The sequence below is a fragment of the Pseudomonas sp. W2Aug9 genome, assembly GCF_023127755.1.
GTDB classification, from domain to species: Bacteria; Pseudomonadota; Gammaproteobacteria; order Pseudomonadales; family Pseudomonadaceae; genus Aquipseudomonas; species Aquipseudomonas synxantha_A.
Map to the genome: position 1 here is coordinate 233 of NZ_SPKL01000026.1, position 112299 is coordinate 112531.

Below are 112299 nucleotides of genomic sequence, written 5' to 3' on the forward strand. Positions count from 1 at the left end.
ACACCGAAAGCTGTCACATACCCAATTTGCTGAAGCGAGACCAACTGGTCACGACTCAGTACCCGAATTTCTTGACGACCATAGAGCATTGGAACCACCTGATCCCATCCCGAACTCAGCAGTGAAACGATGCATCGCCGATGGTAGTGTGGGGTTTCCCCATGTGAGAGTAGGTCATCGTCAAGATTAAATTCCAGAACCCCTGTTTGCTAACGCAGACAGGGGTTTTGTTTTGGGCGGTCGAAAAGTGTCCACTCTATCCGCGCACGGCTGGCATCCCTCAATCGCCCGACAAAATTGCACAGTTATTTCCGAGCCAGAGCACTAGAATAGCCACCTAACTATTTTAGAGTCAGAGCCCTATCTATGCCCGATCCGGTTGATGCCGTTGAGGTGTCGGATTTACCACTGGACGACCTGGTGGCATGCCATGAGTGCGATTTGCTGATGCGCAAGCCAGCGCTCGCCCCTGGCGAAAAAGCCCAGTGCCCACGCTGTGGCTACGAGTTGTATGCTCACCGCCACAATGTGGTCGAGCGGAGCCTTGCTTTAGTACTTGCGGCCCTGCTGCTTTACATCCCGGCGAACTTTTTGCCCATCATGCAGCTCAATCTACTCGGGCAGTCCTCGGAGGACACCGTATGGAGCGGCGTTGTTGGCTTATTCGATACCGGTATGCAAGGCGTTGCTGCCGTTGTGTTCTTGTGCAGCATGGGGATCCCCTTGCTAAAGCTGCTCTGCCAATTGGCAGTGTTGCTCAGCATCCGCTGGAACATCGGTCGCAGTTACGGGCTGTTGTTGTACCGCATCTACCACCATATGAAGGATTGGGGGATGCTGGAGGTCTACTTGATGGGCGTACTGGTGGCAATCGTAAAGCTCGCCGACATGGCCTCCATCACGATCGGCCTGGGTCTGGTCTGCTTCGTCAGTTTATTAATGGTTCAAGTTCTGCTTGAGGTGGTGATGTCACCCCATCAGATCTGGCAAGCACTGTCAGGAGAGGATGACCATGCGGGCGATTGATGCAGGCATTCTGATTTGTACCGAATGCCATGAATTGAACAAGCAAGAAGCGGATACCGACGAGCAACTCTGTACCCGTTGCGGCGCGTTGATCCATGCGCGTCGCCCCAATAGCCTCACCCGTACCTGGGCATTGCTGATCACCGCAGCAATCTTGTATATCCCCGCCAACCTGTTGCCCATCATGACCGTCAACTCCCTCGGCCAAGGCGACCCGAGTACCATCATGGCGGGTGTGATCCAGCTGGTGCAGCACGGCATGTTTCCTATCGCCGCCGTGGTGTTCATCGCCAGTATTCTGGTGCCGACATTCAAGTTGGTAGGCATCGGCCTGTTGCTGTTCTCGGTGCAGCGTCACCAACCGCTGTCCGCGCAACAACGCATTGTGATGTACCGCTTTATCGAATTCATTGGCCGTTGGTCCATGCTGGATATCTTCGTGATCGCTATCCTGGTGGCGGTCGTTAACTTTGGGCGACTTGCCAGTGTCGAGGCCAATCTCGGCGCTGCAGCGTTCGCCAGTGTGGTGATCTTGACGATGCTTGCCGCAGTAACTTTCGATCCCCGACTGATTTGGGATAACACGGAGTCGGACGACGACCATGAGTGATTTGCCTAAAGCTAAAACCCGCCCGGCCTCCAATTGGTCGGCTATTTGGGTGTTGCCCCTGATTGCCCTGATCATCGGTGGCTGGCTGGGGTGGCGCGCCTACTCCCAGCAAGGTCTTGAGATTCAGGTTCGCTTTGAGAGCGGCGAGGGTATTCAAGTCAACAAGACTGAAGTGGTCTACAAAGGCATGACCGTCGGCAAGGTCAAGACCCTGGCCCTGGATGACGAAGGCAGCAATCGCGGGGTGATCGCCACCATCGAGATGAACAAGGACGTCGAACAATATCTCAAGACCAACACCCGCTTCTGGTTGGTCAAGCCCAGCGTCAGCCTCGCCGGCATCACTGGCCTGGAGACCCTGGTTTCGGGTAACTACATCGCCGCCAGCCCGGGCGATGGTGAGCCCACGCGCAAGTTCAAGGCGCTCTCTGAAGAACCACCGTTATCCGACGCCAAGCCGGGCCTGCACCTGACGCTCAAGGCCGACCGCCTGGGCTCGCTGAACCGTGGCAGTCCGGTGTTCTACAAGCAGATTCAGGTCGGCCAGGTCAAAAGCTATCTGTTGTCCGAAGACCAGAGCATCGTTGAGATCAAGGTTTATATCGAGCCGACCTACGCCAGCCTGGTGCGCAAGCACACGCGTTTCTGGAACGCCAGCGGCATCAGTATCGACGCCAACCTCTCCGGGGTGAAGGTGCGCAGCGAATCGCTTTCCAGCATTGTGGCCGGTGGTATCGCCTTCGCCACGCCTGAGAATCGCCAAGACAGCCCACCCACCGACCCGAGCCTGCCTTTTCGCCTGTACGAGGACTTCGATGCCGCCGCAGCCGGCATCAAGGTCAAGGTCAAACTCACCGATTTCGAAGGCCTCCAGGCCGGGCGTACCCCGGTCATGTACAAAGGCATCCAGGTTGGTAGCCTGAAAACCCTGAAGATCGACCCGGACCTGTCCAGCGCCAGCGCCGAGTTGACCCTTGATCCTTTGGCCGAAGACTACCTGGTCCAGGACACGCAATTCTGGGTGGTCAAGCCGTCCATCTCCCTGGCAGGCATCACCGGCCTGGAAGCACTGGTCAAAGGTAACTACATCGCGATCCGCCCGGGTGACAAAGGCACCCCGCCACAACGTGAGTATGTGGCCCGCGCCAAGGCGCCGCCGTTAGACCTGCGCTCCCCCGGCCTGCACATGGTGCTGCTCACCGACAATCTGGGCTCGCTGGATGTCGGCAGCCCGATTCTGTACAAACAGGTCAAGGTGGGTTCGGTGCAGAGCTACCAGTTTTCACGCAAGAAGAAGCAACTCGTGATCGGCGTTCATATCGAGAAAGAGTATGAAGGCCTGGTCAACGGCTCGACACGTTTCTGGAACGCCAGCGGTGTCACTCTCACTGGTGGGCTCACCGGTGGCATCCAGGTCAAAAGCGAATCCCTGGCCAGCCTGATGGCCGGCGGTATCGCCTTCGAAACACCGGAGCCCAACGTTCCCCTGAAGCACCGTATCCCGCGCTTCCGTTTGTTCGCCGACCGTGACGCCGCGAATCAGCATGGCACCCTGGTGACGATCAAGGTCGATCGTGCCGACGGCCTGCGCCCCGGTACAGCCGTACGCTTCAAAGGCCTCGATGTTGGCAAGGTCGAGAGCGTCGACCTCAGCGCCGACATGCAGTCCGTATTGCTGCGCGCCCGTATTACTCAGGTGGCTGATCGTATCGCCCGCGCAGGCAGCCAGTTCTGGGTGGTCAAGCCGGAGCTGGGCCTGATGAAGACCTCCAATCTTGAAACCCTGGTCACCGGGCAATACATCGAGGTGCAGCCTGCGGTGAAAAATGCCGGGCCGCAAAAAAACTTTGTTGCACTGGATCAGCCGCCGGAGGCTGTCCATCAGGAGCAAGGTCTGAGCCTGACACTCAGCGCCGCTCGCCGTGGTTCGCTCAAAGAAGGCGTGCCGGTCACTTACCGTGAAGTCACCGTGGGCAAGGTCACCGGCTATGAACTGGGCCAGACCGCCGACCGTGTGTTGGTGCATATCCTGATCGAGCCCAAGTACGCACCCCTGGTACGCAGTGGCAGTCGCTTCTGGAACACCAGCGGCTTCGGTCTCGACTTCGGCCTGTTCAAGGGCGCGACGGTGCGCACCGAGTCCCTGGAGACCTTGGTGGCCGGCGGTATCGCCTTTGCCACGCCGGATGGCGAACGCATGGGCAACCCGGCACGGCCACAGCAGACCTTCCCGTTGTTCGATAAGTTTGAAGATGAGTGGCTGACCTGGGCGCCCAAGATTCCACTCGGTAAATAAACCGATGCGCGGCCTTCGCGAGCAAGCCCGGCTCCCACAGGGATATGCATTTTCAGCAAGTATGCATTCCAACTGTGGGAGCCGGGCTTGCCCGCGATGAGGCCCACAAACACACCGCAAATCCCAAGCCGAAAAAAAGGCCGCGATCCAAAAGATCGCGGCCTTTTTGCATGTCAGCGCAACGCGTCAGACCTCATCCAGCTCCGGCTCATCGGCTTGCACATTCATCGTCGCCTTCACCACATCATGGCGACGGATGTATTTCCAGTCCGCCTCATCAATGTAGATTCCGTTCGGCCCGCTGCCGCCTTCCAGGTCGATCGCCACCTGGGCGGAGACCTGCGGCTTCACACTGGCCAGGATCGGCACGAAGCCCAGTTGCAAGCTGGTTTCCAGCAAGGCAGCCTGGTTCTTCTCATCAATGTCTGCAGCCTCATCGAGGTAATACGGCAAACGCACACGGCCGGCCTGGTCACGGTCCATCAAGTGCAACAACAAGTACATGTTGGTCAGCGCCTTGATGGTCATGGTGGTGCCGTTGGACGCGGCGCCATCGATGTCGGTATGAATCACCGGCTGACCGTGCACCTTGGTGATCTCGAACGCCAGTTCGAACAAGTCCTTGAGGCCCAGCTGGTTATGGTTGGCCGCAACGAGGCGCGCCAGGTATTCCTTGGCCTCTTCGTTCTTGTTGTCCTGCTCGGCGCTCTGGCTGAGGTCGAACACCGACAGCGTTTCGCCTTCTTCATACTGGCCAGCACTGTGGATGATCTGGTCGATATGCTTGAGGGCTTCCTTGTTCGGCGCCAGCACGATGCGAAAACTCTGCAGGTTGGAGACCTGGCGTTTGTTGATCTCGCGGTTGAATAACGCCAACTGGTGTTCAAGGCTGTCGTAGTCGCTACGGATATTGCGCAGGGTACGGGCAATATCGGTCACCGCTGCTCGGCGTGCCTTCCCCAGCGTCAACGCCTCATCGGTGCGGTGCGCGTAAGCGTTGATCAGCAGCTGCAGGCGACGCTCCATGTCATCTTCGCTGTCGAACTTGGCCACACCCTTGAGGCGCACCTGAGCGTACAGGGCTTCGATCTGGCCGTCGGCGCGCAGCAAGCCCTGCCAGCTATCCTGGTAGTCATTGAGCAGTGGCAGCAAGTTGTCCATGGAGTCGTCGACCGGGTCCATGAACGGCGTGCCGAACGGCAGGTCCGCCGGCAACAGCTGACGACGACGCAACGCATCATCCAGCGTGCGTTGCTTGGCTTCCATATCGCCGATCTGGCGGCCGACCAGTTGCAGCTTGGCCGATAATTGCTGGACGCGCTCGGTAAAGGCATCGCTGGAGCGCTTCAGCTCATCCTGGGCGGCTTCCATTTGCGCCAGGTTTTCCAGCTTCTCGCCTTCTTCTGCACTTAGGGTCTGGGTGCGGCGGAAATCTTCCAATGCCTTCTGAGCATCCAGCACCTGCTGATACAGCGCTTCGGTCTGGGTCTTGCTCGCCGCGCGGTCGGAAGCTACGGCCTGCTGGGTTTTGAGTTGCTTGAGTTCTTTTTCCAGGCGCTCCTTCTGGTCGCGCAATGCGGCGCGGTCGGCCAGGGCCTGCAACGCAGGCGGCTCGATGTGCGAGATGTCGATGGACAGCCCCGGCACTTCAAAGCGCTCGCCTTTGAAGCCATCGAGAATCTGCTCCAGGGATTTGACCCACTGGCCGTCCTCATCCAGCGTGATGCCGTGCTCACCCAGAGGCAGGCTGAACAACGAGCTGTTGAACAGGCGCATCAGACGTTCGACATCCTGTTGCGAGAACTCCTCGCGCAGCTTGGCATAGCTGTTGTTGTCGGCGTGATCGAGTTGCTGCCTGACCGACTTCAAGCGCTTTTCCAGGTCGCGCAGACGCTCGTCCAGGTCCTCGGCGCTGAACTGTCGCGACTGCGCCAATGCGCCCGCCAGTTCATCGTGGGCGTCCTTGGCGGCGAGCAACTGTTGCTCCAGCACCTTGACGTCATCCACCAGGGCAAAGCGATGCTTGAGTACCGACAGCTCGCCCAGCCAACGCTGGATACCGCTGATCTCCCGCTCCAGACGCATCAGTTCCTGAGTACCGCCACGCTGGTCGTTCTGCAGCGCGTCCTGCTCGTTGCGGTAGTGCTCGGCCTGGATGGTCAGCTCTTCCTTGCGCGCACTGGCGTAGTCCGACCAGGTGCCCAGCAACGAATCCAGCAGCGGTGACAGGCGATGCAGTTTGCCGCGCAAGGCGTCGCGTTGTTTCACGCCATTGGCCAACGCCTCGACCAACGGCCCGGCAGCCACTAGCGAGTTGTAGTCCTGCTCCATGCGTCGCACATCACGGAAGGCTTCTTCGCACGCAGCGATGTAGTCGACACTGCCTGAACGCAAGCTGTGTTCGAACGCGTCGAGGAACAGTTGCTTGAGCTTGGCCGCGGTGATTTCGCGCATGTGCAGCAGGTTGATAAACAACGCACGGAACGTCTTCAAGCTCTGTTCGCTGGTGGAGCGCAGCGGGATCAGGGTCAGGTCCAGCGGGATCGACGTATGGCCGCCCACCAGCAAGCGCCGCAGTTCATCAGGCTTGAGTTCGTAGGCTTTGAGGCCCTCGCGCTCAAGGTTGGTAAACAGCTCTTTCTGACGCAGACAGGTGTCGTTTTTCTGGTAGTGAGCCAGGTCCAGCTTGCCCGCATAGGCAAAGAACTGGTGACCGAAACCGCCGCCCGGCCCGCGTCCGACCACGCCGATGACGTGCGGGCCGTGGGGCAGGGAGACTTCTACCAGGATGTAGCTGGTATCGGTGGCAAAGTAGAAGCGCCGCGATTGTTCCAGCGTGTACTTGCCGAAACTCATGTCCGACATGCGCGCCAGGATCGGGAACTGCAAGGCGTTGATGGATGCGGATTTACCCAGGTTGTTCGCGCCATACACCGACAGCGGCTCTTCCAGCGGGAACAAGCCCAGGCTGTAACCGGCGGTGTTCAATAGGGCGAAGCGGCGGATGCCGTAACGTTCCTTACTCATACGTCGGTTTCCTGTTCTTCGGCAATGGCTCGGGCCAGGGCGTCTTCTTCGCTTTCCTCATCAAAGGCGCTAAGGTCCAGCGGGTCATCGGTCTTCAGCAGTTTTTCATCGCTGTCTTCGTCGATGATCACTGGCACCGGCAGCGGCAATACGCTGTGCACGCTGGCGGCGAGGTCGCGGTCCTGTTGCACCGACAGGCACACGTCGAGGAAACGGTGCATTGGTGGCAGGAAGCGGTAGATACCGTTGTCTTCGCTGGCAAAACCGAGTTGGGTCATGCGACGCATGATTTTTTCTTCGAGCTCTTCCTGGGTCTGCACTTCGGCCTGGATAAACAGGTCGCGGTACTTCTCCAGCAACGAAGGCAATTCGTCGCGCCCCAGGCTGCCGCCGTCGAGCACGGCAACCGGGTCGCGGCCCTGGTCGGCTAGGTGCTCGACGAGAATGAAGGTAAACAAGGCCAGGCGCTGGGCGGTCTTGTTGACCTGCGCGGCAGCCACGGCGGTGTCCGGGACAAAGTAGTAGAAACCGCGGGTATCGCATACCAGCTCAAAGCCCAAGGCCTTGAACAGCGTGCGGTACTGGTCCTGGAAGTTCGACAGCTGCGCGTACAGCTCCGGGTCGCGGCGGCTGACGTGGTAACCCTTGAACAGCTCGCGAAAAATCGGCGCCAGCTGGGACAGTTCGGATAGATCAAGATGCATAAGGGGTGCTCGCAGAATTCTCGGTGGCGTCAACGCCGGCCGGGAGCAGGGCGAAGGAGCGCAGGCTGACCTGATGCTCGTGGGTGTGGTAATCGCGACGTTCCAGGCGCTCGCGCTTGAAGCGTTTTTCCCGGGACAGGCGTGAAAACCAGTACAGCAATTCGTCGGTGGCGCCGTCGGGCTCCTGTTCCAGCAGCCAGGTCATCAGGTCCGGCATCGGCAGGGCGTCTTCGCAGCGCTCGAGCATTTCCTTGACCGTACGCGGCGCGCGCGGGGCTTCGCCCTTGTGGGATTTGTGCGCCTTGGGGAATCGCGCCGGTTTCGGCTCGAAATTGGCCAGGGCATACACATAAGCCTCGACCTGGCTGGCGCTGCCCAGGAAGGTGCTTTGCGGTCGGGTGAACATCGGCATCGCCGCTTGCGGCACCGCGTCCAGGCCTTTACGGCGAATCGCCGACAAGGCTAGCGCAGCGCCGCGAGTCACTGCGTTATGCCGGCGTGCTTCTTCGCGCAGCGGCAACAGCAGCTCGCGCGCATGGCGCAAGGTCAACTGGGCGCTGGTCTGCATTTCGAGGATGCGCGCGTGAGTGCGCAGCAGCATGTCGTCGTCCACCAGGTGGCCAAGACGCTGTTGCTCGGTGAGCATGCGCAGCAGCACGTTTTCCACCTTGCGCACGCCTTGCTCGAAGGCGCCGTCAGCGTTCACCAACTGAATCATCGGCTCGACGTATTCGTCCCAGGTTGCCAACACCTCGGCGTAGCGCTGGCGCAACGGGATCTGGCGGTCGCTGGTCTTGGCGCGATCGGCCACGGCGGCGAGGGCCTGTTCGTCGTTGGCAAGTTTTTTCAGCACGTCGCGCACGCGCATATCCAGCAAGCGCAGTTGCCGGGCCAGGTCATGGCCGTCGCGGATGTCGAAGGCGTCCTGGATATAACCGGCCAGGCGCTCAAGGTGGCGCAGGTAGGCTTCGATTTCCAGGCACAGGCCAAGCCGGTGCTCCTTGCGAAGATAAGCGAGGAAGTCGTGGATCTGCGCGTTGAGCTCGAAACGGTTCGGGCTCTTGGCGACAGGTACCAGGATATCCAGGCGAATCCACACGTCCAGCAGGCTGGTAATGTCCTGGGGCGTGCTGTCCAGTTGTTGGGCGGCCAATTGTGCGCGCAGCTCGCTCAGGCTCAGGGTGCCTTGGTCGAAGTGTTCGCACAGAGGCTCAAGTAAGGCCCAGTGTTCGGCGAGGGCGCGCAGGACGCGCTTGGGTTCGATCATGGGAATGGCCGGCTGGTTGGCGATTAAAAGTCGCGATTGTACTGCATCAGGCGCGGGATTTATCCACAGCCGGTCAGTGCGCAGTGGGCGATTGTTGCCGAACAGCGGTAGAATCCCCGCTCTTTACTTATCCACAAGTGGCCGAGCTGTGCTTATCGAGTCCCGACGTCGCGCTTACTTGACCGCCATGCAGGTGGTCAACTGGCTGCCCCGCACCGAACTGCCGTTTGCCGCGCCGTCGCGGCCCGAGTTGTTGCAGGCGCTTGAGCCCTATGAGGCGTTCGAGTCGTCGGGGGAAGAGGCTGCCGCGCCCGTGGCGGTGGTCAAGCCCCCAGTCGAAACACGCCCGGCGGTCGAACGGGCAAAGATCGAAGTGCCACGCCCTGCGCCGGTGACCAAGGCTGCCAAGGTGGTGGAGGAGGCCGCGCCGGTGGTCAAGGCTCCGGTAGTGCCGCCGCCCCGCTTTGCCCTGCAATTGCTGCGGGCCGGGCGTTGCCTGTTGCTGGTGGAGCTGCCCACCGGCGAGCGCTTCCAGTCCCGCGACCCGGCCTACCTGCTGCTCAAGGACATGCTGCGCGCCGCCGGCCTGCCCGACAGCCCGCAAATCATCGGTGAGCCTGTACGCTGGCCGCTGCTGGTACGCGGCACCATGGACCAGGGCCCGGAAGCTGCGCGGGATTTTGTCCAGGGCTTTGTCTCGGCGCGTCTGGAAGACGAACCCTGCGTGTGCCTGTGGCTGATCGGCTTGCCTGCCGTGCGGTTTGCCGGTGAAGCCAATGCCGAGGCCTGGTACCGCGAACTGCAGGTCGACAGCCTGGGTTCGGTATGGGCCCTGCCGGGTCTGGAATTATTAATGGAAGAGCCACAGCGTAAGGCTGATGTCTGGCAAGCCATGCGCCGGCTGATGGCGCGCTGGAAAACAACTGATGAGTGAGGCTTTATCCTTCCGCCCGATGACCGAGGCCGACCTCGACGCGGTGCTGAAAATCGAATACGCGGCGTTCAGCCATCCCTGGACGCGAGGGATCTTTCTCGACGGGCTGGGCAAGTATCAAATCTGGCTGATGTTCGAAGGTGAGCAGCAGGTGGGCCATGGGGTGGTGCAGATCATTCTCGATGAAGCGCACTTGCTGAACATCACCGTTAAACCGGAAAACCAGGGGCGCGGATTGGGTTTGGCGCTGCTGGAACACCTGATGTCCCGTGCCTACGCGGCCAACGCGCGGGAATGCTTCCTGGAAGTGCGGGACAGCAATACCGGGGCTTTTCGGTTATATGAGCGCTATGGCTTCAATGAGATTGGCCGACGCCGGGATTACTACCCTGCTGTGGGTGGTCGCGAAGACGCGGTCGTCATGGCCTGCACCCTCGTCGACTAAATACCGGAACCAATGTGGGAGGGAGCAAGCCCCCTTCCACATTTTGAGCTGCGTTGTGTCAGCGTTTGGCGTTGAGCGGGTCCAGATCGGCCAGTTCGGCCTCATCCAGGCCATTTCCGCCACCAATATCCTCTTCACCAACAACACTCAGATCGTAGTCCGCCGGGCTGTCTTCTCCTTCCTCCCGAGCATCTCTGGCACCGTCCTCGTGAATCAGCGTTTCCGGGCTCATATCATCATCGGTTGATTCATGATCAGCGGTCGAGGCCCCGGTCATCCCGGCCTCTCGTACACGTTCGTCGGGCATCAGCTGCTCGCGCTCGCCACGCGGGATTTCATCGCCGATTTCCGCTGTCTGGTCCTCTTCGTCAAAATCCAGCTCGCGCATCGAACCCATGCGGTCTTCGTTGTCGTCGATCGGTTCCGGCTGGGTTGCGCCGTAGGGACGTCGTGATTCAGTCATGGCCAATCCTCATACTGTGGGGCTTATAGTGTGTGGACAGGCGCTGAGCCCCAAAGATTCAAGCTAATTTGCGCCAGGCGTGACCCGGACGAGGGGTTGTCAGTCACAAAACTGCGCATCATTCCTGAGGCTTTCCCTGATGAACGAACTACAAGACCTGCTTGATAACAACGAACGCTGGGCGGATGCGATCAAACAGGAAGATCCCGAATTCTTCGCCAAGCTCGCCCGCCAGCAAACCCCGGAATACCTGTGGATCGGTTGCTCCGACGCGCGGGTGCCGGCCAATGAGATCGTCGGCATGTTGCCCGGTGATCTGTTCGTGCACCGCAACGTGGCTAACGTGGTGCTGCACACCGACCTCAATTGCCTGTCGGTGATTCAGTACGCGGTGGACGTGCTCAAGGTCAAACACATCCTCGTCACGGGGCACTATGGTTGCGGCGGCGTGCGTGCGTCGATGCAGGACCGCCAGTTCGGCCTGATCGACGGCTGGCTGCGCACTATTCGTGATCTCTACTACGAGAACCGCGAACTGTTGGCTCAACTGCCAACTGAAGAAGAACGCGTTGACCGCATGTGTGAACTCAATGTGATCCAGCAGGTGGCCAATGTCGGTCACACCAGCATTGTGCAAAATGCCTGGCATCGTGGGCAGAGCCTGTCGATCCATGGCTGCATCTACGGCATCAAGGACGGTCGCTGGAAGAGCTTGAACACCACCATCAGTGGCTTCGAGCAACTGCCGCCGCAGTACCGCCTGCGTCCGTTGGGCGAAGCCTAGGACCTTTTGTTTTCGCGCCACCAGGCCAGGCCTTGGGCGTTCAACGGCTCTTTGCTGCCGGTGATCCAGCCCCGGCAGTTCAGCTCGCCGCAATGGCAAGCGAACTGCCGGTAAAGCGCGTCTTCAGTAATGGCGTAATCCAGGGTCAGCAGGCTGCCTGCGGTAATGGTGTTCAGGGTCCATAGTTCCATGTACGTGGTGTCCAGGAGCACGTTCGGCTTGCAGGAGTGCCGTATCAGGCCGCAGAACCATCTATCGTACAAGTGAATACGCGGCGACAGTTGCAGCGTATGCGCCCGGCGCTCGCTGACTGCGTAGCCTGAAACCAGAGCGATGCGTACTCGACTGTCAAAGTCGATGCGAGCCTTGATGCCACCCCGCTTGCCATTAGGGTATCGCACGACCTTGAATTGTGCGGTCGAGGGGTAACCCTGTTCCACCTGCAGCGTCTCAAAGGGGTAGAGGCAGTCATTCACTGCCGTTTTAGCCTTATCCATGGCTTGAGTCTTCATCACTCTCCTGAATTGGGCTGCATGGATCTGGGGTGTTCTGACTGCCAGTCTTGCAGCAAGTGGGCGCAAGCCAAGACTCGCCGAAGTTGAAGCCGGTTTCTACTGTCAGATCTGACAGTAGAAACCGCGGGTTCGCGTTAAAGCGCGGGAGAGGTAACAGTGGGGGGCGGCGCGGCGTTTTTCAGCTGCTTCAATTGCGCCTTGATAGGCGGTGTGGCGCACTTGGTATTGGCCTGCTCCGGGGTCAGGTTGCGCACCGAGGTGAAGAACAGCTCACAGGTCTGCTCCTTGCGTGTGACCTGCCAGGTATTCAAGCAGGCTTTGAGCAACACATTCGCATCGCTGGCGGGTTTCTGGCCCATGCCCGCTTGCCAGCAGGCCGCGCTTAAATCCTGCCCCATTACTTTCAATCCGGCCTCGTCGGCCTTTTGTTCATCGCCGTCATAGCTTGCCGGGTCCGCCGCGTACCAGATGTAGCTGGGGTGGTTGGCGCCCAGCACTGACACGCTCGTGCCTGGTGTCGGGCTGATCTGGGTCAGCTCCAGCACGCCGACGTTCTGACCGTATTGTTGCTTGAGCCAACTGCGCACCGGCGCGCCGAACGCCACCATCGGCAGCGAGCCGTTGGCGTGCAGGCTCAGTTCCTTGACCATGCGGGTCTGGTAGTCGGTGAAGTAGCTGTAGACGCTCTCGAGATCCTTGCCTGCGTTGGACGGTGCGGCGATGGGCGCGATATCGATGATGGTCTGGTAAGCCGGTGTCTCGCTGGCCGGGATGCCGTTGTCGGTAAGCAAGGCCGCCCAGCGGTCAGTGGTGGCCGACTCCAGGTAGTCCTGGGCCTGGGTGAGCGAGTAGTCCGGAGGAAAGTGCAGCAGTTCGATGCTCTTGCGGTTCTCCAGGGCCATGCCCAGCGGCAGGAACAGGTACCAGTTATAAGCCCACTTGCCATCGCTGTTGAGCCGGCTGGCACCCTGATAAGCGAGGTCGGCGGTACTGAGCAAGGTGGTCAAGGATTGGCCGTAGGTGTCCGGTACGCCGCTGAAATTCGCCCAGACCTGGCCATCGTGGGTTTTCACACTGACCCTGGCGCGGCTGTAGCCGTCACGCTGCAGGCTCTGGTTCAAGTAGTGCTCAGCGGTCTGCTCCAGCGTCCATGGCCGAAAGCAGATCACGTTGCAGTTATTGGGAAATGCGAATAACTGGGTGACGCGCTGCGTACTGCCCAGAGGCACCTCGATGTCGGCCTGTACGACCGCACTCACCAGCAGTGCGGCGAGGGTGAAGGACAGCCTGGTCGTTTTAAACATAGTTGGTTCCTTGTCAGCGACGCCCGTCTGCGCGGGATAAAAGCCCACCTGCACACAGTAGCGGCTGACCGGGAAAATCGCGTGTTAAATCGCCAGGCATGTCGTTATTGGATAAGCCTCTACGGGTGAAATTGCAAAGCGTTGGTCAGGTCGCCCATGGGCTTCTGGCCGCGGGCGATCATCGCGTCGTCACGCTGCTTGAGGCCGTCCAGAGTCTCCAATTGGAACACTCGGGTGATCAAACGCAGGATCGATGCAGTGTCGTACACCGTGTGGTCAACCGTGCCTTTGCGCGCAAACGGCGACACCACCAGGGCCGGCACCCGCGTGCCCGGGCCCCAGCGGTCACCCTTGGGCGGCGCGACATGGTCCCACCAACCGCCGTTTTCATCGACGGTGACCACCACCACCATGTTTTTCCACTGCGGGCTCTCTTGCAGCACTTTCAGGGCGCGGGCGATATGGCGGTCGCCCGAGGCCACATCGGCATAACCGGCGTGCATGTTCAGGTTGCCCTGGGGTTTGTAGAAACTCACGGCCGGCAGCTTGCCGGCCTGGGCATCTGCGAAGAACTTGTTCGTGCTTGATTCATCCCCCAAGCCGCCGTCGCGCAGGCGTTTATCACGTTCCGCACGGTTTTGCGGACCTTGCTGCTTGAAGTAGTTGAACGGCTGATGGTGGTACTGGAAGTTCGGGATCTTGGGGATCCCGCCCGAATCCTTGAACTGCTCCAGAGTGGCCTGCCACGCGCCGGCATACCAGGCCCAGTCAACGTTCTTTTTCGACAGCTTGTCGCCAATGTGCTCGTGGGTTTGCGGCACCAGCACATTGGGCAGGTCAGGCTTTGAGTAATCCGGGTTTTGCGGGTCGCGAATCCAGGTGGGCCAATACGGCGGGGCCAGGGTGTTTACGGCGTAACCGTCCGGGGTCAGCGCGCTGGGGCCGAACTGCGGCGGGCCGGTCATGGCGCTGGCCGGGGACGCGTCCAGCGGCTTGAGGCGCGTGTCGGTGGGGTCATCACTTTGCAGCGTGGCGATCTGCGCCTTGGCCACCGATTGCGCGGCATTGGGATAAACCGGCGCCGTGGCGCTGATCAGGTAGTGGTGGTTAAGAAACGAGCCGCCAAATGCGCCCTGGAAAAAGTTATCGCAGAGCACAAACTCCCTGGCAACGTCCCACAGGCGCAGAGAATAACGACTTTGGGCGTAATGGCCCATCACCAGGCCCCCGGCATCGCCCCAGGCGACAAAACCGTCGTTCTTGCCGCCGTTGATCTGCATCTGGTTTTGATAGAACACATGCCACAGGTCGCGGGTTACCAAGCTCAATGGCAGGTCTTCGGCGTTCGGGCCCTTGAGGGCAAACGGTGCGTTGGAAAGGTTTTCCTGGAATTGCACACCGCTGGGGTAGGTCACCCCGTCCACCGTTTGCGGGCCGACTTGCAACACACCGCCCCATGTGGGCGGCAGGCTGGCCAGCACACTACCGTCGCGGTCACGCTGCCGGGTGTCAGTGGCGGATAACGCTGACAGTGGTTTTTCAAGCCCGGGGAAATCGGCAAACAGGTTGTTGAAGCTGCGGTTCTCGGCGTAGATCACCACCACGGTTTTAACCTGGTCGCTCAAGGCCTTGTCCAGTTCCTGGGGCGTGAGCGGCCTGGCTACCGGTGTGCTCGGCGCTTCGCTGGTATGGCCGCAGGCACTCAAAGTCGCGCCTACCCCCAACACCGCCGCACCGCCGAGGAAGCGCCGACGGCTGGTGTCGACCGGCGTTTTGGGGGCGGAGTCGGGGGTAGGGCGGTCGTTGTGCTCGTCACTCATTGCGGGGGGAGTCCTTGGCGAGATGTTGCAAGATATTTCGCAGGACGGTAGCAATGGAATGTGACGGAACGAAGACACACATGTGATGTGCGGGGCGTGTCTACACAGAGTAAGCGCTGCTAGACTGGGCTTCTAATGCACACCATCGAGGTGAGTCGTGAAACCTTCAACTGCACTTGATCTACAACGAGCAGCTGTCAGAGAAGTGATAGGACGTTTCCAAATATCAAACCCGAGAGTATTTGGGTCTGTATTAACGGGTACCGACCAAGAAGGCAGTGATCTTGATTTGTTGGTTGATGTGCCACCGGGGACAACTCTTTTTGATCTTGGCGGGTTGCAGGTCGAGCTTGAGGACTTGTTAGGCGTCAATGTCGACCTGTTGACGCCTGGCGACTTGCCTTTGAAATTTCGCGCCAAGGTGTTGGCTGAGGCCCGTCCTGTATGACAGAAAATCGCTTAGGGGATTATCTGGAGCACATAAGGCAAGCTGCCACTGACGCTATCACTTTTGTAGAGGGCTTGAGCAAAGAAGCGTTTTTGGAGGACCGGCGAACACAACAAGCTGTGGTCATGAGCCTGATCATCGTTGGTGAAGCGTCGACGAAAATCATGGATCAGCATCCGGACTTCGCGGCACGCCATTCACATATTCCTTGGCGCAATATGCGAGCGATGCGCAACCGAATCGCTCATGGTTACTTCGATATCAACTTGGATGTTGTTTGGGACACGATACAGAGTGCATTACCTGATCTATTGGCACGCCTTCCTGTAAATCCTTGACCGCAGCTGTTCTACCAACAGTTGCGGTCACCCGTTATTCAGGGCATCACAGGCGGCAAATACTTCAACGTCGTCCCCAGCGCCCACAACAAGAACAACACCAGCGGCGTGTGCACCAACAACTGCACAAACGAAAACCCGATCAAGTCCCGCGCCTTCAGCCCCAACACCCCCAGCAGCGGCAGCATATAGAACGGGTTGATCAAGTTCGGCAGTGCCTCGGCGGCGTTGTAGATCTGCACCGCCCAGCCCAGGTGGTATTGCAGGTCATTGGCCACTTGCATCACATAGGGCGCCTCGATAATCCACTTTCCGCCACCCGATGGGATGAAGAAGCCCAGCACCGCCGAATACACGCCCATCAGCAGCGCGTAGGTGTCGTGGGAGGCGATGGAGGTGAAGAACGTCGAGATATGGTGCGCCAGGGTCTGGCCGTCACCGCCCTTGACCACCGTCATCAGTGCGGCAATCGAGCCGTACAGCGGGAACTGGATCAGCACGCCGGTGGTGGTCGGCACCGCACGGGCCACGGCATCGAGGAAGCTGCGCGGGCGCCAGTGCAGCAGGGCGCCGACCATGATGAACAGGAAGTTATAGGTGTTGAGCCCCGAGATGGCGCTGATCGCCGGCTTGGTTGAGAACTCATGGAACAGCCAGCCGGCTGCCAGCAATGCCAGCAATATCGTCAGCAACGGGCTGTGTTCCAGCCATTCGCCAGGACGCGTCGGCGGTTGTGGCTTGGGCAGGTTAAAGGCCGGGTCGACGCCGCAGGCCTTGGCATCCCGGGCACTGTTGGGGCCTGGCGCGGTGGCGTAGGCGATGATCAGCGACACCACGATCAGCGCCAGAAGCAGCACACCGGATTGCCACAGGAAGATCGTTTCGGTGAACGGGATCATCCCGGTGATCGACAGGATCGACGGCGGCAAGCTGGCCGGGTTGGCCTGCAACTGCGCGGCTGACGACGACAGCCCCAACGCCCACACGGCACCGAGGCCCAGGTATGCCGCAGCGCCAGCGGCGCGGTAGTCCATGCGCAAATCGGTACGACGGGCCAACGCCCGCACCAGCAAACCGCCGAACACCAGGGACAAGCCCCAGTTGAGCAACGATGCCACCATGGAAATCAACGCCACCCAGGCTACCGCCGAACGACCGTTCTTGGGGATGCGCGCCAGGCGGTCGATCAACTTCACCGCGGGCGGCGAGCTGGCGACTACATAACCGCCGATCACCACAAACGCCATCTGCATGGTGAACGGAATCAGGCTCCAGAACCCGTCGCCAAATGCCTTGGCCGCTTCGGCGGGCGCTGCGCCCATGCCCAGGGTCGCCACGGCGACGATAATCACCGCGAGGGCGGCAAACACCCAGGAGTCGGGAAACCAGCGCTCGGCAAAATTGGAACAACGCAGAGCAAATCGAGCGTAACGGCTTTCTTCGATAGCATCGGCCATGAAGCTTTCCTCTTGTATTTATTATGGGGTTTGGCAGTTTTACGGCATGTTCCTCTACCCCCATTGATTTGGGAATGTAGTTATCTTCAACGATCAATGAGTAAAACAAATATATCCGTCGTGATTGCCTTCAATGGGTTCAGCTCATAACCTGCACGCCATTTTGTTTGTCTGCCGAGCCTGCACATGACTGCCACCTTTTCCCCACGGGCGCAGCGTTTTTCCCGCTCCGACTACAAAACCCTGGGCCTGGCCGCCCTCGGTGGAGCCCTGGAAATCTACGACTTCATTATTTTTGTGTTTTTCGCGCTGACCCTCAGCCAATTATTTTTCCCCCCGGAAATGCCTGAGTGGCTGCGCCTATTGCAAAGCTTCGGCATCTTCGTTACTGGCTACCTCGCCCGTCCGCTGGGCGGCATCCTGATGGCGCACTTTGCCGACCACCTGGGGCGCAAGCGCGTATTCAGCTTGAGCATCCTGATGATGGCCTTGCCCTGCCTGCTGATCGGCATCATGCCGACCTACGCGCAGATCGGCTATTTCGCACCCTTGATCCTGCTGGCGCTGCGCGTGCTGCAAGGTGCCGCAGTGGGCGGCGAAGTGCCCAGCGCCTGGACCTTCGTCGCCGAGCACGCGCCGCGCCTGCACCGTGGCTACGCCTTGGGCTTCCTGCAAGCCGGCCTGACCTTCGGTTACCTGCTGGGCGCATTGACTGCCACCTTGCTGGCGCAAGTCTTCACCCCAGCCGAAATCCTCGACTATGCCTGGCGCTTGCCCTTCCTGCTCGGCGGCGTATTCGGCGTGATCGGCGTATGGCTGCGTCGCTGGCTCAGCGAAACCCCGGTGTTCCTCCAAATGCAGGCGCGTCGCCAGGCCGCCGCCGAAATGCCATTACGCACCGTGCTGCGCGAGCATCGCGCCGTGCTGTTGCCGGCCATGATCCTGACCTGCGTACTCACCTCCGCCGTGGTGGTGCTGGTGGTCATCACCCCGACCATGATGCAGAAAACCTTCGGCATGAGCCCCAGCCACACCTTCGCCCTGAGCGCGTTGGGCATCGTCTTCCTGAATATCGGTTGCGTCCTCGCAGGCTTGCTCGTGGACCGCATCGGCGCCTGGCGCGCGGTGCTGGTCTACAGCCTGTTGCTGCCGGTGGGGATTTTTATCCTGTATGCCAGCCTGATCAGCGGCGGCGTGTGGTTGGGCGCGGCGTACGCCATGGCAGGCTTGAGCTGCGGCGTGGTGGGCGCGGTGCCGTCGGTGATGGTCGGTCTGTTCCCGGCGCAGGTGCGGGTATCGGGGATTTCCTTCACCTACAACATCGCCTATGCGCTATGGGCGAGTACCACGCCGCTGCTATTGATCGCGCTGATGCCGACCAGCCCGTGGGTCTGCGTGGGGTATTGCGTGGTGATGGGGGCGGTGGGGGTGGGAAGTGTGGCGTTGTTTGGCAAACGCCACACCTTGGCCGCCTGAAGTTCAGGTCAAGAAGTGCCAGAGCAACAAGGTACCCACCAGCCCAACCACCGAAACAATCGTCTGCAACACCGACCACACCCAGATCGTCTGTTTCAACTGCAAGCCAAAGTACTCGCGCACCATCCAGAACCCGGCGTCGTTGACGTGGCAAAAAAACACCGAACCGGCGCCAATCGCGAGGGCGACCAATGAGCTTTGCGTTGCCGCCAGCCCGGCCATCATCGGCGCGAGGATGCCCGCCGTCGTAGTGGTAGCGACGGTGGCCGAGCCGGTGGCTTGGCGCAGGGCCACGGCGATCAGCCAGGCCAGCAACAGGTAGGGCATGTGCGCGCCTTCGGCGACCTTGCTGATGGTCTGGCTGACGCCTGCGTCCAGCAGGGTTTGCTTGAGGCCGCCACCAGCGCCGATGGTCAGCAGCAACACGGCGATGGGCGCCAGGGCTTTGCGCAGGGTGTTGCCGACGTCGGCGCGTGGCATGCCTGCGGCCCAGCCGAGGCAAATCACTGCGGCGATGACGGCCAGGCCGAGAGCGATCAGCGGTTCACCGAGGAACTTCAAGGTCAGGCCGAGGGGGCTTTCTGGCGCCAGCGCGACTTTGGCCAGCGTGCTGCCGAGCATCAGGATCACCGGCAACAGAATGATCAGCAACGACACCCCAAAGCTCGGCTGGCGCGGAGCCTTGGGCGGTGCGCTGAACAGCGCGCCAATCTCGGCCGGTTCGTCCACATGCAGGCGCTTGGACAACCAATTGCCGTAGAGCGGCCCGGCCAGGATCACCGCCGGTACCGCCAGGCACAAACCCAGCAACATGGTCAGGCCCAGGTCGGCGTGCAACGCACCCACGGCAATCAGCGGCCCCGGATGCGGCGGCATCAGGGCGTGCAGGGTGGTCATGCCCGCCAATGCCGGGATGGCGATTTTCAGCAGCGGCTGGTTCGAACGCTTAGCCATCACAAAGATGATCGGCACCATCATCACCAGGCCCACTTCAAAGAACAGCGGCAGGCCGATCACCATGGCGACCAGCGCCATCACCCACGGCAATGACTTGCCTTTGCCCAGCCCAAGCAAGGTAGTGGCGATACGGTCGGCTGCACCGGATTCGGCCATCAGCGCGCCGAGCATTGCGCCCAGGGCAATGATAATACCGGCCTCACCCAGAATCGCCCCGGCGCCCTTGCTGAACGCTTTGGCCACTTCCTCTGGTGGTAGACCGGCACCCACACCGGCGATAAAGGTGCCGATCAGAATCGACAGGAACGGCGGCAATTTGGTCGCGCTGATCAGCACGATGATGCTCGCGATGGCCAGCAGGACGCAGAGCATAAGACGGGTGTCGTGAACCATCCACGCGGCAGTCGATAACTCCAAAACGGAACTCCTTATCGAGCAGGTTGGCTAATATGTTTCTTTTTGTTTCGGCTTGAAAAGCATACCTGATAGAACTGCCCCATCGTGTCCATGAACGATTTTGGTGCGCTCAACGCTAACGACGTTCTGGCGTGCAGATGACAATTTTGCAAACCATGCCCGTGGATCTGGCCTATAGCTCTATGATCCGTTTCCTCCCAACCCACAAGGACATCCCATGAGCGCAGGACACAGCCACGCCCAAGTACGCGCCGGCCACGAACGCAAGTTGTGGATCGCCCTGGGGCTGACCGGCAGCTTCATGCTGGCCGAAGTCATCGGCGCCTTTATCACCGGCAGCCTGGCACTGTTGTCGGACGCGGCGCACATGATGACCGACGCCCTGGCCCTGGCGATTTCCCTGGTGGCGATCCAGGTCGCCAAGCGCCCGGCAGATCGCAAGCGCACCTTCGGGTATGCGCGGTTCGAGATTCTGGCGGCTGCGTTCAATGCATTGCTGCTGTTCGCCGTGGCGTTCTACATCTTGTACGAGGCTTACCTGCGGCTGCAGACGCCCGCCGAGATCCAGTCCACCGGCATGTTGGTGATTGCGCTGCTGGGGCTGGTCGTCAACCTGATCTCCATGCGCCTGCTCAGCGCGGCCAGCGGCGAGAGCCTTAACGTCAAGGGTGCCTATCTGGAAGTCTGGAGCGACATGCTCGGCTCCGTCGGCGTGATCATTGCCGCGCTGGTGATCATGTTCACCGGCTGGGGGTGGGTCGATTCCGTGGTCGCGGCCGCCATCGGCTTTTGGGTATTGCCGCGCACCTGGACCCTCCTCAAGGCGAGCATGAACATCCTGCTGCAAGGTGTGCCGGAAGGCGTCGATATCGAGCAGGTGGAGCAGGCCATCCGCAGCGTGCCTGGGGTCAGGGACGTGCACGACCTGCACATCTGGGCCCTCACCAGTGGCAAGAATGTGCTGAGTACGCATTTGGTCGCGGATGCATCCCAGGGCACTGAGCAGCAGATCCTCAGCCGAGTGACGGAGTTACTGCACGAGCAATTCGATATTTCCCATGCCACGATCCAGGTCGAGGGCGAGAGTTTTCAGCATGACGATCACGACGACGTGCATGCCTGAGCCTGGCTAACGGATTTGTAATCTTTCACCCACGGCCCTGATAAGTACCGACAGCTACATTGCCCCCGCTGGGACACCTCAGCGACTTCATGGGCGTGGAACTCTCGTTATGGCAATTTCCGTTAGAACACTGTTGGGGGCGGCAGCATTGGCATTGTGGATATCCGCAAACGCCGCCCAGGCACAACCCCTCACCCTCGATGCAGCGCTGCAAACCGCCTTCGCCAACAACCCGGACCTGGCGGCCGCACAATGGGAAATCGACATCGCCCAGGGCGGCCGCCAGCAGGCCGGCTTGATCCCCAACCCGGTGGCCTCCTGGGATGCCGAAGACACCCGCCGCAACAGCCGCACCACCAGTATCAAACTCAGCCAGACCCTGGAACTGGGCGGCAAGCGCGGTGCGCGCATCGAGGTGGCCACCCGCGCCCAGGACGCCGCCGCGCTGACCCTGGAGCAGCGCCGTAACCTGTTGCGCGCCGAGGTCATCGACAGCTACTACGGCGCCCTGCGCGCCCAGGAGCGCCTCGACCTGGCGCAACGCTCCATGACGCTTGCCGAGCGCGGCCTGGTGGTCGCCAACGGGCGTGTCACCGCCGGCAAGTCATCACCGGTGGAAGCTACCCGCGCCCAGGTGCAGGTGTCGGAAATCCGCCTGGAATCGAACCGCGCACAGATTGGCCTCACTGATGCCTACCGTCGCCTGGCCACCAGCACCGGCAGTGCGGCCACCGACTTCCAGGCCGTCGCCACGCCAAACACCTCCGCGCCGGCGTTACCCGCCGCCGCGCCATTGCTGGCACGTCTTGAGCAAACCGCCGAACTGCGCCTGGCCGAACTGAACATTGTGCAGAACGAAGCCAGCGTGGGCCTGGAAAAAGCCCAGCGCATTCCGGACCTGGATGTGTCCATTGGCAGCCAGTACGACGCCAGCGTGCGCGAGCGGGTCAACCTGGTGGGCGTGTCGATGCCGATCCCGCTGTTCAACCGCAACCAGGGCAACATCCTCGCGGCCACTCGACGCGCCGACCAGGCCCGCGACCTGCGCAACGCCGCCGAGCTGCGCCTGCGCACCGAAACCCGCCAGGCCCTGGACCTGTGGCAAACGGCGAACACCGAAGTGCGTGCGTTCAACCAACAGATCCTGCCTGCCGCACAGAGCGCGGTAGACAGCGCCACCCGTGGTTTCGAGATGGGCAAGTTCAACTTTCTCGACGTGCTCGACGCCCAGCGTACCTTGATCGCGGCCCGCACCCAGTACCTCGCGGCGACGGCCCAGGCCACCGACGCCTGGGTGCGTATCGAACGAATTTACGGCGACCTCGCCCGGTTTTGATTTTTCCTGGAGTTCCCTGATGAACAAAAAACATGGCATGGCGCTCGCCGTCGCCTTGGGCCTGCTGCTATCGGGCTTGGCCCACGCCGAGGAAGAAGAAGGCAAACTTGAACTCACCGAGCAGCAGATCCAGGCCGCCGGTATTCAACTGGCCCAGGCGCAACCGCGCTCGATCAGCACGGTGCTGACGCTGCCCGGCGAGGTGCGTTTTGATGAAGACCGTACCTCCCACATCGTGCCCCGTGCTGCGGGCGTAGTGGAAGCGGTGAACGTCAATCTGGGCCAGTCGGTAAAAAAAGGCGAACTGTTGGCGGTGATCGCCAGCCAGCAGATTTCCGACCAGCGCAGTGAGTTGGCGGCCAGCCAGCGCCGGGTCGAACTGGCGCGTACCACCTTTGAGCGCGAGCGCCAGTTGTGGCAGGACAAAATCTCCGCCGAGCAGGATTACCTGCTGGCGCGGCAAACCCTGCAAGAGGCCGAAATCGCCCTGAACAATGCGCGGCAGAAGATGACCGCCCTCAGCGGCAGCGCAGTTCTGGCCGGTGGCAATCGCTATGAACTGCGGGCGCCGTTCGCCGGGGTGGTGGTGGAAAAACACCTGGGCGTGGGCGAGGTGGTCAGTGAAACCAGCAACGCATTCACGCTCTCGGACCTGTCTCAGGTGTGGGTCACCTTCGGTGTCTTTCCCAAGGACTTGAACAAGGTCCGTGTAGGCAAACCAGTAAAAGTCAGCTCGACGGAAATGGGCACCGAAGTGCTGGGCACCGTGGCGTATGTCGGCAACTTGCTCGGCGAGCAAACGCGTACCGCCACCGTGCGTGTGACGGTGCCCAACCCCGACGACGCCTGGCGTCCTGGTTTATTCGTGGCCGTGCAAGTCGCCACCGATACCTACCAGGCCAAGGTGACCGTGCCGCAAGCCGCCATCCAGACCGTCGAGGACAAGCCCTCGGTGTTCGTGCGCACTGCAGAAGGCTTTATCACCCGCCATCTTGAACTGGGCGTCAGTGAAAACGGCTACGTCGAAGTGCGTCAGGGCCTGGAGGCCGGTGCGCAAGTGGCGACGGCTGGCAGCTTCATCCTCAAGTCCGAACTGGGCAAAGGCTCGGCCGAACACGCCCATTGATCTGCGAGTGATTCTCCATGTTTGAGCGCCTTATCCAATTCGCCATCGAGCAGCGCATTATCGTGTTGCTGGCGGTGCTGTTGATGGCCGGTGTCGGCATCGCCAGCTATCAGAAACTGCCCATCGACGCGGTGCCCGATATCACCAACGTGCAGGTGCAGATCAACTCGGCGGCCGCCGGTTTTTCGCCGCTGGAAACCGAGCAGCGCATCACCTTTCCCATCGAAACCGCCATGGCCGGTCTGCCCGGCTTGCAGCAGACGCGTTCACTGTCGCGTTCCGGTTTGTCCCAGGTCACGGTGATTTTCAAGGACGGCACCGACCTGTTTTTTGCCCGCCAACTGGTCAACGAGCGCCTGCAAGTGGCCCGAGGACAATTGCCCGATGGCATCGAAACCGCGATGGGGCCGATTTCCACCGGGCTTGGGGAAATTTTCCTGTGGACCGTGGAGGCCCAGGACGGTGCGCGCAAGGACGACGGCACGCCGTACACACCGACCGACTTGCGGGTGATCCAGGACTGGATCATCAAACCGCAGCTGCGCAACGTGCCGGGCGTGGCCGAGATCAATACCATTGGCGGCTTCGCCAAGGAATATCAGATCGCACCGGACCCCAAGCGCCTGGCCGCCTACAACCTGACGCTCAACGATCTGGTGACCGCGCTGGAGCGCAACAACGCCAACGTTGGTGCCGGTTATATCGAGCGCAGCGGCGAGCAGTTGTTGATCCGCGCGCCGGGGCAAGTGGCGTCTATCGATGACATCGCCAACATTGTCATCACCACCTCGGACGGCACCCCGATTCGTGTGCGTAACGTGGCCCAGGTCGACATTGGCCGCGAGCTGCGCACCGGCGCCGCCACCGAAAACGGCCGCGAAGTAGTACTGGGCACCGTGTTCATGTTGATCGGTGAGAACAGCCGCAGCGTGTCCCAGGCAGTGGCGAAAAAGCTCGAGGAGATCAACCGTTCACTGCCCGAAGGCGTGGTGGCGGTCACCGTCTACGACCGCACCAACCTGGTGGAAAAAGCCATCGCCACCGTGAAGAAGAACCTCTTCGAAGGTGCGTTGCTGGTGGTGGCGGTGTTGTTCCTGTTCCTGGGCAATATTCGTGCGGCGCTGATCACGGCGATGGTGATTCCGCTGGCGATGCTGTTCACCTTCACCGGCATGTTCACCAACAAAGTCAGCGCCAACCTGATGAGTCTCGGTGCGCTGGACTTCGGCATTATCGTCGACGGTGCGGTGGTGATCGTCGAGAACGCCATCCGTCGTCTGGCCCATGCGCAGCAGCGTCACGGCCGCCTGCTGACCCGCAGTGAGCGCCTGCACGAAGTGTTCGCTGCTGCCAAAGAGGCGCGACGGGCGCTGATCTTCGGGCAACTGATCATCATGGTGGTGTACCTGCCGATCTTTGCTCTTACCGGGGTGGCCGGGAAGATGTTCCACCCGATGGCGTTCACGGTGGTGATTGCCTTGCTCGGCGCGATGATTCTGTCGGTGACCTTCGTACCGGCGGCGATTGCGTTGTTCGTCACCGGCAAGGTCAAGGAAGAAGAAAACTTCGTCATGCGCAGCGCACGCCGGGTGTATGACCCAGTGCTCAATTGGGTGATGACGCGCCGCCCCTTGGTATTTGGCCTGGCGCTGCTGACCATCGTCGTATCGGGCCTGGTCGCCAGCCGTATGGGCAGCGAATTTATCCCCAGCCTCAGCGAGGGCGACTTCGCCCAGCAGGCGCTGCGCGTACCTGGCACCAGCCTGACGCAATCGGTGCAGATGCAGCAGCAATTGGAAAAAACCTTGCTGGCCGAAGTGCCGGAAATCGAGCGGGTATTTGCGCGCACCGGTACGGCGGAAATCGCCTCCGACCCGATGCCGCCGAACATCTCCGACAGCTACGTGATGCTCAAACCCAAGGACCAATGGCCGGACCCGAGCAAGTCACGCGAGGCGATCATTGCCGACATCCAACGCGCCAGCGCGATTGTGCCGGGCAGCGTGTATGAGCTGTCGCAACCGATCCAGCTGCGTTTCAACGAGCTGATTTCCGGGGTGCGCAGCGATGTGGCGGTGAAGGTGTTTGGCGATGATATGGCAGTGCTCAACGCCACTGCCGGGGAAATCGCCGAGACCTTGCAAAAGCTCAACGGCGCCTCGGAAGTGAAGGTGGAACAGACCTCCGGCCTGCCGGTGCTGACCATCAATATCGACCGCGATAAGGCCGCTCGCTTTGGCCTGAATGTGGGCGATGTGCAGGACACCATCGCTGTCGCCGTCGGTGGGCGTCAGGCCGGTACGTTGTACGAAGGTGATCGGCGTTTCGACATGGTCGTGCGCCTGTCCGACGCACTGCGCACAGACATCGAAGGCTTGTCACGGCTGTTGATTCCGGTGCCGGCGCTGGCCGGTAGTACCTCGGGACAACTGGGCTTTATCGCCTTGTCCCAGGTCGCCAGCCTCGACCTGGTGCTGGGCCCCAACCAGATCAGTCGCGAGAATGGCAAGCGCCTGGTGATCGTCAGCGCCAACGTGCGTGGGCGTGATATCGGCTCGTTTGTCGAGGAAGCCGAAGCGGCCATTGCCACTCAGGTGAAAGTGCCCGCCGGTTACTGGACCACCTGGGGCGGGCAATTCGAGCAGTTGAAAGAAGCCTCCGAGCGCCTGCGTATCGTGGTGCCGGTGGCGTTGCTGCTGGTGTTCGGCCTGCTGTTCATGATGTTCAACAACCTCAAGGATGGCTTGCTGGTGTTCACCGGGATTCCGTTCGCGTTGACTGGTGGAATCATGGCGCTGTGGCTGCGGGATATTCCGCTATCGATTTCGGCGGGGGTGGGCTTTATCGCTTTGTCGGGTGTGGCGGTGCTGAACGGCCTGGTGATGATCGCCTTTATCCGCAACCTGCGCGAAGAAGGGCGCTCGTTAGCGGTGGCGATCCACGAAGGCGCGCTGACCCGCTTGCGCCCGGTGCTGATGACTGCGCTGGTGGCGTCCCTCGGGTTTATCCCCATGGCACTCGCCACCGGCACCGGCGCCGAAGTACAACGCCCGTTGGCGACGGTGGTGATTGGCGGGATTATTTCATCGACATTGCTGACGCTGCTGGTGTTGCCGGCGTTGTATCAGTGGGCTCATCGCCGCGAGGAAGAGACCGCCTGACAACCTTGAATGCACCACAAAACCAATGTGGGAGGGGGCTTGCTCCCGATAACGGTGGGTCAGTTGATACATGTATTGGCTGACACACTGCCATCGGGAGCAAGCCCCCTCCCACATTGGACCGGTGTTGGCTTCAGGGGAAAGGCCAGGCTGAACCGCGTGAAACGCCCGAGCTGGCTGGTCACATGAGCGTGCCCCTGGTGCAGGTGCATGATCGACTTGACGATAGCCAGCCCCAACCCGGTGCCACCCTCGGCGCGGGTTCGGCTGCTGTCGGCGCGGTAGAAACGTTCGAACAGGTGCGGCAGGTGGTGCGCGTCGATGCCTCGGCCGGGGTTGCCCACCGACAGCGACACGCTCTGGCCATAGGTTTCCACCAACAGCAGGATGCTCGAACCTTCTGGCGTATGGCGTATGGCATTGGAGAGCAAATTGGAAATCGCCCGCTGGATCATCAGACGATCCCCCGTCACCCAGGCCTCGCCGCGCAGGCTCAGGGTGACTTGCTTGTCTTCGGCACTCAGGGCAAACAGCTCCATCACTCGCTCGGCCTCTTGCCCCAGGGATACGTCGGTGAATGACGCCCGCGCCGCCGGATGGCTGACCTGGGCAAGGAACAGCATGTCGCTGACAATACGCCCCAGGCGTTCAAGCTCTTCGGTGCTGGATTCCAGCACCGCCTTGTATTCCTCCGGCGGGCGCTGGCGCGACAGGGTCAGTTGAGCCTTGCCCATCAGGTTGGTCAGCGGGGCGCGCAGTTCGTGGGCCAGGTCATCGGAGAATTGCGAGAGTTGCTGTACGCCCGCATCCAGGCGGTCGAGCATCACGTTGAAGCCTTGGGCCAGTTCCCCCAGTTCGTGGGGCAAATTGTCGACGGACAAACGGTGTGTCAGGTCCTGGGTGGTGACCTTCGCCGCCACCTGGCTGAATTGCTTCAACGGCGCCAAGCCGCGTTGTACCAACCACCAGGCACCCATGCCGATCAGTATCAACAGCAGCGGCAGCGCAATCAGCGTGGCGCGCAGATAGGCGCTGAGCAGTGCCTGGTCGTCTCTGCGGTCCAGGGACAGCAGCACCCGCACGCGTTCACCGCTGGCCAGGCGCATCAGGCTGGAGGCGCTGAGCACCTGGTTGCCGTCGCTGTCGGTCCAGTTCAGGTAGCCGAGGGTTTCCCGCGGTTTGAAGTCGGTGAGCAACGGCGATTGGGGCTTGGCGCCGATGTTCAGTAACACGCGGGTGTCGGGCGCGGTGCCGACGATAGTCAGGTAGAAATTGTCGTGGCCGATGACCAGGTCCAGCAGCGCATGGGGACGAGCGCGAATGGCCTGGGCGTCGAGCCCCAGGGACAGGCTGTGCTGGAGCTGCTCCATCTTGCTTTCCAGGCCCTTGCGCGCCAGTTTTTCCAGTTCATGGGTGAGGGCCAGGTAGGCCAGGGTGGCCAGCAGCAAGACCAGGCCCGCGCCCATCAGGCTGACGGTCAAACCCAGGCGCATCGACAGGCTGCCGGTTTTCATGGACGCGCCTCCAGCACGTAGCCGACGCCGCGAATGGTGTGGATCAGCTTGACCTCGCTCTGGTCGTCGACCTTGGCGCGCAGGCGGCTGATGGAGACTTCCACCACATTGGTGTCGCAGTCGAAATTCATGTCCCATACCAGCGAAATAATCTGCGTGCGGGTCAGCACTTCACCGCTCTGGCGCATCAGCACCTGCAGCAGGGCGAATTCCTTGGTGGTCAAGTCGATGCGCCGAGTGCCGCGATAGGCGCGGTGGCGACGCGGGTCCAGTTCCAGGTCCGAGACGCGGAACACTTCCGGCTGGGGGATGTGTTCGCTGCGCCGCAACAGGGTGCGCACCCGCGCCAGCAGCTCGGGGAACTCGAACGGCTTGACCAGGTAATCGTCGGCGCCCATGTCCAGGCCCTTGATCTTGTCCGCCAGCCTGCCGCGAGCCGTGAGCATCATCACCCGCTGGTTGCCGTTGCGGCGCAGTTGTTCCAGCACTTGCCAGCCATCCTTGCCCGGCAGGTTAACGTCCAGAATCACCAACTCGTAGGCATGCTGCTCGGCCAGGTGCAGGCCATCAATGCCATTGGCGGCGCAGTCGGCCACGTAGCCGCTTTCGTTCAAACCCTGTCGCAAATAGTCAGCGGTTTTTTGCTCGTCCTCAATCACAAGGATACGCATGGGGGTTACCTCTTGAATGATGGAGAGAAGGCGCCCATGTCCTTATGGCGGCTGTTATCAAAGTGGGAAAAGTCTGAAGGCTAAAGTAGCTTTAGGGTCAACTGCGACCATCGGTCGCATAGCCCGGCGCACAAAAAAAACGCCCCAAGCGGGGCGTTAAAAATTCATCTCTTTCCAAAGGAGCTACACAAAAGCTTCAGAGATGAACGTGCTCGGTAAATAAGTTGGCGCGAGTATAGAAAGTTGAACTTAACGAGAAGCTGAGGCCAATATTACAATTTTGATAACCGGCTATTTGTGAACAGATGTTAGTTAATCGCGAGCGAATGTAAGTGTCACAAAATGGCCAGTGGATATTCGGCGATCAAGCGAACTTCTTCCAGATCGGACTCAAAGGCGCTGGAGCGCACGGTGGCCTGGCGCAAGCGCAGGGACAAATCCTTGAAACGCCCACTTTGCACCACGTACTTGGCCTCGATATCCCGTTCCCAACGGCGTTGATCGGTCAGCGGGTTACCCGCCGCATCGCGACGCATGTACACGGCGTTGGCGTTGCTGTAGTCGGCGCCGGTGCCCTTGCCGTAGCGGGTCATGAACGACAGGCCCGGGATGCCGAACGCCTGCATGTCCAGGTCGTAGCGCACCATCCATGAGCGCTCCTTGGGCGAATTGAAGTCGCTGTACTGGATCGAGTTGTTGAGGAAGATCGAATCAGACTGGCGCAGGTAGTCGAAGTCATCGTCGCCATTGTTGCGCTGGTGCGACACGCCCACGCTATGGGCGCCGACCTTGACCCCAAGCCTGGCGCTCCAGATGCTGTTGTCGAATTCGCCGAGCCGTTTGCGGCCTTCGTCCACGGCCTTGTAGTAGTTGAAATCGCCGAACAGTGACACGTCGTCGGTCAGCGCATAGTTGGCGTTGCTGCCCAGGTAGTACTGATCCCATGCGTCCTTCAAGCGGCTGCTGTAGAGGCTCAAGCCAAGGTGGCTGTTGAGTTGGTAGTCCCCGCCGAAGTAGGCGATCCAAGGCGAGTCGACCTTGCCCGCATAGAACGTCGCGAAGCCTTTGTTCATCCCGCTTTCATTGGGCTGGCTCATGCCGCTCAAGCGTCCGCCTTGCAAGCTCAGGCCATTCAGGCTGGTGTTTTGTACGGTGAAACCGCGAAAGCTTTGGGGCAATACCCGTGAATCGCCGTACGCCACTACGGGCGTCAGCGGGAATACGTCGCCGGCCTTGATCACGGTGTCCAATACACGCAGTTTCGCCGCTCCGCCGAGTTTGCTGTAGCGGTTTTCGGGCTGATTGGTGCTGTCCACCGGCAACACACCGAAAGAGCCCTTGCCGCCACTACGGCCTGCACCGGAGTCGAGCTTGAGCCCCAGCATGGCAAACGCGTCCAGGCCAAACCCCACGGTGCCTTGGGTAAAGCCGGATTCGACCCGGCTGATCAGCCCCTGCGCCCAGGCTTCGGAATAGCCGTTACCGGTGGGGCTGGATTGGCCCTTGCGATCGTCGCGATTGAAGTAAAAATTGCGCGCCAGTACGTTCAGGCTGCTGCCTTCGATAAAACCGTCGGGCTTTTCCTGCCCTGCCGCCACGGCCAGGGGCAACGCGGCCATCAGTGAAAAGGGAAGGGTGTAGTGACGAATATTCATGATGCGCTCCTCGGTGATGGCAGTTATCGGCTTCTTATAGAGGCAGGCGTTCTTATTGATCTGGCCCAGACTGATAGTTGCAAACGGCGTATAACAGGCGCATTGCATGAAGATTACGATTCTGGAAACTAATGGCCATCTAACAAATACGTAATGTTCTGGTGAACCTGGTGTCAGGGTTCGTTGGTTAGTCTCGACACTTAACTTTTAGTCGAGGACTTGGTCATGAACTTCTATACAGTGGGTTTGGGCGTATTAACGGCGGTCTTGTCGTTCGGTGCACTGGCCGAAGGCGGAGGGGATCGCACCTTTGCCCTGATGATGGAGCGCAACGAGAAAGCCATGGCCGCCTATGCGATCAAAAAAGGCAAGGCGGTGCCTCAGGTGCAGACCTATCGCTACGGCATGGATCTGGATATCGCCAAGGTGGTCAACGTGACGCCGCCGATCCGCTCGTGCAACGCCGTGCCGTCGCGCATGACCTATGAAGACTCCAGCGGCAAGCTCAATACCCTGGAATATCAAGTGATGGGTGTGTGCCGATTCAATGGGGGCTGATGGCGCTGAAAATATAGTTCGACTTGGGCTGCAAGCTCTCTTTAGAAAATTGCGCCAGCGCCGATGCAGATTAGGACGCCCACCCCATTTGCCTAACGGTGCCCCATGTTCAATACCCGCCTGAAGCAGGAGCTGACCGCTCTGCGCGAAGAATTGTCGAGCTTGCTCCAGGTGAAAGAGAGCCTGGAAAACGAAATGCTCTGCCTGACACTGGACCCTGAAGGCCGTGTGGAGTGGGCCAATGCCAACTTCCTGCAGGAACTGGCTTACTCGCTGGGCGAGATTGTCGGGCGCGCGATCGAAGACCTGGTGCCGGCACATGTGCGCCAGGACGAGTTCCAACTGCGCTTCAAGCACGCGCTGGCCCGCGGGGAACACTTTGCCGGCGCCGTGCGCCTGATGCGTGGCAATGGCAAAGAAGCCTGGTTGCGCTCAATCTTGCAGCCGGTGCGCAGTTCACAGGGGCGCATCAAGCAGTTTTCGATGTTCTCCAGCGACCTTACCCGCACCATCGAGAGTTCGCGTGAACATGAAAACCTGATCACCGCGCTGATGCGTTCCACCGCGTTGATCGAGTTCGACCTGGACGGAAACGTGCTCACCGCCAATGACCGCTTCCTCAGCAGCATGGGTTACAGCCTGGCGCAGATCGAAGGTAAACATCACCGTATGTTCTGTGAGCCACAGGAATACAACAGCGCCGAGTACCAGCAGTTCTGGAAGCGCTTGAACGCCGGTGAGTTCGTGGCGGCGCGCTTCAAGCGTGTGGACAGCCACGGTCGCCTGGTGTGGTTGGAAGCCACCTATAACCCTGTGCTGGACGCCAACGAACGGCTGTACAAAGTGGTCAAGTTCGCCACGGTGATCACCGAGCAGGTCAACCGCGAGCAGGCGGTGGCCGAGGCCGCCAACATTGCCTACAGCACCTCCTTGCAAACCGACGACAGCGCCCAGCGCGGCACCACCGTGGTCACCCAGGCGGTGGACGTGATGCGCGACCTGGCCCAACACATGCAACAGGCTGGCGAAGGTATCGAGGCGCTGAATGCCCAGTCCCAGGTGATCGGCAGCATCGTCAAGACCATCAGTGGCATTGCCGAGCAGACCAACCTGCTGGCGCTCAACGCCGCCATCGAAGCCGCGCGTGCCGGTGAGCAGGGGCGTGGCTTTGCGGTGGTGGCCGATGAAGTGCGGCAACTGGCTTCACGCACCAGCAAAGCCACCGAGGAAATCGTCGGCGTAGTGCGCCAGAACCAGGACATGGCCCGCGATGCGGTTGCGCTGATGGCCGACGGTCGCCTGCAAGCCGAGCAAGGCCTGGCCCTGGCAGCCGAGGCGGGTACGGTGATTGTGGAAATTCAGGACGGTGCGCAAAAAGTGGTGAGTGCGGTCGGGCAGTTTGCCAATCAGTTGTCGAGCTAAAGAGCACGTTCGGACACCAAACTCGATTTTGGCGACAACAGAACCCAAATGTGGGAGCTGGCTTGCCTGCGATAGTATCGCCTCGGTGTATCTGATGTACCGAGGTGTCTGCATCGCAGGCAAGCCAGCTCCCACATGAGTTTTGTCGTGTTTTCAGGTGCGCGGCATGCACTCGATGGTGCGGTTTAGCACGGTCTTGGCCATCTCCAGCAAATGCCACGCGGCATGGATTCTGGCGCGGTCGTGGGGTTGCAGGTGATCGCAACAGTCCCACACGGTGGCAGAGGCGCTGTTGATCAGGTGTGAGATATAGAGTTGAGCGTCTTCGAAGCTGAGGTCTTCGTTGACGACGAGGCAGTCCATGGGTGGATCGGGAAGTGCTTTGGTCATGGTGTAACTCCTATTAACTCAAAGGAGCCGACCCGTCGCGACTAAACGTTGGGTGGCGGCTGTACGCAGGTTAGTCGACCGGCAAATAGGCAAAGTCCGGCGCACCCGAGGGCGCCCTGCGCACAGCCACCATAAAACCTCATGGAGGACCATGCGCCTATTAAATCCGAGCGACTAAACCCGATCACTGAAAAGGCAGTGACGGACCGAAGACTAGCCATCGATTCCAACAGGCACAAGGCGGCAGGGATTGTCTCGGAAACGTCCTGCAATTTAAAGGGACACAGCTTGCTGGCCCTTTACAAACCATGACCAAATGCCAGCAACACCACCTCATCCAACTGTGGGAGCTGGCTTGCCTGCGATAGCGGTGTGCCTGATACACCGAGGTGTCTGCATCGCAGGCAAGCCAGCTCCCACAGTTTGAACGTATTCCAACCCAGCACTCAGCGTCCGAGCATCTTTACCCAACGCGACGGCGGCATGCCGTAGGTGCTGCGAAATTGCCGGGTCATGTGGCTTTGGTCGGTGAAGCCGGCGGTCATTGCGGCATCCACCAGAGATTGGCCCTGGGCCAACAAGTGACGCACCAGGTCCAGCCTGCGCATGGTCAGGTAGCGGTAGGGGCTGGTGCCGAACAACAAGCGAAAATCCCGCGATAACGCCCAGCGGTCGCGGTCGGCATGGTCGGCTATTTCATCCAGGGTGATGCTGCGGCCCAGGGCGCTGTGGATAAATTCACGGGCGCGTTCGGCGGCCACGTAGTCGAAGGATTTACGGCTGACGACGGCACCGGATGCCTCGCTCAGGGCCTGGGCCAGGTCGAACATGGCGTCTTGCTCTTGCATCGGGTCAATCGGGCAATCCAAGCTTTGCAGCAGCACTTCGCTGGCGCGGTGCAGCCGAGGGTCGGTCGACAGGCCGCCGGGAATGAAAGGCAAGGGTTTGCCGCCGAGGATTTGCTGGATTAGCGCCGGCTCCACATAAATCATCCGGTACTTGAAGCCTTCATCGCTGCCGGCACGGCCGTCGTGGGTTTCGTCCGGGTGAATCACCATGGTGGTGCCGGGCATGCTGTGGGTCATGCCACCGCGATAATGAAAACTCTGCACGCCGAACAACGTGCGCCCGATGGCGTAGGTGTCATGGCGATGGGGGTCGAATGCGAAACCGGCAAAGTACGCCTCGATACGGTCCAGGCCGCTGGCGTGCGGGGCGCGGTGCAGCCAGTCGAGGGAGTGGGTGGGTTTGCCCATGGTGACTTGTCACAGAAGGAGGTGGGAACACGTTAACCGAGTCTGCCACGGTTGTCTGTCTGGGGTCTTGTACGATTGTGCAGGCGTCGGGTGGTGCAGATTGCTAGCGGATCGCTGACCGCCCGTGTTAAGAAGCCTTACTTTCAACAGTGAGGCCGGGTCATGAGCAAGGTGCGGGTAGGTATTATTTTTGGTGGCCGTTCGGCTGAGCATGAGGTCTCGCTGCAATCGGCGCGCAACATCGTCGATGCCCTCGACCGTTCGCGCTACGAGCCCATCCTGATCGGTATCGACAAGGCCGGCCACTGGCACCTCAACGACACGTCGAACTTCCTGATCAACCAGGAAAACCCGACCCTGATCGCCCTCAACCAATCCAACCGCGAATTGGCGGTGGTGCCCGGCAAGGCCAGCCAGCAGGTGGTGGAAACCTCCGGGCAGGGCCTGCTGGAACATATTGATGTGATCTTCCCGATTGTCCACGGCACCCTTGGCGAAGACGGTTGCCTGCAAGGTTTGCTGCGTATGGCCGACTTGCCTTTCGTCGGCTCCGACGTGCTCGGCTCGGCCGTGTGCATGGACAAAGACATCAGCAAGCGCCTGCTGCGTGACGCCGGTATTGCCGTCACGCCGTTCATCACCCTCACCCGTGGCAACGCGGCGCGCACTTCCTTTGAAGCGGCGGCGAACAAGCTCGGCGTGCCGATGTTCGTCAAGCCCGCCAACCAGGGCTCCTCAGTGGGCGTGAGCAAAGTCGGCAGCGAAGCCGAGTACCACGCTGCGGTTGAGCTGGCGTTGGGTTTTGATGAGAAAGTGCTGGTGGAGTCCGCCGTCCAGGGCCGTGAAATCGAATGCGCCGTGTTGGGCAATGACCACCCAATCGCCAGCGGTTGTGGTGAGATCGTGGTGAGCGACGGTTTTTATTCCTACGACAGCAAATACATCGACGATCAGGCCGCCCAAGTGGTGGTGCCTGCGGCTATCAGCCATGAAGCCAGCGAACGAATTCGCAGCTTGGCCATTGAAGCCTTTGAGGTGTTGGGTTGCGCAGGGCTGGCGCGGGTGGATGTGTTCCTGACGAATGAGGGCGAAGTCCTGATCAACGAGATCAACTCACTGCCTGGTTTTACCCGCATCAGCATGTACCCCAAGCTGTGGCAGGCGGCGGGCATGAGCTACAGCGAGTTGGTGAGCCGGTTGATTGAGTTGGCGTTGGAGCGACATGCGGGACGCAAGGGGTTGAAGAGCAATCGCTGATCGTTAGCGTGTACGAGCAATCCACGAATAGATCAATGTCTTCGGCTCCTCCAAGTGATGCGTCCTCCTGCGATAGCTGGCAAACGTCGGCGACGTGCAATAAGTGCACACGTCACTCACCTCGATCTGCTCGCGCTTGACCCCCGCCGCTTGCAGCAACAGCAGCCCATACCCGCTCAAGTCAAACCAGGCACTTCCCGCTTGCCTGGCGTGGGGCGGTGTAATGTGCGGAGCTTGTAGCGGTGTCGGTTGCTCAATGCTCCAGGGCGCCTGGCTGTCCTCCCATAGGTGGCCTTGATCCGCTTGGAACTGGGCAATGAACGTTTCACTCACCTCATAGCAGCAAGGCTTGATCGACGGCCCAATTGCCACCCGCAACTGGGCCGCGCTAATGCCTTCATCGATAAAACGCTGCACGGCATTGCCGATAATCCCGCGTTGCAGGCCCTTCCAGCCGCCATGAATGGCGGCCACTAAATCACCGCCTGCGATCAGGATGGGCAAACAGTCGGCCGTAATGACCGCAATTGGCTGCCGGCTCCGGGTGAACACCCCGTCAGCCTCAATCGTGTTGGCCGGCTGACCCGGCTGCCACTCGATCACTGACGCGCTGTGCACCTGTTTGCAAATAAACACGTCATCAGGGCGCAGCGGATCGTCAATCGAGCAAAAACCGTGATCCACGCCGGGGAGGGCATTGAGGTTACGGGCTTTGTTCACCGTGCATTCTCCTTTGATCAAAACCCCTTAGTCACCCAGCGCCTCGCCTTCACGCCGAGGGTCGGCGCCGCCGCTCAGCGACACCTTGCCCTGGGCATCCCGCGTGCGGACGATGGCCTGTACGCCGCTGGTCATATCGATCTCGCTCAGGGCATGGCCCTTGTCCTTGAGCGCTTGTTTGAGTGCAGGGCTGAACAGGCCGGTTTCCAACTCAGTGGCGCCATTGCGGCTGCCGAAATTCGGCAGGCTGATGGCCGCTTGCGGGTCGAGTTTCCAGTCGAGCATGGCCACCAGGGATTTGCTCACGTACTCGATGATCTGCGAACCGCCCGGGGAGCCCACGGTGGCAAGCAACTCACCACTGTTGCGATCGAACACCAGGGTCGGGGCCATGGCCGAGCGCGGGCGCTTGCCGGGTTGCACACGGTTGGCCACAGGCTGGCCGTTTTCTTCGGGGATGAACGAGAAATCGGTCATCTGGTTGTTGAGCAAAAAGCCCTGGACCATCACGTGGGAGCCGAACGCCGCTTCCACGGTGGTGGTCATCGACACCGCGCCACCCTGGTCGTCCACCGCCACCACTTGCGAGGTGGAGATGCGCAGCGGCGAGCGATCCGGTGCATACGCCACTTGAACGCCCTCCGGTTGGCCAGGCTTGGCGACCCCCATGCTGCGCTCGCGGATCAACGCGGCGCGCCGGGTCAGGTAGTTGGGTGCAACAAGGCCGGCAACCGGCACGGGGGTGAAGTCTGCATCGGCCACATACAGGGCGCGATCGGCAAAGGCCAGGCGCCCGGCTTCGGCGATCAGGTGCACGGCCTCGGGTGTCGGTTCAAGCCCGGCCGGCGAAGTACTCTTGTTCGGGGTCATCGGCGCGATCGCCAGGCGCGGGTCGCGGGTCTGCAGCGCCTGCAAGGTGCCAAGGATCTGCGCCACGGCAATCCCGCCAGAGGAGGGCGGCGGCATCCCGCAGATTTTCCATTGTTTGTAGTCGGTGCACAGTGGGGCGCGCTCCTTGGCGCTGTAGCCCTTGAGGTCGGCTACGGACAAGCTGCCGGCATTGTGATTGCCCTGCACCTTGCGTGCGATCTCATCGGCAATCGCCCCGTGGTACAGCGCATCCGGCCCTTCCTTGGCGATGCGCTTGAATACCGCGGCCAGCGCCGGGTTTTTCAACAGCGTGCCGGTGGCTTTGGGCGAGCCATCGGCATTCAGGAAGTACGCCGCCATCTCGGGCGATTGCACAATAAAGCGATCCGCCGCGATCAAGCTATGCAAGCGCGGTGAAATGGCAAAGCCCTGCTCCGACAGGCGGATCGCCGGCTCGAACAGCTTGGCCCATTGCAGATGGCCGCTCTTCTTGTGCGCCATTTCCAGTGCGCGTAATACACCCGGCGTGCCGACAGAGCGCCCGCCAATTTGCGCATCGGTGAACGCCATCGGCGTGCCGTCGGCCTTCAGGAACAAGCGCTCGGTCGCCCCCGCCGGTGCGGTCTCGCGGCCATCGTAGGCCTGCACGTTTTTGCCATCCCATAGCATGATGAACGCACCGCCACCAATGCCGGAAGACTGTGGCTCTACCAGGGTCAGCACCGCTTGCATCGCAATCGCCGCGTCGATGGCCGAACCGCCTTGGCGCAACATCTCGCGTCCGGCTTCGGCAGCCAACGGGTTGGCAGCGGCGGCCATATGGTGCTCGGCGTGGCGGGTACTCAGGTCAGTGCGATAGCCCGAACCCAACTCCGGTGCCGGTGGTTGTTCGGTGACAGACGTGTGGCAGGCCGCAAGGGCCAGGGCTGCTGCGATGACCGTCAGCTGACGGCGGGAAGTCAAAAGCACGCGCTGAACTCCGTTCATTTTGAGAATGATCTGTTGTCCTTCGGGAATTGCGTTTTACAGATAAATCGTGCCTTGCATATACAGCACCGCCTTGCCGGAGATAATCACGCGGTCGCCCTTGAGTTCACAGCGCAACTGGCCCTTGCGCTGGCCGCCTTGCTCGGCGGTCATCTGCAACTTGCCCAGGCGCTCGGCCCAGAACGTTGCCAGCGAGGTGTGCGCCGAGCCGGTGACCGGGTCTTCATTGACCCCCACATTCGGGCCGAACCAGCGTGAGACAAAATCAAACTGTGTGCTTTTGGCGGTGACTGCAATCCCACGTTTGGGCAGGCCCTTGAGCCGTGCGAAATCCGGTGTCAGTGCCGCCACCTGCGCTTCATTTTCCACCAGCACGATGTAGTCATCGGTGCCAAACACCTCAGCAGTTTCAATGCCCAGTGCGCTCAACATTCCGGCCGGTGGCTCGCAGTGTTGCGGCTGTTTGGCCGGGAAATCCATCGCCAGTTCATCGCCATTGCGCGTCACCCGCAACTCGCCGCTACGCGTTGCAAAGCGCAGCACTTGCGGCGCATCGGCCAGCATATGAATCAATACCCAGGCCGCCGCCAAGGTGGCATGGCCGCACAGGTCTACCTCGACTTCGGGGGTGAGCCAGCGCAGCTCGTAGAACTCGCCACGGGGTACAAAAAACGCGGTTTCCGAGAGGTTGTTTTCAGCCGCGATACTCTGCAGTTGCTCGTCGGGCAACCATTCGGTGAGCGGGCACACCGCCGCCGGGTTGCCGCCGAAGGGGTGTTGGCTGAAAGCGTCGACTTGGTAGATGTCCAGTTTCATCGGGGCACTCCGCATTTTAGGGAGGCTGGACACTAACAGTGGGGGTGGGGGGCGTCAAAATACAGTTGGGGAGTTTTTTACGCGCACAAAAAAACGGCCTACCTTTCGGTAAGCCGTTTTTAGTACTTGGTGGCTACACAGGGACTTGAACCCCGGACCCCAGCATTATGAATGCTATGCTCTAACCAACTGAGCTATGTAGCCAAGTGGCGCGCATTATTCGCTCGGAACGGCAATGCGTCAAGTCTTTTTGTTGAGTTTTTTTCTACGCTTTCAACCGTTTAACCGAAAACGCTGCTTTGGGTGACAGGCGGCAGGGAGGCTCGCTGGCGGATGCGCTCTGTAGCGGGGGGCAGATGCAGAGCATTGGTGTCTATCAGGCCAAGTCTGACAGTGTTGGGCAGATATCCCTGTCGCCCAACGCTTGCCCGGCTAATTCAGCTTAGCGATGCAGGGGTGTGTGGGTCACGCGCTTGAGCTGTTCGCGTGCCCGTGACAGGCGCGAGCGCACGGTGCCGATAGGGATGTCCAGTACGTCGGCGGTGTCCTGATAGCTACCGTCGGTTTCCAGTGAAGCGTACAGCGTCTTGCGCATCTCGGTCGGCAAGTGATCGATAGCGCTCAGGGTATTTTCCAGGCGCCGGTTGATCTCAAACTCCCAATCCAGACTGTGGGTGTCTTCCTGGCCATGCCACAGCGACTCATCGAATTCGCAATGTGCGGGTTTGGCGTACAGGCGCCGAAAGTGATTGCGGATCAGGTTCTGCGCGATGCCGCACATCCAGGTGCTGAGCGTTGCGGTGCCGCTGAAACGTTCGCGATTACGCCAGGCTTCCAGATAGGTCAATTGCAAAAGATCATCCGCATCTTCCGGGTTAAGCACGCGTTTATGAATAAAGCGGCGAAGCTTTTTCTGTTGATCGTCTGTCAGATGAAGCATGAATTGAGGCGAATTGCCACCAAGGTGAACTAAGGCTTCAATAGGAATATTCATGATTTTTTCCTTAAGGTAGACGCAGTCGAAACGTATCGACAGGAACCCGATTGCACTGCTTGTGCCAAACAGAAAAAATCACGTAACTACTTAATTTATATATATAAATATCTTGAATTGATGCTTTTTTACGCAGGCTTTTGCACGTGAGGATTAGAGGTCCGTGCAAGTATTTTCAAACGTGCCGTCGTCTCGAATTTCAATGGAACCGTATGGGGAGGCTTTGCCACACAGAGACACACTCTTCCTGAACTGGCCTGTCCATGAAAGTCGAATCGCGCAACGATGTGCCAACGGTCCAACGCCTGGATCAACCTGTTATCAGCAATACTGCCGTGCCTGCGCCTGCGAAGGGTGTTGATGAACTGGCCCAACTGTTCAATCAGGAAGTAGAGCTCAATAAACTTCCGCTGGCCCAGCGGCAGATGGCCCAGCGCGTGCCTGCTGCGGAACAACTGGTGCAGCTTTATGACCAGTTGGGGCATCCGGCCCAGGCGAGCATGGCCTCGGTTTCTCGCCGCATCAGGATGCAGTTACTGCAAAACGCCAGCGTCGACAAATTGCTCGACCTCACAGGCGGCGACCCGGCGCGTGCGTTCGTGGTCCTCAAGCACGTGGCAGGCCAGGCGGACGCTGAACTGCGTAAATCCGAGGCTGCCTTGGCCCGCGCAGCCATTGCCAAATTCGAGGCGCGTTTCAAGGGAGAAATCCAGGCTGGCCTGAACATTGCCGTAGCATTGCAAGCAGCCGGCGCGGACCCGCAGGAACGCCAGGCGCTCCGCGCGCTCTACTATGCCAGCGTGGTCACGCGCCAATCGCTGGCGACCATGATGCAAGCCCTGCTGGGCGTATACGGCGGCGAGCGCTTCTATGAAGGGCTCAATGTGATGCGTAAAGCCTTGGCAGACGATATCGCGGCCCGGGTGTCATCGATGCCCACCCCACTGTTGCGTTCTGTGCTGCTGGGCCTGCGAAGTTGCGGGCAGTTGGGCACCGTATTGGCCGATTGCCTGGCGTTCAACCTGCGACTGGGCATCGATCATGACGCCGTTTCCCTGCTGCAGCGCCTGCTTGGATACGCCGATAGCGGCATCGCCGCCGATGAAATCCTGCGGTTGGGGAATGAGATGGGGAGTGGATCACCCTCCAGGCAACTGGCCGCTCTCAACGCGCTTTACCCTCTTATCCGGCAGTTACCGTTGGCCTTATGGTCTGACAGTAGAGTCCGCGAGGAAACCTTGTTCAGGTTTGTAGCGGTGATGGACGAGCTGAACCGGATCGACGGTGGTACCCAGCGTTTTCCTGAGTTGGCCGGGGTTATGACGTGACCCTGCTGTCGACCATCAACGGCTTGCTGCTCAAAGTGGCACAGCGCGCAGAAGTGCTGGGCGCCGTGGTGGTCATGGCCATTGTCTTTATCTTTATCGTGCCACTGCCGACCTGGCTGGTAGATATTCTGATTGCGCTCAATATCTGCATATCTTGCCTGTTGATCGTACTGGCGCTTTATCTACCAGGCCCTCTGGCGTTCTCATCGTTCCCATCGATCCTGTTGCTGACCACCATGTTTCGTTTGGCGCTGTCGATTGCGACCACGCGCTTGATCCTGCTGGAACAGGACGCCGGTGACATCGTCGAGGCCTTCGGCAATTTCGTGGTGGGGGGAAACCTGGCGGTAGGGATGGTGATCTTTCTGATCCTGACCCTGGTCAACTTCCTGGTGATCACCAAGGGCTCGGAGCGGGTCGCCGAGGTGGCGGCGCGGTTCAGCCTGGATGCGATGCCGGGCAAACAGATGTCTATCGATAGTGATCTGCGTGCAGGGCTGATTGACGGCATGCAAGCGAGGGACAAGCGTGAGCAGTTGTCGCGTGAGAGCCAACTGTTCGGGGCCATGGATGGGGCCATGAAGTTCGTCAAGGGCGACGCTATCGCCGGCTTGATCATCGTCGTGGTCAACCTGTTGGGCGGCTTCTCCACAGGAATGTTCCAGCACGGCTTGAGCGCAGGCGATTCGATGGCGTTGTATTCGGTACTGACGATCGGCGATGGCCTGATTGCACAGATTCCGGCGCTGCTGATCTCTTTGACTGCGGGCATGATCATCACCCGTGTTGCGCCGGATGGACGCAAAGGCGTCAGTAACATGGGCGTCGAAATTGCCCGGCAAATGACCAGCGAGCCCAAGAGTTGGGTGATTGCCTCGGTGGGAATGCTTGCGTTTGCCGCGGTCCCTGGCATGCCTACCCTGGTATTTATCCTGATCGCGCTGATCACCGGCAGCGTGGGTTACTACCTGGTGCGCCAGCGTCAACACCAGGCAGAGCCTTCCAACGAGGCCGCCGAAGTCGTTCGCCCTGAAGAGAACGGTAAAGAGGACTTGCGCGGCTTTGACCCGTCGCGCCCTTACCTGTTGCAGTTTTCCCCTGTTCTGCGTGGCACGCCTGAAGTGACGAATCTGATTCACGGGATTCGCCAGGCGCGAAATTCGCTGGTCGCCAATATTGGCCTGACATTGCCGCCGTTCGAAGTCGAGCTCGATGACTCCCTGGCTCCCGATGAGATGCGCTTTTGTGTGCATGAAGTCCCCATGGTCAGGGCGTCAGTGGTCAATCATATGGCCGTTGAGCGCATGGCACTTGAGGTTGAGCCAGAGCACGCCATCGCCGGGTTGGCTGAGCGCGATGAACAGGATTGGCTCTGGTTGGCCCCTGACGATCCGCTGCTTGATGATCCGCAACTGGAGCGCTTCACCGCCACGAGCCTGATCCTGGAGCGTATGCGCAAGGCGATGATGCTCAGCGGGCCACAGTTCCTGGGGATTCAGGAGAGCAAGTCGATCCTGAGTTGGCTTGAGCATAATCAGCCGGAACTGGTGCAGGAACTGCAGCGCATCATGCCGCTGTCGCGTTTTTCTGCGGTGTTGCAGCGCCTGGCCAGTGAAGGTGTCCCCCTGCGGGCGGTGCGCCTGATTGTCGAATCGCTGATCGAGTACGGACAGCATGAGCGTGAGCCGGAAGCCCTGGCCGACTATGCACGCATTGCTCTCAAGGCGCAGATCTATCACCAGTACAGCGAGGCCGACGGCCTGCACGCCTGGCTGTTGTCTGCGCAAAGCGAAAACATCCTGCGCGAAGCCCTGCGCCAAACCCAGACCGGGGTGTTCTTTGCGTTGGACCAGGATCACAGCGCGGCGTTTATCAACCTGCTCAATCAGGCCTTTACCTTGAGGGCCAAGAGCAAAAGCGTGATGTTGGTGGCGCAGGACTTGCGCAGCCCCTTGCGGACTCTATTGCTCGAAGAGTTCAACCATGTACCGGTGCTGTCTTTCGCTGAGTTGGGGAGCGCATCCAAGGTCAAGGTGTTGGGGCGCATTGACCTCGGTCAGGAAGCATTGATGCGTGGCGCAGCGGCATGATTTCGCAGCCATGGACAGTACGAAGGAGGGCTCGATGATGTATGAGTTACGCGTGCTTGATGGGCTGCGCCAGGGCGCTGCGTTGCCGTTGTTCGGCGAGCGATGGAGCATCGGTGCCCAGCCGGACGCTGACCTGGTGCTGAGCGATCCAGGGGTCGCCGAGCATCATGCCCTGCTGCAGTTTTGCGACGTTAACTGGTCGGTGCAGGCCCAGGCGCAGTTGGTGTACGGGGCTGATGGCCAGGCCCTGGCGCAGATCCCGAGCCTGGCGTTGAACGTGCCCTTTCTGGTGGGTAGCGTGAGATTGTGCGTCGCCTTGGCAGATCATCCATGGCCTGAGCCTGTGCCTGAGGCCCCGGTATCTGCGGCATTGCCATCACCGGAACAACCTGTGCAGACACTGCCGTTATCGTCGATATCACCCTCGCAGCAAAAGCGGTTGATCAGCCTGATGCTGGTGGTGGCGGTAGTCATCGCAGTGGTGGGCATGGTTTCGACAGGGGAGCATGACGCGCAGGCTTCCCTGATGCCATCGGTGATTGGCAAACACGAATTGGCCTCACCGTTTGATGTGCGTCAGCAGTTGTTGAAAATGCTCGGCGAGCGTGAGCTGAGCCAACGGATCGACCTGCAAGTCATCAACGGTCAAGTCGTGCTCAACGGCGATGTTTCCCAGGACGATGTGGAGCTGGTGTCGCGGATGCTCAGCCGCTTTGGTGAGCAATTCGACAGTATGGTGCCGGTGATCAGTCGTGTACGTGTGCGAGATGACGCCTTGCCGTTCAGGATCGTGCAAATTGTCGGCGGACCTAACGGTCATGTGGTTCTGGAAGAGGGTAGCCGGCTCTTTTTGGGGGATCAGGTGGACGGCTTGCGCCTGGTGCTGATCGACAACAGCAAAGTGGTTTTTGATGGCGCACAGCGTTACGAGGTGCACTGGTGAGTACCTCCGAGCAAGCGCGTCTGGACGCCTGGCAGCAACGCCAGGCCCAGGCGCTCGGCAGCTTTGCGCCGGTGTCCATGCGCGGGCGAATCCAGCGCGTCAACGGCATGCTGCTGCAGTGCCGGCTGCCTCAGGCGCGTATCGGTGATTTGTGCCAGGTGGAAAAAGGTCCGGGTGACTGCATGCTCGCTGAAATCATTGGTTTTGATCAGCAGGATGCGGTGCTCAGTGCCCTTGGGAACCTGGAAGGCGTGCGCGTGGGGGCGCCTGTCGAGCGCCTGGGCGTGTCGCATAGAGTGCAAGTCAGCGAGGCGCTCCTGGGCCAGGTTCTGGACGGTTTCGGAAGGCCGATTACGGGCCAGGGTGCCAGCGCATTTGTCGAATCCGAACTGCCGGATACCAGCCCGGTGTTATGTGAAGCGCCCTTGCCCACCGAGCGGCCGCGTATCAACCGTGCGCTGGCCACCGGGGTGCGGTCCATCGATGGATTGATGACGCTCGGTGAAGGCCAGCGTGTCGGTCTGTTCGCCGGGGCCGGTTGTGGCAAAACCACCTTGTTGGCCGAGATCGCCCGTAACGTCGAATGCGATGTCATCGTGTTCGGCTTGATCGGCGAGCGGGGGCGCGAGCTGCGTGAGTTTCTCGACCATGAACTCGATGAGCAACTGCGCTCTAAAGCGGTACTGGTGTGTGCCACGTCTGATCGCTCCAGCATGGAGCGTGCCCGCGCCGCTTTTACCGCCACGGCACTGGCTGAAGGTTTTCGGCGCAAGGGCCAGCGGGTGTTGCTGCTGATCGATTCCCTGACCCGTTTCGCCAGGGCCCAGCGTGAAATCGGCCTGGCTGCCGGCGAACCCCTGGGGCGCGGAGGCCTGCCGCCTTCGGTGTACAGCTTGCTGCCGCGCTTGGTGGAGCGCGCCGGGTTGACCCGTGACGGCGTGATCACAGCGATCTACACAGTGCTGATTGAGCAGGACTCCATGAACGATCCGGTAGCCGATGAAGTACGTTCATTGCTCGACGGCCATATCGTGCTGTCGCGCAAATTGGCTGAGCGTGGGCACTATCCGGCGGTGGATGTGTTGGCGAGCCTTTCACGAATATTGAGCAACGTTGCGGCGCCAGAGGATATTCAGGCGGGCACGGCGTTGCGACGGTTGTTATCGGCGTACCAGCAGATCGAGTTGATGCTCAAGCTGGGCGAGTACCAGCCTGGCAGCGATGCGTTGACGGACCTGGCCGTGAGCAGTCGCCAGGCGGTGGACGGTTTCCTGCGCCAGGATTTGCGTGAGCCGACACCGATGGCCGTCACGCTGGAGCAACTCAAGGAGCTGACGACCTATGTCCCCTTCTGATGTGCTGCACGGTGAAGTGCAGATGCTGCGTTGCCTGCGCAGGCACAGGGCTGATCGTGCCGAACGTGCCCTGCGTGAGGCCAAGCGTGCGCAGCAGGCCCTGCTCGCGCATATCCAGCAGGCCCAGGATGCACTTGAACACACTCGGCAGGAGCAAGCCCGGCAAAGTGCTGAGTTGCTCAGTCAGCACCAGGGCCAGCTCTTGACCTTGGCGGGCCTGAAATCCTGGAACGCACAGGAGCGCTCCTTATCCGCCAGTACCCAGCGCGAAGAGGGGCAGCTTGAGGCGCTGCGCAACCAACGGCAAGAAAAGGAACACCACGTTGGCAGTGCCCAGAGGCAAGCCACCGAATGCCTGCGGCAGGTGGAAAAGTTACAGGAGCTATCACTTTTGCTTGCACAGGAGCCGACATGACCCAGGTTGCGAATAAACCCACCGAACGCCCCCCCCTGCGTGAGCCCCGCGAAGAGCGTGACTCGGGAGCAGCGGGCATGGTTGCGTGGGAACAAGGGCGACTGTTTACGCGGTTGTTTGCGGGTGATGGGGAGGGCGCAGGGACGAGCGCCTCCTTGTCGCGAAAAAAATCTGCGGCCGGTATTGCCATGATCGAGGCGCTGGCCGAACAACTGACGCCTCGTGTGTTGGCCGGTTCGCAGTGGCCGTTGCAGGCAGTGTTGTACTTGCCACGCCTGGGACGGATCAACGCCAGCGTGCGCCGAGAGCAGAGCGGCTGGGCCATTGAATTGGAAGCGGAACACGACGCCACGGCCCGCTGGCTCAGCGACGTACGGCAACAGTGTGAGGACCGTTTTACGCAAGCGCTGGGTCTGCCGGTCAGCCTGCTTCTGCCAAGCGTCGGCAACCCATGATCGTACCGCTACTGACATTACCTTCGATCAAGAGCGACGGGGTTGCCGCGCGCCGCCAGCTGGGCCGCGGCCTGTACCTGCCGTTCCATGTTGCGGGTCAGGCCGGTGAATTGCGGCTTGAGCCTGGACGTGCGCCTGTTGGCGGTGACGTGGTGTGCTTCGACACGCAGTGCGGTGTGCTGGCGCTCGCTAAGGCGGGGCCGTTGCTTAGCCTGCTGGGTGAATGTCCGGTGACCCTTGCAGGGGCCGACAACGAACCGGATTCCTGGTTCTGGACGTTGTTTCAGTATTACCTGAGCCCCGAAGTGCGAGCGCTGTTGGGTTATGTGCGATTGCTACACACCGGGCGACCAAAAGGCTTTGGCTGTCGCCTCACCGTGACCCTGGGGGCATCGTGGGTTGAGGGTTATGTGTGGTTGAGCCCCGAAAGCTTTTTGGCGTTGTACGAGGCGGGGGCCTGGCGGGCCACGGCTGCGCCGCTGCCGTTGTCGTTTCAACTGGCAATTGCCGTGACCCTTGGGCGGTTGCGGTTACCGATTGTACAGGCCGGCAGTCTGCGAGCTGGCGATGTGCTGGTGGTTGAACAGACCTTTTTCCAGGCCCGGGGCAGCGGCTATGTGTCGGTCGGCAGAGAGCGCCTGCATGGCGGCATTGACGATGACACCGGGTGGTTACGTTTCACTCTTACTTCTATCGAGGACGTGTCTGTGGACGAAGATTTAGATGTACCTCATCACGCGGGGCATGAAGACGATGAACCCGTAATGGACGTATTCGGCCCCGAGCCGTTCGATGAATTGAGCATGACGCTGAGCGTACGCTGCGGAACACTGAACCTGACCCTGGGGGAGTTGCGTAACCTCGTGCCCGGCTCGGTACTGGGCATTACCGGCTTCGCCCCAGGCATGGCGGGTCTGTTTTATGGCGATCGGCCCATCGGCCAGGGGCAGTTGGTGGAAGTTGACGGGCGCCTTGGGTTGCAGTTGTCCCGAGTGGTGTTCGGTCGATGATACTTCAAGGGCTGGACCCGATCGTCCTGGCGATATTTCTGGGCGCGCTGTCGTTGATGCCCATGCTGTTGGTGGTCTGCACAGCCTTCTTGAAAATCGTGATTGTGCTGATGATTACCCGCAATGCCATCGGCGTACAGCAAGTACCTCCGAGCATGGCCATCAACGGAATCGCTCTGGCGGCCACCTTGTTCATCATGGCGCCGGTGGGGTACGAAATCGCCGAGAATATCAAGGCGTCGCCTCTGGACATGAGCAACGTGCAAACGTTTCTGCATACCGGCAATGAGGCCATCAACCCCTTGCGTGCATTCATGTTGCGTAATGTGGACCCGGATGTGCTGACCCATCTGCTGGACAATACCGCACGTCTGTGGCCTGCGAAAATGGCTCAGGAGGTACAGCGTGAGGATCTTATCCTGCTGATCCCGGCCTTTGTGCTTTCGCAATTGCAGGCGGGGTTCGAGATCGGTTTCCTGATCTACATTCCCTTCATTGTGATCGACCTTATTGTTTCCAACCTGTTGCTGGCGTTGGGTATGCAGATGGTCTCGCCGATGACCATTTCCCTGCCGCTCAAGCTGCTGCTGTTCGTGCTGGTGTCTGGCTGGTCGCGGTTGCTCGACAGTCTGTTCCTTTCCTATCTCTGAGTGGCGTATGGAACCTATCGTGCTGTTCAAGCAGGGCATGTTGCTGGTGGTTGTACTGTCTGCACCGCCGCTGATCGTGGCGGTGGTGGTGGGGGTGCTGACCTCTTTGGTACAAGCGCTGATGCAGATCCAGGACCAGACATTACCCTTTGGTATCAAACTGGTGGCGGTGGGTGTCACATTGATCCTCACGGGCCGATGGATTGGCGTGGAGTTGATCCAGCTGATCAACCTGACGTTTGAAATGATCGGCCGTTCGGCCCTGAACTAAGGCGTTGCCTGTGCTGCTTTATCTTGAGTATCTCCCCAGCCTGTTGATCGGCATGGCGCGTATCTACCCCTGTGGCATCCTGGTAGCGGCGTTTTGTTTTCAACATGTGCGCGGCCTGCCCCGGCACACCATCGTGATGGTCATGGCGTTGTTGCCCGCTCCAGGTATTCATGCTGCTTTGGCAGGGCAGGACTATTCAGCATTGATGCTCGGTGCGCTGATGCTCAAGGAGGTAGCGTTGGGGTTGCTGCTGGGGGTGTTGTTGGCGATGCCGTTCTGGATGTTCGAGTCGGTGGGAGCGCTGCTGGACAACCAGCGTGGAGCCTTGGCCGGTGGCCAACTTAACCCGTCACTGGGGCCGGACGCGACGCCGATCGGGCACATGTTCAAGCAACTGGCGATTTACTTGCTGATGGCCATGCTGGGGTTGGGCGCGCTCACCCAGGTGATCTGGGACAGTTACCTGATCTGGCCACCCACCGTGTGGTTTCCGCTTCCAGCAGCTAATGGCATGAGCGTATTTGTTGGGCTGCTCAGTGACACATTCATGCACATGATGCTTTATGCCGCGCCCTTTATTGCCGTGCTGTTGCTGTTGGAGTTCGGTATCGCGTTACTGGGGGTCTACAGCCAGCAATTGCAAGTGAGTACCTTGGCGCCGCCGGTCAAGTGCCTGGCGGGAATCGGTATTTTGTTGCTGTACTTCGCACTGTTACAGGATCTTATTGTCGGGCGTATGAGCCAGCTGGGTGACCTTAAGCACTACCTGGGGCTTTTGTTCAAGGTCTCGGCGCCGTGAGTGATTCGGGGGAAAAAAAGCACCCGGCGTCCGCCAAGAAGCTGCGTGACCAACGTAAGAAAGGTCAGGTTGCGCAGAGCCAGGATGTGAGCAAGCTGCTGGCGCTGACGGCTATCAGTGAGGTCGCTTTGTTCACTGCCGAAACCAGCTTGCAGCGCTTTCAGCAACTGCTGGTGTTGCCGATATCACGCTTGGGCCAGCCGTTTGCGCGGGTGCTGGAAGAAGTGCTGGTGGAGGGCCTGGTGATGTTTTTCTCGTTCTCTCTGTTGATGGCCGGGCTTGCGATTGCCGCGAAGCTGATTGCCAGTTGGATGCAGTTCGGCCTGCTGTTCGCGCCGGACACGCTGAAGATGGATTTCAATCGCCTCAACCCTATCAGCCAGATCAAGCAGATGTTCTCTGCCCAGTCGTTAATGAATCTGCTGATGAGCATCGCCAAAGCGTTCCTACTGGGCCTGATTGTGTACGTGGTGGTCTGGCCCGCGTTGGGGGCGTTGATTAACCTTGCCAACAGCGACCTGCAGAGCTATCTGCTGGCGCTGATCGCGTTGTTCCGTCACCTGCTGCATGCCTGCCTGGGGCTGTTGCTGGTGTTGGCGCTGATCGATCTGACTTTGCAAAAGCACTTCTTCGCCAAGCGTATGCGCATGACACAGGTTGAGGTCGTCAAAGAGTACAAGGACATGGAGGGCGACCCCCATGTGAAAGGCCAGCGCCGCCAGTTGGCGCAGGAATTGGCGCAAGAGGAGCCGAAGGTCAAGCTGCCCAAGCTGGAAGAAGCCGACATGTTGGTGGTCAACCCGACGCACTTTGCAGTCGCGCTGTACTACCGCCCAGGCGAGACGCCTTTGCCCCTGCTGATCAGCAAGGGCACGGACGACGAAGCGCGAAAACTGATCGCGCGCGCAAAGGTCGCCGAGGTCCCGGTGATTCAATGTGTGTGGCTGGCCCGCACGATCTATACCAAGCAGCTGGGTGCAAGCATTCCTCGCGAGACCTTGCAGGCCGTAGCGTTGATCTACCGCACCTTGCGCGAGCTGGATGACGAAGCCAAGCGCGAAACGCTGGAATTGCCTGAGCTTGATCAGCGCTGATCAGCGACTGGAGCCTGGGTCCAGAGCGCTGAGATTGGCCAGCGAGAGCATCCTGCTGAGGATCCTGCCCGGATTGCAGTGGGAGGTGGGCAATGCGTGCCAGATCACCAAGGCGCCCTGGGTATCGAGATAGATAAAACAGCCATCAAACACCTGTGCCTGCTCAAAGCGGCGCTGCAATACGCGTTGTAGTTGCCCGGCTTGCAACGCTTCGCGAATGATGTGCAAGGCCAGTCCAGGGTGATTACCCGCGTTGAGCGCGCGCACCTCGATGCCCCGAGTGAGAACCTGGTGAGTGGCAGCGCCGCTCACCAGGTTCTCCAGAAATACCTGGCGTGGTTCGTCGGGTATTTCCTTGATGCTCATCGTTCCAGCGATATCGTCTGGTAATCCGCTCGCTCCCCTGAAGGGCCGGGCTCGACGCGCATGTGAGATGGCCACCAGATCACCATCTTTTGTGCGGTCGATTGGGGACGTGAGCAGGAGTCGCCTTTGCACGTGGGGGTGCAAGCGCTGACAAGCAGCGCCGCACCGATCAGAGTGACGCACAACAATTGATGTTTCATGGGCGGACCTTTTGAGATGGCGTAATCAAGGTGGGGCGCGGTACGCTGAGGTGTTCATCCTTCACCACCGGACGCATGGCAATAAATACCTCGGCTTCCTCTCCCGGTTTCAACCAGGCGTGTGGCCACACGGTGACGGCAAGCGTTTGCGAGTTGCTGCATTCTTTTTCATCGATGCGCACATTGCGGTTGAACTGGTTGCGTAGTACTACGACTGCAACGTTGTACTCAGGGCCTGCATACCATTGGCTGCGCTCGGTACTCAGTGCGAGCAGGTCGCGGGTGCTGCACAGCGTGTTCAACCCCACGGGCATTGGCGCCAACTTGAAGGCCTTGGGCACTTGCCCAGTCACCAGGTGCGCCAGGGTACTGATCACGTCGCTACGCTTGATCACCGGCTGGTGAGGGGCGTTACGCCTGGCCAGCGGTGCCAGCGCCGCCTGCAATTGGGCCTGATCTGCCTGGGGTAAATAGCGAGACGGATCGGCCTGGTCGCCGATGACGCGCGGCGTGATGATAAACAGGCGTTCACGCCGATTGTTCTGCCTTTCGCTGGAAGAGAACAGCGCCTTGCCCAGCAACGGGATATCACCCAGCAGTGGCACCTTGCTTTGCCTGTCGGTGCTTTCCGTGACGTGGAAGCCGCCTACAACCATAGAGCGCTTTTCCGCCATGACGGCCTGGGTGCTGACGTTACCGCGGCGAACATCCAGGTCCCTGAGGTTACGGTTGGGGTTGGATTCGTCGAACGTGCCGTCCTCGATATCCACGACCAAGTGAATCTGATGGCTGCCGCGGCTGGTGATGACGCGGGGTATGACCTGAACGCTGGTCCCCACGGTGACCGGCAAGATGGTTGCGTTCTGCCGACCAGGTGTCAGGTATTGAGTGCGGTTGAAGTCGATCACCGCCGGCTGGTTTTCCAGGGTGAGCACGGACGGGTTGGAAACCATAGTCGCCAGCCCCTTGGCTTCCAGGGCGCGTATGTCGGCATAGAAACGTTCGCGATTCTCAAGCGACAACTGTTGGGATGACGAACCTGCACGGAACCGGCTGTTCTGAAACCCCCAGTTCACGCCGAACTCATCCAACTGCGTACGCTCGATATCCAGAATGATCGTGTCGATCTCCACCAGTTTGCGCGCCACATCGAGTTGAGCGATCAACTCGCGGTACATGGCCTGGCGCTCTGGCAGGTCATAGATCAGGACTGCGTTATTGCGAATGTCGGCTTCGACGCGAATCCGGCTGCTGGGTATCGGTGCACGCGGGGGGAGTGTGGCGCCAATATCCAATGGCATGGTGTTGCTGTTTGTACCGAGTATCTGCCCCAGCATGGGATTGCTCAAGCGGGGAACATTCGGCGCAATAGGCGAGGGCTGTGAGGAAGGGCGCTGGCTCAGCACCGAGGAGATCGGATTTGAACGGGGCTCCAGCAGCCCTTGCACAATGCTGGAAACACCGGCAATGGTCAGCTTCTGGCCGCGGTAATCCACTTGACGATCAGCGGCATTGGCGAACTTCAGCGGGAAGCTCAGCACCGTCTGTTTTTCATCCACGGTGCGGCGTTGGCTGCTGAACTGCTTGATTTGTTCGATATAGCGCCGAGGTCCGGAGACCAGTACGACGCCATCCTCGGGCAACTCACCCCAGCCGAAGCGACTATCGAGCAGGCCAATATCAGTGAGCGCCTGCTTGAGGTCGGCAATGGTCTCAGAGGAAACCTCCAGGCGCGCGGACTCCTGCTGGTCCAGGGTGCTGATGTAGAGTGTGTTGTTGTACAGATACCATTGGAAGCGATGTTCTACTCCCAGCCGGTCGAGCAAGGATTGTGGGGTATTGGCGCGTATCTTGCCGTTGACGGTGCCCTCCAGCAGGCCCTCGATTTGCAGTTGCGTACCGAAGGTTTGGGCGAAGTCGTCGAGCACGTCCCGAACTGGCTTATGCTCGGCTTCATAAGCGTAGGCGGTGTTCTTCCATTCGGCGGGGATCGCCGCCACCGCGCTTTGAGTTGAAACCAGCAGCCAGGAAAACAGGAACACATTCCGCCAATGGGCTCTTTTGAATGAAGCATCAGGCGAGTCAAGGCACAAGCGGCCGCCCTTATGGGTCTTGTTAGGCATAGACAGTTCTCTGATTAGTACGCGCGTGAACGTAGCGGGGTGGGTTTGAGGTTTTGGGCTGGACGAGCAAGACGCGCAACGATGGCGCGCCATGTGTCACGTTGGTTCAGCAGGGTCTCGAGGCAATTCAGTACGTGGGCTTCACCACGGTCGGTGCGCAGACTTTGAATCAGCCATAGCGCACCTGTGTCAGCTTTTTGAGCCAATGCACCCTGAAAATGGTTCAAGCTGGCAGCACCCAGGCGCAGCCAGCCTTGCAAGGCTGAGTTATCTGTCACCGCTGAGGTCAGTTGAACACCCAATAAAACGGCGTCGCCCTGACGTCGCAAGGTGACTTCGTCGTCACCTTCAAATATGGCGATTTTTTCCTCCCTGCCGCTCAACCAGTCACCCACGAGCGCTTTCATTTACTGAAAACTTTCAATGGTTGTTTTGAGCATCTGATTGACTGTTTTACCGTGCTCACTATAAAGCGCAAAGGTGACCTCTCTGCGCGTTACTAAATTGTGAAACCGCTCGCTGTCTTCGGCCGCCAGGCTTTCTTCAAAACCGGACTTGAACTCTTTGTATGTAGAAGTTTTATTTCTGGCAATCGAATGAGTCAGCTCTTTGAAAAAATCCATGATTTCCCTCTGATAGCTATGTTGATGGGTGAATTTAAACAGTTAGTTCTGAGTGGAGAATATAAATAAAGTCTCTGTGCTCGTAGGATTAGATCTCGATCGAGTACTCTTTGCCCTGGTTGAAAAAAGTGTCGAGCATGGCATTCCAGCTGATACGGAAGTCCCCCTCATCTGTTTTCAATACGAGTGTTTGAGGATGAACCGTGTCGTCGGCGTTTAACTTCCAGAATCTGCTCTTGTGACGGGCAAGGCCCTGTCTTATCTCCTCAAGATCATGGGGATGACAGAGCAACGTCGCACTGACTTCCTGAACTTGGCTATCCAGCAATTGTTTCAACAGCGCTGCGAGCCGTTGCGGGGCAGTTGTCTCGTCGAGCAGACAGCGAATGGCTTGGTTGGTGATGGCGGTCGCGTAGTGTTCAAGGTTGTCGCACATCGATTGACGGTCGCGTTCCCATTGTTTGAGTTGAGCATCGGCGCGTTGCCAGATTTCCAGTGAGGCTTGTTCAAGCATGGCCTCGCATTTTTTTTCGGTCATACGTATCAATTCGTCGGCCTGGGCATTGGCGTGGCTCAAGAGATGGTTGGCCTGCTCCCAATTGGCTAGCTCTTCGCGCGGGATAAGGTTGGCTCGCGTACCGGACGCGTCCTTGCGTAACTCAATAGTATGTCGGCATAACATCGCTGCTTTCCTCATCCTTGCGAGACAGGGGCATGTTGTCGCTCGCCATGCTTGCGACGCGCCAGACGACGGCCTGCCAGAGGGTGTTCAATCGGCTGCTCGCACTTTCGAGTGGGGCGTCTGCTGTTTCAGCCTCGCTCACACGTGTACGGGGGAAACGCAATCGAAGGCGCTGCCAGGTAGCGGGCTCAACCCAGCTATGAAGTAGTCGCAGCGGATCGGAATGTGGGGGCAGCATGGAAGGGTGCAGCGCCATGGAGAGGCGCATGCACCACTCATGATGATCTTCACTCAAGGGTGATGCTGCCTGGGGATTGAACGTGTGGTTGGCCAATGCCAGCGCCAGGTTGAGTTGGTCCGTGGAGGCCAGGGCCAACCGAAGCACAGTGGCATGAGGTGCAGCCGGCAAGCAGGCGACAAAACCCGTAAGGTCTTCTGGCGCTGACCGACCGCTATAAAAAAGCCTTTCAATCGCACGATACTTGTCGCCTCTCCAGTCTTCGTGGGCCTGTTTCCAGGGAAAAGCCCACCATTGAGCCCAGGCCAGTTGCTCACGCATCAGATGATCGGGTCTAGGTGCCATGCGTTGGCCCCGTTGAGTTTCCTGTAAGCGCGGGCTCCAGATGAGGACGCTTGCGCCGCGCTTGCAGGAAGATCATGGCTGCCACGGCCGAAGCCAGACCGAGCAGCAAGATCATGATGCTGGATCGCCAGAATCCGAGATCGTCGCCGGGCACCAGGAAGGGGCCGAAATACACCAGGCGTTGTTGTTCCTGATAAGTGGAGGCCGGTACAAACACCACGGTGAGTTTTTGCGGGTTATCCACTGCGGTGGTCATCCCCGGGATACTGCTCGCCACCATTCTGCGGACCCGGGCGCGAATGTTGTCGGGGTCCAGGCGTGGATCATGCTTGATGAATACGGAAGCGGATGCGGGTTGGACCGGCTCTCCTGGCGCTATGCGTTCAGGCAATACCACATGCACACGTGCGACGATCACACCGTCGATCTTGGATAACGTGGTTTCAAGCTCTTGAGATAAGGCATAGATGTAGCGGGCACGCTCTTCCAGAGGGGTGGAAATTACCCCTTCCTTGCGAAAGGTATCCCCCATAGTGGTCCGGGCGAGCCGGGGAAGGCCGGCGGCTTCCAAGGTACGTACGGCGCGCCCGATGTCGCTTGTATTAACCGTTACGACGACCCCGTCTTTGGCCGGTACCTTTTGCGCACGAATATGTTTATCAGCCAATTCGGCTACAACCTCATTGGCTTCTTGTTCGGACAGTTGGCGATGCAGTTCTACCCGGTCACCACATCCGCTCAATATAAAAGTCATACTCAAAACTAAAGCGACAAGCAGAGAGTTATTCATGCTCAAGACTGCATGTTGCTGATCTTGTCAATGCACTGCGTTGTCTTGGCAAGACATTTCACCATCAGTTGTGTTGTAAGTTGCGCGTTATGTAACTCGCGTGGGTAATTTCCTATGGCCTCAACATCAATCCCCTTTTTGGTTGAGCGGATTATTTTTGCGAAGCCATCTCTTGAGTTGCTCAGGTGCTTTGATGCTTCTGTCAAAAGGAGTGAGCCTTCAGGCTTGGCAGAGATTGTGCTTGTGGGATGGGAACCTTCGAACAGTGACGTGAAAAAACTGACGTCCGTACCGCCTGCCGATTGTTCCTGTGGCTTACGGTCGTGTTCGGTATTGCTGCTTTTCTGTGAAAAGCGGTCGTTTATTATTTGCATGGAGTGTCTACTCATTCAGGGTGGACAGTGGCTCTAGAGCACTAAAATGGTCTGTCGGGCCGGTTGGATGATTACCTTTCGGGCTGCAAAGCCTGAAAGGTAATCGATCACCTCGCGATTATTGGCCTGAGCCCGACCGGATCAGTGCTTGAATATTTTTTACTTCAGCACTCTTCCAGCCATTTTTTATTGCATCAGCCTTCATTTTCTCGAAGATAGCTTCGGCTGAGCCCTCGTTCGCGCCTCCAACTCCATCCATACTCCCTGAATATGTCTGCGGTATAGAGCCTGTACCACTTCCTGCGCCAACATTCATATAGAAATCCTACTATGAGTTTTTTGGGTCTTTATTTTTCCATCGGTCAAATCACGGCAGCATCTACGTGTTACAGAGATTTGCTTCTGGCAACAACTGTGTGGCCCGTATTAGTAATGCGTTCCAGATGTTTCCAGGTCGCGATGTAACTAATTGTTTTCTTGAGTGGTTGTTTGATCAGGTCTTTGGCGATACAGGGTTTTTATGGCCTACTTGTTAGCTGTGAGAGGAATGATTGAGCTTATGCCAGTGATATCTTCAAGTGTTTCATCCTGTAATACAGCGTGCGCTTAGCGACCCCCAGTTCAATTGCTACGGTATCTACACAGTGGTGGTGGCGGTACATGGATTCTTCAATCAATGCTTTTTCAATTTGTTGGAGGCGTGTCTTCAGGTCCGTCTGAAGTGGTTGCTGTCTGCATGCGGGAGTTGAGAGCGGCGGGAGGCCCAAGACGAACCGTTTCGCCGTCGAACGTAGTTCGCGCACATTACCCAGCCAGGAGTGACAGAGCAGTTGATGCAGCAGGCTGTCAGGAGGCGATGGGGCACTGCATTTGAACTGCTCCGCTTCTTCCTGAACCATTTCCAGAAACAACGGGATGATGCGTTCGCGCCGATCTCGCAGGGCGGGGAGCTCGATGTTGACCACATTCAAACGAAAGTAGAGGTCACGCCTGAAGGCGCCTTGTTCGACCATGATTTGCAGCGACTGCTGGGCTGATGCGATGACGCGCATGTCCACGGAGATCAGCCGAGTCGAGCCCAGGCGTTCCACCCCACGGCACTCCAGCACGCGCAGGAGCTTGGCTTGCAGGTTCAGGGGCATGCTGTCGATCTCATCCAGGTATAGGGTACCCAGGTGGGCTGCTTCGACGAATCCAGCCCTTGATTGTATTGCCCCGGTATAAGCCCCGCTGTTGACACCGAACAACTGGCTTTCCGCGAGGCTTTCTGGGATTGCCGCACAGTTCACGGCAACAAAATTACCGCGTCGCCCCGATAAACGATGAATCCGCTGTGCAAGAGTGTCTTTTCCGGTGCCGGTTTCTCCCAGCAACAGAATGTCAACGTTGAGCGCGGCAGTGTTGTTAAGCGTGGTTTCAATTTCCGGACCTTCGATGAGTGAAACGTCTGTTTTATTATCCTTCTGGACGTAGGTCGACATGAATTGATACTCCCTGTTCGCTATTACTTCACTGTTGCAAATACGGTGTGCAAGCGCCATTTCAGTAGAGCGTAGATTATAAAAGTTGTCACTCGGTGTAGAGAGGTTTAAGCGGAGGAGTGATGTAGGAAAATGATGGTAAGTTAAGGCTTGTTGGTCGCAGGAATAAGTGCGGGGTTAATCGGTCGATTGGTAAGTAGGAATATTCTGAGAGTCTGTTTTTTTTGGGGATACAAGTCTTTTTTCATAAGCGCTCGCCCACAAAAAAGCCGATGCAATGCATCGGCTTTTTCTGGTCCCGCAGTCAATACCGCGGGTTGTACTTACACGTTAAAACGGAAGTGCATTACATCGCCATCCTTGACGACGTATTCCTTGCCTTCCAGGCGCCATTTACCGGCTTCCTTGGTGCCGGCTTCACCCTTGTACTGAATGAAGTCGTTGTAGGCGATCACTTCGGCGCGGATGAAGCCCTTTTCGAAGTCGGTGTGGATCACGCCGGCAGCTTGTGGCGCGGTAGCGCCAACCTTGACGGTCCAGGCGCGAACTTCTTCGACACCGGCGGTGAAGTAGGTCTGCAGGTTGAGCATCTCGTAGCCGGCGCGGATCACACGGTTCAGGCCAGGCTCTTCAAGGCCCAGGGCCTCAAGAAACATATCTTTTTCTTCGCCGTCATCGAGCTCGGCGATTTCAGCTTCGATCTTGTTGCATACCGGAACAACAATGGCGCCTTCTTCCTCGGCAATGGCCTTGACCACGTCGAGCAGCGGGTTGTTCTCGAAGCCGTCTTCGGCGACGTTGGCGATGTACATCACAGGCTTGGTGGTCAGCAGGTGGAAGCCCTTGATCACAGCCTTCTCATCGGTGCCCATGCTCTTCATCAGGCTGCGTGCCGGCTTGCCTTCGGTGAAGTGAGCGATCAACTGCTCCAGCAGGCCTTTCTGGACCACTGCGTCCTTGTCTCCGCCTTTGGCGTTACGCGCGACTTTCTGCAGTTGCTTTTCGCAGCTGTCGAGGTCGGCGAAGATCAGTTCCAGGTCAATGATTTCGATGTCGCGCTTGGGGTCGACGCTGTTGGAGACGTGGATCACGTTCTCGTCTTCAAAGCAGCGGACCACATGGGCAATGGCATCGGTTTCACGGATGTTGGCCAGGAACTTGTTGCCCAGGCCTTCGCCTTTGGATGCGCCAGCGACCAGGCCCGCGATGTCGACGAATTCCATGGTGGTCGGCAGGATGCGCTTGGGGTTGACGATCGCTGCCAGTGCCTCCAGGCGTGGGTCCGGCATCGGCACGATGCCGCTGTTGGGTTCGATGGTGCAGAAGGGGAAGTTCTCCGCCGCAATACCGGACTTGGTCAGGGCGTTGAACAGGGTGGATTTGCCGACGTTGGGCAGGCCGACGATGCCGCAATTGAATCCCATGGTGTTTCCCCTCGGGTAAAAGTCAGGCCTTCTGGCTGTGCAGGTTTTTCATCGCGCGGTTCCATTCACCGGCGAAGATATCCGGCAGCACGCCGAGGGCAAAATCGATGCTGGCATCGAGTTTTTCCTGTTCGGCGCGTGGCGCACGACCCAGGACGAAATTTGAAACCATACTGGCAACGCCTGGGTGGCCAATGCCGAGCCGCAGACGGTAAAAGGTATTCTGATTGCCCAGCTGCGCGATGATGTCGCGCAGGCCATTGTGCCCGCCGTGTCCGCCGCCTTGCTTGAGCTTGGCAACGCCGGGTGGCAGGTCCAGTTCGTCATGGGCCACCAGGATTTCTTCGGGTTTGATCCGGAAGAAGCCCGCAAGCGCCGCGACAGCCTGGCCGCTGCGGTTCATGTAGGTGGTGGGAATCAGTAGACGAATATCCTGACCCTGGTGCGAAAAGCGCCCGGTCAGGCCGAAATATTTGCGATCGGCCACAAGGTTGATGCCTTGGGCGTGGGCGATGCGCTCAACAAAAAGGGCCCCCGCGTTATGCCGGGTCTGTTCGTATTCGGCGCCTGGATTTCCCAGGCCAACGATCAGTTTAATGGCAGTCACGACAGGGGCCCTTCCTTTGGAGTTGTGGATAACATCGCTACACCAGCGTGCGGCGAAAGTGGACGACAGGAGCTCACTTATCCAGAGATAAACTTCGCGTTGTTGCCCGCTTTCTCGCTACGTTTCGGTCCGCGATGTTCCCTCAAGCTCCTTCGTTGCAGAGTGTATTACTCGGCAGCGGTTTCGCCGGCTTCATCTTCTGCTACAACACGTGGCGCGTGGACGTTGGCAACAGCCTTGTCGTCGTTGTGAGCCAGTGCAACGAACTCAACGCCTTTAGGGGCCTTGAGGTCGGACAGGTGGATGATGGTGCCGATTTCAGCAGCCGACAGGTCGACTTCGATGAACTCAGGCAGGTCTTTCGGCAGGCAGCTTACTTCCAGCTCGGTAGTGGTGTGAGAAACAACGCCACCTTTCTTGACTGGAGCTTCTTCGCCAACAAAGTGCACAGGCACGATAGCGGTCAGTTTCTGACCAGCTACGACGCGTACGAAGTCAGCGTGCAGTACGTGGCCCTTGGAAGGGTGGCGCTGCAGGGCCTTGATGATAACGTTCTGCTTTTTGCCGCCAACGTTCAGTTCGATAACGTGGCTGTAGGCAGCGTCGTTTTCGAGCAGTTTGGCAACTTCTTTGGCCAGCATGCTGATGGATTCAGGGGCTTTGTCGCCACCGTAAACTACAGCTGGAACCAGGCTTGCGAGACGACGCAGGCGGCGGCTCGCACCTTTCCCCAGGTCGGAACGCACTTCAGCATTCAGAGTAAAATCGTTCATGTTGTATCTCCAAAATAACCACATTCGCCCCAGCGTTTGCGACCAGCGCTAAAGGCGATATGGGCAAAAAAGCCCCGCCCCAACAGTATGTTGGGGCGGGGCGCTTTTCGTCAGTGAGGTGCTCCGAAGGTTTGACCCTTAACGGAACATCGCGCTGATCGATTCTTCATTGCTGATGCGGCGAACCGCTTCGGCAACTACCGGTGCGATATCCAGTTGACGGATACGCGAACAGGCTTGAGCAGCAGCGGACAACGGGATGGTGTTAGTCACCACCAGTTCGTCCAGCATGGAGTTCTCGATGTTCTCGATCGCTCGGCCCGACAGCACAGGGTGTGTGCAGTAGGCGAAGACTTTTGCAGCACCGTGCTCTTTCAGGGCTTTCGCCGCGTGGCACAGGGTGCCGGCGGTGTCGACCATGTCATCAACCAGAATACAGGTACGCCCTTCGACATCACCGATGATATGCATCACTTCAGAGTGATTGGCTTTTTCACGGCGTTTATCGATGATCCCGAGGTCCACGCCCAGGGATTTGGCAACGGCCCGTGCACGCACGACGCCACCAATGTCCGGGGACACGATCATCAGGTTTTCAAAGCGCTGGTCTTCGATGTCATCCACCAGAACGGGGGAGCCGTAGATGTTATCTACCGGAATATCGAAGAAACCCTGGATTTGGTCAGCGTGCAGGTCAACCGTGAGAACACGGTCGATGCCTACCACGGTCAGCATGTCAGCAACGACTTTCGCGCTGATAGCCACACGTGCGGAACGCGGACGGCGATCCTGACGGGCATAACCAAAGTAAGGGATTACAGCTGTGATTCGAGTCGCTGAGGAGCGGCGGAAGGCATCAGCCATCACGACGAGTTCCATCAGGTTATCGTTGGTCGGAGCGCAGGTCGGCTGAATAATGAAGACGTCTTTACCGCGGACATTTTCATTGATCTCGGCTGTAATTTCGCCGTCGGAAAACTTACCGACAGAGATGTCACCGAGAGGGATATGCAGCTGACGTACGACACGTCGAGCCAGATCGGGGTTGGCATTCCCCGTAAAGACCATCATCTTGGACACGCGCAGTACCTAGAGGCTGAGGGTAACCTGGATGAGTATTAGAAAATGGCAGGGGCGGCTGGATTCGAACCAACGCATGGCAGGATCAAAACCTGCTGCCTTACCGCTTGGCGACGCCCCTGTATCTGTTGCAACGAGTGCCTAACACTCGATTCCTTTTAGAGCAGACTTTGCAGCTTGCGATGCAACATCGAAACGTTGCTTCCCTTTGCTACAAACCCTGTAAGGGTCTCTGTAAGAAGGGCCGAGACTTTATCAGCTTCAGCTTTGCTTGGGAAGCCCCCAAACACACAACTTCCAGTTCCGGTTAATTTTGCTTCGGTAAATTTACCTAACAAATTCAAAGCGTTACGTACCTCTGGATAACGCCTTGCTACAACCGGTAAGCAGTCATTTCGACTGTTTCCCTTGGGAACGGGGCGCACTTTAATGGGAGAAGAGTTACGTGTCAACAACGGATCTGAAAAAATTTCTGCTGTACTTACAGATACTTGCGGCACAAGCACGACATACCAGGGTTCTTCGGGCTCTACAGGGGTAAGTTTCTCCCCTACGCCCTCGGCAAACGCGGCGTGGCCACGCACGAAAACCGGGACGTCCGCGCCCAGCGTCAGGCCCAGCACAGCCAGGCGATCGTGGTCCCAGCCCAGTTGCCACAAGTGGTTCAGCCCCAGCAACGTCGTTGCAGCATTCGAGCTCCCGCCCCCGATACCTCCGCCCATGGGCAGGATTTTGTCGATCCAGATATCTATCCCGAGCGGGCAGCCGGATTGTTGCTGAAGTTTTTTCGCCGCCTTCACGATCAGATTGCTGTCGTGGGGCACGCCTTCGAATTCGGTGTGCAGCTGGATCACGCCATCGTCGCGTACGGCGAAGGTCAGCTCATCGCCATAGTCGAGGAACTGAAAGAGGGTCTGCAGCTCGTGATAGCCATCTTCACGGCGACCAAGAATATGCAGCATCAGATTGAGTTTCGCAGGCGAGGGCAGGGTCAGGCGTTCTGTCACGTTATTGCCCCAACTTGCGCGGTTGCCAGTCCTTGATCACCAACGTGACATCAAGGTCGGTGCCGTGCAGCTTGATGCGCTCGGGCAGCCAATAGCCGTTCTGTTGCACGTAGCTCAGGTACTCCACCTGCCAACCGTCCTGCTCCAGGGAGGCAAGGCGACTGTCGCCATTGAGGCTCAGGCGACTTTTGCTCTCGGGCGCCGGAAGACCGCGCACCCACCAGACCAAATGCGAGACAGGCAGCTTCCAGCCGATCTGCTGCTCCAGCAGTTCCTCCGGGGAGGTCGCTTCATAGCGGCCCTGGTTGGCCACTTCCAGGCTCACCTGCCCCGGCCGGCCCGTCAGGCGAGCCGCCCCCCGGCCCAGCGGGCCCGAGAGGCGAATGTCGTAATAATCCTGGCGTTGCAGCCAGAACAGGGTGCCGCTGCCGGAATCTTTCGGCGCGCGAACCCCGACCTTGCCCTCGATCTGCCAGCCGTCGATGCTGCTGAGCTGATCCTTGTGTTGTTGCCATTGCGCCGGGTTGCCCTGGCCTTCAACGGATTCACGGGTGCCTACGCCCGCGCAACCGGCGAGCAGGGCGATAAAACTGAAAACGATAATGTGGCGCAAGAACATAAGCTTAAAGGGTCTCGGATCCGGTCAGGCGCTTGATGGTGCCGCGCAGGATTGGGCTTTCGGGTTGTTCCTTGAGGAATTTTTCCCAGATTTGTCGTGCTTCGCGTTGCTTGCCCTTGGCCCAAAGCACTTCGCCCAGGTGCGCGGCAACTTCTTGATCGGGAAAGCGCTCCAGTGCCTGGCGCAGCAAGCGCTCGGCCTCGTCGAGGTTGCCCAGGCGGTAATTCACCCAGCCCAGGCTGTCGAGTACGGCCGGGTCTTCAGGGTTGAGCGCATGGGCCTGCTCGATCAGTACCTTGGCTTCGGCGTAACGCGTGGTGCGGTCGGACAAGGTATAACCCAGGGCGTTGAGTGCCATGGCGTTATCCGGGTCGCGCTTGATGATCAGGCGCAGGTCCTTTTCCAGCTGGGCCAGGTCATCGCGTTTTTCTGCCTGCATGGCGCGGGTGTACAGCAGGTTCAAATCGTCGGGATATTGCAACAAAGCTTGTTGCAGCAGCTTCCAGGCGCGTTCGCCCTGCTTGTTGGCCGATAAGGTCTCGGCCTGGATCAAGTACAGCTGGATGGCGTAGTCCGGCTCGGCATCGCGGGCCGCCGCCAGGCGTTTTTCCGCTTCGTCGGTACGGCCATTGCTCATCAGGATGTCGGCCTGGCGCAACTGGGCGGGCAGGTAGTCATTGCCGGGGCCGACCTGGGCGTACTCGAGCAGGGCGGCCTGCGGGTCGTTGCGTTCTTCAGCGATGCGGCCCAGGTTCAGGTGCGCCGAGTCGACATGGCTGTCACGTTCAATCAACTGTTCCAGGTAGCCCTTGGCCTCATCCCAGGCTTTGGCTTCCAGGCACACCAGGGCCAGCGAATAGCGCAGTTCGTCGTCGTCGGGGTATTGCTGGACCAGGTTGGCGAACTGCACTTTGGCGTCTTCCATGCGGTCCTGCTCAACCAGCATTCGCGCATAAGTCAGGCGCAGGCGCTTGTCGTCCGGGTATTTCTTGATGCTTTTTTCCAGCAGAGGAATCGCTTCCTTGCCGCGGTTGAGGTTCTGCAGCAGGCGTGCTCGCAGCAGGATCGGCGCGATCTCGCCGTCTTCCGGCGGGTTCTGCTCAAGCAATTTGAGTGCGGCGTCGGCTTCGTCATCCTGTTGCAACAGCAAGGCTTTGCCGAAAATCAACTGGCTGTTCTTCGGATGCTTTTGCAGCAGGCGGTCGAAGCTCTTCATCAGGCCATTGCGGGTGTCCTGATCGGTGTCGGCGGCCGACAGTGCCAGGAAGTCGAAATGCGTGTCGCCCTTGCCCTGCAGGACTTTCTCCATATAGACCATAGAGTCGTCATAGCGGCCCGCGCGCGCCAGTTGCACGGCGGCGGCGCGCTGGGCTTCCAGATCATCGGGGGCATTTTTTGCCCAGATCAGCGACGTATCCAGCGCAGCCTGGTCGGCGCCCAGGTATTCGGCGATGCGAAACGCCCGCTCGGAAATGCCCGGATCCTGGGTGTTGATGGCCTGGGTCACGTAATTATCCAGCGCAATATCGAAACGATTACGCTGGCCGGCCAGTTCCGCGGTCAGCAGGCTGTAGATCGTTTCTTCACTGAACGAGGAATAAACCTTGGGCTTTTCAGGGGCGGGGGAGGTGTCTTCTACCGGCGGCGTAGCCTCCGGCGACACGGGTGCCATGGCCTGGCAGCCGCTGAGAAAGACAAAAGCAAGGAGCAACGCGGAAGATCTATTCATATAGGAAGAGGACGACTAACCTGCGGTCGGATCATCATGACACAAGCCTTCGGCCAAACATAACCGAGTCTCAGTGGAGGCCTTTATAGGCATAACGCATTAGGACAATAGACGACGGTGGTTGTTCTGGATCTTTCGAAGTAGGACAATTGTCGGCTTCCCGACATCATCAGCGATATTGAATGGCCTTCCTCGCACTCGGTATTAACCACAAGACTGCCTCCGTAGACGTGCGCGAGCGCGTGGCGTTTACGCCAGAGCAGTTGGTTGAGGCCTTGCAGCAGCTCTGCCGGCTCACCGACAGCCGCGAAGCTGCGATCCTTTCGACCTGCAATCGCAGCGAGCTCTATATAGAGCAGGAACATCTTTCAGCGGATGTGGTACTGCGCTGGCTGGCCGATTATCACCATTTGAGCCTCGATGACCTGCGCGCCAGTGCCTATGTGCATGAAGAGGATGCGGCAGTTCGTCACATGATGCGTGTGGCGGCCGGTCTCGACTCGCTGGTGTTGGGCGAACCGCAAATTCTTGGCCAGATGAAGTCTGCCTATGCCGTAGCGCGTGAGGCCGGCACGGTCGGTCCGCTGCTGGGTCGCCTGTTCCAGGCCACCTTCAATTCGGCCAAGCAGGTGCGTACCGACACGGCTATCGGCGAAAACCCGGTGTCGGTGGCCTTTGCCGCTGTCAGCCTGGCCAAGCAGATTTTCAGCGACTTGCAGCGCAGCCAGGCGCTGCTGATAGGTGCCGGTGAAACCATTACCCTGGTAGCCCGCCACCTGCACGATTTAGGCGTGAAGCGCATCGTTGTCGCCAACCGCACGCTCGAACGGGCGAGTATCCTCGCCGAACAGTTCGGGGCCCATGCCGTGCTGTTGTCAGACATTCCGGCTGAACTGGTACGCAGTGATATCGTTATCAGCTCCACCGCCAGTCAGTTGCCGATCCTCGGCAAAGGTGCGGTCGAGAGCGCGTTGAAACTGCGCAAGCACAAGCCGATCTTCATGGTGGATATCGCCGTTCCCCGGGATATCGAACCCGAAGTCGGCGAGTTGGACGACGTTTACCTCTATAGCGTCGACGATCTGCATGAAGTGGTCGCCGAGAACCTTAAGAGCCGCCAGGGTGCCGCCCAGGCCGCTGAGGAGATGGTCAGCACCGGTGCTGAAGATTTCATGGTGCGCCTGCGTGAATTGGCGGCGGTGGATGTGCTCAAGGCGTATCGTCAGCAGGGCGAACGCCTGCGTGATGAAGAGTTGCTCAAGGCCCAGCGCCTGCTCGCCAACGGCAGCAGCGCCGAAGAGGTGCTGATGCAATTGGCCCGTGGCCTGACCAACAAACTGCTCCATGCACCCAGCGTTCAGTTGAAAAAGCTTACCGCCGAAGGCCGCCTCGATGCGCTGGCCATGGCTCAGGAACTCTTTGCCCTCGGTGAGGGCGCGTCAGACAGCTCTTCGGATAAAAAACCGCAATGAAAGCGTCACTGCTCAATAAACTGGACGTGCTCCAGGACCGTTTCGAAGAACTGACCGCCTTGCTCGGCGACGGCGAGGTCATTTCTGATCAGGCCAAGTTTCGCGCTTATTCCAAGGAGTACGCCGAAGTTGAGCCGATTGTAGCCACCTACAAACATCTCACCAAAGTGCAGGCTGACCTCGAAGGCGCTCAGGCGCTGCTCAAGGACAATGACCCGGACATGCGTGAAATGGCCGTGGAAGAAGTCCGCGAGGCCAAGGAAAAACTTGCCGAACTGGAAGGCGACCTGCAACGCATGTTGCTGCCCAAGGACCCTAATGACGGCCGTAACGTGTTCTTGGAGATCCGCGCCGGTACCGGTGGCGACGAGGCGGCGATTTTCTCCGGCGACCTGTTCCGCATGTATTCGCGCTACGCCGAACGACGCGGCTGGCGGGTCGAGATCCTGTCCGAGAACGAAGGTGAACACGGTGGCTATAAAGAAGTCATTGCTCGGGTAGAAGGTGACAACGTCTACGGCAAGCTGAAGTTCGAATCCGGCGCCCACCGTGTGCAGCGTGTCCCTGCGACTGAGTCCCAGGGCCGTATCCATACCTCGGCGTGCACCGTGGCGGTGTTGCCTGAGCCGGACGAGCAGGAAGCCATCGAGATCAACCCCGCGGACTTGCGTGTTGACACCTACCGCTCGTCGGGCGCCGGTGGCCAGCACGTCAACAAGACCGACTCGGCGATTCGGATTACCCACTTGCCGTCGGGCATCGTGGTGGAATGCCAGGAAGAACGTTCCCAGCACAAGAACCGGGCGCGGGCCATGTCCTGGCTGTCGGCCAAATTGAACGACCAGCAAACCAGCGCCGCCGCCAACGCGATTGCCAGCGAGCGTAAGCTGCTGGTGGGCTCGGGCGATCGCTCCGAGCGCATCCGAACTTACAACTTTGCCCAAGGCCGGGTGACCGACCATCGGGTCAATCTCACCCTTTATTCCCTGGACGAGATTCTCGCTGGCGGCGTGGATGCGGTGATCGAGCCGTTGCTCGCCGAATATCAGGCGGATCAACTGGCCGCGATAGGTGAATAAATGACCATCATAGCCAGCCTGCTGCGCGCGGCCGACCTGCCCGATTCGCCCACCGCGCGCCTGGATGTGGAACTGCTGCTGGCCGCCGCCCTGGGCAAGTCCCGCAGCTACCTGCACACCTGGCCGGAAAAGATCGTCAGCAGCGAAGACGCCCTGACCTTTGCCGACTACCTGCAGCGCCGCCGCAGCGGCGAGCCGGTGGCCTATATCCTCGGCCAGCAAGGCTTCTGGAAGCTGGATCTGGAAGTCGCGCCGCACACGCTGATTCCGCGTCCGGAAACCGAATTGCTGGTGGAAGCCGCTCTGGAACTGCTGCCTGCTACCCTGGCCAAAGTCTTGGACCTGGGCACCGGCAGTGGCGCCATTGCCTTGGCGTTGGCCAGCGAACGCCCGGCCTGGCAAGTCACCGCCGTTGATCGCGTGCTCGAAGCGGTGGCCCTGGCCGAGCGCAACCGCCAGCGCCTGCACCTCAATAACGCCACGGTGCTGAACAGCCATTGGTTCAGCGCCCTGCAAGGCGATCGCTTCGACTTGATCATCAGTAATCCGCCCTACATTGCTGACAACGATCCGCACCTGGTGGCGGGGGACGTGCGGTTTGAGCCGGCGAGCGCCCTGGTGGCCGGGCCTGATGGCCTGGACGATTTGCGCCTGATCATCAATGAATCACCTGCCTATCTGAATGCTGGCGGCTGGCTGTTGCTTGAGCACGGCTACGACCAGGCCTTGGCTGTGCGTGACTTGTTGTTGAGCCAGGGTTTTGAAGGCGTACACAGTCGTATCGATCTTGGCGGTCACGAACGTATCACCCTGGGGCACCGACCGTGCTGACCGATCAGGAGCTGTTGCGTTATAGCCGGCAGATTCTGTTGCAGCATGTCGACATCGAAGGGCAGTTGCGCCTGAAACAGAGCCGCGCGTTGATCGTCGGCCTCGGTGGCCTGGGCGCTCCGGTTGCGCTCTACCTCGCCGCTGCCGGTGTAGGTGAGCTGCACCTGGCGGATTTTGACACGGTCGATTTGACCAACCTGCAACGTCAGATCATCCATGACACCCACAGCGTAGGGCAGACCAAGGTAGATTCGGCCATGCGTCGGCTGAGCGCGATCAACCCTGAAATCACCCTGACCGCCCATCGCGTGGCGCTGGATGCTGACTCGCTGGTCTCTGCAATCGGCGCGGTGGATGTGGTGCTCGATTGCAGCGACAACTTCTCTACCCGCGAAGCGGTGAATGCGGCCTGCGTCGTGGTGGGCAAGCCATTGATCAGTGGCGCGGCCATTCGCCTTGAGGGGCAATTGTCGGTGTTCGACCCGCGTCGCGCCGACAGCCCGTGCTATCACTGTTTATACGGGCACGGCAGCGACACCGAACTGACCTGCAGCGAAGCAGGTGTGGTCGGGCCGTTGGTGGGGCTGGTCGGTAGCCTGCAAGCGCTGGAAGCCTTGAAGCTGTTGGCAGGTTTCGGTGAGCCGCTGGTGGGTCGCCTGTTGCTGATCGACGCCTTGACCACGCGTTTTCGCGAATTGCGCGTCAAGCGCGACCCGGGTTGCAGCGTGTGTGGAACCCTGCATGGTTAAGGGCGCGCCCATCGGTGTGTTCGACTCCGGCGTCGGCGGCCTGACGGTGCTGGAAGAAATCCAGCAGTTATTGCCCCATGAATCGCTGCTGTATGTGGCCGACTGCGGGCATATCCCCTATGGTGAGAAAACGCCCACTTTCATCCTTGAGCGTTCTCGAACCGTCGCCGAGTTTTTCCGCGAGCGCGGCGCCAAGGCATTTGTGATCGCGTGTAACACCGCAACGGTCGCCGCCGTTGCCGATTTGCGCCAGGACTACCCAGATTGGCCCTTGGTCGGCATGGAGCCTGCGGTCAAGCCCGCTGCTGCCGCTACCCGCAGCGGCGTGGTGGGTGTGCTCGCCACCACCGGCACGCTGCAAAGCGCCAAATTCGCGGCCTTGCTCGACCGCTTCGCCACTGATGTACGAGTGGTGACCCAACCCTGTCCGGGCCTGGTGGAGCTGATTGAAGCCGGCGACCTGAACAGCCCGGCTTTGCACATACTGTTGCAGGGCTATATCGAGCCACTGCTCAGCGCCGGTTGCGACACCATCATCCTGGGTTGCACCCACTATCCCTTCCTCAAGCCGCTCCTGGCGCAGATGCTGCCCCCCAGCATTATCCTGATCGACACCGGCGCCGCCGTGGCGCGCCAGCTCAAGCGCTTGCTGGATGGGCGCGACCTGCTGGCAGCTGGCAATCCCGACACTGCACAGTTCTGGACCAGCGGCGATCTGACTCACCTAAGAAATATCCTACCGACACTTTGGAAACATCCCGGAGTTGTGCGAAGCTTTGGCTCGTGAAAATTTCGTGAAATAGTGCTGATAAAAGCTGAACTTCCGGCTCTACGTCAGCTTCTATAGCCAGTTAGCCTGTTTAAAACTATATAACTTCGTTCGGAAGGATGTTTCTTATGAAGCGCTTGTTCTGTTTGGCTGCGATTGCGGCCGCTGTGTTGGGACACTCTGTTTCAGCCCAGGCCGCCGGCCTGGAGTTCGGGTTGGGGAGTACCAGTGATTCGACGTTGACCTATCGACTGGGCCTGACTTCGGATTGGGATAAAAGCTGGATGCAAAGCGATGTTGGCCGTCTGACCGGCTACTGGAGCGGCGCCTACACGTATTGGGAAGGTGATGACCGTGCAGGTGCCAGCAGCCTGTCGTTCTCGCCGGTGTTTGTGTATGAGTTTGCCGGCCAGTCAGTCAAGCCCTACATCGAAGCCGGTATCGGCGTGGCGGTGTTCTCCCGCACCCGGCTGGAAGACAACAACATCGGCCAAGCTTTTCAGTTCGAGGACCGCCTGGGTTTCGGCCTGCGGTTTACCGGTGGGCATGAAGTGGGCATTCGCGCCACGCACTATTCCAACGCCGGCATCAGCAGCAATAACGATGGGGTAGAGAGCTACTCGTTGCACTACACCATGCCGTTGTAATTCAACAACAACGAAGCCCCCCCTGTGGGAGCGGGCTTGCTCGCGAAAGCGGTGTATCAGCTAGCACATGCATAGACTGACCCACCGCCTTCGCGAGCAAGCCCGCTTCCACATTTAGATCTTTGCTCATTGCAGGATCAGCGGTAGACCGTCGCGATGCCTTCCCGCTCTTCAAGACACTCCGGCGCACCCATCTCAAACTCCCGGCAAATCAGCGGTCGAAGCGCGTAAATCGTGCACATCATCGTGTCCCGGTCCAGCGCGGCGCACCAGCCGTCGTCCAGGCGCAGCATCACTTCGCCGCCCCACTCATCGGTATTGATAAAGCGCTGCGGCACGCCGGTGTCGGTGATCAGCATGACTTCCAGCTGACAGCAGCAGGCCGCGCACGTCGAGCAGGTGACGGCCGGTTCAGTGATTTGGATATGGGGGATGTTGGTCATAGCCGCGCAGTGTAAGGCAAGTGCGTTAAACGTGTATGAATGCTCGGACAAGCGTCAGTGTTCTAGCTTGCGCGCGAGCCCGTGCAGCAAGGGGAACAGCATGGCCCATAACAGCGCCAGACCGGTCAGAGTGGCTGCCGTGCCGTAGCCAAAACCCACACCGGCCAATTGGCTGCCGGCGTAATAAGACAAAGGCCCACCCACTGCGCCCAACAGGCCGGCCAGCCACCAGGGCCGTGCACTCCAGGCCAGGCAATGGCGCAGGGTCGTGGCCAGCAGCGCCCACAGTACGATCAACCAGAATGGAATCAACGGCCCGGGCTCGCTGAAGTGGAAAACGCCCAGGGTGCGCAACAGCGTGTCCAGCAGTGTGCCCGCCAGTGTCACGTTGAGCACGAGCAGGCCGTCATCCGCCGGCGAACTTATCCACAGCAGATGCACGCTCAATACCGCCAGCCCCACCAGCAGCCATGGGCTGTCGCCGCCGAGTACGCAGGCAAACCAGCCGCATTGGAACAGCGCGGCATTGGCCAGGGTTTTAAGCACTGAAGCGCCCAAGCAATGGCGGGTTGATCGCCGCGGGTTTGGCCAGCAGCAGTTGTGCGGTACCAATGGTGCGTTCCATAAACCCGCCTTCGCAATAGCACAGGTAGAACTCCCACAAACGCAGGAAATATTCGTCGTAGCCCAATTCCATGAGACGGCCATGGGCGCGGCGGAAGTTTTCATGCCACAGGCGCAGGGTACGGGCGTAGTGCAGGCCGAATTCCTCCATGTGCAGCAGGTTCATGTCGGTGTCGCGGCTGACGATGTGCAGCATGTTCTGTACACAGGGCAGGGCGCCACCGGGGAAAATGTAGCGCTGGATGAAGTCGACGCTGCGCTTGGCCTGCTCAAAGCGCTGTTCGCGAATGGTGATGGCTTGCAGCAGCATCAGGCCGTTGGGCTTGAGCAAGTGCGCACATTGTTTGAAATAGGTCGGCAGGAACCGATGGCCCACCGCTTCGATCATCTCGATCGACACCAGCTTGTCATACTCGCCAGTGAGGTCGCGGTAATCGCTGAGCAGCAAGGTCACTTGATCTTGCAGGCCCTGCGTCTGGATGCGTTTTTCGGTGTAGGCGAATTGTTCCTTGGACAGGGTCGTGGTGGTGACCTTGCAGCCGTAATGCTGCGCCGCATACAACGCCATGCTGCCCCAGCCGGTGCCGATTTCCAGCAGATGGTCGCTGGGCTTGAGCGCCAGTTTCTGGCAGATGCGCTCCAGCTTGTTCAGTTGCGCTTGTTCCAGGCTGTCGTCGGGTGTCAAAAACTGCCCCGCCGAGTACATCATGGTCGGGTCGAGAAACTCTTCGAACAGGTCGTTGCCCAGGTCGTAATGGGCGGCGATGTTTTTCTGCGAGCCCTTGCGTGTGTTGCGGTTGAGCCAGTGCAGGCCTTGGGTGAACGGGCGGGCCATGCGTGCCAGGCCACCTTCCATGGCGTCGAGTACTTCCAGGTTGCTGACCATCACTCGGACCACGGCGGTGAGGTCGGGACTGGTCCAGTAACCATGGATAAATGCCTCGCCGGCGCCGATCGAACCATTGGCGGCCACCAGGCCCCATACCGCCGAGTCGAGAATCTGAATTTCGCCTAACAGGTGCGCTTCCCGTGCGCCGAACACTTGTCGCTCGCCGTCTTCGATCACCACCAACTGGCCGTGACGCAGTTGGCTGAGCTGGCGCAGCACCGCCTTGCGCAACAGCGCAGCGGTCATGCCATTGACGTTCAGGCGGTTAGCCTTGACCGATAAACTAGGGTGTTTCATGGCGGCGATCCTTGGTGTACCCGACGGCGGTGCGAGAGGCGCCATCGGCGGCCCGGTGGGAAAAAATCGGTGTGCGCTTGAGCAGCAGGCGCAAGGCTTGCCAGTAGATTGCCAGGCAGGTCTTGGCGGTCATCCAGGGGAAACGCCACAAATAGTGATGCAGGCTTGCGCGGCTGAGTGAGTGTTTTTCCAGGCTCAAGGTGGCGTCGAAAACCTTTTGCGTGCCCTGCCAGTCGGCCATGTGCACGCCGAGCCGGGCAGATGGAGGGCTGAAACTCATGCGATATTCCAGGTCGCGCGGTAAGAAGGGCGACACATGGAACCCCTTGGCCACGGCGAAGTGCTGATGCTCATCGGCGTCGAGGGGCTGGGCCGGCAGCACGTAGTGATAGCGCTCGCGCCATGGCGTGTTGGTCACTTCACACAGAATCGCGGCCAACTGCCCGTCGGCCTCGAAGCAGTAGAAGAAACTCACCGGGTTAAACGCCAGGCCCCAACTGCGGGCCTGGGTCAGCAGGCAGATAGCGCCCTGGGGTGTTCGCCCCAGAGCTTTGCCGACTTCGTGGCGCACGGCATCGCTCAAACTCATGCCGTGGCGCGTGAGTTCACGCAGGTAATCCTGCTGGCGAAAGCCGAAAGGCGCCAGGCGACCAGTGCCGGCCAGGGGTGAAAGCCCGAGTACTGCATCCTGTTCGCTGAGGTCCAGATACAGCAGGCCGATGCGGTAGCGAAAAGCGTGGGCCCTGGGCGTAAACCGGCGATGGGCGATCCAGCCGCTGTACAGGGCGCTGTTCACAGGCTTTCCCCGAACGCCTGGGCCACGCGCAGGGCACTGACCACGCCGTCCTCGTGGAAGCCGTTGGCCCAGTACGCGCCGCAGTAGAAGGTGTTGCGGGTGCCGTGCAATTCTTCCCAGCGTGCTTGAGCGGCCACGGCGGCCAGGCTGTACTGCGGATGGGCGTAGGTGTAGCGCGCGAGGATCTTCAACGGGTTGATCACTTGCGTCTGGTTGAGGCTGACACAAAACGTGGTGTCGCTGTCGATGCCCTGCAGGATGTTCATGTCGTAGGTGACGGCGGCCTGATTCTGCGAGTGGCCGGTCAGCCGGTAATTCCAACTGGCCCAGGCCAGCTCGCGGTCAGGCAGCAAGCGCGTGTCGGTGTGCAGCACTACGTCGTTGTCGGCGTAGGGTAGGGCGCCGAGGATCTCTTGTTCGGCCTGGCTCGGGTCGTCAAGCAATGCCAGGGCCTGATCACTGTGGCAGGCCAATACCACCTGGTCGAAGGTTTCGCTGCCGTACGGGCTGTGGATAACCACGCCATTGTCGGTGCGTTGCACTTTATGCACAGGGCAACCGAGGCGCACACGCTCGCGAAAACTGCGGGTCAGCGGTTCGATGTAGCTGCTTGAACCACCTTCGATCACGCACCATTGCGGCCGGTTGTTGACCGACAGCAAGCCGTGGTTCTTGAAGAAGCGCACGAAGAATTGCAGTGGGAAACCGAGCATGTCCGAAAGGGACATTGACCATATCGCAGCCCCCATCGGCACGATGTAGTGGCGGATAAACCTTTGGCCGTAACCGCCGGCTGCGAGGTAGTCACCTAGGGTCATCTCGGCACTGATACGCTGCTCTTGCAGGTCCAAAGGCGCTTGGCGGTTGAAGCGCAGGATATCGCGCAACATGCCCCAGAACCCGGGCGACAGAATATTGCGGCGTTGGGCAAACAAGCTGTTGAGGTTGTTGCCGTTGTACTCGAACCCGCTGCTTTGGTCACACACCGAAAAGCTCATTTCGGTGGGTTTGAACGTCACGCCGATCTGGCCCAGCAACTGGATGAAGTTGGGGTAGGTCCAGTCGTTGAACACAATAAAGCCGGTGTCCACGGCATAGCGTTCGCCCTCTACGGTAACGTGGACTGTGTGCGTGTGCCCGCCGATGCGGTCGCCCGCTTCGAACACCGTGATGTCGTGGCGGCGGCTGAGCAGGTAGGCGCTGGTCAGCCCGGCGATACCGCTGCCGACAATGGCGATCTTCACGGAATGTCCTTTTTCGGTGGCGGGCTGCGCAACATGCGCTTGCCGATGATCAATTGCGCGCGGTTAGGCAACTTCGACAGCGGCCACAGGGTGGCAATGAACATGGCCGGGAAGGCAATTTCCAGCGGGCGTTTCTCCAGTTTCGCAAAGATGTGCCGCGCCGCCTTGTCGGCGGACCAGCTCAGGGGCATCGGGAAGTCATTGCGTTCGGTCAGCGGTGTGTCAACAAAGCCTGGGCTGATCACGGTGACGTCGATGTTTTCCGGTGACAGGCTGATGCGCAGGGACTCGAACAGGTAACGCAGGCCGGCCTTGGATGCGCCATAGGCTTCGGCGCGTGGCATCGGCAGGTAAGTCACCGCGCTGGCCACGCCCACCAGATGCGGGGTACGCCCCGCGCGCAACAGCGGCAGCGCGGCCTCGATGCAATAACTGCTGGCCAACAGATTGGTACGCACCACATGTTCGATGATCGAAGCGTCAAATTGCCGGGCGTCGACATATTCACAGGTGCCGGCATTGAGGATCACCGTGTCCAACTCACCCCACACCTGGGCGATGTGTTCACCGATCTCGCGCACGGTCTGGCTGTCGGTCAGGTCGCCGGCCACCACCAGCACTTGCCCTGGATAACGATGGGCGAGTGCTTCCAGCGGGCCTTTGGTGCGGGAACTGAGGGCCACATGGGCGCCACTGTTGAGCAGCTCTACGGCCAATGCGGCGCCGATGCCACTGCTGGCGCCGGTCAGCCAATAACGGCGGGGCGATGCAAGGCTCATCCCATTCTCCTTTTCAGCCAACTGATGACGCGGCCGAGAATCGGCACATGTTCATAAAGCAGTGCGCCCGCATCGAAGTAATCGCGATGCCGGTAGACCTTGTCGCGCCACATCAAGTGGGAACAGCCCTCTACCCGGATCATCTTGCCTGCGGCCAGGCGCGGATGACGAAAACTCATGATCCAGCGCAGGTAGCCTTCGCCTTCGGCCGTCTGGTCGATACCCTGAAACTCGAAATCCAGTTGGCTGACGTTGCTGTATAGCTGAGCGAAATAACGCTGCAGTTCGGGCAGCCCATGGACTTCATGCAGCGGGTCGGCAAATACAATGTCATCACTGTACAAACTGCCAAGCAGGTGCAGGTTGTGCTTGTCCAGCGTAGTGAAGGCTTCGGCGAAGCGGCGCAGGAAGTCACTCATGATCGGCCATCTCCTGACGTGAAGGCAGGCGGCGAAAGGCAGCCAATGCGCGTTCCCGAGAGGCTTTGAGGTCGACGATGGCGCAGGGGTAATCCGCCACGCCAAACAAACCGCCAGCCGCTGCCGGGTTATGCACTTCTTTTTTATTCAGCGTGGCCAGTTCCGGCAGCCAGCGCTTGATGAAAATGCCGTCGCCGTCGAATTTTTCCGATTGGCTCAACGGGCTGAAAATCCGGAAGTACGGTGCCGAGTCGGTACCGGTCGATGAGCTCCACTGCCAACCGCCATTATTGGCCGCCAGGTCGCCGTCGATCAGGTGGCGCATAAAAAAGCGCTCGCCTTCGCGCCAGTCGATCAGCAGGTTCTTGGTCAGGAACATCGCCACCACCATGCGCAGGCGGTTGTGCATCCAGCCGGTTTCCAGCAATTGGCGCATGGCCGCGTCGATGATCGGCAAACCCGTGCGCGCCTGTTGCCAGGCCGCGAGGTCTTCGGGGGCATTGCGCCACGCCAGCGCTTCGGTTTCCGGGCGAAAGGCGCGGTGGCGGGACACCCGTGGGTAGCCGACCAGAATGTGTTTATAGAACTCGCGCCATAGCAGCTCGTTGATCCAGGTGATGGCGCCGATGTCGCCGCTTTCGAACTCGCCCTGATTGGTTTGCAGCGCAGCGTGCAAGCACTGGCGCGGCGAAACCACACCGGCGGCGAGGTAGGCCGAAAGCTGGCTGGTACCGGGTTTGGCTGGGAAGTCGCGCTCGTCCTTGTAATAGCTGATCTGCTCGTCGGTGAAGGCGTCGAGGCGGCGGCGCGCCTCGTCTTCACCGGCTGGCCACAGGGCGCGCAAGGTTTCGCTGGGCGACTCGAAACCGTCGACCGTGGTCGGCACCGGATCGCTTTTCACGTCGAGCCTGGCCTGAGCTTTCGGCGTTGCCACCTGGCGCGGCAGGGCGCTGTGCAGGCGGTTGTAGCAAACCTTGCGAAACTGGCTGAACACTTGGAAATAGGTGCCGGTCTTGGTCAGTACGCTACCGGGTTGGAAAAACAGTTGGTCCAGGTAGCTGTGAAACGTGATTCCCTGCGTTTGCAGCGTCTCTGCCACGCCAGCATCACGCTGGCTCTCGTGGATGCCGTATTCCTCGTTGACGTGCACAGACTCCACCGACAGTTCCCGGCACAGTTCGCTCAGTGCAGCGGGCGCCTGGTCCCAGGTCGCGGCGTAGCGGAACAATAAAGGGATGTTCAGTTCGCCCAGCGCCTGGCTCAAGTGCTGCAGGTTGCGCAGCCAGAAATCTATTTTGCACGGCGCGTCATCGTGGGCCAGCCACTGCTGGGGAGTGATCAGGTAAATGGCCGCGACGGGGCCACGCTGGCACGCAGCAGCAAGGGCCGTGTTGTCGTGCAGGCGCAAGTCGGTGCGCAGCCAGATCAGATGCATTTAGACGATTCCACGCTGGATCAATAATTGGTGGGCCGACAACGGGTCTTGCGCCATGAACAACTCAGGGATGTCGCGGGTGAGTACGGACAACTCGGCGTTGTGAATGCGCACCGTCGGGCCGGCAATCACTATTGGGCAACTGACGTCGCCCAATAGTTTTGTCAGTGTCGACAAATGGAGGGTCTTGCTCGAATACAACAGCACGGCGCGTGGTTGCAGGTGTTCCACCGCCAGGGCCAGTTCGCCGGCAGGCAGCGGCCAATCGAATACTTCCACCGGGCAGTCGGCGCTGCTCGCCAGCCAGGCGCTGAGCCACAGGTGCGGTTCCAGCGGTAAGTCGGAATGGTTGACCAGCAGCAGCGGCGCGCCGTGGAGTTGGCGATTGTTGTGATAAATCCGCGCGCCGAACTTGCTGCGCAGCCACGACAGGAAAAACGCCCGCTCCATCTGCGCGCCGAACTGGCCCTGCCACCGTTGTTCCAGCTCCTTGAGCAGCGGCAGCATCAATTGCTCGCACAAGGTGCGTGGCGGGTAGAGCGCCATGGCCTGGTTGAAGGCGTCATCGACCCGGCGTTCGGCCAGTTCGCTGATGGCATCCACCAAATGCTGGCGCAGGGCGTGCCACTCGTTTTCCATGGGCGCGGGGCTGGCCTGGGCTGAGTCGATCAAGCCTTTGACCTGACTGACCGGCACGCCTCGATTGAGCCAGGTGAGGATGGCGTGGATGCGTTGTACATGTTCGGCACTGAACAGCCGGTGCCCCTTGGGCGTGCGCTGGGGCACGATGAGGCCGTAGCGGCGCTCCCAGGCGCGCAGGGTCACGGCGTTGACGCCGGTCTGGCGCGCCACTTCGCGGATTGGCAACCAGCCGTTTTCGAGGGCCAGGGCAATGTCTTCGCCGGGTTCGTCAAGCAGGGCAGCTTTCATGGGTTATATCGCATTACGCAGGCTGAGGTTTTCCGGGTGCGGTTGCAGGTAGGCCTGCTGCGCGATGTAACGGTCCGGATGTTGGCGAAAGTGATGCTTGAGCAGGGTGAGTGGCACTACCAGCGGCACGATGCCTTGACGGTACTGGCCGATCACGGTTTGCATTTCCTGTTTGTCATCGGCGCTGATGACCTGCTTGAGGTAGCCGCTGATGTGTTGCAGCACATTGCTGTGTGTGCCGCGGGTGGCGCACTTCTTCAGGCCCGTCATCAGCTCGCCGAAGTAGCCGTGGGCCAGAGCCTGGAGATCGACGTCCTTGCCCATGCTGCCGAGCAAATGGCCCAGGCTTTTGTAATGCGCCGGGCTGTGGGCCATCAGCAGGTACTTGTAGCGCGAGTGAAACGTCAGCAAGCCGTGGCGGGTGAGCCCCTCAGCCAGCAGTTGTTGCCAGCTGGCATACACGAATACGCGGGTCAGGAAATTTTCCCGCAACACAGGGTCGTTCAGCCGGCCGTCTTCTTCTACCGGCAGGTTAGGGTGACGCGCACAAAACGCCTGGGCGTAAATGCCGCGGCCGCCACCGTCAACGGGCGTGCCGTTGGCGCGGTACACCTTGACCCGCTCCAGGCCGCACGATGGCGACTTCTGCATGAAGATATAACCGCACAGGTCTGTGTGTGCCTGGGCCATTTGCTGGCCGTAGTCGTGCAGTGGCTGCGTGACGTTGAGTTCACGGTTTACCGTGCCAACGGCTTGCGGCTGCGCAGGGTCGCCTACCAGCCGGATTGGCTCGCGGGGGATGCCCATGCCGATGGCAACTTCCGGGCACAACGGCACGAAGTCGAAGTAGTCGCTGAGTGTCTGGGTGCACAGCAGCGACTGTTTATGCCCACCGTTAAAGCGCACGTTCTCGCCAAGGAGGCAGGCGCTGATGGCGATCTTCGGTTTTGTACTACTCGACATACCCAAAACCTCTGCAATAATCCTGTACAACTTATAAAGTTTGTACAACTACGTCTCATCATAGATTCGATGTTGTACAAGTCAAATAGTTTGTATAGGTTTTTTTGCAGCGTTACTTCCAGCCGATTTTCCAGCACTCGGCGTTTTGCAGGGTCTGCCATGGCAGGCGTTCGGCACGCTGGGTCAGCACCGCTTGCAGCTCGATTTCCAGCACCGTGCCTTCGTCATCACGAAACAACTCGGTGACCAAAAAGTGTTTTTCCTTGTTGCGGGGCTGTGCTGCCGTCCATTTCGACAGCAGCAGCTTGCTGGGGTTGAGGCGGTTCATTGCAGGTGTGCGATCAAGCGTCGTGCCGCTTCCTGACCACTGAGCCAGGCGCCTTCCACCCGGCCCGAGAGGCACCAGTCGCCGCAGACGAACAGGCCCAGGTCGGCATCGGCCAGTACGCCGAACTCATGGCTGCCCGACGGGCGAGCGTAGAGCCAGCGGTGTGCCAGGCTGAATGACGGCGCGGGCATGGCGCTGTGCAGCAGTTCGGCGAAGGCGCCGTGCAAGTGCTCGATTACCGCTTCCTTGGGCAGGTCCAGGTGCGCCTTGCTCCAGGCGCTGGTGGCGTGCAGCACCCAGGTGTCGAGGGTGGTGTCGCGCCCGGGTTTGCTGCGGTTGCGCGCCAGCCAGTCAAGGGGGCTGTCTTGCACGAAGCAGCCCTCCATCGGTGTATCCAGGGGCTTGTCGAAGGCCAGCGCAATGGCCCAGGTCGGGTCCATTTTCACCCCGGCGGCGGCACTTGCCAGCTTGGGGGCAGCGGCCAGCAGGGCAGTGGCCTGAGGGGCCGGTGTGGCGATGATCACATGGCTGAAGGGGCCGTGACTCTCACCGTCGGCGTCGAGCAGGTTCCAGTGCTGTGTGCCCTGGAACACCTCGGTGATGCGGCAACCGAACTCCACCGGCAGGTCATCGAGCAGTGCGCGGGTGATCGCGCTCATGCGCGGTGTACCGACCCAGCGGATCTGTTCATCGGGGGAAGGCGTCAGTTGGCCGGACTTGAAGTTGTACAGCTGGGGCTTCCACTGTTCGGCCCAGCCATTGCTTTGCCAGCGCTGCACTTCGTTGACGAAGCGCCGGTCGCGGGCGGTGAAGTATTGCGCGCCCATGTCCAGCGCGCCGGCATCGCTGCGCTTGCTGGACATGCGGCCACCGCTGCCGCGGCTTTTATCGAAGAGTTGTACGGTGTGGCCCGCGTCTTTCAACGCTCGGGCGGCGGAGAGACCGGCTATGCCGGTGCCGATGATCGCGATGGGGACAGTCATGGGAGGCCTCGTTTTACCGTTGGGTACAGACTACGCCGACACCAATAGCTGTACAATATTGTTTTTTGGTATAAGTTTTGGCGTGCCTGATTGTGTGGCGTGACCTATGGTTAAGCTCAGGCTTGAACGCGCGTCACGCTCGATTATCAAATTGATCCCTGCTTATAAAATAGACCAGTGAGCGGCGGCGAACGTTACATGAGGAGAGTCCCATGCATATTTTGCTGACCGGCGGTACCGGCCTGATTGGCCGTCAACTTTGCCAACACTGGCTCGCCCAGGGTCATCGCCTGACGGTGTGGAGCCGGCAACCGGAAACGGTCGCCAGGGTCTGCGGCGCACAGGTGCTTGGGGTGGCTCGCCTGCAAGAGGTGATTGGCGCGGTGGACGCGGTGGTCAACCTTGCGGGTGCACCCATCGCTGACCGGCCCTGGACCCACAAGCGCAAGGCATTGCTGTGGAGCAGCCGCATCAACCTCACCGAAACCCTGCTGGCCTGGATCGACAGCCTGGAGCAGAAACCGGCGGTACTGATCTCCGGCTCCGCAGTGGGCTGGTATGGCGACGGCGGCGAGCGCGAATTGACCGAAGCCAGCGGGCCGGTGCTGGACGATTTTCCCAGCCAGTTGTGTATTGCCTGGGAAGAAACCGCCCAACGTGCCGAAGCCCTGGGCGTTCGCGTGGTGCTGGTGCGCACCGGCCTGGTGCTGTCGGCGCAGGGCGGCTTTTTGTCGCGCCTGTTGCTGCCCTTCAAACTGGCGCTGGGCGGGCCGATCGGTAACGGTCGGCAGTGGATGCCATGGGTGCATATCAAGGATCAAATCGCCCTGATTGATTTTCTTCTGCACAAGACTGACGCCAGCGGTCCTTATAATGCCTGCGCGCCACACCCGGTGCGTAATCGCGAGTTTGCCAAGACCCTCGGCCAGGTGTTGCACCGCCCGGCGTTCATGCCGATGCCGGCGTTTGCACTGAAGGTTGGCCTGGGCGAATTGTCTGGTTTGTTGCTGGGCGGGCAGAAGGCCTTGCCTGAACGGCTGCTGGCGGCGGGTTTCACTTTCCAGTTCACTGAGTTGCGTGCGGCTCTGGACGACCTGTCCAGCCGCCTCTAAAGATAGGATGTTGCATGACCGATCACGCGTTGTTACTGGTCAACCTGGGTTCGCCAAAGTCCACTTCGGTGGCTGATGTGCGCAGCTACCTCAATCAGTTCCTGATGGACCCTTATGTGATCGACCTGCCATGGCCGGTGCGGCGTTTGCTGGTGTCGCTGATCCTGATCAAGCGCCCTGAGCAGTCTGCCCATGCTTATGCGTCGATCTGGTGGGATGAGGGCTCGCCGTTGGTGGTCTTGAGCCGTCGTCTGCAACAGCAGATGACCGCGCAGTGGACCCAGGGCCCTGTGGAACTGGCAATGCGTTATGGCGAGCCGTCGCTGGAAACCGCCCTGACACGGCTGGCCGCCCAGGGTATCGGCAAGGTGACACTGGCGCCGCTGTATCCGCAATTTGCCGACAGCACCGTGACCACGGTGATAGAAGAAGCCAGGCGCGTGGTGCGCGACAAGAAACTCGCTATCCAGTTTTCGATTCTGCAGCCTTTTTACGACCAGCCCGAGTACCTCGATGCTCTGGTAACCAGCGCACGCACTTACCTGGAGCAGGATTTCGATCACTTGCTGCTCAGTTTCCATGGTCTGCCCGAGCGCCATCTGAAAAAGCTCGACCCTACCGGCGGGCATTGCTTCAAGGATGCCGACTGCTGCAAGAACGCATCGCCAGAGGTGCTCGCCACCTGCTATCGCGCCCAATGCTTCAGCGTCGCCCGGGATTTTGCCGCGCGTGCCGGTTTGCCCGATGGCAAGTGGTCGGTGGCGTTTCAATCGCGCCTTGGCCGGGCCAAGTGGATCGAGCCCTACACCGAGGCCCGCCTGGAGGCGCTGGCCCAGCAGGGCGTGAAGAAGCTGCTGGTGATGTGCCCGGCGTTTGTCGCCGACTGCATCGAGACCCTGGAAGAAATTGGTGATCGCGGGCGGGAGCAGTTCCGCGAGGCGGGGGGCGAGGAGTTGGTGTTGGTGCCGTGCTTGAATGATGACCCGCAATGGGCGGCGGCGCTCAATACCCTGTGCGAACGAGCGCCCGTTGCCTTGTAGTCAAGCCTTGCGGTGACTCAAATGTGGGAGGGGGCTTGCTCCCGATGGCGGTGGATCAGTGACAGATATACTGCCTGATACTCTGCTATCGGGAGCAAGCCCCCTCCCACATTCAGTTCCATGCTCGTCAGAGATTGAGGGTCAGGCTGACGGTGAGGTTGCGCGGTTCACCGGGGTTGGTCCAATAGCGGCTGTAGGAGCGCTCGTAGTACTTCTCATCGAACAGGTTATTCAGGTTCAGCCCCACGGTGACATTCTTCGTGGCCTTGTAGTGGGCCAGTAAATCCACGGTGTGGTAGGCCGGCAGTTCGAAGCCTGTGCCCGCCTCGCCGGAACGGTCACCCACATAAGTAAACGCCGCCCCCAGGTCTGAACCGCGCAACGCCCCATCCTGGAATTCATAAACGCCCAACAGACTGCCGCTGCGCTTGGCGACCCCGAGAATGCGACTGCCCGTGGGGATGGCTTTGTCGCCCTTGGTCACTTCGGCGTCGATGTAGGCCAGGGCGCCAATCACGCGTATGGCGTCGGTCACTTGCCCGGTCACCTGCAGGTCAAACCCCTGGCTGCGCGCCTTGCCAATGGCGCGGTCGGTGTTGGTCGCCGGGTCCAGGGTGAGGACGTTTTCCTTTTCGATATGGAAGGCCGCGAGCGTCGCGCTGAGGCGCTCGTCAAACATCTCGCTCTTGATACCCACCTCATAGCCCACGCCTTCTTCTGGCTTGAAGGATTTGCCGCCGGCATCCAGGCCGCTGTTCGGCTTGAACGAGGTGGATGCGTTGGCAAATACCCCGACTTGCGGTGTCAGCTGATAGAGCAGGCCGGCGCGTTGGGTCAGGGCGTCGTGGGTCTGGCGGCTTTTGGCGTGGTTGCGGGCGAAGTTCTCGGTGCTCTGTTCGAAGTGCTCGAAGCGCGCACCGATCATGCCTCGCAGGCGGTCGGTGAAGATGATCTGGTCTTGCAGGTTCAGGGCGTGGCTTTTGGTCTGTTCGAAGAAGTCGGTGCCGGAGCGTGCGCCATTGGGTTTGGCCTGGCCATAGACCGGTTTATAGATGTCGATAGGGTAGTCACCGCCAATCGCCGTCACACGCTCCTTTTTGCGGTAGTCCTCGTATTCGGTGCCGATCAGCAGTTCATGCTGCCAGCTGCCGATATCGAACAGCCCGCGCAGTTCCAGCTGGGTGATGCTGTCATGCCAACCGGTCGAGCGTTCACGGTAGCGACGGTTGACGGTGTGACCATCCCCATTCAGCGCACGGCTTTCCGACGCATCGCCCCACAGGCTGCCCTGCTTGTAGTGGCTGGCCAGGCGCAGCTTCCAGGCGTCGTTGAGGTGGTGTTCCAACGCGGCCTGGATGCGGTTGTTGTGGTTGCGAATATTGCCGTCGTTGGGCTCGCCCAGAAAGGTGGAATGGGACATGCCAGTATCGGCGACGATGCCCCGGTCGAAGGTGGAGCTGTGGCGCACGAATTCGCTTTCGACCAGCAACTGAGTGTCCGGGGTCAACTGCCAACTGAACGACGGCGCGACGAACACTCGTTTAGCGTCCACGTGATCGCGGAAACTGTGCTTGTCTTCAACCGCCAGATTCACCCGTGACAAGACGCGCCCCTCGCTGTCCAGCGGCGTATTCACATCCAGCGCAGTGCGGTAGCGGTCCCAACTACCAGCACTGGTTTGCAAGGTGGTGAACGCTTCGGGCTGGGGTTTCTTGGTGACGATGTTCACCGTGCCGCCAGGATCGCCACGCCCATACAAGCTGGCGGCGGGGCCTTTGAGAACTTCAATGCGTTCGATATTTGCCGCGTCCGGCGTACTGGGGTAACCGCGGTTGGCGCTGAAACCGTCCTGGTAGAACTCAGACGTGGTGAAGCCGCGCACGCTGTATTCGTAGAGGGTCAGGCCACCGAAGTTGTTTTGCTTGGATACGCCGCCGGCAAATTCCAGGGCGCGCTCCACGCTGGTACTGCCCAGGTCCTTGAGCACCGTGGCGGGGATCACGCTGATCGATTGCGGTATGTCGCGAAGGGCGGTATCCGTTTTGGTGGCACTGGCAGAGCGGGTGGCGCGATAGCCTTGGACCGGGCCTGTGGCGGACTCATACGCCTCGGAGGTTACGCTGATGGTGTCCAGTTCCAGGGTGTTTTCTTCGGCGTAGGCAGGGTCGAGCAGCAAACCCAAGGCCAGGCCGGCCAAGGGCACAAACTTTCGAGACGGCATGATAGAGCGTTCCAATAGCGATATTGAAACAATATAACATGCCTAATGAGAATGAATCGCTAAGAAATGTCGCCCTACAAGCGCCCGCGAACGGGCGCTAGGGTCGCGACGGTTATTGCTCTTCTTTTATCGGTGCGGTCGCCGGTGGCGGACGCAGGCCGATTTCCGCCGAGAGCTTGATCTCCTTGCCGTTACGCATGACCAGGATCGCCACCTTGTCGGTCGGTTTGATTCGCGCTACCTGGTTCATCGACTTGCGGCCATCACCGGCCGGTGCACCGTCGATGCTGAGGATTACATCGCCCAACTCCAGGCCGGCTTTCTGTGCCGGGCCATCGCGGAAGATCCCGGCGACCACGATGCCTGGGCGTCCGGTCAGGCCAAACGACTCGGCAAGTTCCTTGGTCAAGGGTTGCACTTCGATGCCCAGCCAGCCGCGAATGACCTGGCCGTGTTCGATGATCGACTTCATCACTTCCATCGCCAGCTTCACCGGGATCGCAAAACCGATGCCTTGGGAGCCGCCGGACTTGGAGAAAATCGCCGTGTTGATGCCGGTCAGGTTGCCATTGGCATCCACCAGCGCACCGCCGGAATTGCCCGGGTTGATGGCTGCGTCGGTCTGGATGAAATCTTCGTAGCTATTAAGGCCCAACTGGTTGCGCCCGGTGGCGCTGATGATGCCCATGGTGACTGTCTGGCCCACGCCGAACGGGTTGCCGATAGCCAGTGCTACGTCACCCACGCGCAACCCGTCGGAGCGACCGAGGGTGATCGATGGCAGGTTCTTCAAATCGATTTTCAGTACTGCGAGGTCGGTTTCCGGGTCGCTGCCCACCACACGGGCCAGGGTTTCGCGGCCATCACGCAGGGCGACCACGATCTGGTCGGCGCCGGTAGTCACGTGATTATTGGTGAGGATGTAGCCTTCGGGGCTCATGATTACCCCGGAACCCAGGCTCGACTCCATGCGGCGCTGCTTGGGGCCGTTGTCACCGAAATAGCGGCGAAACTGCGGGTCCTCGAACAGCGGGTGTGCCGGTTTGTTGATGACCTTGGTGGTGTACAGGTTGACCACCGCAGGGGCCGCAATGGTGACCGCGTCGGCATAGGTGACCGGGCCCTGCACCACCGTGTTGGTTTGCGGTGCTTGTTGCAGGTTCACATCCAGGGTAGGCAGGCCCACCCATTGGGGATAACGCTGAATAATCAGCATCGCGATCAGCACGCCAGCCAACAATGGCCATCCAAAAAAACGCAGTGCCTTGAGCATCAAGTAAGTCCTGACAGGTTGCAGGGGGCGGGCGAGCGCCCATAATGTCGCGCATTATACGAGGCTGCGATGCCTGCGAACCGGATATTTAGGAGTCTTTTATGGCCGTCCCCCTTACCACCCTCGTCGAGGAAGCCGACCGCTACCTTGGCAGTGCCAAAATTGCCGATTATTGCCCCAATGGCTTGCAGGTCGAGGGCCGTCCGCAGGTGATGCGCATCGTCAGCGGTGTGACCGCAAGCCAGGCGCTGCTGGACGCCGCCGTCGAAGCCGGGGCCGACCTGGTGCTGGTGCATCATGGTTATTTCTGGAAGGGCGAGAGCCCGTGTATCACCGGCATGAAGCAGCGCCGCCTGAGAACCCTGCTCAAGCACGACATCAGCCTATTGGCCTATCACCTGCCATTGGACCTTCACCCTGAGGTGGGCAATAACGTGCAACTGGCCAAGCAACTGGACATCACCGTCGAAGGCCCGTTGGACCCGAGCAACCCCAAGGTGGTCGGCCTGGTGGGGTCGCTGGCCGAACCCTTGTCACCGCGTGATTTCGCCCGCCGTGTGCAGGATGCAATGGGGCGCGAACCGCTACTGATCGAAGGCAGCCAGATGATCCGTCGCGTCGGCTGGTGCACCGGAGGTGGCCAGGGCTATATCGACGAGGCGATTGCCGCCGGGGTCGACCTGTACCTGAGCGGCGAGGCATCCGAGCAGACCTTCCACAGCGCCCGTGAAAACGACGTCAGCTTCATTGCTGCCGGTCATCACGCCACCGAGCGCTATGGGGTGCAGGCGTTGGGCGATTATCTGGCGCGACGCTTTGCCCTGGAGCATCTATTTATCGACTGCCCGAACCCGATCTGAGCCTTAGAGCGCGACTGAATGTGGGAGGGGGCTTGCTCCCGATGGCGATGGATCATTGAAATATGTACTAACTGACACACTGCTATCGGGAGCAAGCCCCCTCCCACACTTGAGTCTATTTGCGGCCAAACTGGTCGGTATATTCATATACCGTTTCGATCTAGATGGCGCCCTGAATAGAAGAAGGTGCTGTGCTAGCATGCCCCGCTCGAACACGGCCTGCCTGGCCGTCCATAAGATCGTTTTTCCGTGAGTAACCATGGTCGACAAACTGACGCATCTGAAACAGCTGGAGGCGGAAAGCATCCACATCATCCGCGAGGTCGCCGCCGAGTTCGACAACCCGGTGATGCTCTACTCGATCGGTAAAGACTCCGCCGTGATGTTGCACCTGGCACGCAAGGCTTTCTTCCCGGGCAAGCTGCCGTTCCCAGTGATGCACGTCGACACGCGCTGGAAATTCCAGGAAATGTACAAGTTCCGCGACAAAATGGTCGAAGAGCTTGGCCTGGACCTGATCACTCACGTCAACCCGGATGGCGTGGCGCAGGGTATCAACCCCTTCACCCACGGCAGCGCCAAGCACACCGATATCATGAAGACCGAGGGCCTCAAGCAAGCCCTGGACAAGCATGGTTTCGATGCAGCGTTCGGCGGCGCCCGTCGCGATGAAGAGAAGTCCCGTGCCAAAGAGCGCGTGTACTCGTTCCGCGACAGCAAGCACCGCTGGGACCCGAAGAACCAACGTCCGGAGCTGTGGAACGTTTACAACGGCAACGTCAACAAGGGCGAGTCGATTCGCGTGTTCCCGTTGTCCAACTGGACCGAGTTGGATATCTGGCAGTACATCTACCTGGAAGGCATCCCGATCGTGCCGCTGTACTTCGCCGCCGAGCGCGAAGTGATCGAGAAGAACGGCACGTTGATCATGATCGACGACGACCGCATCCTCGAACACCTGTCCGACGAAGACAAAGCCCGCATCGTCAAAAAGAAAGTCCGTTTCCGTACCCTTGGCTGCTACCCGTTGACGGGCGCGGTGGAGTCCGAAGCCGAGACGCTGACGGACATCATTCAGGAAATGCTCCTGACGCGAACTTCCGAGCGCCAGGGCCGGGTCATCGACCACGATGGCGCAGGCTCCATGGAAGATAAAAAACGTCAAGGCTATTTCTAAGGGGCTGTCATGTCGCATCAATCTGATTTGATCAGCGAGGACATCCTCGCCTACCTGGGCCAGCACGAGCGCAAAGAGATGTTGCGCTTCCTGACCTGCGGCAACGTCGACGACGGCAAGAGCACCCTGATCGGGCGCCTGCTGCACGACTCCAAGATGATCTACGAAGATCACCTGGAAGCCATCACCCGCGATTCGAAGAAGTCCGGCACCACCGGCGATGACATCGACCTGGCCTTGCTGGTCGACGGCCTGCAGGCCGAGCGTGAGCAGGGCATCACCATCGATGTTGCCTACCGCTACTTCTCCACCGCCAAGCGCAAGTTCATCATCGCCGACACCCCCGGCCATGAGCAGTACACCCGCAACATGGCCACCGGTGCGTCCACCTGTGACCTGGCGATTATCCTGATCGACGCCCGCTATGGCGTGCAGACCCAGACCCGTCGCCACAGCTTTATCGCCTCGTTGCTGGGCATCAAGCACATCGTGGTGGCCGTCAACAAGATGGACATCAACGGCTTTGACCAAAGCGTATTCGAGTCGATCAAGGCCGATTACCTGAAGTTCGCCGAAGGCATCGCGTTCAAGCCAAGTACCCTGGCCTTCGTGCCGATGTCGGCGCTCAAGGGCGACAACGTGGTGAACAAGAGCGAGCGTTCGCCCTGGTACACCGGCCAGTCGCTGATGGAGATCCTCGAGACCGTCGAGATCGCCAACGACCGCAACTACACCGACCTGCGTTTCCCGGTGCAGTACGTCAACCGCCCGAACCTGAACTTCCGTGGTTTTGCCGGCACTCTTGCCAGCGGCATCGTGCACAAAGGCGACGAAGTCGTGGTGCTGCCGTCACGCAAACGCAGCCGGGTCAAATCCATCGTCACCTTCGACGGTGAGCTGGAGCACGCCGGCCCAGGCCAGGCCGTAACCCTGACCATGGAAGACGAGATCGATATCTCCCGTGGCGACCTATTGGTGCATGCCGACAATGTGCCGCAAGTGACCGATGCGTTCGACGCCATGCTCGTGTGGATGGCTGAAGAACCGATGCTGCCGGGCAAGAAATACGACATCAAGCGCGCTACCAGCTACGTGCCGGGCTCTATCACCAGCATCGTGCATCGCGTGGACGTGAACACCCTGGCCGAAGGCCCGGCGAGTTCGCTGCAGCTCAACGAAATTGGCCGGGTCAAGGTCAGCCTTGATGCCGCCATTGCGTTGGATGGCTATGACAGCAATCGCACCACCGGTGCCTTTATTGTCATCGACCGCCTGACCAATGGCACCGTGGCCGCGGGCATGATCATCGCGCCACCGACCAGCCAGGGCGGTGCAGCGCAGCACGACAAATTGGCACACGTGGCCACTGAAGAGCGTGCCCTGCGTTTCGGCCAGCAACCGGCCACCGTGTTGTTCAGCGGCTTGTCGGGTGCCGGCAAGAGCACGTTGGCCTATGCGGTTGAGCGCAAGCTGTTCGACATGGGGCGTGCGGTGTTCGTGCTGGACGGCCAGAACCTGCGGCATGACCTGAACAAAGGCTTGCCTCAGGACCGTGCCGGGCGTACCGAGAACTGGCGCCGTGCGGCTCACGTGGCGCGTCAGTTCAACGAAGCCGGTTTGCTGACCCTTGCGGCTTTTGTCGCGCCGGATGCCGAAGGCCGTGAACAGGCCAAGGCGCTGATTGGCAGTGATCGCCTGTTGACCGTCTATGTGCAGGCGTCGCCGCTGGTATGTGCCGAGCGTGATCCGCAAGGTTTGTACGCGGCCGGTGGGGATAATATCCCTGGCGAGTCCTTCCCGTACGACGTGCCGTTGAATGCCGACCTGGTGATCGATACCCAGGCCTTGTCGCTGGAAGACAGCGTCAAGCAAGTGCTGGAGTTGTTGCGTCAGCGCGGCGCGATCTAGGCTTTATTGCCGCACAAAAAAGCCCGCCACCGAGTGATCGGTGGCGGGCTTTTTACACATTCTCAAATGTGGACTCGGTCAATGTGGGAGCTGGCTTGCCTGCGATGGCGGACTGTCAGTTTATTTATCCTTAGCTGATCCACCGCTATCGCAGGCAAGCCAGCTCCCACATTGAATTGCATCCACATGTTGATCAGCGGCTGGCTGGAAAGTCTTTGTGCAACTGCTCCAGCAACGCATCCTTGTCTTCCCACAACCGGTTGATCCAGCCCTGGAACGCTAACCGGTACTCCCCATCCTGCTCATAATTCTTGCCAATGAATTCAGCCGGGATCTGCACCTCTTCAAAATGCACCACCACCTCCTTCACATTGCCGCACAGCAAATCCCAATAGCCTGGGCGCCCGGCAGGGTAATGGATGGTCACATTCACCAATGATTTGAGCTGCTCGCCCATGGCATCCAGCACAAACGCAATGCCGCCCGCCTTGGGTTTAAGCAGGTAGCGAAACGGTGACTGTTGCTGCGCATGCTTGCCCGGCGTAAAGCGTGTGCCTTCGGCAAAGTTGAAAATCCCCACGGGGTTGTCGCGAAACTTCGCACAGGTCTTGCGGGTGGTTTCCAGGTCCTTGCCTTTCTTTTCCGGGTGCTTCTCCAAATAAGCCTTGCTGTAGCGCTTCATGAACGGAAAGCCCAGTGCCCACCACGCCAGACCAATCACCGGAACCCAGATCAGCTCTTGCTTGAGGAAAAACTTCAGCGGGCGAATGCGCCGATTGAGCACGTATTGCAGCACCATGATATCGACCCAGCTCTGGTGGTTGCTGGTCACCAGATACGAATGCTGATAGTCCAGGCCTTCAAGGCCGCTCAGGTGCCAGCGTGTGCGGCGCACCAGGTTCATCCAGCCTTTGTTGTTGGTCACCCAGGCTTCGTGAGTGTGGTTCATCAGCCATTCACTGAAGCGCTTGGCGAAGGGCAGTGCCTTGAACAGCGCGACAATAAACAGGAACGAGCACAGCAGGATCGTGTTCAGCGCCAGCAACAGCGAAGCGATCACCCCGCGTACGGCGGCAGGTAGAAAATCCAGCATTTAGATATCCATAGGTCGGTTGGCGGCTTGGATCGCAGTCAGCGCGATGGTGTACACGATGTCGTCTACCTGGGCGCCGCGCGGCAGGTCGTTGACCGGTTTGCGCAGGCCCTGGAGCATCGGCCCCAGGCTCACGCAATCGGCGCTGCGTTGCACGGCTTTGTAAGTGGTGTTGCCGGTGTTCAGGTCGGGGAACACGAACACCGTGGCCTTGCCCGCCACCTGGCTGTTGGGCGCCAATTGCCGGGCCACGCTTTCATTGGCGGCGGCGTCGTATTGCAGCGGTCCGTCGATCAGCAGCGAGCCTTGCTGTTCGTGGGCGAGCAGGGTGGCTTCGCGGACTTTTTCCACTTCTTCGCCGCTGGCCGAATCACCGCTGGAGTAGCTGATCATCGCCACGCGTGGCGTGATGCCGAACGCGGCGGCGGAATCGGCGCTTTGCAAGGCGATTTCCGCCAGTTCCGCGGCGCTCGGGTGCGGGTTCATCACGCAGTCGCCGTATACCAGCACCTGCTCGGGGAACAGCATGAAGAACACCGACGACACCAGGGTGCAGCCCGGCGCGGTCTTGATCAGTTGCAGGGCCGGGCGAATGGTATTGGCGGTGGAGTGGATGACGCCGGAGACCAGGCCGTCCACTTCGTCCAGGGCGAGCATCATGGTGGCGATCACCACTGTGTCTTCCAGCTGTTGCTCGGCCATGGGGGCGTTGAGGCTTTTGGTCTTGCGCAAGGCAACCATCGGCTCGACATAGCGCTGGCGAATCAGGTCCGGGTCAAGAATCTCCAGGCCCTCGGGCAGCTCGATACCCTGGGCACGGGCGACCGCTTCGACATCCGCCGGTTTGGCCAACAGCACGCAGCGGGCAATGCCTCGGGCCTGGCAGATGGCGGCGGCCTGCACCGTCAGCGGCTCGCTGCCCTCGGGCAACACGATGCGCTTGTTGGCGGCCTGGGCCCGTTGGATCAACTGGTAGCGGAACACCGCCGGCGACAGGCGCATCTCCCTGGGCGTGCCACACCGTTGGTGCAGCCAGCGTGCGTCGAGGTGGCTGGCGACGAAGTCGGTGATGATCTCCGCGCGCTCACGGTCATCGATGGGGATTTCCTTGTTGAGGCTATTGAGCTGGTTGGCGGTGTCGTAGGAGCCGGTGCTCACCGACAGCACTGGTAACCCGGCCTGGAAGGCGCCGCGGCACAGATCCATGATGCGCGGGTCGGGCAGGGTGTCGCTGGTCAGCAGCAGGCCGGCCAGCGGCACGCCGTTGATCGCGGCCAGGCTGACGGCGAGGATGATGTCGTCGCGATCGCCGGGGGTAACCACCAGGACGCCGGGCTTGAGCAGCTCTACGGTGTTGCGCATGGTACGGGCGCAAATGATGATCTTGGTCATGCGCCGGGTTTCATAGTCACCGGCGTTGAGGACCTGCGCACCCATCAGGTCGGCCACATCGCGGGTGCGCGGGGCATTGAGTTCGGGCTGGTAGGGGATGCAGCCAAGCAGGCGGAAATCGCCGCTGCGCAACAACGGCGAGTGCTCTTTAAGGCGCGCCGAGAATGCCTCCATGCTTTCGTCGGTGCGCACTTTGTTGAGGATCACGCCCAATACTTTCGGGTCTTTGGGGCCGCCGAACAGTTGGGCCTGCAATTCCACCCGGCCAGAAAGCTCGGTGAGCACTTCGTTCTCCGGCGCCGAGACCAGGATCACTTCCGCATCCAGGCTCTTGGCCAGGTGCAGGTTGACCCGCGCGGCGTAGCTGGCGCTGCGGGTCGGCACCATGCCTTCGACGATCAGCACGTCTTTGCCTACGGCGGCCTGCTGATACAGGGTGATGATTTCTTCAAGCAGCTCATCGAGTTGGCCGTCGCCGAGCATTCGCTCCACATGGGCCAGGCCCAGGGGTTGTGGTGGCTTCAGGCCGTGGGTACGTGCCACCAGCTCAGTGGAGCGCTCCGGACCGGTATCGCCCGGGTGTGGCTGGGCAATCGGTTTGAAGAAGCCGACTTTAAGGCCGGCCCGTTCCAGGGTGCGCACCAGCCCAAGGCTGATGGAGGTCAGACCCACACCAAAATCGGTGGGCGCGATAAAAAAAGTCTGCATGCGAATTCTCTGGAGGTGCATGGCTTGGGTGGCGCCCTATGCATGGGCGCCTACCGCGAATCAGGCGTCAAGGTTATCGTTATTCGCGCACTTGCGCACACCAGCCGCACGCAAAGGGTTGGCCTATTTTTTCAAGGCGTTGCGCGGGGTCGACGACCCAGGCGCGCGACTGCCACGGCGGCTGGTGGCGCAGGTGCTGGGTGTGGCCGCAGGACAGCTCGGCAACCCAGTGCAGGTCGTCATCCTGGTGGAATCCGGTGATCGTCGAGACCGTTGGTCGGCCCCGTCTGTCCGGGTTCTGTTCGCTTTCGGGCAAATCCTTGTTTAGACTTGTCCGTTCTTCATTCTTATGCAAAAGGTCTCGCCCCATGACGATCGCCGCTAACAAGGCTGTCTCCATCGACTATACCCTGACCAACGACGCTGGTGAGGTCATCGACAGCTCAGCCGGCGGCGCGCCGCTGGTCTACCTGCAAGGCGCAGGTAACATCATCCCAGGCCTGGAAAAGGCCCTGGAAGGCAAGGCAGTCGGTGACGAACTGACCGTAGCCGTAGAACCTGAAGATGCCTACGGCGAATACTCCGCCGAGCTGGTCAGCACTTTGAGCCGCAGCATGTTCGAAGGCGTTGACGAGCTGGAAGTGGGCATGCAGTTCCACGCTTCCGCGCCGGACGGCCAAATGCAGATCGTCACCATCCGTGACCTGGACGGCGATGATGTGACGGTCGACGGCAACCACCCTCTGGCTGGCCAGCGCCTGAACTTCCAAGTGAAAATCGTTGCCATCCGCGATGCTTCCCAGGAAGAAGTGGCTCACGGCCACGTCCACGGTGAAGGCGGTCACCACCATTGATTGTGGTTTGATCAATCGGTAGCAAAAACGCCCCGATTGGTTCGGGGCGTTTTTTTTTGCGTTTTAATGTGGGAGGGGGCTTGCTCCCGATAGCGGTGTATCAGTACCAGATATTCTGACTGACACTCCGCCATCGGGAGCAAGCCCCCTCCCACAAGGGAAGTTGTGATGAATCTTTGGGCAAACAAAAATGCCCCGGACCTTTCGGTACGGGGCATTTCTTAACTGTTACGCAGCCTGGGCTGCGTGGCAGTTGTTACCACTTAGGCTGCAGCAGGAACGCTCAGAGCCTTGATGTGGCCATTCAGGCGGCTCTTATGGCGAGCGGCCTTGTTCTTGTGGATGATGCCTTTATCGGCCATACGGTCGATAACTGGCACGGCCAGAACGTAAGCAGCTTGAGCTTTTTCAGCGTCTTTGGTGTCGATGGCTTTAACTACATTCTTGATGTAGGTACGAACCATGGAACGCAGGCTGGCGTTGTGGCTGCGACGCTTCTCAGCCTGTTTTGCACGTTTTTTGGCGGAAGGTGTGTTGGCCACCGTCGAGCTCCTCGAAAGACTTTTTAGGAAATAGCAAACAAAATAGGCCGCGAATCATGCCGATGACTTGATGGGTTGTCAAGGGCGGCTGATGCGAACTGCTGAGTGGTCGATCTGAAGAGGCGGGTGATTTATTTCCGGCGCTTGACCTGTAAACTCGCGAGCTTTGGCTCTGTGCTGTTGCAGGCGCGCAGTATCGCATAAGTGGGCGCTTTGTTCGCCTGCTCTTTATCTATAGGCGCAAACTCTTTCAATGAATCTGCTCAAATCGTTGGCTGCGGTCAGCTCTATCACGATGATCTCCCGGGTTTTGGGGTTTGTGCGTGACACTCTGCTGGCGCGCATCTTTGGCGCCAGTATGGCCACGGATGCCTTCTTTATTGCCTTCAAACTCCCCAACCTGCTGCGACGGATCTTTGCCGAAGGCGCGTTCTCCCAGGCGTTCGTGCCGATTCTGGCCGAATACAAGACCCAGCATGGCGAGGAGGCGACTCGTACGTTCATCGCCTACGTCTCGGGTTTGCTGACGCTGGTACTGATGCTGGTAACCATCGTCGGGATGCTCGCCGCGCCCTGGGTGATCTGGGCCACGGCGCCCGGTTTTGCCAATACGCCGGAAAAGTTTGCGCTCACCACTGATCTGCTGCGGGTGACCTTTCCTTATATATTGCTGATTTCCCTGTCTTCGCTCGCCGGGGCGATCCTCAATACCTGGAATCGTTTCTCGGTACCGGCCTTTGTGCCGACCTTGCTGAACGTCAGCATGATTATTTTTGCGCTGTTCCTTACGCCGTATTTCGATCCGCCCGTCATGGCCCTGGGCTGGGCGGTCCTGGCCGGCGGCCTGGCGCAGTTGCTGTACCAACTGCCGCACCTGAAAAAAATCGGCATGCTCGTACTGCCACGCCTGAACCTCAAGGACACCGGCGTCTGGCGCGTGATGCGCAATATGCTGCCGGCGATACTCGGGGTATCGGTCAGTCAGATTTCCCTGATCATCAACACCGCGTTTGCCTCGTTGCTGGTATCCGGCTCGGTATCGTGGATGTACTACGCCGACCGCTTGATGGAGTTGCCATCCGGTGTGCTTGGCGTGGCATTGGGCACGATCCTGCTGCCGACCCTGGCACGCACCTACGCCAGCAAGGATCGTCAGGAGTATTCGCGCATTCTCGATTGGGGCCTGCGTCTGTGCTTCCTGCTGGTGTTGCCATGCGCCTTGGCCCTGGGAATCCTGGCCGAGCCGCTGACGGTCTCGCTGTTTCAATACGGGCAATTCGATGCGCATGACGCCTTGATGACCCAGCACGCGCTGGTTGCCTACTCCGTCGGCCTGCTCGGCATTATTGTGATCAAGGTGCTGGCGCCGGGCTTCTACGCGCAGCAAAATATCCGTACGCCGGTGAAAATCGCGATTTTCACGCTGATTGTCACGCAACTGCTCAACCTGGTATTTATCGGTCCTTTGGCCCATGCCGGGCTGGCGCTGGCGATCAGTGCCGGAGCTTGTATCAATGCAGGCCTGCTGTTTTATCAACTGCGCAAACAGCAGATGTATCAACCACAGCCGGGTTGGGGGATGTTTACCCTCAAGTTGCTCGTGGCGGTGGCTGCGATGTCCGCCGTGCTGGTGGGCTTGATGCACGTGATGCCGGCCTGGGGCGATGGGGATATGCTTGAGCGCTTTATGCGCCTGGGTGTATTGGTGGTCGCGGGCGTAGCGGTGTACTTCGGGATGTTGCTGTTGCAGGGCTTCCGCGTGCGGGATTTCAATCGCAAGTCGCTGGGATAGAGACTTCGCCGCGATAAAACGATTGTTTTATCGATTCGACCCATTTGGCCTGCGCTGTTGCCTGTCGTCCGGGGCCGGGTGTGGTTATAATCGACCACTTTATGAGCAAGAAGCGCGTTATGCAGCTGGTTCGAGGTCTCCACAACCTGCGCCCCGAGCATCGGGGCTGCGTCGCCACTATTGGCAACTTTGACGGTGTTCACCGTGGCCACCAGGCTATCCTGGCAAGGCTGCGCGAGCGTGCGGTCGAGTTGGGTGTGCCCAGCTGCGTGGTGATTTTCGAGCCACAACCGCGGGAGTTCTTTACCCCGGAAACAGCGCCGGCCCGTTTGGCGCGCTTGCGCGACAAGCTGCAACTGCTGGCGGAGGAGGGCGTGGACCGCGTCCTCTGCCTGGCTTTCAACCAGCGTTTGCGCAGCCTCAGCGCCGCCGAGTTCGTCGACCGCATCCTGGTCGATGGCCTGGGTGTACAACACCTGGAGGTCGGTGACGACTTCCATTTCGGTTGCGATCGGGTCGGGGATTTCGATTTCCTGCAACATGCCGGCGTCAACCAGGGCTTTACCGTTGAAGCCGCCCAAACCGTCGAACTGGACGGCCTGCGTGTGAGCAGCACCCAGGTGCGTAACGCCTTGGCTGCCGCCGACTTCGACCTGGCCGAGCGTTTGCTCGGTCGCCCCTTCCGCATTGCCGGGCGGGTACTGCACGGCCAGAAGCTGGCGCGCCAATTGGGCACGCCAACTGCCAACGTGCAACTCAAGCGCCGCCGTGTGCCGCTGACCGGGGTTTACCTGGTCAGCGTCGACATCGACGGTCAATCGTGGCCGGGAGTCGCCAATATAGGCGTCAGGCCCACGGTTGCAGGTGATGGCAAGGCCCACCTGGAAGTTCACCTTTTGGATTTTGCCGGTGATTTATACGACCGGCGTTTGACGGTGGTTTTCCACCAGAAGCTGCGTGAAGAGCAGCGTTTCGCCTCCCTGGAGGCGTTGAAAACGGCGATCAATGCGGATGTCGCCGCCGCCCGTGCACTAGCCGCACCTAGCGCCCATCGCTAACCGAAGAGCCTTAAATGACCGACTATAAAGCCACGCTAAACCTTCCGGACACCGCCTTCCCAATGAAGGCCGGCCTGCCACAGCGCGAACCGCAGATCCTGCAGCGCTGGAACAGTATTGGCCTGTACGGAAAGTTGCGCGAAATTGGCAAGGATCGTCCGAAATTCGTCCTGCACGACGGCCCTCCTTATGCCAACGGCACGATTCATATCGGTCATGCGCTGAACAAGATTCTCAAGGACATGATCCTGCGCTCCAAAACCCTGTCGGGCTTTGACGCGCCGTACGTTCCGGGCTGGGACTGCCATGGCCTGCCGATCGAGCACAAAGTCGAAGTGACCTACGGCAAGAACCTGGGCGCGGACAAGACCCGCGAACTCTGCCGTGCCTACGCCACCGAGCAGATCGAAGGGCAGAAGTCCGAATTCATTCGCCTGGGCGTGCTGGGCGAGTGGGACAACCCCTACAAGACCATGAACTTCAAGAACGAGGCCGGTGAAATCCGTGCCTTGGCTGAAATCGTCAAGGGCGGCTTCGTGTTCAAGGGTCTCAAGCCCGTGAACTGGTGCTTTGACTGCGGTTCGGCCCTGGCCGAAGCGGAAGTCGAATACGAAGACAAAAAGTCGTCGACCATCGACGTGGCCTTCCCGATTGCCGATGACGCCAAGCTGGTCGAGGCATTCGGCCTGGCAAGCCTGGCCAAGCCGGCTGCCATCGTGATCTGGACCACCACCCCGTGGACCATCCCGGCCAACCAGGCGCTGAACGTGCACCCGGAATTCACCTACGCCTTGGTGGATGTCGGTGATCGCCTGTTGGTGCTGGCCGAAGAAATGGTCGAGTCGTGCCTTGCCCGCTACGAGTTGCAAGGCTCGGTGATCGCCACCGCCACCGGCTCCGCGCTGGAACTGATCAACTTCCGTCACCCGTTCTATGACCGTCTGTCGCCAGTGTACCTGGCTGACTACGTCGAGCTGGGTTCGGGTACCGGCATTGTCCACTGCTCGCCTGCCTATGGCGTGGACGACTTCGTGATCTGCAAGAAGTACGGCATGGTCAACGACGACATCATCAACCCGGTGCAGAGCAACGGCGTATACGTGCCTTCGCTCGAGTTCTTTGGTGGCCAGTTCATCTTCAAGGCTGACCAGCCGATCATCGAAAAACTGCGTGAAGTCGGTGCGTTGATGCAAACCGCCGCCATCCAGCACAGCTATATGCATTGCTGGCGTCACAAGACCCCGCTGATCTACCGCGCTACGGCGCAGTGGTTTATCGGCATGGACAAAGAGCCGACCAGCGGCGACACCTTGCGTGTACGCTCGCTCAAGGCCATCGAAGACACCAAGTTCGTCCCGTCCTGGGGTCAGGCGCGCCTGCACTCGATGATCGCCAACCGTCCGGACTGGTGCATCTCCCGCCAGCGCAACTGGGGCGTGCCGATCCCGTTCTTCCTGAACAAGGAAAGCGGTGAGCTGCACCCGCGCACCGTTGAGCTGATGGAAGTCGTGGCCCAGCGTGTCGAGCAGCAAGGCATCGAAGCCTGGTTCAAGCTGGACGCTGCCGAGCTGCTGGGCGACGAAGCGCCGCTGTACGACAAGATCAGCGACACCCTCGACGTGTGGTTCGATTCGGGCACCACTCACTGGCATGTGCTGCGTGGTTCGCACCCGATGGGCCACGAGACCGGCCCGCGTGCCGACCTGTACCTGGAAGGTTCGGACCAACACCGTGGCTGGTTCCACTCGTCGTTGCTCACCGGTTGCGCCATCGACAACCATGCGCCGTACCGCGAGCTGCTGACCCACGGCTTCACCGTCGACGAGACGGGCCGCAAGATGTCCAAATCGCTGAAGAACGTGATCGAGCCGAAAAAGATCAACGACACCTTGGGCGCCGACATCATGCGCCTGTGGGTGGCTTCCACCGATTACTCGGGTGAAATCGCCGTGTCGGACCAGATCCTGGCCCGCAGCGCCGACGCCTATCGTCGTATCCGCAATACCGCGCGATTCATGCTGTCGAACCTGACCGGCTTCAACCCGGCCAGCGACCTGCTGCCGGCCGAAGACATGCTCGCCCTCGACCGTTGGGCTGTGGACCGTACCTTGTTGCTGCAGCGCGAGTTGCAGGAACACTACGGCGAATACCGCTTCTGGAACGTCTACTCCAAGATCCACAACTTCTGCGTGCAGGAGCTGGGTGGTTTCTACCTCGACATCATCAAGGACCGCCAGTACACCACTGGCGCCAACAGCAAGGCGCGCCGTTCGGCGCAGACCGCGCTGTACCACATCAGCGAAGCGCTGGTGCGCTGGATCGCACCGATCCTGGCATTCACCGCTGACGAACTGTGGGAGTACCTGCCGGGCGAGCGTAACGAGTCCGTCATGCTCAACACCTGGTACGAAGGCCTGACCGAACTGCCGGCTGACTTCGAACTGGGCCGCGAGTACTGGGAAGGCGTGATGGCCGTCAAGGTTGCGGTGAACAAGGAACTGGAAGTCCAGCGTGCGGCCAAGGCCGTGGGTGGCAACCTGCAAGCCGAAGTCACCCTGTTTGCCGAAGACGGCCTGACCGCCGACCTGGCCAAGCTGAGCAACGAGCTGCGCTTCGTGCTGATCACCTCTACTGCGAGCCTGGCGCCGTTTACCCAGGCTCCGGCAGATGCGGTGGCTACCGAAGTGCCTGGCCTTAAGCTCAAAGTGGTCAAGTCGGCCTTCCCCAAGTGCGCTCGTTGCTGGCACTGCCGTGAAGACGTCGGCGTGAACCCTGAGCACCCGGAAATCTGCGGTCGTTGTGTCGACAACATCAGCGGTGAAGGCGAGGTTCGCCACTATGCCTAATGCAGACAGTCGTTTCGGACGTCTGGGCTGGCTCGTACTGAGCCTGCTGGTCCTGGTCATTGACCAGGTCAGCAAGGCTCACTTCGAGGGCTCCCTGGAAATGTTCCAGCAAATCGTGGTGATCCCGGATTACTTCAGCTGGACCCTGGCCTACAACACTGGCGCCGCCTTCAGCTTCCTCGCTGACGGCGGTGGCTGGCAGCGCTGGCTGTTTGCTGTGATCGCCGTGGTAGTAAGTGCCGTGCTGGTGGTGTGGCTCAAGCGCCTGGGCCGCGACGACACCTGGCTGGCCATCGCGCTGGCCCTGGTGTTGGGTGGCGCGCTGGGCAACCTGTATGACCGCATCGCCCTGGGCCATGTGATCGACTTTATCCTGGTGCATTGGCAGAACCGCCACTACTTCCCGGCGTTCAACTTTGCCGACAGCGCTATCACCGTCGGCGCAATCATGCTGGCGCTGGATATGTTCAAGAGCAAGAAAACCGGAGAAACCGTCAATGACTGATCAGGTATTGGCTGAGCAACGCATCGGCCAGAACACGGAAGTCACTTTGCATTTCGCACTGCGCCTGGAGAATGGCGACACGGTCGACAGCACGTTCGACAAGGCCCCCGCGACCTTCAAGGTCGGCGACGGCAACCTGCTGCCGGGTTTCGAAGCGGCACTGTTCGGTTTCAAGGCCGGTGACAAGCGCACCCTGCAAATCCTGCCGGAAAACGCCTTTGGCCAGCCCAACCCGCAAAACGTGCAGATCATCCCCCGTTCGCAGTTCCAGAACATGGACCTGTCGGAAGGCTTGCTGGTGATCTTCAATGATGCGGCGAACACTGAATTGCCTGGCGTGGTGAAAGCATTTGATGACGCGCAAGTGACCATCGACTTCAATCACCCGTTGGCCGGCAAGACGTTGACCTTTGACGTCGAGATTATCGACGTCAAAGTGCTGTAACCGACCGTACGCGGTCTAAAATGTGGGAGGGGGCTTGCTCCCGATAGCGGTGTATCAGCTAAATGTGCAGACTGATATACCTATATCGGGAGCAAGCCCCCTCCCACCTTTGATCTCCATTGTCGGTTGAGTCAGTGTCAAATTGACTCAATGTGGCTGCAATACACGAGGCACAGCATGCAAATCAAACTCGCCAACCCCCGTGGCTTCTGCGCCGGCGTGGACCGGGCGATCGAAATCGTCAATCGCGCCCTGGAAGTCTTCGGGCCGCCGATTTATGTGCGCCATGAAGTCGTCCATAACAAATTTGTGGTCGAAGACTTGCGCGCGCGCGGGGCGATCTTTGTCGAAGAACTCGATCAGGTGCCCGACGACGTGATCGTCATCTTCAGTGCCCACGGTGTTTCCCAGGCTGTACGTACCGAAGCGGCGGGCCGTGGCCTCAAGGTGTTCGATGCCACCTGCCCACTGGTGACCAAGGTGCATATCGAAGTGGCGCGCTACAGCCGCGACGGTCGTGAGTGCATCCTGATCGGCCACGCCGGTCACCCGGAGGTAGAAGGCACCATGGGCCAATACGACGCCAGCAACGGCGGTGCTATCTACCTGGTCGAGGACGAGAAAGACGTCGCCAACTTGCAGGTGCACAATCCGGAACGCCTGGCCTTCGTGACCCAGACCACCTTGTCCATGGACGACACCAGCCGCGTAATCGATGCCCTGCGCACGCGGTTCCCGGCCATTGGCGGCCCGCGCAAGGATGACATCTGCTACGCCACGCAAAACCGCCAGGATGCGGTCAAGCAACTGGCAAATGAGTGTGACGTAGTGCTGGTGGTCGGCAGCCCTAACAGCTCCAACTCCAACCGCCTGCGTGAGCTGGCCGAGCGCATGGCTACGCCGGCGTACCTGATCGACGGTGCCGAAGACATGCAGCGCAGTTGGTTCGATGGTGTCGAGCGTATCGGCATCACGGCAGGCGCCTCCGCACCGGAAGTGCTGGTACGCGGCGTGATCCAGCAGTTGCAGGCCTGGGGCGCTACTGGCGCCGATGAGCTGGCAGGTCGTGAAGAGAACATCACGTTCTCGATGCCGAAGGAACTGCGGGTCCGCTCGCTGCTCTGACGCCAACAATGCCGGCATCGGCTCGGCATAATGCCTGCTCGGTCTTGTCACTGCGCAGGCTGATGCGTCCGCTGGGGGCCAGCACGATCTGATACAGGCTCTGTGCCTGGCTCGTGTCGCACACATGCACGGTGCCGGCACGGAAGCCTCCGCCGGCGAAAACCGGTTCTCCCAAGCCGCTGAAACGCACCTGGTCCGTGACCGGGCCATTGCCTGCCACTGGCACGCGACCATCACCCTGGCGCTTCAGCAGCACCGGGTTGTCGTCGTCCTGATGGCCGCGTCCACTGACATCCAGTATCACCCGCCACCCCAGGCTCCAGTCCCTGTCGTTTGCATGAATGACCACCGCCTGATTGCGCGTGATGGCCTCCATGCGTGCGTAACGCAGTCCGGCGGCAAGTGATTGGGCCACGCTTTGTCGTTGCTGCGATTCAAGCAAACCTTTGAAACCGGGTACGGCCAATTGCGCGAGGAAGCTGGTGACGATCAGCCCCAGCAGCATTTCAATCAGGGTGAACCCTCGTTGTGTCATGTGCGTTCCCTCCATGGACACGAGTGAATCTTCGAGTTGCAGACCTAGGTATAGCGCCTGGCCGCGAATGCTGGGTGATGGCCTTTATGTCCAAAGTATTTCCCTTTGTTCCGGCAGCAGCGCTGCTCGAAATCCGCCGCTAGTCTTGGATCGCACAGCAGGGTTTGCCTGCTTTTTTCCGGCCTTCGACATGGATGACGACGGTAATGCCTGCCCGCCCGAATCGATTTTTCCTGCGCTCCGCGCATCGGCACCAATCCGGCATGACGCTGATCGAGGTGCTGATAGCGCTGTTGATCCTGGCTGTCGGCCTGATGGGCGCTGCAATGCTTCAGCTCAACGCGCTCAAGTACACCGACAGTGCCAGGATGATCAGCCAAGCCAGCTTTATCGCCTACGACATGCTCGACCGAATTCGCGCCAATGCTGGTGCGGATTACACGTGGGGGAGGGACGAGTCGGGGCCGCCCAACACTTCGGCCGCCAGTGTGCGCGACCTGGACCTGCACGATTTCGAGGCCAATATCATTGGTTTTGCTGGCAAGGATGCCAAGGGTTCCGTGGCGGTAAGCGGGCATGAGGTCACCATCAGCATCAGTTGGGAGGATCGCCGCTCAGCAGGCACCCCAGAAGCACGGGAAACCTTCACGCTGACCAGCCGAGTCACCAGTGAGCAGGGAGCCTTGCAATGAATCGTCATGTCCGAGGTTTCAGCCTGGTGGAGTTGTTGCTCGCACTCGCCGTCGGGCTGGTGCTGGTGTTGGGGGTGAGTCAGGTGCTCATAAGTTCACGATTGACTCACGACAGCCAGCAGGCCGCCATGGTGCTGCAGGATGATGCGCGGCTTGCCCTGGGCAAGATCACACAGGACATTCGTCAGGCAGGCATGTTGGGATGTTTGGCCGCGACCGTTATCGACAACGCCCCGGCTGCCTTCGATCGACCGATAAGCTGGGACGCGTCTGGAAGTTCAAGGTCGCTGACGTTGGTCACCGCGTACGTCGGTGACGGCGCTGGCAAGCCCGACTGGACGGTGTTGTCCGACTGCAAGGAGGCGGCCCATGCGTATGAGGGGGCAGCGCCTGCCGCCGCCCCTGGCCTGATCCGCTTTGGCGTACGCCAGCTTACCTACACCTATGAATCGGGCCAGTTGAAGGTCAGTACTCCGGCAGCACCGGCAAAGGCGGTACTGATTGATAACGTGCGTGCATTCGACATCAGTTTTGGCTTGGCGGCTGAGCCTGCATCAATGGTTGTGGTGCGTTACGACAGCCATTCGGCTGACAGTTCTTTGGTACGTAGTGTGCGTATCTCCATGACTCTGCAAGACCCAACTGGGCGGGTTAAGGATCAGACCTACAGTGTCGTCGCGGCGCTGCGAAATCGGTTGGGTTAGGGGCGATGTCGATGCTTGGCGGTATTCGGGTACGGCAGAACGGGATGGTGCTGCTGATCAGTCTGGTATTCCTGCTGTTGTTATCGCAGCTGGGGCTGTCGTCGATACAGGGGGCGGTCGCCCAGCAAAAAGTCGCGAGTAGCCTGTGGCAGCGTAATCAATCCTTTCAGTCTGCTGAGAGCGGTTTGCGGCTGGGGGAGTCGGTTGTGCAGAGGGGCGGCCCTGCGATGCCTGTGTGCAACTCGGTTATTACGTGTGTACCGCCCAATGAAGCATTTTCCTTGACTGGCGCAGGGGCAAACCCTGTCTCAGCGGTCACCTGGTTGGCCTTGAGGGGTGGGTTTTATGGCGTTCAATCCCTGGGGGAAGGAGCAGGGCTGGCTCATTTGCCGCCCGATACACGGGCAGCGCTCTTTCGCATCACTGCCGTGGGCCTTACAGGCCAATCGCGCACGGTGCTGGAGTCGGTTTATGCACGGGTGGAGGAGGGCGGCAACGTCAGGTTTCGACGGATTTCATGGCGGCAACTTCAATAAGGAGCAATGGGATGGGCATGGATAGCCAGGGCTTTACCCTGATGGAGTTATTGATCGCCGTGGCGATCGTTGCGTTGTTGGCCGGCATTGCGTATCCCGGGTACATCGGCCAGGTAAAAAAGGTGTATCGCGCGCAAATAGTCGCGTTGCTGAGCGAGCAAGCCCAGCACCTGGAGCGCGCATATACCAGAAACGGCACTTTTATTGATGCGGGCGGCGCCATTGCGGGTAACGATCACTATAGAATCAGTGTGATTTTAAACCCCCAGGATTTCGACTTGCTCGCTACGCCTGCCGTGGACTCAGTCATGGCGGACGACGCGTGTGCAGCTTTCAGCTTGAGCAGCACCGGTATGCGAAGCAACCCGGGAGCGGCGCCTGAAATGTCGCGCAAAGTCTGCTGGGGGCAGTGATGAGAGTGCTTGAAGAGTGGGCGCCGGGCGCGCCTTTCCCTGTTTATCGGCGGGATCAGATGATGGCAAAGCAACAGCAAGTGGTGATTGTCGGCGGCGGAGTAATCGGGCTGTTGACGGCGTACAACCTTGCCAGAGAAGGGCGTGCAGTCATGCTGCTGGAGCGTGTGGGGCTTGGGCAGGAGTCTTCCTGGGCGGGTGGCGGAATTGTCTCACCGTTGTATCCATGGCGTTATAGCCCGGCCGTGACTGCCTTGGCCCATTGGTCCCAGGATTTCTATCCGCAGTTGGCACAGCGCTTGTTTGCCGCAACCGGTGTCGATCCCGAGGTTCATACCACGGGTTTGTACTGGCTTGACCTGGATGATGAGGCTGATGCATTGGCCTGGGCTGCGCGTGAAGGGCGGCCATTGAGCAAGGTGGATGTGTCCCAGGCTCATGATGCCGTGCCGGCGCTGGGAGGCGGCTACTCCCGGGCGATCTACATGGCCGATGTGGCCAATGTGCGCAACCCTCGCCTGGTTAAATCCTTGAAGGCGGCGCTGCTGGCGTTGCCGGATGTGACGATTCACGAGCACTGCGAAGTGTCGGGTTTTGTGCAGAACAACAATCGCGTGGTGGGGGTGAACACTGCTACGGGACCGGTTTTTGCCGATCAGGTGGTGCTCGCCGCCGGGGCCTGGAGCGGGCAGTTGCTGAGCACACTGGGCATGACCCTTCCCGTGGAGCCGGTCAAAGGCCAAATGATCCTGTACAAGTGCGCGTCCGACTTTTTATCCAGCATGGTCTTGGCCAAGGGGCGCTATGCAATCCCCCGCCGCGATGGGCACATTCTGATTGGAAGCACATTGGAACATGAGGGGTTCGACAAGACGCCGACCGAAACTGCGTTGGCGAGCCTCAAGGCGTCTGCGGTTGAACTGATCCCCGCCTTGGCGGACGCCGAGGTGGTCGGGCATTGGGCGGGGTTGCGGCCCGGTTCGCCGGAAGGTATCCCCTATATCGGAGAGGTTCCCGGCTTTCAGGGCTTGTGGCTCAATTGCGGGCATTACCGCAATGGCCTGGTACTCGCACCGGCTTCCTGCCAGTTGTTCGCCGACTTGCTGTTGGGGCGGGCTCCGATCATTGATCCGGCGCCTTATGCCCCGGCAGGTCGCCTCAACGCTGGATAGACTTCGGCCCTTGTTCCAGGTGCGCCTGGGTGCAGTACCACTCCTGGCGCGAACTCAGTGCGCGATCCTGCGGCAGGTGCACGCCGCAGTGGGCGCATCGCACCATCAGCGCTGCGTTCGGCTCGGCAGGTCGTTGCTGGCGGGCTGCAGGGTTTTTGAATTTGCGCCAGAACCATACCGCGGCAGCAATGACGGCAATCCAGAACAGTAGACGAAGCATGATGGGCAGTTTCTCGACAAGGAATGCGCCAGTTTAGCCAAGCTGGCCACAGGCGCACAGCGCAATAAATACTCGCTCATAAAAAAGGGAGCTCCTTCAGAGCTCCCTTTTGCGTTGCGTCGAACAATCAGTCGAACACACCGAAGGTCATGTAGCTGAACCACGAACGGTCTTCGTTGTTGCCAAGGGCCTGCGGCTCCTCTTCTTCGATAACGTCTCCGTTCTCGTCGTGAGGCTTGAGGTCCGAAGGGATGGCATCCTTGGCGTCCTGGTACTGCTTGATCACGTCCTGGTTGGCGCGGGTTTCACCCGGCGGCAATGGCGGACGAGACTCGATCAGGCCCAAAGTGTACTTGCTCAGCCACGAACGGTTGTCGGCTTCGGCAACCTGAGGCACGAACTGGCCATCTTTCAGGCTTGGGTGATCTGGGTAGTTGAGCTTCAGGGTTTCCAGGCTGGTGGTCGCCAGGGTGTCCAGGTGCAGACGCTGGTAAGCCTCGGTCATCACCGCCAGGCCGTCGCCCACGGATGGGGTTTCCTGGAAGTTCTCCACAACATAGCGGCCACGGTTGGCGGCAGCTACGTAGGCCTGACGGGTCAGGTAGTAGTGGGCCACGTGGATTTCGTAGGAGGCCAGCAGGTTGCGCAGGTAGATCATGCGCTGCTTGGCGTCCGGCGCGTAGCGGCTGTTGGGGTAGCGGCTGGTCAGCTGGGCGAACTCGTTGTAGGAGTCGCGTGCAGCGCCCGGGTCACGCTTGGTCATGTCCAGCGGCAGGAAGCGCGCCAGCAGGCCAACGTCCTGGTCGAACGAGGTCAGGCCTTTCATGTAGTAGGCGTAGTCCACGTTCGGGTGCTGTGGGTGCAGGCGGATAAAACGCTCGGCGGCGGACTTGGCAGCTTCCGGCTCGGCGTTCTTGTAGTTGGCGTAGATCAGCTCCAACTGGGCCTGGTCGGCATAGCGGCCGAATGGGTAGCGCGACTCCAATGCCTTCAGCTTCGCTGTGGCGCTGGTGTAGCTATTATTGTCCAGGTCTGTCTGAGCTTGCTGGTACAGCTCGACTTCGCTCAGGTTTTCGTCGACGACGTCCTTTGTTGACGAGCAAGCAGCAGTCATGGCGAGGATGGCGATCAGCAGCAGGTGTTTCACTTGCATGGCGGCTTGCGTCCCTATGACGGCCGCTGTCTTGGGCGGGGCCGTCCTGTTATGATGAGCGCCCCGTTGAAAGCCTCGGGGCAAAAGACGCCGTATTTAACCACAAGCGCGCAGCCGAAACCAAAGGCTGTGCCACGCCTAGTCTGAGCATGTCCGATAAAATTGAACTTCGCGCAGAGGTGCCGTCCGAATTGGGCGGCCAACGCCTCGATCAAGTCGCCGCACAATTATTCGCTGAGCACTCGCGCTCGCGCCTTTCCGCCTGGATCAAAGACGGCCGCCTGACTGTGGATGGAGCGGTTATCCGCCCGCGAGACATAGTTCATGGCGGTGCGATTCTTGAGCTGACTGCCGAGCAGGAAGCCCAGGGAGAATGGGTCGCCCAGGACATCGAGCTGGATATCGTCTATGAAGACGACGACATCCTGGTCATCAACAAACCCGCTGGCCTGGTGGTTCACCCGGCTGCCGGGCACGCTGATGGCACTTTGCTCAATGCCCTGTTGCACCACGTCCCGGACATCATCAATGTCCCGCGCTGCGGCATCGTGCACCGTCTGGACAAGGACACCACCGGTTTGATGGTGGTGGCCAAGACCATTCAGGCGCAGACGCAACTGGTTACTCAGTTGCAGAGTCGCAGCGTCAGCCGGATCTACGAGTGCATCGTGATCGGTGTGGTGGTGGCCGGGGGCAAGATCAACGCCCCGATTGGTCGCCATGGCCAGCAGCGCCAGCGTATGGCGGTGATGGAAGGTGGCAAGCAAGCCGTCAGCCACTACCGTGTGCTGGAGCGTTTCCGCTCCCACACCCATGTGCGGGTCAAGCTGGAAACCGGGCGCACCCACCAGATTCGCGTGCACATGGCGCATATCAACTTCCCGTTGGTCGGCGATCCTGCCTACGGTGGGCGCTTCCGTATTCCGCCGGCGGCAAGCCAGACAATGGTCGAGTCGCTGAAGTCCTTCCCGCGTCAGGCACTGCACGCACGCTTCCTGGAACTGGATCATCCGACGAGCGGTAAGCGCATGAGTTGGGAATCGCCACTTCCAGACGACCTGGTCTGGTTGTTGTCGCTGCTCAAGCAGGATCGTGAGGCGTTTATCGGATGAGTGACTGGCTGATTCCTGACTGGCCCGCGCCGTCTCAGGTCAAAGCCTGCGTCACGACTCGTGCGGGCGGTGTCAGTCTGACGCCGTTCGACAGCCTCAACCTGGGCGATCACGTCGAGGACAGCCTTGAGGCCGTCCTTGAAAATCGCCGTCGTCTGAGCAGCGCCTTCGATATCCAGCCTGCCTGGTTGCGCCAAGTCCACGGTACTCACGTGGTTGAGGCCGATCCAGGCCTTACCGTCGAGGCAGATGGCAGTTGGACCAGCACCCCCGGCATCGCCTGCACATCCATGACCGCCGATTGCCTGCCTGCGCTGTTCTGTAATCGTGCGGGTACCCGGGTTGCCGCAGCCCATGCCGGTTGGCGTGGCTTGGCGGCTGGCGTGCTGGAGGCCGCATTCGAAAGCCTGGATACTGCTCCTGAAGACGTCCTGGTCTGGCTCGGCCCAGCCATTGGCCAGCAAGCCTTTGAGGTCGGCCCGGAGGTACGTGAAGCGTTCATGCAGCAACTGCCGGCCACCGCTGAAGCCTTTGTTCCCAGCCACAATCCCGGCAAGTTCATGGCCGACATCTACCAGCTGGCGCGCCTGCGTCTGGCAGCAAACGGTGTCACCGCTGTATATGGTGGTGGTTTTTGCACCGTGACCGATACACGCTTCTTTTCTTATCGCCGCAGCCCGCGTACGGGCCGATTCGCCTCCCTTATCTGGCTTGAACGCTAGACTGTCCTGACCTGTATCAACAGTCCGCCGCTTGAAACCCCCAGAATCCACCCCATCTATAAGGGTATCTGGCAGGTTTCTTCATTCAGGATGTGTTTGTTCATAGCTCCGGCCTGCTCAAAAGGAAGGTGACTAATGCGTATTGATCGTTTAACCAGCAAATTGCAGTTGGCCTTATCGGACTCCCAATCCCTGGCGGTCGGCCTCGACCATCCGGCGATTGAGCCGGCACACTTGATGCAGGCGCTCCTGGAGCAACAAGGTGGTTCTATCAAACCCTTGTTGATGCAGGTGGGCTTTGACATCAACAGCCTGCGCAAGGAGTTGAGTAAAGAGCTCGACCAACTGCCGAAAATTCAAAACCCTACCGGCGACGTGAATATGTCCCAGGACCTGGCGCGCCTGCTCAATCAGGCGGACCGCCTGGCCCAGCAGAAGGGTGACCAGTTCATCTCCAGCGAACTGGTGCTGCTCGCCGCCATGGACGACAACAGCAAGCTCGGCAAATTGTTGCTGGGGCAGGGCGTGAGCAAGAAAGCCCTGGAAAACGCTATCAACAACCTGCGTGGCGGCGAGGCCGTGAACGACCCCAACCATGAGGAGTCGCGCCAGGCCCTGGACAAATACACCGTCGACCTGACCAAGCGTGCAGAAGAAGGCAAGCTCGACCCGGTGATTGGTCGTGACGATGAGATTCGTCGCACCATCCAGGTCCTGCAGCGTCGCACCAAGAACAACCCGGTGCTGATCGGTGAGCCTGGCGTGGGTAAAACCGCGATTGCCGAGGGCCTGGCCCAGCGCATCATTAATGGTGAAGTGCCGGACGGCTTAAAAGGCAAGCGCCTGTTGTCCCTGGACATGGGGGCCTTGATCGCCGGTGCCAAGTTCCGTGGTGAGTTCGAAGAGCGACTGAAATCCCTGCTTAATGAATTGTCGAAGCAGGAAGGCCAGATCATTCTGTTTATCGACGAACTGCACACCATGGTTGGTGCCGGTAAAGGCGAAGGCTCCATGGATGCTGGCAACATGCTCAAGCCGGCCTTGGCGCGGGGCGAGTTGCATTGCGTCGGTGCGACCACGCTCAACGAATACCGTCAGTACATTGAAAAGGATGCGGCCCTTGAGCGGCGTTTCCAGAAAGTGCTGGTGGAAGAGCCAAGCGAAGAAGACACCATCGCGATCCTGCGTGGCCTGAAAGAACGCTATGAGGTCCACCATAAAGTGGCGATCACTGATGGCGCGATCATTGCGGCGGCCAAGCTGAGTCATCGCTACATCACCGATCGTCAGTTGCCGGACAAGGCCATCGACCTGATCGACGAAGCGGCCAGCCGCATTCGCATGGAGATCGACTCCAAGCCGGAAGTGCTCGACCGCCTGGATCGGCGCCTGATTCAACTGAAAGTAGAATCCCAGGCGTTGAAGAAGGAAGAGGACGAGGCAGCGAAGAAACGCCTGGAAAAACTTCAGGAAGAAATCGTCCGTCTGGAGCGTGAGTATTCGGACCTCGAAGAAATCTGGACCTCGGAAAAAGCCGAAGTACAGGGTTCGGCGCAGATCCAGCAGAAAATCGAGCAGTCCCGTCAGGAGCTGGAAGCCGCGCGTCGTAAAGGCGATCTGAGCCGCATGGCTGAGTTGCAATATGGTGTGATTCCGGACCTGGAACGCAGCCTGCAGATGGTCGACCAGCACGGCAAGCCTGAAAACCAGTTGCTGCGCAGCAAGGTGACCGAGGAAGAAATCGCCGAAGTGGTCTCCAAGTGGACCGGCATTCCAGTCTCGAAAATGCTCGAAGGCGAGCGCGACAAACTGCTGAAAATGGAAAGTTTGTTGCATCAGCGCGTCATCGGTCAGGAAGAGGCGGTGGTGGCGGTATCCAATGCGGTACGGCGTTCCCGTGCCGGCTTGTCCGACCCGAACCGTCCAAGCGGCTCGTTCATGTTCCTCGGCCCGACCGGCGTAGGTAAGACTGAGCTGTGCAAGGCCCTGGCCGAGTTCCTCTTTGATACTGAAGAGGCCATGGTACGCATTGATATGTCCGAGTTCATGGAGAAACACTCGGTGGCTCGCCTGATCGGCGCACCACCAGGCTATGTGGGCTACGAGGAGGGCGGTTACCTGACCGAGGCCGTGCGACGCAAGCCTTACTCGGTGATCCTGCTGGATGAGGTCGAGAAGGCGCACCCGGATGTGTTCAACATTTTGCTGCAGGTGCTGGAAGATGGTCGCTTGACGGACAGCCACGGGCGTACGGTGGACTTTCGCAATACGGTGATCGTGATGACCTCCAACCTGGGCTCGGCACAGATCCAGGAACTGGTGGGGGATCGCGAAGCCCAGCGCGCAGCGGTGATGGACGCCTTGACCACCCACTTCCGCCCGGAATTCATCAACCGG

At 59.8% G+C, this 112299-nt stretch carries 109 protein-coding genes, 2 tRNA genes and 1 rRNA gene (1 of these 112 running past the window's edge); 54 read left to right on the forward strand and 58 right to left on the reverse strand.

The window, feature by feature from the left end:
• Positions 1–70: 70 nt before the first annotated feature.
• The 4 genes from rrf (at position 71) to E3O56_RS16180 (ending at position 3932) form a co-directional block, all read left to right on the forward strand.
• Positions 71–186 (forward strand): 5S ribosomal RNA (gene rrf / locus E3O56_RS16165).
• A 180-nt stretch (positions 187–366) separates the two neighbouring features.
• Positions 367–1026, forward strand: coding sequence for a paraquat-inducible protein A (locus tag E3O56_RS16170; RefSeq protein WP_032878058.1), 660 nt, complete (start codon positions 367–369; stop codon positions 1024–1026).
• On the forward strand, positions 1013–1636 hold the full coding sequence (locus E3O56_RS16175; protein WP_032878056.1) for a paraquat-inducible protein A: 624 nt from the start codon (positions 1013–1015) through the stop codon (positions 1634–1636). The genes E3O56_RS16170 and E3O56_RS16175 overlap by 14 nt, the downstream gene beginning before the upstream one ends.
• Positions 1629–3932 (forward strand): MlaD family protein, encoded by a 2304-nt coding sequence (locus E3O56_RS16180; RefSeq protein WP_103734689.1) that lies wholly within the window; start codon positions 1629–1631, stop codon positions 3930–3932. Before E3O56_RS16175 ends, E3O56_RS16180 begins: the two co-directional genes overlap by 8 nt.
• A gap of 186 nt (positions 3933–4118) precedes the next feature.
• Here E3O56_RS16180 and mksF read toward each other — a convergent pair whose 3' ends face one another.
• From mksF to mksB, 3 genes are read right to left on the reverse strand one after another with little or no spacing between them, the layout of a single operon-like run.
• Positions 4119–6959, reverse strand: coding sequence for an Mks condensin complex protein MksF (mksF, locus tag E3O56_RS16185; RefSeq protein WP_005784503.1), 2841 nt, complete (start codon positions 6957–6959; stop codon positions 4119–4121).
• Positions 6956–7663 (reverse strand): Mks condensin complex protein MksE, encoded by a 708-nt coding sequence (gene mksE / locus E3O56_RS16190; protein ID WP_032878054.1) that lies wholly within the window; start codon positions 7661–7663, stop codon positions 6956–6958. Before mksE ends, mksF begins: the two co-directional genes overlap by 4 nt.
• On the reverse strand, positions 7653–8930 hold the full coding sequence (mksB, locus tag E3O56_RS16195) for an Mks condensin complex protein MksB (RefSeq protein ID WP_005784507.1): 1278 nt from the start codon (positions 8928–8930) through the stop codon (positions 7653–7655). Before mksB ends, mksE begins: the two co-directional genes overlap by 11 nt.
• 187 nt (positions 8931–9117) lie before the next feature.
• Between mksB and E3O56_RS16200 the strand changes: the two genes are divergently transcribed.
• On the forward strand, positions 9118–9864 hold the full coding sequence (locus E3O56_RS16200) for a hypothetical protein (RefSeq protein WP_056845582.1): 747 nt from the start codon (positions 9118–9120) through the stop codon (positions 9862–9864).
• Positions 9857–10309 carry a ribosomal protein S18-alanine N-acetyltransferase gene (gene rimI / locus E3O56_RS16205; protein ID WP_003188286.1) on the forward strand — a complete coding sequence of 151 codons (453 nt, stop codon included), beginning with the start codon at positions 9857–9859 and terminating at the stop codon, positions 10307–10309. The genes E3O56_RS16200 and rimI overlap by 8 nt, the downstream gene beginning before the upstream one ends.
• 58 nt (positions 10310–10367) lie before the next feature.
• Here the strand turns inward: rimI and E3O56_RS16210 are convergent, their stop codons facing one another.
• On the reverse strand, positions 10368–10772 hold the full coding sequence (locus tag E3O56_RS16210) for a serine kinase/phosphatase (RefSeq protein ID WP_248128554.1): 405 nt from the start codon (positions 10770–10772) through the stop codon (positions 10368–10370).
• Positions 10773–10911: 139 nt separating this feature from the next.
• On the opposite strand from E3O56_RS16210, the gene can reads away from it, so the two are divergent.
• Complete coding sequence (gene can / locus E3O56_RS16215) at positions 10912–11556, forward strand: carbonate dehydratase (protein ID WP_005784518.1); 645 nt, start codon at positions 10912–10914, stop codon at positions 11554–11556.
• On the opposite strand, the gene E3O56_RS16220 is transcribed toward can, so the two are convergent.
• From E3O56_RS16220 to acpA, 3 genes are all read right to left on the reverse strand, one after another.
• Positions 11553–12068 carry a hypothetical protein gene (locus E3O56_RS16220; protein ID WP_032878050.1) on the reverse strand — a complete coding sequence of 172 codons (516 nt, stop codon included), beginning with the start codon at positions 12066–12068 and terminating at the stop codon, positions 11553–11555. The two genes, can and E3O56_RS16220, sit on opposite strands and share 4 nt — an antisense overlap.
• 137 nt (positions 12069–12205) lie before the next feature.
• On the reverse strand, positions 12206–13375 hold the full coding sequence (locus E3O56_RS16225; RefSeq protein WP_103734686.1) for a hypothetical protein: 1170 nt from the start codon (positions 13373–13375) through the stop codon (positions 12206–12208).
• 119 nt (positions 13376–13494) lie between these two features.
• Positions 13495–15195, reverse strand: coding sequence for an acid phosphatase (gene acpA / locus E3O56_RS16230; protein WP_032878048.1), 1701 nt, complete (start codon positions 15193–15195; stop codon positions 13495–13497).
• A gap of 157 nt (positions 15196–15352) precedes the next feature.
• On the opposite strand from acpA, the gene E3O56_RS16235 reads away from it, so the two are divergent.
• A complete protein-coding gene (locus tag E3O56_RS16235) occupies positions 15353–15643 on the forward strand; it encodes a nucleotidyltransferase family protein (protein ID WP_078820214.1) in 291 nt (96 codons plus the stop codon).
• Positions 15640–15981 (forward strand): DUF86 domain-containing protein, encoded by a 342-nt coding sequence (locus tag E3O56_RS16240; RefSeq protein WP_148853412.1) that lies wholly within the window; start codon positions 15640–15642, stop codon positions 15979–15981. Before E3O56_RS16235 ends, E3O56_RS16240 begins: the two co-directional genes overlap by 4 nt.
• A gap of 38 nt (positions 15982–16019) precedes the next feature.
• On the opposite strand, the gene E3O56_RS16245 is transcribed toward E3O56_RS16240, so the two are convergent.
• Entirely contained in the window at positions 16020–17438 is a 1419-nt protein-coding gene (locus E3O56_RS16245; protein WP_032878044.1) for a TIGR00366 family protein, read from the reverse strand.
• A gap of 186 nt (positions 17439–17624) precedes the next feature.
• On the opposite strand from E3O56_RS16245, the gene E3O56_RS16250 reads away from it, so the two are divergent.
• Positions 17625–18914 (forward strand): MFS transporter, encoded by a 1290-nt coding sequence (locus E3O56_RS16250; RefSeq protein ID WP_248128555.1) that lies wholly within the window; start codon positions 17625–17627, stop codon positions 18912–18914.
• Between the two features lie 3 nt (positions 18915–18917).
• Here E3O56_RS16250 and E3O56_RS16255 read toward each other — a convergent pair whose 3' ends face one another.
• Entirely contained in the window at positions 18918–20288 is a 1371-nt protein-coding gene (locus E3O56_RS16255) for a gluconate:H+ symporter (RefSeq protein WP_228309310.1), read from the reverse strand.
• A 217-nt stretch (positions 20289–20505) separates the two neighbouring features.
• Between E3O56_RS16255 and E3O56_RS16260 the strand changes: the two genes are divergently transcribed.
• The 4 genes from E3O56_RS16260 to E3O56_RS16275 all read left to right on the forward strand — a co-directional run bounded on the left by E3O56_RS16260 (position 20506) and on the right by E3O56_RS16275 (position 27034).
• Positions 20506–21411, forward strand: coding sequence for a cation diffusion facilitator family transporter (locus E3O56_RS16260; protein WP_248128556.1), 906 nt, complete (start codon positions 20506–20508; stop codon positions 21409–21411).
• 109 nt (positions 21412–21520) lie between these two features.
• Positions 21521–22747, forward strand: coding sequence for a TolC family protein (locus tag E3O56_RS16265; protein WP_248128557.1), 1227 nt, complete (start codon positions 21521–21523; stop codon positions 22745–22747).
• 19 nt (positions 22748–22766) lie between these two features.
• Positions 22767–23873: an efflux RND transporter periplasmic adaptor subunit gene (locus tag E3O56_RS16270; RefSeq protein WP_078820219.1), complete on the forward strand. Its 1107-nt coding sequence runs from the start codon at positions 22767–22769 to the stop codon at positions 23871–23873.
• Between the two features lie 17 nt (positions 23874–23890).
• Positions 23891–27034, forward strand: a complete 3144-nt coding sequence (locus tag E3O56_RS16275; RefSeq protein ID WP_248128558.1) for a CusA/CzcA family heavy metal efflux RND transporter — start codon at positions 23891–23893, stop codon at positions 27032–27034.
• A 59-nt stretch (positions 27035–27093) separates the two neighbouring features.
• On the opposite strand, the gene E3O56_RS16280 is transcribed toward E3O56_RS16275, so the two are convergent.
• The 3 genes from E3O56_RS16280 to E3O56_RS16290 form a co-directional block, all read right to left on the reverse strand.
• A complete protein-coding gene (locus tag E3O56_RS16280; protein WP_078820221.1) occupies positions 27094–28548 on the reverse strand; it encodes a heavy metal sensor histidine kinase in 1455 nt (484 codons plus the stop codon).
• A complete protein-coding gene (locus E3O56_RS16285; protein WP_005784544.1) occupies positions 28545–29219 on the reverse strand; it encodes a heavy metal response regulator transcription factor in 675 nt (224 codons plus the stop codon). Before E3O56_RS16285 ends, E3O56_RS16280 begins: the two co-directional genes overlap by 4 nt.
• A 335-nt stretch (positions 29220–29554) precedes the next feature.
• Positions 29555–30874 carry an OprD family porin gene (locus E3O56_RS16290; RefSeq protein WP_248128559.1) on the reverse strand — a complete coding sequence of 440 codons (1320 nt, stop codon included), beginning with the start codon at positions 30872–30874 and terminating at the stop codon, positions 29555–29557.
• A 225-nt stretch (positions 30875–31099) separates the two neighbouring features.
• Between E3O56_RS16290 and E3O56_RS16295 the strand changes: the two genes are divergently transcribed.
• Positions 31100–31432 (forward strand): DUF2790 domain-containing protein, encoded by a 333-nt coding sequence (locus E3O56_RS16295; RefSeq protein WP_032878036.1) that lies wholly within the window; start codon positions 31100–31102, stop codon positions 31430–31432.
• 105 nt (positions 31433–31537) lie between these two features.
• Entirely contained in the window at positions 31538–32854 is a 1317-nt protein-coding gene (locus tag E3O56_RS16300) for a PAS domain-containing methyl-accepting chemotaxis protein (protein ID WP_248128560.1), read from the forward strand.
• 153 nt (positions 32855–33007) lie between these two features.
• Here the strand turns inward: E3O56_RS16300 and E3O56_RS16305 are convergent, their stop codons facing one another.
• Together E3O56_RS16305 and E3O56_RS16310 are read right to left on the reverse strand one after the other, a co-directional pair.
• Positions 33008–33244, reverse strand: a complete 237-nt coding sequence (locus E3O56_RS16305) for a hypothetical protein (RefSeq protein WP_005784550.1) — start codon at positions 33242–33244, stop codon at positions 33008–33010.
• 446 nt (positions 33245–33690) lie between these two features.
• Positions 33691–34500, reverse strand: a complete 810-nt coding sequence (locus E3O56_RS16310) for an AraC family transcriptional regulator (RefSeq protein WP_032878033.1) — start codon at positions 34498–34500, stop codon at positions 33691–33693.
• Positions 34501–34662: 162 nt separating this feature from the next.
• Between E3O56_RS16310 and ddlA the strand changes: the two genes are divergently transcribed.
• Positions 34663–35757, forward strand: coding sequence for a D-alanine--D-alanine ligase (ddlA, locus tag E3O56_RS16315; protein ID WP_248128561.1), 1095 nt, complete (start codon positions 34663–34665; stop codon positions 35755–35757).
• Positions 35758–35760: 3 nt separating this feature from the next.
• Here the strand turns inward: ddlA and E3O56_RS16320 are convergent, their stop codons facing one another.
• The 5 genes from E3O56_RS16320 to E3O56_RS16340 form a co-directional block, all read right to left on the reverse strand.
• Positions 35761–36477, reverse strand: a complete 717-nt coding sequence (locus E3O56_RS16320) for a polyphenol oxidase family protein (protein ID WP_103734678.1) — start codon at positions 36475–36477, stop codon at positions 35761–35763.
• Positions 36478–36504: 27 nt separating this feature from the next.
• A complete protein-coding gene (gene ggt / locus E3O56_RS16325) occupies positions 36505–38334 on the reverse strand; it encodes a gamma-glutamyltransferase (RefSeq protein WP_248128562.1) in 1830 nt (609 codons plus the stop codon).
• Positions 38335–38370: 36 nt separating this feature from the next.
• Complete coding sequence (locus E3O56_RS16330) at positions 38371–39150, reverse strand: PhzF family phenazine biosynthesis protein (protein WP_248128563.1); 780 nt, start codon at positions 39148–39150, stop codon at positions 38371–38373.
• A 127-nt stretch (positions 39151–39277) separates the two neighbouring features.
• Positions 39278–39354, reverse strand: a tRNA-Met gene (locus E3O56_RS16335).
• Between the two features lie 238 nt (positions 39355–39592).
• Positions 39593–40144: an RNA polymerase sigma factor gene (locus tag E3O56_RS16340; protein WP_078820225.1), complete on the reverse strand. Its 552-nt coding sequence runs from the start codon at positions 40142–40144 to the stop codon at positions 39593–39595.
• Positions 40145–40407: 263 nt separating this feature from the next.
• Between E3O56_RS16340 and E3O56_RS16345 the strand changes: the two genes are divergently transcribed.
• The 11 genes from E3O56_RS16345 to sctU are packed head-to-tail and all read left to right on the forward strand — an operon-like array spanning position 40408 to position 50554.
• Positions 40408–41472 carry a TyeA family type III secretion system gatekeeper subunit gene (locus E3O56_RS16345; protein WP_078820226.1) on the forward strand — a complete coding sequence of 355 codons (1065 nt, stop codon included), beginning with the start codon at positions 40408–40410 and terminating at the stop codon, positions 41470–41472.
• Complete coding sequence (gene sctV / locus E3O56_RS16350) at positions 41469–43562, forward strand: type III secretion system export apparatus subunit SctV (RefSeq protein WP_103734675.1); 2094 nt, start codon at positions 41469–41471, stop codon at positions 43560–43562. The genes E3O56_RS16345 and sctV overlap by 4 nt, the downstream gene beginning before the upstream one ends.
• A gap of 37 nt (positions 43563–43599) precedes the next feature.
• A complete protein-coding gene (locus E3O56_RS16355; protein ID WP_032881120.1) occupies positions 43600–44505 on the forward strand; it encodes an FHA domain-containing protein in 906 nt (301 codons plus the stop codon).
• Positions 44502–45860, forward strand: a complete 1359-nt coding sequence (locus tag E3O56_RS16360) for a FliI/YscN family ATPase (RefSeq protein WP_348984320.1) — start codon at positions 44502–44504, stop codon at positions 45858–45860. Before E3O56_RS16355 ends, E3O56_RS16360 begins: the two co-directional genes overlap by 4 nt.
• Positions 45847–46275, forward strand: coding sequence for a YscO family type III secretion system apparatus protein (locus tag E3O56_RS16365; RefSeq protein WP_032878023.1), 429 nt, complete (start codon positions 45847–45849; stop codon positions 46273–46275). Before E3O56_RS16360 ends, E3O56_RS16365 begins: the two co-directional genes overlap by 14 nt.
• The gene (locus E3O56_RS16370; RefSeq protein WP_248128564.1) at positions 46272–46730 is read left to right on the forward strand and encodes a type III secretion system HrpP C-terminal domain-containing protein; all 459 of its coding nucleotides are present in this window, start codon (positions 46272–46274) and stop codon (positions 46728–46730) included. The genes E3O56_RS16365 and E3O56_RS16370 overlap by 4 nt, the downstream gene beginning before the upstream one ends.
• Complete coding sequence (locus E3O56_RS16375) at positions 46727–47740, forward strand: FliM/FliN family flagellar motor switch protein (protein WP_248128565.1); 1014 nt, start codon at positions 46727–46729, stop codon at positions 47738–47740. Before E3O56_RS16370 ends, E3O56_RS16375 begins: the two co-directional genes overlap by 4 nt.
• A complete protein-coding gene (gene sctR, locus E3O56_RS16380; protein ID WP_078820229.1) occupies positions 47737–48390 on the forward strand; it encodes a type III secretion system export apparatus subunit SctR in 654 nt (217 codons plus the stop codon). The genes E3O56_RS16375 and sctR overlap by 4 nt, the downstream gene beginning before the upstream one ends.
• 7 nt (positions 48391–48397) lie before the next feature.
• Positions 48398–48661 carry a type III secretion system export apparatus subunit SctS gene (gene sctS, locus E3O56_RS16385; protein WP_014716816.1) on the forward strand — a complete coding sequence of 88 codons (264 nt, stop codon included), beginning with the start codon at positions 48398–48400 and terminating at the stop codon, positions 48659–48661.
• A 10-nt stretch (positions 48662–48671) separates the two neighbouring features.
• Complete coding sequence (gene sctT, locus E3O56_RS16390) at positions 48672–49460, forward strand: type III secretion system export apparatus subunit SctT (protein WP_148853429.1); 789 nt, start codon at positions 48672–48674, stop codon at positions 49458–49460.
• Positions 49457–50554: a type III secretion system export apparatus subunit SctU gene (gene sctU / locus E3O56_RS16395; RefSeq protein WP_032878016.1), complete on the forward strand. Its 1098-nt coding sequence runs from the start codon at positions 49457–49459 to the stop codon at positions 50552–50554. The genes sctT and sctU overlap by 4 nt, the downstream gene beginning before the upstream one ends.
• Here the strand turns inward: sctU and E3O56_RS16400 are convergent, their stop codons facing one another.
• The 18 genes from E3O56_RS16400 to E3O56_RS16485 form a co-directional block, all read right to left on the reverse strand.
• Positions 50555–50920: a transcriptional regulator gene (locus E3O56_RS16400; RefSeq protein WP_078820231.1), complete on the reverse strand. Its 366-nt coding sequence runs from the start codon at positions 50918–50920 to the stop codon at positions 50555–50557.
• On the reverse strand, positions 50917–51120 hold the full coding sequence (gene hrpT, locus E3O56_RS16405) for an HrpT family type III secretion system protein (protein ID WP_078820232.1): 204 nt from the start codon (positions 51118–51120) through the stop codon (positions 50917–50919). Before hrpT ends, E3O56_RS16400 begins: the two co-directional genes overlap by 4 nt.
• The gene (sctC, locus tag E3O56_RS16410; protein WP_032878014.1) at positions 51117–53243 is read right to left on the reverse strand and encodes a type III secretion system outer membrane ring subunit SctC; all 2127 of its coding nucleotides are present in this window, start codon (positions 53241–53243) and stop codon (positions 51117–51119) included. Before sctC ends, hrpT begins: the two co-directional genes overlap by 4 nt.
• A gap of 14 nt (positions 53244–53257) precedes the next feature.
• Positions 53258–53650, reverse strand: a complete 393-nt coding sequence (locus tag E3O56_RS16415; protein WP_078820233.1) for a type III secretion protein — start codon at positions 53648–53650, stop codon at positions 53258–53260.
• The gene (locus E3O56_RS16420) at positions 53651–53866 is read right to left on the reverse strand and encodes a hypothetical protein (RefSeq protein WP_032878012.1); all 216 of its coding nucleotides are present in this window, start codon (positions 53864–53866) and stop codon (positions 53651–53653) included.
• An 88-nt stretch (positions 53867–53954) separates the two neighbouring features.
• On the reverse strand, positions 53955–54548 hold the full coding sequence (sctL, locus tag E3O56_RS16425) for a type III secretion system stator protein SctL (RefSeq protein WP_032878011.1): 594 nt from the start codon (positions 54546–54548) through the stop codon (positions 53955–53957).
• Positions 54526–55107 carry a type III secretion protein gene (locus tag E3O56_RS16430; RefSeq protein WP_228309320.1) on the reverse strand — a complete coding sequence of 194 codons (582 nt, stop codon included), beginning with the start codon at positions 55105–55107 and terminating at the stop codon, positions 54526–54528. The genes sctL and E3O56_RS16430 overlap by 23 nt, the downstream gene beginning before the upstream one ends.
• Before the next feature lie 13 nt (positions 55108–55120).
• Entirely contained in the window at positions 55121–55921 is an 801-nt protein-coding gene (gene sctJ, locus E3O56_RS16435; RefSeq protein ID WP_032878009.1) for a type III secretion inner membrane ring lipoprotein SctJ, read from the reverse strand.
• A 2-nt stretch (positions 55922–55923) separates the two neighbouring features.
• On the reverse strand, positions 55924–56295 hold the full coding sequence (locus E3O56_RS16440) for a hypothetical protein (RefSeq protein ID WP_032878008.1): 372 nt from the start codon (positions 56293–56295) through the stop codon (positions 55924–55926).
• 557 nt (positions 56296–56852) lie between these two features.
• Positions 56853–57776 (reverse strand): sigma 54-interacting transcriptional regulator, encoded by a 924-nt coding sequence (locus E3O56_RS16445; RefSeq protein ID WP_032878007.1) that lies wholly within the window; start codon positions 57774–57776, stop codon positions 56853–56855.
• Between the two features lie 323 nt (positions 57777–58099).
• Positions 58100–59200 carry a redox-regulated ATPase YchF gene (ychF, locus tag E3O56_RS16450; RefSeq protein WP_005784608.1) on the reverse strand — a complete coding sequence of 367 codons (1101 nt, stop codon included), beginning with the start codon at positions 59198–59200 and terminating at the stop codon, positions 58100–58102.
• Between the two features lie 22 nt (positions 59201–59222).
• Entirely contained in the window at positions 59223–59807 is a 585-nt protein-coding gene (gene pth / locus E3O56_RS16455) for an aminoacyl-tRNA hydrolase (protein ID WP_005784610.1), read from the reverse strand.
• Between the two features lie 167 nt (positions 59808–59974).
• The gene (locus E3O56_RS16460) at positions 59975–60580 is read right to left on the reverse strand and encodes a 50S ribosomal protein L25/general stress protein Ctc (protein ID WP_005784612.1); all 606 of its coding nucleotides are present in this window, start codon (positions 60578–60580) and stop codon (positions 59975–59977) included.
• A 138-nt stretch (positions 60581–60718) separates the two neighbouring features.
• Positions 60719–61660, reverse strand: coding sequence for a ribose-phosphate pyrophosphokinase (locus tag E3O56_RS16465; RefSeq protein WP_003208392.1), 942 nt, complete (start codon positions 61658–61660; stop codon positions 60719–60721).
• Between the two features lie 46 nt (positions 61661–61706).
• Positions 61707–61781, reverse strand: a tRNA-Gln gene (locus E3O56_RS16470).
• Between the two features lie 37 nt (positions 61782–61818).
• Positions 61819–62667, reverse strand: a complete 849-nt coding sequence (gene ispE, locus E3O56_RS16475; RefSeq protein ID WP_032878006.1) for a 4-(cytidine 5'-diphospho)-2-C-methyl-D-erythritol kinase — start codon at positions 62665–62667, stop codon at positions 61819–61821.
• 1 nt (position 62668) lies between these two features.
• Complete coding sequence (lolB, locus tag E3O56_RS16480; RefSeq protein ID WP_032878005.1) at positions 62669–63286, reverse strand: lipoprotein insertase outer membrane protein LolB; 618 nt, start codon at positions 63284–63286, stop codon at positions 62669–62671.
• A gap of 4 nt (positions 63287–63290) precedes the next feature.
• A complete protein-coding gene (locus E3O56_RS16485) occupies positions 63291–65015 on the reverse strand; it encodes a tetratricopeptide repeat protein (RefSeq protein ID WP_032878004.1) in 1725 nt (574 codons plus the stop codon).
• 182 nt (positions 65016–65197) lie between these two features.
• Here E3O56_RS16485 and hemA point away from each other — a divergent pair, with 182 nt between their 5' ends.
• The 6 genes from hemA to E3O56_RS16515 all read left to right on the forward strand — a co-directional run bounded on the left by hemA (position 65198) and on the right by E3O56_RS16515 (position 70562).
• Complete coding sequence (gene hemA / locus E3O56_RS16490) at positions 65198–66487, forward strand: glutamyl-tRNA reductase (RefSeq protein WP_032878003.1); 1290 nt, start codon at positions 65198–65200, stop codon at positions 66485–66487.
• Positions 66484–67566 carry a peptide chain release factor 1 gene (gene prfA / locus E3O56_RS16495; protein WP_032878002.1) on the forward strand — a complete coding sequence of 361 codons (1083 nt, stop codon included), beginning with the start codon at positions 66484–66486 and terminating at the stop codon, positions 67564–67566. The genes hemA and prfA overlap by 4 nt, the downstream gene beginning before the upstream one ends.
• On the forward strand, positions 67567–68397 hold the full coding sequence (gene prmC / locus E3O56_RS16500) for a peptide chain release factor N(5)-glutamine methyltransferase (protein WP_103734671.1): 831 nt from the start codon (positions 67567–67569) through the stop codon (positions 68395–68397).
• Positions 68391–69146 carry a molybdopterin-synthase adenylyltransferase MoeB gene (locus E3O56_RS16505; protein WP_103734670.1) on the forward strand — a complete coding sequence of 252 codons (756 nt, stop codon included), beginning with the start codon at positions 68391–68393 and terminating at the stop codon, positions 69144–69146. The genes prmC and E3O56_RS16505 overlap by 7 nt, the downstream gene beginning before the upstream one ends.
• Positions 69139–69933 (forward strand): glutamate racemase, encoded by a 795-nt coding sequence (murI, locus tag E3O56_RS16510; protein ID WP_103734669.1) that lies wholly within the window; start codon positions 69139–69141, stop codon positions 69931–69933. The genes E3O56_RS16505 and murI overlap by 8 nt, the downstream gene beginning before the upstream one ends.
• Before the next feature lie 110 nt (positions 69934–70043).
• Positions 70044–70562, forward strand: coding sequence for an acyloxyacyl hydrolase (locus E3O56_RS16515; protein ID WP_005784623.1), 519 nt, complete (start codon positions 70044–70046; stop codon positions 70560–70562).
• Positions 70563–70699: 137 nt separating this feature from the next.
• Here E3O56_RS16515 and E3O56_RS16520 read toward each other — a convergent pair whose 3' ends face one another.
• The 12 genes from E3O56_RS16520 to E3O56_RS16575 form a co-directional block, all read right to left on the reverse strand.
• Positions 70700–71005 (reverse strand): YkgJ family cysteine cluster protein, encoded by a 306-nt coding sequence (locus E3O56_RS16520; RefSeq protein ID WP_248128566.1) that lies wholly within the window; start codon positions 71003–71005, stop codon positions 70700–70702.
• A gap of 54 nt (positions 71006–71059) precedes the next feature.
• Complete coding sequence (locus E3O56_RS16525) at positions 71060–71551, reverse strand: DUF2878 domain-containing protein (RefSeq protein WP_248128567.1); 492 nt, start codon at positions 71549–71551, stop codon at positions 71060–71062.
• Entirely contained in the window at positions 71544–72815 is a 1272-nt protein-coding gene (locus tag E3O56_RS16530; protein WP_032877997.1) for a cyclopropane-fatty-acyl-phospholipid synthase family protein, read from the reverse strand. Before E3O56_RS16530 ends, E3O56_RS16525 begins: the two co-directional genes overlap by 8 nt.
• Positions 72802–73611, reverse strand: coding sequence for a DUF1365 domain-containing protein (locus tag E3O56_RS16535; protein ID WP_148853436.1), 810 nt, complete (start codon positions 73609–73611; stop codon positions 72802–72804). Before E3O56_RS16535 ends, E3O56_RS16530 begins: the two co-directional genes overlap by 14 nt.
• The gene (locus E3O56_RS16540; protein WP_248128568.1) at positions 73608–74855 is read right to left on the reverse strand and encodes an FAD-dependent oxidoreductase; all 1248 of its coding nucleotides are present in this window, start codon (positions 74853–74855) and stop codon (positions 73608–73610) included. Before E3O56_RS16540 ends, E3O56_RS16535 begins: the two co-directional genes overlap by 4 nt.
• Positions 74852–75634, reverse strand: coding sequence for an SDR family NAD(P)-dependent oxidoreductase (locus tag E3O56_RS16545; protein WP_032877994.1), 783 nt, complete (start codon positions 75632–75634; stop codon positions 74852–74854). The genes E3O56_RS16540 and E3O56_RS16545 overlap by 4 nt, the downstream gene beginning before the upstream one ends.
• A complete protein-coding gene (locus tag E3O56_RS16550) occupies positions 75631–76053 on the reverse strand; it encodes a nuclear transport factor 2 family protein (protein ID WP_032877993.1) in 423 nt (140 codons plus the stop codon). The genes E3O56_RS16545 and E3O56_RS16550 overlap by 4 nt, the downstream gene beginning before the upstream one ends.
• The gene (gene phrB, locus E3O56_RS16555; protein ID WP_248128569.1) at positions 76046–77488 is read right to left on the reverse strand and encodes a deoxyribodipyrimidine photo-lyase; all 1443 of its coding nucleotides are present in this window, start codon (positions 77486–77488) and stop codon (positions 76046–76048) included. Before phrB ends, E3O56_RS16550 begins: the two co-directional genes overlap by 8 nt.
• The gene (locus E3O56_RS16560; protein WP_248128570.1) at positions 77489–78418 is read right to left on the reverse strand and encodes a MerR family transcriptional regulator; all 930 of its coding nucleotides are present in this window, start codon (positions 78416–78418) and stop codon (positions 77489–77491) included.
• A gap of 3 nt (positions 78419–78421) precedes the next feature.
• Positions 78422–79381 carry a DUF523 and DUF1722 domain-containing protein gene (locus tag E3O56_RS16565; RefSeq protein ID WP_005784633.1) on the reverse strand — a complete coding sequence of 320 codons (960 nt, stop codon included), beginning with the start codon at positions 79379–79381 and terminating at the stop codon, positions 78422–78424.
• 112 nt (positions 79382–79493) lie between these two features.
• Complete coding sequence (locus E3O56_RS16570; protein WP_032877990.1) at positions 79494–79709, reverse strand: TIGR02450 family Trp-rich protein; 216 nt, start codon at positions 79707–79709, stop codon at positions 79494–79496.
• Positions 79706–80692, reverse strand: a complete 987-nt coding sequence (locus E3O56_RS16575) for an FAD-dependent oxidoreductase (protein WP_032877989.1) — start codon at positions 80690–80692, stop codon at positions 79706–79708. Before E3O56_RS16575 ends, E3O56_RS16570 begins: the two co-directional genes overlap by 4 nt.
• A gap of 212 nt (positions 80693–80904) precedes the next feature.
• Between E3O56_RS16575 and E3O56_RS16580 the strand changes: the two genes are divergently transcribed.
• Positions 80905–81804 carry a TIGR01777 family oxidoreductase gene (locus E3O56_RS16580; protein ID WP_032877988.1) on the forward strand — a complete coding sequence of 300 codons (900 nt, stop codon included), beginning with the start codon at positions 80905–80907 and terminating at the stop codon, positions 81802–81804.
• Between the two features lie 14 nt (positions 81805–81818).
• Positions 81819–82844 carry a ferrochelatase gene (hemH, locus tag E3O56_RS16585; RefSeq protein WP_005784637.1) on the forward strand — a complete coding sequence of 342 codons (1026 nt, stop codon included), beginning with the start codon at positions 81819–81821 and terminating at the stop codon, positions 82842–82844.
• A gap of 127 nt (positions 82845–82971) precedes the next feature.
• Here hemH and E3O56_RS16590 read toward each other — a convergent pair whose 3' ends face one another.
• A complete protein-coding gene (locus E3O56_RS16590) occupies positions 82972–85065 on the reverse strand; it encodes a TonB-dependent siderophore receptor (RefSeq protein ID WP_032877986.1) in 2094 nt (697 codons plus the stop codon).
• 112 nt (positions 85066–85177) lie between these two features.
• Positions 85178–86338, reverse strand: a complete 1161-nt coding sequence (gene algW / locus E3O56_RS16595; RefSeq protein ID WP_005784639.1) for a Do family serine endopeptidase AlgW — start codon at positions 86336–86338, stop codon at positions 85178–85180.
• A 101-nt stretch (positions 86339–86439) separates the two neighbouring features.
• On the opposite strand from algW, the gene E3O56_RS16600 reads away from it, so the two are divergent.
• The 3 genes from E3O56_RS16600 to cysN all read left to right on the forward strand — a co-directional run bounded on the left by E3O56_RS16600 (position 86440) and on the right by cysN (position 90283).
• Positions 86440–87198: a Nif3-like dinuclear metal center hexameric protein gene (locus E3O56_RS16600; protein WP_103734664.1), complete on the forward strand. Its 759-nt coding sequence runs from the start codon at positions 86440–86442 to the stop codon at positions 87196–87198.
• A 259-nt stretch (positions 87199–87457) separates the two neighbouring features.
• Positions 87458–88375 (forward strand): sulfate adenylyltransferase subunit CysD, encoded by a 918-nt coding sequence (gene cysD, locus E3O56_RS16605; RefSeq protein ID WP_005784641.1) that lies wholly within the window; start codon positions 87458–87460, stop codon positions 88373–88375.
• A gap of 9 nt (positions 88376–88384) precedes the next feature.
• Entirely contained in the window at positions 88385–90283 is a 1899-nt protein-coding gene (gene cysN, locus E3O56_RS16610; protein WP_248128571.1) for a sulfate adenylyltransferase subunit CysN, read from the forward strand.
• 193 nt (positions 90284–90476) lie between these two features.
• Here cysN and E3O56_RS16615 read toward each other — a convergent pair whose 3' ends face one another.
• The 3 genes from E3O56_RS16615 to E3O56_RS16625 all read right to left on the reverse strand — a co-directional run bounded on the left by E3O56_RS16615 (position 90477) and on the right by E3O56_RS16625 (position 93846).
• Positions 90477–91376: an acyltransferase gene (locus tag E3O56_RS16615; RefSeq protein ID WP_248128572.1), complete on the reverse strand. Its 900-nt coding sequence runs from the start codon at positions 91374–91376 to the stop codon at positions 90477–90479.
• Positions 91377–93476, reverse strand: coding sequence for a phosphate acetyltransferase (gene pta / locus E3O56_RS16620; protein ID WP_078820253.1), 2100 nt, complete (start codon positions 93474–93476; stop codon positions 91377–91379). It abuts the gene before it with no gap.
• A 79-nt stretch (positions 93477–93555) separates the two neighbouring features.
• Positions 93556–93846, reverse strand: coding sequence for a DUF3565 domain-containing protein (locus E3O56_RS16625; protein WP_103734661.1), 291 nt, complete (start codon positions 93844–93846; stop codon positions 93556–93558).
• On the opposite strand from E3O56_RS16625, the gene E3O56_RS16630 reads away from it, so the two are divergent.
• The gene (locus E3O56_RS16630; RefSeq protein ID WP_003171645.1) at positions 93845–94330 is read left to right on the forward strand and encodes a peptidylprolyl isomerase; all 486 of its coding nucleotides are present in this window, start codon (positions 93845–93847) and stop codon (positions 94328–94330) included. The genes E3O56_RS16625 and E3O56_RS16630 overlap by 2 nt on opposite strands.
• A 263-nt stretch (positions 94331–94593) precedes the next feature.
• On the opposite strand, the gene rpsT is transcribed toward E3O56_RS16630, so the two are convergent.
• Positions 94594–94872, reverse strand: coding sequence for a 30S ribosomal protein S20 (rpsT, locus tag E3O56_RS16635; protein ID WP_003188401.1), 279 nt, complete (start codon positions 94870–94872; stop codon positions 94594–94596).
• 253 nt (positions 94873–95125) lie between these two features.
• Between rpsT and murJ the strand changes: the two genes are divergently transcribed.
• The 6 genes from murJ (at position 95126) to ispH (ending at position 102643) form a co-directional block, all read left to right on the forward strand.
• Positions 95126–96664 carry a murein biosynthesis integral membrane protein MurJ gene (gene murJ, locus E3O56_RS16640; protein ID WP_103734660.1) on the forward strand — a complete coding sequence of 513 codons (1539 nt, stop codon included), beginning with the start codon at positions 95126–95128 and terminating at the stop codon, positions 96662–96664.
• 119 nt (positions 96665–96783) lie between these two features.
• Entirely contained in the window at positions 96784–97722 is a 939-nt protein-coding gene (gene ribF / locus E3O56_RS16645) for a bifunctional riboflavin kinase/FAD synthetase (protein ID WP_003188404.1), read from the forward strand.
• A 14-nt stretch (positions 97723–97736) separates the two neighbouring features.
• The gene (ileS, locus tag E3O56_RS16650; protein WP_248128573.1) at positions 97737–100568 is read left to right on the forward strand and encodes an isoleucine--tRNA ligase; all 2832 of its coding nucleotides are present in this window, start codon (positions 97737–97739) and stop codon (positions 100566–100568) included.
• Positions 100561–101073, forward strand: a complete 513-nt coding sequence (lspA, locus tag E3O56_RS16655; protein WP_032877979.1) for a signal peptidase II — start codon at positions 100561–100563, stop codon at positions 101071–101073. Before ileS ends, lspA begins: the two co-directional genes overlap by 8 nt.
• Before the next feature lie 7 nt (positions 101074–101080).
• On the forward strand, positions 101081–101518 hold the full coding sequence (gene fkpB / locus E3O56_RS16660) for an FKBP-type peptidyl-prolyl cis-trans isomerase (RefSeq protein WP_177464497.1): 438 nt from the start codon (positions 101081–101083) through the stop codon (positions 101516–101518).
• Positions 101519–101695: 177 nt separating this feature from the next.
• Positions 101696–102643 carry a 4-hydroxy-3-methylbut-2-enyl diphosphate reductase gene (ispH, locus tag E3O56_RS16665; protein ID WP_005784653.1) on the forward strand — a complete coding sequence of 316 codons (948 nt, stop codon included), beginning with the start codon at positions 101696–101698 and terminating at the stop codon, positions 102641–102643.
• Here the strand turns inward: ispH and E3O56_RS16670 are convergent.
• Positions 102597–103178: a GspH/FimT family pseudopilin gene (locus E3O56_RS16670; protein ID WP_248128574.1), complete on the reverse strand. Its 582-nt coding sequence runs from the start codon at positions 103176–103178 to the stop codon at positions 102597–102599. The genes ispH and E3O56_RS16670 overlap by 47 nt on opposite strands.
• Positions 103179–103384: 206 nt before the next feature.
• Here E3O56_RS16670 and pilV point away from each other — a divergent pair, with 206 nt between their 5' ends.
• From pilV to thiO, 5 genes are all read left to right on the forward strand, one after another.
• Positions 103385–103870, forward strand: a complete 486-nt coding sequence (pilV, locus tag E3O56_RS16675; protein ID WP_032877971.1) for a type IV pilus modification protein PilV — start codon at positions 103385–103387, stop codon at positions 103868–103870.
• The gene (locus E3O56_RS16680; RefSeq protein WP_248128575.1) at positions 103867–104574 is read left to right on the forward strand and encodes a prepilin-type N-terminal cleavage/methylation domain-containing protein; all 708 of its coding nucleotides are present in this window, start codon (positions 103867–103869) and stop codon (positions 104572–104574) included. Before pilV ends, E3O56_RS16680 begins: the two co-directional genes overlap by 4 nt.
• Positions 104575–104579: 5 nt before the next feature.
• Positions 104580–105110, forward strand: a complete 531-nt coding sequence (locus E3O56_RS16685) for a PilX N-terminal domain-containing pilus assembly protein (protein WP_032877967.1) — start codon at positions 104580–104582, stop codon at positions 105108–105110.
• A gap of 11 nt (positions 105111–105121) precedes the next feature.
• Complete coding sequence (locus E3O56_RS16690; RefSeq protein ID WP_032877965.1) at positions 105122–105523, forward strand: type IV pilin protein; 402 nt, start codon at positions 105122–105124, stop codon at positions 105521–105523.
• A 62-nt stretch (positions 105524–105585) separates the two neighbouring features.
• Positions 105586–106695, forward strand: coding sequence for a glycine oxidase ThiO (gene thiO, locus E3O56_RS16695; protein WP_032877963.1), 1110 nt, complete (start codon positions 105586–105588; stop codon positions 106693–106695).
• On the opposite strand, the gene E3O56_RS16700 is transcribed toward thiO, so the two are convergent.
• Both E3O56_RS16700 and E3O56_RS16705 read right to left on the reverse strand, forming a co-directional pair.
• The gene (locus E3O56_RS16700; RefSeq protein WP_005784659.1) at positions 106682–106915 is read right to left on the reverse strand and encodes a PP0621 family protein; all 234 of its coding nucleotides are present in this window, start codon (positions 106913–106915) and stop codon (positions 106682–106684) included. The genes thiO and E3O56_RS16700 overlap by 14 nt on opposite strands.
• 127 nt (positions 106916–107042) lie before the next feature.
• Positions 107043–108068: an outer membrane protein assembly factor BamD gene (locus tag E3O56_RS16705; protein WP_005784660.1), complete on the reverse strand. Its 1026-nt coding sequence runs from the start codon at positions 108066–108068 to the stop codon at positions 107043–107045.
• Between the two features lie 149 nt (positions 108069–108217).
• Here E3O56_RS16705 and rluD point away from each other — a divergent pair, with 149 nt between their 5' ends.
• From rluD to clpB, 3 genes are all read left to right on the forward strand, one after another.
• Positions 108218–109180, forward strand: coding sequence for a 23S rRNA pseudouridine(1911/1915/1917) synthase RluD (gene rluD / locus E3O56_RS16710; protein WP_005784662.1), 963 nt, complete (start codon positions 108218–108220; stop codon positions 109178–109180).
• On the forward strand, positions 109177–109902 hold the full coding sequence (gene pgeF, locus E3O56_RS16715; RefSeq protein ID WP_248128576.1) for a peptidoglycan editing factor PgeF: 726 nt from the start codon (positions 109177–109179) through the stop codon (positions 109900–109902). Before rluD ends, pgeF begins: the two co-directional genes overlap by 4 nt.
• A gap of 135 nt (positions 109903–110037) precedes the next feature.
• A protein-coding gene (clpB, locus tag E3O56_RS16720; protein ID WP_005784667.1) for an ATP-dependent chaperone ClpB crosses the window boundary here: on the forward strand, positions 110038–112299 show its 5' portion. Its footprint extends 303 nt past the window's final position; 2262 of the gene's 2565 nt are visible here — the first part of the coding sequence; it begins with the start codon at positions 110038–110040; the stop codon falls past the right edge of the window.

Coding starts and splice junctions, on each gene's coding strand:
- E3O56_RS16685 (WP_032877967.1), top strand. CDS start 104,580: ATGTCGATGCTTGGCGGTATTCGGGTACGGCAGAACGGGATGGTGCTG.
- E3O56_RS16310 (WP_032878033.1), bottom strand. CDS start 34,500: ATGGGCAAACCCACCCACTCCCTCGACTGGCTGCACCGCGCCCCGCAC.
- E3O56_RS16200 (WP_056845582.1), top strand. CDS start 9,118: ATGCAGGTGGTCAACTGGCTGCCCCGCACCGAACTGCCGTTTGCCGCG.
- hrpT (WP_078820232.1), bottom strand. CDS start 51,120: ATGAAACATCAATTGTTGTGCGTCACTCTGATCGGTGCGGCGCTGCTT.
- E3O56_RS16625 (WP_103734661.1), bottom strand. CDS start 93,846: ATGGGGCGAGACCTTTTGCATAAGAATGAAGAACGGACAAGTCTAAAC.
- ddlA (WP_248128561.1), top strand. CDS start 34,663: ATGAGCAAGGTGCGGGTAGGTATTATTTTTGGTGGCCGTTCGGCTGAG.
- E3O56_RS16520 (WP_248128566.1), bottom strand. CDS start 71,005: ATGACCAACATCCCCCATATCCAAATCACTGAACCGGCCGTCACCTGC.
- mksB (WP_005784507.1), bottom strand. CDS start 8,930: ATGATCGAACCCAAGCGCGTCCTGCGCGCCCTCGCCGAACACTGGGCC.
- E3O56_RS16705 (WP_005784660.1), bottom strand. CDS start 108,068: ATGCAAGTGAAACACCTGCTGCTGATCGCCATCCTCGCCATGACTGCT.
- E3O56_RS16420 (WP_032878012.1), bottom strand. CDS start 53,866: ATGGATTTTTTCAAAGAGCTGACTCATTCGATTGCCAGAAATAAAACT.
- pta (WP_078820253.1), bottom strand. CDS start 93,476: ATGCAGACTTTTTTTATCGCGCCCACCGATTTTGGTGTGGGTCTGACC.
- murI (WP_103734669.1), top strand. CDS start 69,139: ATGGTTAAGGGCGCGCCCATCGGTGTGTTCGACTCCGGCGTCGGCGGC.
- can (WP_005784518.1), top strand. CDS start 10,912: ATGAACGAACTACAAGACCTGCTTGATAACAACGAACGCTGGGCGGAT.
- prfA (WP_032878002.1), top strand. CDS start 66,484: ATGAAAGCGTCACTGCTCAATAAACTGGACGTGCTCCAGGACCGTTTC.
- E3O56_RS16545 (WP_032877994.1), bottom strand. CDS start 75,634: ATGAGCCTTGCATCGCCCCGCCGTTATTGGCTGACCGGCGCCAGCAGT.
- E3O56_RS16240 (WP_148853412.1), top strand. CDS start 15,640: ATGACAGAAAATCGCTTAGGGGATTATCTGGAGCACATAAGGCAAGCT.
- E3O56_RS16600 (WP_103734664.1), top strand. CDS start 86,440: ATGGCCGTCCCCCTTACCACCCTCGTCGAGGAAGCCGACCGCTACCTT.
- E3O56_RS16210 (WP_248128554.1), bottom strand. CDS start 10,772: ATGACTGAATCACGACGTCCCTACGGCGCAACCCAGCCGGAACCGATC.
- E3O56_RS16250 (WP_248128555.1), top strand. CDS start 17,625: ATGACTGCCACCTTTTCCCCACGGGCGCAGCGTTTTTCCCGCTCCGAC.
- thiO (WP_032877963.1), top strand. CDS start 105,586: ATGGCAAAGCAACAGCAAGTGGTGATTGTCGGCGGCGGAGTAATCGGG.
- mksE (WP_032878054.1), bottom strand. CDS start 7,663: ATGCATCTTGATCTATCCGAACTGTCCCAGCTGGCGCCGATTTTTCGC.
- ribF (WP_003188404.1), top strand. CDS start 96,784: ATGCAGCTGGTTCGAGGTCTCCACAACCTGCGCCCCGAGCATCGGGGC.
- sctR (WP_078820229.1), top strand. CDS start 47,737: ATGATACTTCAAGGGCTGGACCCGATCGTCCTGGCGATATTTCTGGGC.
- E3O56_RS16440 (WP_032878008.1), bottom strand. CDS start 56,295: ATGCAAATAATAAACGACCGCTTTTCACAGAAAAGCAGCAATACCGAA.
- E3O56_RS16220 (WP_032878050.1), bottom strand. CDS start 12,068: ATGAAGACTCAAGCCATGGATAAGGCTAAAACGGCAGTGAATGACTGC.
- E3O56_RS16430 (WP_228309320.1), bottom strand. CDS start 55,107: ATGCGTGAGCAACTGGCCTGGGCTCAATGGTGGGCTTTTCCCTGGAAA.
- rluD (WP_005784662.1), top strand. CDS start 108,218: ATGTCCGATAAAATTGAACTTCGCGCAGAGGTGCCGTCCGAATTGGGC.
- cysN (WP_248128571.1), top strand. CDS start 88,385: ATGTCGCATCAATCTGATTTGATCAGCGAGGACATCCTCGCCTACCTG.
- hemA (WP_032878003.1), top strand. CDS start 65,198: ATGGCCTTCCTCGCACTCGGTATTAACCACAAGACTGCCTCCGTAGAC.
- rimI (WP_003188286.1), top strand. CDS start 9,857: ATGAGTGAGGCTTTATCCTTCCGCCCGATGACCGAGGCCGACCTCGAC.
- E3O56_RS16670 (WP_248128574.1), bottom strand. CDS start 103,178: ATGACACAACGAGGGTTCACCCTGATTGAAATGCTGCTGGGGCTGATC.
- lspA (WP_032877979.1), top strand. CDS start 100,561: ATGCCTAATGCAGACAGTCGTTTCGGACGTCTGGGCTGGCTCGTACTG.
- E3O56_RS16295 (WP_032878036.1), top strand. CDS start 31,100: ATGAACTTCTATACAGTGGGTTTGGGCGTATTAACGGCGGTCTTGTCG.
- E3O56_RS16690 (WP_032877965.1), top strand. CDS start 105,122: ATGGGCATGGATAGCCAGGGCTTTACCCTGATGGAGTTATTGATCGCC.
- E3O56_RS16615 (WP_248128572.1), bottom strand. CDS start 91,376: ATGCTGGATTTTCTACCTGCCGCCGTACGCGGGGTGATCGCTTCGCTG.
- E3O56_RS16575 (WP_032877989.1), bottom strand. CDS start 80,692: ATGACTGTCCCCATCGCGATCATCGGCACCGGCATAGCCGGTCTCTCC.
- mksF (WP_005784503.1), bottom strand. CDS start 6,959: ATGAGTAAGGAACGTTACGGCATCCGCCGCTTCGCCCTATTGAACACC.
- E3O56_RS16245 (WP_032878044.1), bottom strand. CDS start 17,438: ATGGCCGATGCTATCGAAGAAAGCCGTTACGCTCGATTTGCTCTGCGT.
- E3O56_RS16565 (WP_005784633.1), bottom strand. CDS start 79,381: ATGTCGAGTAGTACAAAACCGAAGATCGCCATCAGCGCCTGCCTCCTT.
- E3O56_RS16400 (WP_078820231.1), bottom strand. CDS start 50,920: ATGAGCATCAAGGAAATACCCGACGAACCACGCCAGGTATTTCTGGAG.
- algW (WP_005784639.1), bottom strand. CDS start 86,338: ATGCTCAAGGCACTGCGTTTTTTTGGATGGCCATTGTTGGCTGGCGTG.
- E3O56_RS16285 (WP_005784544.1), bottom strand. CDS start 29,219: ATGCGTATCCTTGTGATTGAGGACGAGCAAAAAACCGCTGACTATTTG.
- pilV (WP_032877971.1), top strand. CDS start 103,385: ATGCCTGCCCGCCCGAATCGATTTTTCCTGCGCTCCGCGCATCGGCAC.
- E3O56_RS16265 (WP_248128557.1), top strand. CDS start 21,521: ATGGCAATTTCCGTTAGAACACTGTTGGGGGCGGCAGCATTGGCATTG.
- E3O56_RS16580 (WP_032877988.1), top strand. CDS start 80,905: ATGCATATTTTGCTGACCGGCGGTACCGGCCTGATTGGCCGTCAACTT.
- E3O56_RS16375 (WP_248128565.1), top strand. CDS start 46,727: ATGATCGTACCGCTACTGACATTACCTTCGATCAAGAGCGACGGGGTT.
- E3O56_RS16225 (WP_103734686.1), bottom strand. CDS start 13,375: ATGTTTAAAACGACCAGGCTGTCCTTCACCCTCGCCGCACTGCTGGTG.
- sctJ (WP_032878009.1), bottom strand. CDS start 55,921: ATGAATAACTCTCTGCTTGTCGCTTTAGTTTTGAGTATGACTTTTATA.
- E3O56_RS16515 (WP_005784623.1), top strand. CDS start 70,044: ATGAAGCGCTTGTTCTGTTTGGCTGCGATTGCGGCCGCTGTGTTGGGA.
- hemH (WP_005784637.1), top strand. CDS start 81,819: ATGACCGATCACGCGTTGTTACTGGTCAACCTGGGTTCGCCAAAGTCC.
- E3O56_RS16280 (WP_078820221.1), bottom strand. CDS start 28,548: ATGAAAACCGGCAGCCTGTCGATGCGCCTGGGTTTGACCGTCAGCCTG.
- sctL (WP_032878011.1), bottom strand. CDS start 54,548: ATGTTATGCCGACATACTATTGAGTTACGCAAGGACGCGTCCGGTACG.
- E3O56_RS16290 (WP_248128559.1), bottom strand. CDS start 30,874: ATGAATATTCGTCACTACACCCTTCCCTTTTCACTGATGGCCGCGTTG.
- E3O56_RS16330 (WP_248128563.1), bottom strand. CDS start 39,150: ATGAAACTGGACATCTACCAAGTCGACGCTTTCAGCCAACACCCCTTC.
- ychF (WP_005784608.1), bottom strand. CDS start 59,200: ATGGGATTCAATTGCGGCATCGTCGGCCTGCCCAACGTCGGCAAATCC.
- E3O56_RS16340 (WP_078820225.1), bottom strand. CDS start 40,144: ATGAATATTCCTATTGAAGCCTTAGTTCACCTTGGTGGCAATTCGCCT.
- acpA (WP_032878048.1), bottom strand. CDS start 15,195: ATGAGTGACGAGCACAACGACCGCCCTACCCCCGACTCCGCCCCCAAA.
- E3O56_RS16305 (WP_005784550.1), bottom strand. CDS start 33,244: ATGACCAAAGCACTTCCCGATCCACCCATGGACTGCCTCGTCGTCAAC.
- E3O56_RS16550 (WP_032877993.1), bottom strand. CDS start 76,053: ATGAGTGACTTCCTGCGCCGCTTCGCCGAAGCCTTCACTACGCTGGAC.
- sctS (WP_014716816.1), top strand. CDS start 48,398: ATGGAACCTATCGTGCTGTTCAAGCAGGGCATGTTGCTGGTGGTTGTA.
- E3O56_RS16175 (WP_032878056.1), top strand. CDS start 1,013: ATGCGGGCGATTGATGCAGGCATTCTGATTTGTACCGAATGCCATGAA.
- ispH (WP_005784653.1), top strand. CDS start 101,696: ATGCAAATCAAACTCGCCAACCCCCGTGGCTTCTGCGCCGGCGTGGAC.
- E3O56_RS16270 (WP_078820219.1), top strand. CDS start 22,767: ATGAACAAAAAACATGGCATGGCGCTCGCCGTCGCCTTGGGCCTGCTG.
- E3O56_RS16530 (WP_032877997.1), bottom strand. CDS start 72,815: ATGAAACACCCTAGTTTATCGGTCAAGGCTAACCGCCTGAACGTCAAT.
- sctC (WP_032878014.1), bottom strand. CDS start 53,243: ATGCCTAACAAGACCCATAAGGGCGGCCGCTTGTGCCTTGACTCGCCT.
- E3O56_RS16460 (WP_005784612.1), bottom strand. CDS start 60,580: ATGAACGATTTTACTCTGAATGCTGAAGTGCGTTCCGACCTGGGGAAA.
- pgeF (WP_248128576.1), top strand. CDS start 109,177: ATGAGTGACTGGCTGATTCCTGACTGGCCCGCGCCGTCTCAGGTCAAA.
- E3O56_RS16570 (WP_032877990.1), bottom strand. CDS start 79,709: ATGAACCGCCTCAACCCCAGCAAGCTGCTGCTGTCGAAATGGACGGCA.
- E3O56_RS16170 (WP_032878058.1), top strand. CDS start 367: ATGCCCGATCCGGTTGATGCCGTTGAGGTGTCGGATTTACCACTGGAC.
- ggt (WP_248128562.1), bottom strand. CDS start 38,334: ATGAACGGAGTTCAGCGCGTGCTTTTGACTTCCCGCCGTCAGCTGACG.
- prmC (WP_103734671.1), top strand. CDS start 67,567: ATGACCATCATAGCCAGCCTGCTGCGCGCGGCCGACCTGCCCGATTCG.
- E3O56_RS16260 (WP_248128556.1), top strand. CDS start 20,506: ATGAGCGCAGGACACAGCCACGCCCAAGTACGCGCCGGCCACGAACGC.
- ileS (WP_248128573.1), top strand. CDS start 97,737: ATGACCGACTATAAAGCCACGCTAAACCTTCCGGACACCGCCTTCCCA.
- E3O56_RS16560 (WP_248128570.1), bottom strand. CDS start 78,418: ATGAAAGCTGCCCTGCTTGACGAACCCGGCGAAGACATTGCCCTGGCC.
- E3O56_RS16445 (WP_032878007.1), bottom strand. CDS start 57,776: ATGTCGACCTACGTCCAGAAGGATAATAAAACAGACGTTTCACTCATC.
- E3O56_RS16700 (WP_005784659.1), bottom strand. CDS start 106,915: ATGCTTCGTCTACTGTTCTGGATTGCCGTCATTGCTGCCGCGGTATGG.
- E3O56_RS16275 (WP_248128558.1), top strand. CDS start 23,891: ATGTTTGAGCGCCTTATCCAATTCGCCATCGAGCAGCGCATTATCGTG.
- E3O56_RS16630 (WP_003171645.1), top strand. CDS start 93,845: ATGACGATCGCCGCTAACAAGGCTGTCTCCATCGACTATACCCTGACC.
- E3O56_RS16300 (WP_248128560.1), top strand. CDS start 31,538: ATGTTCAATACCCGCCTGAAGCAGGAGCTGACCGCTCTGCGCGAAGAA.
- cysD (WP_005784641.1), top strand. CDS start 87,458: ATGGTCGACAAACTGACGCATCTGAAACAGCTGGAGGCGGAAAGCATC.
- phrB (WP_248128569.1), bottom strand. CDS start 77,488: ATGCATCTGATCTGGCTGCGCACCGACTTGCGCCTGCACGACAACACG.
- E3O56_RS16680 (WP_248128575.1), top strand. CDS start 103,867: ATGAATCGTCATGTCCGAGGTTTCAGCCTGGTGGAGTTGTTGCTCGCA.
- E3O56_RS16345 (WP_078820226.1), top strand. CDS start 40,408: ATGAAAGTCGAATCGCGCAACGATGTGCCAACGGTCCAACGCCTGGAT.
- E3O56_RS16485 (WP_032878004.1), bottom strand. CDS start 65,015: ATGAATAGATCTTCCGCGTTGCTCCTTGCTTTTGTCTTTCTCAGCGGC.
- E3O56_RS16365 (WP_032878023.1), top strand. CDS start 45,847: ATGTCCCCTTCTGATGTGCTGCACGGTGAAGTGCAGATGCTGCGTTGC.
- E3O56_RS16355 (WP_032881120.1), top strand. CDS start 43,600: ATGTATGAGTTACGCGTGCTTGATGGGCTGCGCCAGGGCGCTGCGTTG.
- E3O56_RS16180 (WP_103734689.1), top strand. CDS start 1,629: ATGAGTGATTTGCCTAAAGCTAAAACCCGCCCGGCCTCCAATTGGTCG.
- lolB (WP_032878005.1), bottom strand. CDS start 63,286: ATGTTCTTGCGCCACATTATCGTTTTCAGTTTTATCGCCCTGCTCGCC.
- E3O56_RS16415 (WP_078820233.1), bottom strand. CDS start 53,650: ATGAAAGCGCTCGTGGGTGACTGGTTGAGCGGCAGGGAGGAAAAAATC.
- E3O56_RS16370 (WP_248128564.1), top strand. CDS start 46,272: ATGACCCAGGTTGCGAATAAACCCACCGAACGCCCCCCCCTGCGTGAG.
- murJ (WP_103734660.1), top strand. CDS start 95,126: ATGAATCTGCTCAAATCGTTGGCTGCGGTCAGCTCTATCACGATGATC.
- E3O56_RS16590 (WP_032877986.1), bottom strand. CDS start 85,065: ATGCCGTCTCGAAAGTTTGTGCCCTTGGCCGGCCTGGCCTTGGGTTTG.